The 113968-nt window shown below is 62.7% G+C and carries 105 protein-coding genes and 1 riboswitch; of the genes, 33 read left to right on the forward strand and 72 right to left on the reverse strand.

Going from position 1 to position 113968, the window contains the following annotated elements:
* Positions 1-37: 37 nt before the first annotated feature.
* Positions 38-619, reverse strand: a complete 582-nt coding sequence (locus AB5Y98_RS14525) for a penicillin-binding protein activator LpoB (RefSeq protein WP_206866288.1) — start codon at positions 617-619, stop codon at positions 38-40.
* A 221-nt stretch (positions 620-840) separates the two neighbouring features.
* Between AB5Y98_RS14525 and AB5Y98_RS14530 the strand changes: the two genes are divergently transcribed.
* From AB5Y98_RS14530 to AB5Y98_RS14545, 4 genes are all read left to right on the forward strand, one after another.
* Positions 841-1473 carry a Vat family streptogramin A O-acetyltransferase gene (locus AB5Y98_RS14530; RefSeq protein ID WP_368232154.1) on the forward strand — a complete coding sequence of 211 codons (633 nt, stop codon included), beginning with the start codon at positions 841-843 and terminating at the stop codon, positions 1471-1473.
* 125 nt (positions 1474-1598) lie between these two features.
* Positions 1599-2036: a GNAT family N-acetyltransferase gene (locus AB5Y98_RS14535; protein ID WP_017787373.1), complete on the forward strand. Its 438-nt coding sequence runs from the start codon at positions 1599-1601 to the stop codon at positions 2034-2036.
* Between the two features lie 32 nt (positions 2037-2068).
* Positions 2069-2611 (forward strand): GNAT family N-acetyltransferase, encoded by a 543-nt coding sequence (locus AB5Y98_RS14540; RefSeq protein WP_368232155.1) that lies wholly within the window; start codon positions 2069-2071, stop codon positions 2609-2611.
* 232 nt (positions 2612-2843) lie between these two features.
* Complete coding sequence (locus AB5Y98_RS14545) at positions 2844-5003, forward strand: AAA family ATPase (protein WP_368232156.1); 2160 nt, start codon at positions 2844-2846, stop codon at positions 5001-5003.
* Between the two features lie 793 nt (positions 5004-5796).
* Here the strand turns inward: AB5Y98_RS14545 and thiH are convergent.
* The 9 genes from thiH to AB5Y98_RS14590 form a co-directional block, all read right to left on the reverse strand.
* Positions 5797-6933 carry a 2-iminoacetate synthase ThiH gene (gene thiH / locus AB5Y98_RS14550; RefSeq protein WP_368232157.1) on the reverse strand — a complete coding sequence of 379 codons (1137 nt, stop codon included), beginning with the start codon at positions 6931-6933 and terminating at the stop codon, positions 5797-5799.
* Between the two features lie 122 nt (positions 6934-7055).
* Entirely contained in the window at positions 7056-7823 is a 768-nt protein-coding gene (locus AB5Y98_RS14555; RefSeq protein ID WP_368232158.1) for a thiazole synthase, read from the reverse strand.
* A gap of 1 nt (position 7824) precedes the next feature.
* Positions 7825-8031, reverse strand: a complete 207-nt coding sequence (gene thiS, locus AB5Y98_RS14560) for a sulfur carrier protein ThiS (RefSeq protein WP_042009043.1) — start codon at positions 8029-8031, stop codon at positions 7825-7827.
* Positions 8028-8804: a ThiF family adenylyltransferase gene (locus AB5Y98_RS14565; RefSeq protein ID WP_368232159.1), complete on the reverse strand. Its 777-nt coding sequence runs from the start codon at positions 8802-8804 to the stop codon at positions 8028-8030. Before AB5Y98_RS14565 ends, thiS begins: the two co-directional genes overlap by 4 nt.
* On the reverse strand, positions 8794-10404 hold the full coding sequence (thiE, locus tag AB5Y98_RS14570; RefSeq protein ID WP_368232160.1) for a thiamine phosphate synthase: 1611 nt from the start codon (positions 10402-10404) through the stop codon (positions 8794-8796). The genes AB5Y98_RS14565 and thiE overlap by 11 nt, the downstream gene beginning before the upstream one ends.
* The gene (gene thiC, locus AB5Y98_RS14575) at positions 10401-12392 is read right to left on the reverse strand and encodes a phosphomethylpyrimidine synthase ThiC (protein WP_368232161.1); all 1992 of its coding nucleotides are present in this window, start codon (positions 12390-12392) and stop codon (positions 10401-10403) included. The genes thiE and thiC overlap by 4 nt, the downstream gene beginning before the upstream one ends.
* Positions 12393-12668: 276 nt before the next feature.
* Positions 12669-12782: riboswitch (TPP riboswitch) on the reverse strand.
* 105 nt (positions 12783-12887) lie between these two features.
* Entirely contained in the window at positions 12888-14369 is a 1482-nt protein-coding gene (aerA, locus tag AB5Y98_RS14580; RefSeq protein WP_139433122.1) for a beta-barrel pore-forming toxin aerolysin, read from the reverse strand.
* Between the two features lie 297 nt (positions 14370-14666).
* Positions 14667-15146, reverse strand: a complete 480-nt coding sequence (locus tag AB5Y98_RS14585; protein ID WP_043170693.1) for a hypothetical protein — start codon at positions 15144-15146, stop codon at positions 14667-14669.
* 85 nt (positions 15147-15231) lie between these two features.
* A complete protein-coding gene (locus tag AB5Y98_RS14590; RefSeq protein WP_010635345.1) occupies positions 15232-15648 on the reverse strand; it encodes a hypothetical protein in 417 nt (138 codons plus the stop codon).
* Between the two features lie 90 nt (positions 15649-15738).
* Here AB5Y98_RS14590 and AB5Y98_RS14595 point away from each other — a divergent pair, with 90 nt between their 5' ends.
* From AB5Y98_RS14595 to AB5Y98_RS14605, 3 genes are read left to right on the forward strand one after another with little or no spacing between them, the layout of a single operon-like run.
* Positions 15739-16407, forward strand: coding sequence for a response regulator transcription factor (locus AB5Y98_RS14595; protein WP_010635346.1), 669 nt, complete (start codon positions 15739-15741; stop codon positions 16405-16407).
* Between the two features lie 43 nt (positions 16408-16450).
* Positions 16451-17674, forward strand: a complete 1224-nt coding sequence (locus AB5Y98_RS14600) for a sensor histidine kinase (protein WP_368232162.1) — start codon at positions 16451-16453, stop codon at positions 17672-17674.
* The gene (locus AB5Y98_RS14605; RefSeq protein WP_226009112.1) at positions 17667-18224 is read left to right on the forward strand and encodes a hypothetical protein; all 558 of its coding nucleotides are present in this window, start codon (positions 17667-17669) and stop codon (positions 18222-18224) included. The genes AB5Y98_RS14600 and AB5Y98_RS14605 overlap by 8 nt, the downstream gene beginning before the upstream one ends.
* Positions 18225-18296: 72 nt before the next feature.
* Here AB5Y98_RS14605 and rimK read toward each other — a convergent pair whose 3' ends face one another.
* Both rimK and metH read right to left on the reverse strand, forming a co-directional pair.
* On the reverse strand, positions 18297-19193 hold the full coding sequence (rimK, locus tag AB5Y98_RS14610) for a 30S ribosomal protein S6--L-glutamate ligase (protein ID WP_016349212.1): 897 nt from the start codon (positions 19191-19193) through the stop codon (positions 18297-18299).
* A 212-nt stretch (positions 19194-19405) separates the two neighbouring features.
* Entirely contained in the window at positions 19406-23089 is a 3684-nt protein-coding gene (gene metH / locus AB5Y98_RS14615; protein ID WP_368232163.1) for a methionine synthase, read from the reverse strand.
* Between the two features lie 203 nt (positions 23090-23292).
* On the opposite strand from metH, the gene AB5Y98_RS14620 reads away from it, so the two are divergent.
* Both AB5Y98_RS14620 and AB5Y98_RS14625 read left to right on the forward strand, forming a co-directional pair.
* A complete protein-coding gene (locus AB5Y98_RS14620) occupies positions 23293-24570 on the forward strand; it encodes a sodium:proton antiporter (RefSeq protein ID WP_017785993.1) in 1278 nt (425 codons plus the stop codon).
* A gap of 472 nt (positions 24571-25042) precedes the next feature.
* Positions 25043-25219, forward strand: a complete 177-nt coding sequence (locus AB5Y98_RS14625) for a hypothetical protein (protein ID WP_005308161.1) — start codon at positions 25043-25045, stop codon at positions 25217-25219.
* Positions 25220-25329: 110 nt separating this feature from the next.
* Here the strand turns inward: AB5Y98_RS14625 and AB5Y98_RS14630 are convergent, their stop codons facing one another.
* Positions 25330-25851 carry a GNAT family N-acetyltransferase gene (locus AB5Y98_RS14630; protein ID WP_336291494.1) on the reverse strand — a complete coding sequence of 174 codons (522 nt, stop codon included), beginning with the start codon at positions 25849-25851 and terminating at the stop codon, positions 25330-25332.
* Positions 25852-25968: 117 nt separating this feature from the next.
* The gene (locus AB5Y98_RS14635; RefSeq protein WP_368232164.1) at positions 25969-26790 is read right to left on the reverse strand and encodes an HDOD domain-containing protein; all 822 of its coding nucleotides are present in this window, start codon (positions 26788-26790) and stop codon (positions 25969-25971) included.
* 173 nt (positions 26791-26963) lie between these two features.
* Here AB5Y98_RS14635 and AB5Y98_RS14640 point away from each other — a divergent pair, with 173 nt between their 5' ends.
* Together AB5Y98_RS14640 and AB5Y98_RS14645 are read left to right on the forward strand one after the other, a co-directional pair.
* The gene (locus AB5Y98_RS14640) at positions 26964-27227 is read left to right on the forward strand and encodes a hypothetical protein (protein ID WP_005308154.1); all 264 of its coding nucleotides are present in this window, start codon (positions 26964-26966) and stop codon (positions 27225-27227) included.
* A 107-nt stretch (positions 27228-27334) separates the two neighbouring features.
* A complete protein-coding gene (locus tag AB5Y98_RS14645) occupies positions 27335-28180 on the forward strand; it encodes a neutral zinc metallopeptidase (protein WP_252602393.1) in 846 nt (281 codons plus the stop codon).
* A 63-nt stretch (positions 28181-28243) separates the two neighbouring features.
* Here AB5Y98_RS14645 and aphA read toward each other — a convergent pair whose 3' ends face one another.
* Positions 28244-28954, reverse strand: coding sequence for an acid phosphatase AphA (aphA, locus tag AB5Y98_RS14650; protein ID WP_268037906.1), 711 nt, complete (start codon positions 28952-28954; stop codon positions 28244-28246).
* A gap of 215 nt (positions 28955-29169) precedes the next feature.
* Between aphA and AB5Y98_RS14655 the strand changes: the two genes are divergently transcribed.
* Positions 29170-29589, forward strand: a complete 420-nt coding sequence (locus AB5Y98_RS14655; RefSeq protein WP_139726134.1) for a nuclear transport factor 2 family protein — start codon at positions 29170-29172, stop codon at positions 29587-29589.
* On the opposite strand, the gene AB5Y98_RS14660 is transcribed toward AB5Y98_RS14655, so the two are convergent.
* On the reverse strand, positions 29555-30247 hold the full coding sequence (locus AB5Y98_RS14660; protein WP_368232165.1) for a helix-turn-helix domain-containing protein: 693 nt from the start codon (positions 30245-30247) through the stop codon (positions 29555-29557). The genes AB5Y98_RS14655 and AB5Y98_RS14660 overlap by 35 nt on opposite strands.
* Positions 30248-30388: 141 nt before the next feature.
* Between AB5Y98_RS14660 and AB5Y98_RS14665 the strand changes: the two genes are divergently transcribed.
* Genes AB5Y98_RS14665 through AB5Y98_RS14685 form a run of 5 tightly spaced genes read left to right on the forward strand, consistent with a single transcriptional unit; the run spans position 30389 to position 36870 of the window.
* Complete coding sequence (locus tag AB5Y98_RS14665; RefSeq protein ID WP_279699314.1) at positions 30389-31609, forward strand: PAS domain-containing protein; 1221 nt, start codon at positions 30389-30391, stop codon at positions 31607-31609.
* An 11-nt stretch (positions 31610-31620) separates the two neighbouring features.
* The gene (locus AB5Y98_RS14670) at positions 31621-31992 is read left to right on the forward strand and encodes an anti-anti-sigma factor (RefSeq protein WP_252602404.1); all 372 of its coding nucleotides are present in this window, start codon (positions 31621-31623) and stop codon (positions 31990-31992) included.
* Between the two features lie 5 nt (positions 31993-31997).
* On the forward strand, positions 31998-33068 hold the full coding sequence (locus AB5Y98_RS14675) for a SpoIIE family protein phosphatase (protein ID WP_368232166.1): 1071 nt from the start codon (positions 31998-32000) through the stop codon (positions 33066-33068).
* Positions 33069-35729 (forward strand): response regulator, encoded by a 2661-nt coding sequence (locus AB5Y98_RS14680; protein ID WP_368232167.1) that lies wholly within the window; start codon positions 33069-33071, stop codon positions 35727-35729.
* Complete coding sequence (locus tag AB5Y98_RS14685; RefSeq protein WP_017778514.1) at positions 35668-36870, forward strand: HD-GYP domain-containing protein; 1203 nt, start codon at positions 35668-35670, stop codon at positions 36868-36870. The genes AB5Y98_RS14680 and AB5Y98_RS14685 overlap by 62 nt, the downstream gene beginning before the upstream one ends.
* Here AB5Y98_RS14685 and AB5Y98_RS14690 read toward each other — a convergent pair.
* Positions 36867-37541 (reverse strand): ATP-binding protein, encoded by a 675-nt coding sequence (locus AB5Y98_RS14690; RefSeq protein ID WP_368232168.1) that lies wholly within the window; start codon positions 37539-37541, stop codon positions 36867-36869. The two genes, AB5Y98_RS14685 and AB5Y98_RS14690, sit on opposite strands and share 4 nt — an antisense overlap.
* A gap of 232 nt (positions 37542-37773) precedes the next feature.
* Here AB5Y98_RS14690 and AB5Y98_RS14695 point away from each other — a divergent pair, with 232 nt between their 5' ends.
* The 3 genes from AB5Y98_RS14695 to AB5Y98_RS14705 all read left to right on the forward strand — a co-directional run bounded on the left by AB5Y98_RS14695 (position 37774) and on the right by AB5Y98_RS14705 (position 40306).
* A complete protein-coding gene (locus AB5Y98_RS14695; protein WP_010635359.1) occupies positions 37774-39090 on the forward strand; it encodes an MFS transporter in 1317 nt (438 codons plus the stop codon).
* Between the two features lie 135 nt (positions 39091-39225).
* On the forward strand, positions 39226-39942 hold the full coding sequence (locus tag AB5Y98_RS14700; RefSeq protein ID WP_043170668.1) for a MarC family NAAT transporter: 717 nt from the start codon (positions 39226-39228) through the stop codon (positions 39940-39942).
* 160 nt (positions 39943-40102) lie between these two features.
* Entirely contained in the window at positions 40103-40306 is a 204-nt protein-coding gene (locus AB5Y98_RS14705) for a hypothetical protein (RefSeq protein WP_005308127.1), read from the forward strand.
* A 121-nt stretch (positions 40307-40427) separates the two neighbouring features.
* Here the strand turns inward: AB5Y98_RS14705 and tldD are convergent, their stop codons facing one another.
* From tldD to mshI, 27 genes are all read right to left on the reverse strand, one after another.
* Complete coding sequence (tldD, locus tag AB5Y98_RS14710; RefSeq protein ID WP_024942708.1) at positions 40428-41876, reverse strand: metalloprotease TldD; 1449 nt, start codon at positions 41874-41876, stop codon at positions 40428-40430.
* A 149-nt stretch (positions 41877-42025) separates the two neighbouring features.
* Positions 42026-42847, reverse strand: a complete 822-nt coding sequence (locus tag AB5Y98_RS14715; RefSeq protein WP_368232169.1) for a carbon-nitrogen hydrolase family protein — start codon at positions 42845-42847, stop codon at positions 42026-42028.
* A 19-nt stretch (positions 42848-42866) separates the two neighbouring features.
* A complete protein-coding gene (locus tag AB5Y98_RS14720) occupies positions 42867-43454 on the reverse strand; it encodes a nucleotidyltransferase domain-containing protein (protein ID WP_054543927.1) in 588 nt (195 codons plus the stop codon).
* Positions 43451-43783, reverse strand: coding sequence for a Dabb family protein (locus AB5Y98_RS14725; RefSeq protein WP_195877842.1), 333 nt, complete (start codon positions 43781-43783; stop codon positions 43451-43453). Before AB5Y98_RS14725 ends, AB5Y98_RS14720 begins: the two co-directional genes overlap by 4 nt.
* Positions 43784-43817: 34 nt before the next feature.
* Complete coding sequence (locus tag AB5Y98_RS14730) at positions 43818-47717, reverse strand: YhdP family protein (protein ID WP_368232170.1); 3900 nt, start codon at positions 47715-47717, stop codon at positions 43818-43820.
* The gene (gene rng, locus AB5Y98_RS14735) at positions 47718-49187 is read right to left on the reverse strand and encodes a ribonuclease G (protein ID WP_005308119.1); all 1470 of its coding nucleotides are present in this window, start codon (positions 49185-49187) and stop codon (positions 47718-47720) included.
* Between the two features lie 193 nt (positions 49188-49380).
* Complete coding sequence (locus AB5Y98_RS14740; RefSeq protein WP_010635366.1) at positions 49381-49968, reverse strand: nucleoside triphosphate pyrophosphatase; 588 nt, start codon at positions 49966-49968, stop codon at positions 49381-49383.
* 51 nt (positions 49969-50019) lie between these two features.
* Positions 50020-50511, reverse strand: a complete 492-nt coding sequence (gene mreD, locus AB5Y98_RS14745; RefSeq protein ID WP_213344108.1) for a rod shape-determining protein MreD — start codon at positions 50509-50511, stop codon at positions 50020-50022.
* Positions 50511-51404 (reverse strand): rod shape-determining protein MreC, encoded by an 894-nt coding sequence (gene mreC, locus AB5Y98_RS14750; RefSeq protein WP_005308113.1) that lies wholly within the window; start codon positions 51402-51404, stop codon positions 50511-50513. Before mreC ends, mreD begins: the two co-directional genes overlap by 1 nt.
* Positions 51405-51446: 42 nt before the next feature.
* Entirely contained in the window at positions 51447-52487 is a 1041-nt protein-coding gene (locus AB5Y98_RS14755) for a rod shape-determining protein (protein ID WP_005308111.1), read from the reverse strand.
* 204 nt (positions 52488-52691) lie between these two features.
* Positions 52692-56333 (reverse strand): DUF6701 domain-containing protein, encoded by a 3642-nt coding sequence (locus tag AB5Y98_RS14760; RefSeq protein WP_368232171.1) that lies wholly within the window; start codon positions 56331-56333, stop codon positions 52692-52694.
* The gene (locus AB5Y98_RS14765) at positions 56333-56803 is read right to left on the reverse strand and encodes an MSHA biogenesis protein MshP (RefSeq protein WP_368232172.1); all 471 of its coding nucleotides are present in this window, start codon (positions 56801-56803) and stop codon (positions 56333-56335) included. The genes AB5Y98_RS14760 and AB5Y98_RS14765 overlap by 1 nt, the downstream gene beginning before the upstream one ends.
* A complete protein-coding gene (locus tag AB5Y98_RS14770) occupies positions 56793-57623 on the reverse strand; it encodes a PilW family protein (protein ID WP_368232173.1) in 831 nt (276 codons plus the stop codon). Before AB5Y98_RS14770 ends, AB5Y98_RS14765 begins: the two co-directional genes overlap by 11 nt.
* On the reverse strand, positions 57623-58183 hold the full coding sequence (locus tag AB5Y98_RS14775; protein WP_368232174.1) for a prepilin-type N-terminal cleavage/methylation domain-containing protein: 561 nt from the start codon (positions 58181-58183) through the stop codon (positions 57623-57625). The genes AB5Y98_RS14770 and AB5Y98_RS14775 overlap by 1 nt, the downstream gene beginning before the upstream one ends.
* Positions 58170-58664, reverse strand: a complete 495-nt coding sequence (locus tag AB5Y98_RS14780; RefSeq protein WP_025202354.1) for a type II secretion system protein — start codon at positions 58662-58664, stop codon at positions 58170-58172. Before AB5Y98_RS14780 ends, AB5Y98_RS14775 begins: the two co-directional genes overlap by 14 nt.
* Before the next feature lie 82 nt (positions 58665-58746).
* On the reverse strand, positions 58747-59214 hold the full coding sequence (locus AB5Y98_RS14785) for a prepilin-type N-terminal cleavage/methylation domain-containing protein (RefSeq protein WP_005308091.1): 468 nt from the start codon (positions 59212-59214) through the stop codon (positions 58747-58749).
* Positions 59215-59228: 14 nt separating this feature from the next.
* Positions 59229-59900, reverse strand: coding sequence for an MSHA fimbrial major subunit MshB (mshB, locus tag AB5Y98_RS14790; protein ID WP_005308090.1), 672 nt, complete (start codon positions 59898-59900; stop codon positions 59229-59231).
* Between the two features lie 77 nt (positions 59901-59977).
* Positions 59978-60439 (reverse strand): hypothetical protein, encoded by a 462-nt coding sequence (locus tag AB5Y98_RS14795; RefSeq protein ID WP_017785702.1) that lies wholly within the window; start codon positions 60437-60439, stop codon positions 59978-59980.
* Positions 60440-60558: 119 nt separating this feature from the next.
* Entirely contained in the window at positions 60559-61779 is a 1221-nt protein-coding gene (gene mshG, locus AB5Y98_RS14800; RefSeq protein WP_010635376.1) for an MSHA fimbrial biogenesis protein MshG, read from the reverse strand.
* A 53-nt stretch (positions 61780-61832) separates the two neighbouring features.
* Positions 61833-63542: a GspE/PulE family protein gene (gene mshE, locus AB5Y98_RS14805; protein WP_211049242.1), complete on the reverse strand. Its 1710-nt coding sequence runs from the start codon at positions 63540-63542 to the stop codon at positions 61833-61835.
* Positions 63543-63574: 32 nt separating this feature from the next.
* A complete protein-coding gene (locus AB5Y98_RS14810; RefSeq protein ID WP_260752340.1) occupies positions 63575-64660 on the reverse strand; it encodes a tetratricopeptide repeat protein in 1086 nt (361 codons plus the stop codon).
* Positions 64657-65547 (reverse strand): MSHA fimbrial biogenesis protein MshM, encoded by an 891-nt coding sequence (gene mshM, locus AB5Y98_RS14815; RefSeq protein ID WP_368232175.1) that lies wholly within the window; start codon positions 65545-65547, stop codon positions 64657-64659. Before mshM ends, AB5Y98_RS14810 begins: the two co-directional genes overlap by 4 nt.
* A gap of 92 nt (positions 65548-65639) precedes the next feature.
* Positions 65640-67370 (reverse strand): pilus (MSHA type) biogenesis protein MshL, encoded by a 1731-nt coding sequence (gene mshL, locus AB5Y98_RS14820; protein ID WP_368232176.1) that lies wholly within the window; start codon positions 67368-67370, stop codon positions 65640-65642.
* A 70-nt stretch (positions 67371-67440) separates the two neighbouring features.
* On the reverse strand, positions 67441-67767 hold the full coding sequence (locus tag AB5Y98_RS14825) for an MSHA biogenesis protein MshK (RefSeq protein WP_336291477.1): 327 nt from the start codon (positions 67765-67767) through the stop codon (positions 67441-67443).
* Complete coding sequence (locus tag AB5Y98_RS14830) at positions 67760-68407, reverse strand: MSHA biogenesis protein MshJ (RefSeq protein ID WP_017764687.1); 648 nt, start codon at positions 68405-68407, stop codon at positions 67760-67762. The genes AB5Y98_RS14825 and AB5Y98_RS14830 overlap by 8 nt, the downstream gene beginning before the upstream one ends.
* A complete protein-coding gene (locus AB5Y98_RS14835; RefSeq protein ID WP_017785708.1) occupies positions 68407-69000 on the reverse strand; it encodes a PilN domain-containing protein in 594 nt (197 codons plus the stop codon). Before AB5Y98_RS14835 ends, AB5Y98_RS14830 begins: the two co-directional genes overlap by 1 nt.
* The gene (gene mshI / locus AB5Y98_RS14840; protein WP_368232177.1) at positions 69000-69863 is read right to left on the reverse strand and encodes an MSHA fimbrial biogenesis protein MshI; all 864 of its coding nucleotides are present in this window, start codon (positions 69861-69863) and stop codon (positions 69000-69002) included. Before mshI ends, AB5Y98_RS14835 begins: the two co-directional genes overlap by 1 nt.
* A 69-nt stretch (positions 69864-69932) precedes the next feature.
* On the opposite strand from mshI, the gene AB5Y98_RS14845 reads away from it, so the two are divergent.
* Positions 69933-70880: a 1-aminocyclopropane-1-carboxylate deaminase/D-cysteine desulfhydrase gene (locus AB5Y98_RS14845; RefSeq protein ID WP_026141208.1), complete on the forward strand. Its 948-nt coding sequence runs from the start codon at positions 69933-69935 to the stop codon at positions 70878-70880.
* 89 nt (positions 70881-70969) lie between these two features.
* Here AB5Y98_RS14845 and AB5Y98_RS14850 read toward each other — a convergent pair whose 3' ends face one another.
* Complete coding sequence (locus AB5Y98_RS14850; protein WP_368232178.1) at positions 70970-72898, reverse strand: RNase E specificity factor CsrD; 1929 nt, start codon at positions 72896-72898, stop codon at positions 70970-70972.
* A 547-nt stretch (positions 72899-73445) separates the two neighbouring features.
* On the opposite strand from AB5Y98_RS14850, the gene AB5Y98_RS14855 reads away from it, so the two are divergent.
* Entirely contained in the window at positions 73446-74981 is a 1536-nt protein-coding gene (locus AB5Y98_RS14855) for an EAL domain-containing protein (protein WP_010635386.1), read from the forward strand.
* 220 nt (positions 74982-75201) lie between these two features.
* Entirely contained in the window at positions 75202-76299 is a 1098-nt protein-coding gene (locus AB5Y98_RS14860; RefSeq protein ID WP_005308064.1) for a calcium:proton antiporter, read from the forward strand.
* 73 nt (positions 76300-76372) lie between these two features.
* Here the strand turns inward: AB5Y98_RS14860 and hutH are convergent, their stop codons facing one another.
* The 10 genes from hutH to ftsY form a co-directional block, all read right to left on the reverse strand.
* A complete protein-coding gene (gene hutH, locus AB5Y98_RS14865) occupies positions 76373-77905 on the reverse strand; it encodes a histidine ammonia-lyase (protein ID WP_211049220.1) in 1533 nt (510 codons plus the stop codon).
* A gap of 4 nt (positions 77906-77909) precedes the next feature.
* A complete protein-coding gene (gene hutU / locus AB5Y98_RS14870; protein WP_368232179.1) occupies positions 77910-79619 on the reverse strand; it encodes a urocanate hydratase in 1710 nt (569 codons plus the stop codon).
* A 45-nt stretch (positions 79620-79664) separates the two neighbouring features.
* A complete protein-coding gene (gene hutG, locus AB5Y98_RS14875) occupies positions 79665-80603 on the reverse strand; it encodes a formimidoylglutamase (protein WP_095591849.1) in 939 nt (312 codons plus the stop codon).
* Positions 80596-81831 (reverse strand): imidazolonepropionase, encoded by a 1236-nt coding sequence (gene hutI / locus AB5Y98_RS14880; RefSeq protein ID WP_005308059.1) that lies wholly within the window; start codon positions 81829-81831, stop codon positions 80596-80598. The genes hutG and hutI overlap by 8 nt, the downstream gene beginning before the upstream one ends.
* A gap of 155 nt (positions 81832-81986) precedes the next feature.
* The gene (gene hutC, locus AB5Y98_RS14885; protein ID WP_005308057.1) at positions 81987-82691 is read right to left on the reverse strand and encodes a histidine utilization repressor; all 705 of its coding nucleotides are present in this window, start codon (positions 82689-82691) and stop codon (positions 81987-81989) included.
* 11 nt (positions 82692-82702) lie between these two features.
* On the reverse strand, positions 82703-83362 hold the full coding sequence (gene can, locus AB5Y98_RS14890; protein ID WP_005308055.1) for a carbonate dehydratase: 660 nt from the start codon (positions 83360-83362) through the stop codon (positions 82703-82705).
* Positions 83363-83559: 197 nt separating this feature from the next.
* Entirely contained in the window at positions 83560-84414 is an 855-nt protein-coding gene (gene rpoH, locus AB5Y98_RS14895; RefSeq protein ID WP_005308053.1) for an RNA polymerase sigma factor RpoH, read from the reverse strand.
* A gap of 451 nt (positions 84415-84865) precedes the next feature.
* Complete coding sequence (gene ftsX / locus AB5Y98_RS14900) at positions 84866-85822, reverse strand: permease-like cell division protein FtsX (RefSeq protein WP_005308051.1); 957 nt, start codon at positions 85820-85822, stop codon at positions 84866-84868.
* Positions 85822-86490 carry a cell division ATP-binding protein FtsE gene (gene ftsE / locus AB5Y98_RS14905; protein WP_005308049.1) on the reverse strand — a complete coding sequence of 223 codons (669 nt, stop codon included), beginning with the start codon at positions 86488-86490 and terminating at the stop codon, positions 85822-85824. The genes ftsX and ftsE overlap by 1 nt, the downstream gene beginning before the upstream one ends.
* A gap of 90 nt (positions 86491-86580) precedes the next feature.
* Positions 86581-88425 carry a signal recognition particle-docking protein FtsY gene (ftsY, locus tag AB5Y98_RS14910; protein WP_368232180.1) on the reverse strand — a complete coding sequence of 615 codons (1845 nt, stop codon included), beginning with the start codon at positions 88423-88425 and terminating at the stop codon, positions 86581-86583.
* A gap of 110 nt (positions 88426-88535) precedes the next feature.
* Between ftsY and rsmD the strand changes: the two genes are divergently transcribed.
* Positions 88536-89165 carry a 16S rRNA (guanine(966)-N(2))-methyltransferase RsmD gene (gene rsmD, locus AB5Y98_RS14915; RefSeq protein ID WP_368232181.1) on the forward strand — a complete coding sequence of 210 codons (630 nt, stop codon included), beginning with the start codon at positions 88536-88538 and terminating at the stop codon, positions 89163-89165.
* Positions 89166-89275: 110 nt separating this feature from the next.
* Positions 89276-89587 (forward strand): DUF1145 domain-containing protein, encoded by a 312-nt coding sequence (locus tag AB5Y98_RS14920; protein ID WP_005308045.1) that lies wholly within the window; start codon positions 89276-89278, stop codon positions 89585-89587.
* A gap of 38 nt (positions 89588-89625) precedes the next feature.
* Here the strand turns inward: AB5Y98_RS14920 and AB5Y98_RS14925 are convergent, their stop codons facing one another.
* Together AB5Y98_RS14925 and fabR are read right to left on the reverse strand one after the other, a co-directional pair.
* Entirely contained in the window at positions 89626-89991 is a 366-nt protein-coding gene (locus tag AB5Y98_RS14925; protein ID WP_005308044.1) for a YijD family membrane protein, read from the reverse strand.
* A 20-nt stretch (positions 89992-90011) separates the two neighbouring features.
* A complete protein-coding gene (gene fabR / locus AB5Y98_RS14930; RefSeq protein ID WP_005308043.1) occupies positions 90012-90632 on the reverse strand; it encodes an HTH-type transcriptional repressor FabR in 621 nt (206 codons plus the stop codon).
* Between the two features lie 149 nt (positions 90633-90781).
* Here fabR and AB5Y98_RS14935 point away from each other — a divergent pair, with 149 nt between their 5' ends.
* Positions 90782-91900, forward strand: a complete 1119-nt coding sequence (locus AB5Y98_RS14935; protein ID WP_095591846.1) for a fatty acid desaturase — start codon at positions 90782-90784, stop codon at positions 91898-91900.
* A gap of 477 nt (positions 91901-92377) precedes the next feature.
* Here the strand turns inward: AB5Y98_RS14935 and AB5Y98_RS14940 are convergent, their stop codons facing one another.
* Positions 92378-93631, reverse strand: coding sequence for a phospholipase D family protein (locus AB5Y98_RS14940; RefSeq protein WP_368232182.1), 1254 nt, complete (start codon positions 93629-93631; stop codon positions 92378-92380).
* A gap of 77 nt (positions 93632-93708) precedes the next feature.
* Between AB5Y98_RS14940 and AB5Y98_RS14945 the strand changes: the two genes are divergently transcribed.
* A complete protein-coding gene (locus AB5Y98_RS14945; RefSeq protein WP_017787316.1) occupies positions 93709-93855 on the forward strand; it encodes a hypothetical protein in 147 nt (48 codons plus the stop codon).
* 7 nt (positions 93856-93862) lie between these two features.
* On the opposite strand, the gene AB5Y98_RS14950 is transcribed toward AB5Y98_RS14945, so the two are convergent.
* The 3 genes from AB5Y98_RS14950 to tatA all read right to left on the reverse strand — a co-directional run bounded on the left by AB5Y98_RS14950 (position 93863) and on the right by tatA (position 95985).
* Positions 93863-95287: a transporter substrate-binding domain-containing protein gene (locus AB5Y98_RS14950; RefSeq protein ID WP_368232183.1), complete on the reverse strand. Its 1425-nt coding sequence runs from the start codon at positions 95285-95287 to the stop codon at positions 93863-93865.
* A 219-nt stretch (positions 95288-95506) separates the two neighbouring features.
* Entirely contained in the window at positions 95507-95809 is a 303-nt protein-coding gene (locus AB5Y98_RS14955; protein WP_010635398.1) for a YfcZ/YiiS family protein, read from the reverse strand.
* Positions 95810-95823: 14 nt separating this feature from the next.
* Entirely contained in the window at positions 95824-95985 is a 162-nt protein-coding gene (gene tatA, locus AB5Y98_RS14960; RefSeq protein WP_368232184.1) for a twin-arginine translocase TatA/TatE family subunit, read from the reverse strand.
* A gap of 273 nt (positions 95986-96258) precedes the next feature.
* Between tatA and AB5Y98_RS14965 the strand changes: the two genes are divergently transcribed.
* Positions 96259-97227 carry a LysR substrate-binding domain-containing protein gene (locus AB5Y98_RS14965; protein ID WP_124250224.1) on the forward strand — a complete coding sequence of 323 codons (969 nt, stop codon included), beginning with the start codon at positions 96259-96261 and terminating at the stop codon, positions 97225-97227.
* 105 nt (positions 97228-97332) lie between these two features.
* Here the strand turns inward: AB5Y98_RS14965 and AB5Y98_RS14970 are convergent, their stop codons facing one another.
* Positions 97333-97932: a YhgN family NAAT transporter gene (locus AB5Y98_RS14970; RefSeq protein WP_010635400.1), complete on the reverse strand. Its 600-nt coding sequence runs from the start codon at positions 97930-97932 to the stop codon at positions 97333-97335.
* Between the two features lie 102 nt (positions 97933-98034).
* A complete protein-coding gene (locus AB5Y98_RS14975) occupies positions 98035-98280 on the reverse strand; it encodes a YecH family metal-binding protein (RefSeq protein WP_017764705.1) in 246 nt (81 codons plus the stop codon).
* A 208-nt stretch (positions 98281-98488) separates the two neighbouring features.
* Between AB5Y98_RS14975 and AB5Y98_RS14980 the strand changes: the two genes are divergently transcribed.
* The gene (locus tag AB5Y98_RS14980) at positions 98489-99772 is read left to right on the forward strand and encodes a dicarboxylate/amino acid:cation symporter (protein WP_026141205.1); all 1284 of its coding nucleotides are present in this window, start codon (positions 98489-98491) and stop codon (positions 99770-99772) included.
* A gap of 14 nt (positions 99773-99786) precedes the next feature.
* Here the strand turns inward: AB5Y98_RS14980 and AB5Y98_RS14985 are convergent, their stop codons facing one another.
* Both AB5Y98_RS14985 and AB5Y98_RS14990 read right to left on the reverse strand, forming a co-directional pair.
* The gene (locus AB5Y98_RS14985) at positions 99787-100101 is read right to left on the reverse strand and encodes a DUF2007 domain-containing protein (RefSeq protein ID WP_005308027.1); all 315 of its coding nucleotides are present in this window, start codon (positions 100099-100101) and stop codon (positions 99787-99789) included.
* A 55-nt stretch (positions 100102-100156) separates the two neighbouring features.
* A complete protein-coding gene (locus AB5Y98_RS14990) occupies positions 100157-101059 on the reverse strand; it encodes a LysR family transcriptional regulator (protein WP_005308024.1) in 903 nt (300 codons plus the stop codon).
* Positions 101060-101155: 96 nt separating this feature from the next.
* Here AB5Y98_RS14990 and AB5Y98_RS14995 point away from each other — a divergent pair, with 96 nt between their 5' ends.
* A complete protein-coding gene (locus tag AB5Y98_RS14995) occupies positions 101156-102208 on the forward strand; it encodes an HlyD family secretion protein (RefSeq protein ID WP_005308022.1) in 1053 nt (350 codons plus the stop codon).
* The gene (locus AB5Y98_RS15000; protein ID WP_017764707.1) at positions 102208-103761 is read left to right on the forward strand and encodes a DHA2 family efflux MFS transporter permease subunit; all 1554 of its coding nucleotides are present in this window, start codon (positions 102208-102210) and stop codon (positions 103759-103761) included. The genes AB5Y98_RS14995 and AB5Y98_RS15000 overlap by 1 nt, the downstream gene beginning before the upstream one ends.
* 61 nt (positions 103762-103822) lie before the next feature.
* Here AB5Y98_RS15000 and AB5Y98_RS15005 read toward each other — a convergent pair whose 3' ends face one another.
* Positions 103823-104449 carry a lysoplasmalogenase gene (locus AB5Y98_RS15005; RefSeq protein ID WP_005308018.1) on the reverse strand — a complete coding sequence of 209 codons (627 nt, stop codon included), beginning with the start codon at positions 104447-104449 and terminating at the stop codon, positions 103823-103825.
* A gap of 188 nt (positions 104450-104637) precedes the next feature.
* On the opposite strand from AB5Y98_RS15005, the gene AB5Y98_RS15010 reads away from it, so the two are divergent.
* The gene (locus tag AB5Y98_RS15010) at positions 104638-104778 is read left to right on the forward strand and encodes a hypothetical protein (protein ID WP_010635406.1); all 141 of its coding nucleotides are present in this window, start codon (positions 104638-104640) and stop codon (positions 104776-104778) included.
* A 142-nt stretch (positions 104779-104920) separates the two neighbouring features.
* Here AB5Y98_RS15010 and AB5Y98_RS15015 read toward each other — a convergent pair whose 3' ends face one another.
* The 6 genes from AB5Y98_RS15015 to AB5Y98_RS15040 all read right to left on the reverse strand — a co-directional run bounded on the left by AB5Y98_RS15015 (position 104921) and on the right by AB5Y98_RS15040 (position 112947).
* On the reverse strand, positions 104921-107482 hold the full coding sequence (locus tag AB5Y98_RS15015) for a TRAP transporter permease (RefSeq protein WP_043170639.1): 2562 nt from the start codon (positions 107480-107482) through the stop codon (positions 104921-104923).
* An 87-nt stretch (positions 107483-107569) separates the two neighbouring features.
* Positions 107570-108541, reverse strand: coding sequence for a TAXI family TRAP transporter solute-binding subunit (locus tag AB5Y98_RS15020; RefSeq protein ID WP_010635409.1), 972 nt, complete (start codon positions 108539-108541; stop codon positions 107570-107572).
* A 415-nt stretch (positions 108542-108956) separates the two neighbouring features.
* Positions 108957-111110 carry a S9 family peptidase gene (locus tag AB5Y98_RS15025; protein ID WP_368232185.1) on the reverse strand — a complete coding sequence of 718 codons (2154 nt, stop codon included), beginning with the start codon at positions 111108-111110 and terminating at the stop codon, positions 108957-108959.
* Positions 111111-111334: 224 nt separating this feature from the next.
* The gene (locus tag AB5Y98_RS15030) at positions 111335-111766 is read right to left on the reverse strand and encodes a DUF411 domain-containing protein (RefSeq protein WP_005308011.1); all 432 of its coding nucleotides are present in this window, start codon (positions 111764-111766) and stop codon (positions 111335-111337) included.
* A gap of 47 nt (positions 111767-111813) precedes the next feature.
* Positions 111814-112137, reverse strand: a complete 324-nt coding sequence (locus tag AB5Y98_RS15035; protein ID WP_042005464.1) for a hypothetical protein — start codon at positions 112135-112137, stop codon at positions 111814-111816.
* 87 nt (positions 112138-112224) lie between these two features.
* Positions 112225-112947 (reverse strand): SDR family oxidoreductase, encoded by a 723-nt coding sequence (locus tag AB5Y98_RS15040; RefSeq protein WP_026141107.1) that lies wholly within the window; start codon positions 112945-112947, stop codon positions 112225-112227.
* A 143-nt stretch (positions 112948-113090) separates the two neighbouring features.
* On the opposite strand from AB5Y98_RS15040, the gene AB5Y98_RS15045 reads away from it, so the two are divergent.
* Complete coding sequence (locus AB5Y98_RS15045) at positions 113091-113936, forward strand: LysR family transcriptional regulator (RefSeq protein WP_162513032.1); 846 nt, start codon at positions 113091-113093, stop codon at positions 113934-113936.
* The last annotated feature ends 32 nt before the right edge of the window (positions 113937-113968 follow it).

A 113968-nucleotide genomic window follows, 5' to 3' on the forward strand; every position in this document is an offset into this window, starting at 1 on the left:
GGCACTCAACCCTCTTCTTGATCGGCCGCTGGCTTGATCAGTGGCTGGCGGAGCGACTGCCGCTCCAGAGCAGCTCGCCGCTGCGCAGCTCCATCAGGGTCATCGACAGCCGATAGCGGCTGCCCTCGGCCACCAGATCCCCGTACAGCATGTAGCTGGCGCCGGTCTGGCGACCGAGCCGCACCAGGGAGGCCGGGTTCATCCTGCCCTGCTGATACTCAAGCTGGCCGGTGATGGCCGCCACCTGACCTGGGTCGACAAAGCGAAAACCGCTCTTGCTCTGGATGCGCTTGCTCATGGCCGCCGCCATGGCGCGAGTATCCACCGGCTCGCCGGTGCCGTTCTGGGGCGGGGTGAGCAGCAGCACCGGCTGACCGGTTTGCGCCAGCTCCCGCACCTCGGGGGCCTGCACAAAGGCATCGGCCATGGCCAGCGCCAACCCGGTCGGCGCCACCGGCTTGGGCAACGGCGCCCCGGCATCCGGCTTGGTCACCGGCTTGTCCGGCTGCACCACGGGGGCATCCGGCTCACTCACCGGAGCCTGAGTGCCGCCGTAGGGATTGACCGCACAACCGCCCAGCAGCAGGGCCCCCACCATCAACAAGGAACGCAGTTTCATCTTTTCTCTCCGCCAGAAGTCCGTAAACGGGCATCAACCACCACCCGCATGGCGGAGCCCCTGCCCCGCATCCTCCTTATGCTAGAGACAAACCCCGGCGGGGTCGATGCACCCACCACCACAGGGCGACAGAGACTGGCGAAGCGGAGGGCACAAAAGGGTGGCCAGGCTTCACCCGATTCCGTTAGGGTAGCCTGAGCCCAGACGCCAGAGGTGCCCCCATGCACGGACCCGACCCCGCCAACCCGCACCCCATGGCGGGCTTCCCCCAGGTGTGCTTTATCAAGAACACCATCAAGGGGCCCAATATCGAGGTGGGTGACTACACCTATTACGACGACCCGGAGGATTCGGCGGGCTTTGAACGCAACGTCCTCTACCACTTCCCCTTCATCGGCGACAAGCTGATCATCGGCAAGTTCTGCGCCATCGCCCGCGGGGTGAAGTTCATCATGAACGGCGCCAACCACCAGACCTCCGGCTTCTCCACCTACCCCTTCTTTATCTTCGGCAACGGCTGGGAGCATGCCGCACCCGCCCCGGGCAGCCTCCCCTACAAGGGGGATACCATCATCGGCAATGATGTCTGGATTGGCTATGACGCCCTGATAATGCAGGGGGTCAAGGTCGGTAACGGCGCCATCATCGCCGCCCGCTCCGTAGTCACCACTGATGTGCCCGACTACGCCGTGGTCGGTGGCAACCCGGCTAAAGTGATCCGCTACCGTTTCGACGACGACACCATAGCGCGCCTCAACGCCCTCGCCTGGTGGGACTGGCCGGTGGAGCAAATTAGCCGCCACCTGCCGCTGATAAGCAGCGGGGAAATTGGCGAGTTGGAGAGGGTGGGGTGATAGCTGCCCACCTGGAGACATTGATAAGAACCTCCCCCTACAGCCCTGGAGAGCACGGATCCATCACCAGATCAGTGCGTTACATGGGCATTTAAAACAATCAGGCCCTACATGGAGTTACCCGAATGACCGCACCAACACCCGTTTTCACTGTCGTCCACTCAACGCCGCCCGTCGAAACCTATCGCTATCTTCGAACCGCTGCCGGACTTAGCCCAAAGACGCTTGAAGCCGCAGAGCTTGGTCTGCCCAATACGCTGTTTGCCGTCCAGATATTTTGCGGTCAGACCGCCATCGGCATGGGTCGCATCATCGGAGATGGCGGGACATTTTATCAAGTGGTTGATATTGCAGTACTGCCTGAATATCAGGGTCAGGGGGTAGGCAAAAAGATCATGGCGGAGATCGCGGACTATATCGCCCGCGAAGTACCGGAGTCAGGCTATGTCAGCTTGCTGGCAGATGGGGAGGCTTACCGACTCTATCAACAATTCGGTTTCTCGCTCACGGCTCCTGCCAGTGTTGGTATGGGGCTTAAGCGGGTTGCCGTCGTAAAGTCCTGACCAATCATCCAGATGAAAAAGCAGGACAGCCAATGACATTCCAGCCCCTTGCCAACGACATACTCGTTATTCGCCCCTTCGAAGCGGGCGATGCCGACGAGTTTGTCCGCGCGGCCCACGAATCGGTCGAGACGGTCGGCAGCTGGATGAGCTGGTGCACTCCCTCGTTCAACAGGGAGCAGGCGCTGGCCTGGTTTGCCATCTGCGATCAGGAGCGCGCGGCGGGACGCGCCTTTGATATGGGCATTTTTTGCGCCACCACCGGCCAGCTCTTGGGTGGCGCCGGTATCAACCAGCTGGCCCCCCATCATCGCTACGGCAATATCGGCTACTGGGTGCGACAGTCCCGCCAAGGACAAGGCATCGCCCGACAGGCGGTCGCCCTGCTCCGTGACTTTGGCTTTCAGCAGTTGGGGCTATTTCGGCTGGAGATCGTGATGGGAGTCGGCAACAGCGCCAGCGAAGCCGTCGCCCTCGCCGCAGGGGCAACCTTTGAGTGCAGAGCAAGGAATCGAATTTTCCTCCATGGTCAGCCTATTGATGCACTTATTTATTCTCTTGTTCCAACAGGCTGATTTCTATTGCAGGGTGGATTTTCTAGGCTTATCTGTCATAGGTGGATGATGGTCATGGCAACCTCCCCCTTCCACTCCATGCTTTAGTCAAACATATTAAGTGCTCTCATATCTTCGAAGTCATAGATACATCACATTTCAACATATCTGCACTTCATATGAGACTTGCACAACAGTAAACTGATAAGTGTATTTATATCTTTAGTTTGAACAACTTAATTTTGGTATAAAAATGATCAGATCAATTACACTCCAAAATATTACCTCATATCATCCTACAACACCCACAACAATAACACTGAGTAAACAAAGAACAATCTTCTTTGGACAGAATGGTAGTGGAAAAAGTACCATAGGTCGCCTAATAAGCGCCCATGCAAAAGGAGAGCAGCTTAGCCAACAATCCAATGTCCAAAGCGATGAAAAGACAAGATATTATGTCTATAACAGCGACTTCATTAGAGAATCATTTTATGAATCAGCCTCCCAACCAGGTGTATTTACAGTTGGAAAGGATGATTCAAATGCTCAAGCTACTATAGTGGAGCTAGAAAAACAGAGGGAACTAAAATCCACTCAAATCAGTGAAGCTGAGATCCAAAGCAATGGAATTAGGCAGTCAAGAGATGAAATTCTAAAAAAATATCAAGATTCCGTTTATTCACATAAAAAACATTACCAACATGATGCCTTATCATACTGCCTAAAAGGAAGAGCTCAAAAAACCTCGTTCTTTAGTGCAGCCGAATCAGGCCGTAAAATTAATGAATTCACACTAGATGAGTTAATAAAAGAAAAAGAAAAAATCGATGCTTTCTCGGTTGAAGTGCCAATTAAACCTGAGTTTATAACTATTCATAAAACAGATGTCAATATCAATACTCTACTTGGTTCTCCTCTCGTAAATACATCAACATCTTATTTATCATCACTTATAGAAAAGTTGAATAGCCAACATTGGGTTCGAGATGGGCGTAAGTATATTGAACATACGAATGTCTGCCCATTCTGTCAAAAGACACCTACAAGTGAATTTAAAGAGCAAATTGAACAAGTTTTCGACACCCACTATGAAGATGCAATATCTAGCCTTGAAGAATATAAAGAAGAATATGAAGTATATATTCACTCTGTCAAGGAGTACTTAAATAGTAACAAATTAGCTTACATTGAAAGCGACCAAGAATACCAGAGTGCTCGGAAAGCATTCATTGACGCCATAGAGAAAAACAATGAAATGGTTGCGCATAAAATAAAACACCCCATAGAAGTCATAACTCTAATTGATCAAGAGCAATTGGCTGGAAAAATAAATGCCATTATTGATATGACCAGGCAAGAGATTGATGCATTTAGTTCACAGTTAGCACAGAAAAAAGTCACTGAGTCCAATATAGAAAAACAATTTTGGGGATTGATAAATGAAGCTCTGAGCAGAGTCTTTTCTGATTATAAAAAAGAATTAAAAATAAATGACTCTGAAATAGAAAAGAATCATAACATTGTTGTAAAACTAAAAAGTGAACTTGCAACTATAGATAAATATATTAGAGATCTTGCTGGAAGTATTGTTGGTATCGATTCTGCCTTAGACGCGATCAATAATAGACTTAAATCTATAGGTTTAGATAGCTTTGAATTAGTTAAACATCATGATGGAACATATTGCATTCATAGGGGTGGTGAAACAGACGCGGTATATCATACTCTTAGTGAGGGTGAAAAAACATTAATCACACTTGTCTATTTCATTGAGTTAGTTAAAGGTGACATAAACAGAAACGATTGCACTACTCCAAAAAATGAAAAAACTATTGTTATTGATGACCCCATATCCAGCCTATCATCAAATTATATATATGATGTTGCCACAATGATTCACAAGGATATCTTTGAAGAAAACTACGGTCAATCTATTGTCTTGACTCATAATTTATTTTTTTACCATGAGCTACTAAAGCAATCGGAATCTAATAAATTAGAAAAATTGTATGACCTCTATCGGGTTAAGAAAGATGAATACAGTAACATACATTCTCTAGGAAAGGATGAAATAAAAAATGACTATGAACTCTATTGGCTTGCCATTAGAGACTTCAAAGAAACCGGGAATTGGTCTCCACTTATTCCAAATGCAATGAGAAACATACTGGAACATTATTTTGCATTTGTACACAAGAATGACAAATTACATAAGGTAATTACAGCATTAGAGCAAACAGATCATCAATTCAAAGTTCTTTATAGATACTTAAATCGTTCTTCTCACTCTGATGCGATCAATATAACAGATATCAGTGTCGGTGATTATCAACGCTTCCTAGACATTTTCAAAAACATATTTGAAAAAACAGGAGATGAAGAACACTACCAGAAAATGATCAGTGCATAACAGCACGGGGAGAAATAATGAAGATGTTGCCGCCTTGGTATACCTCACTTACCGATTGGGCAGGGAGCGATAGTGTTTGCACACATCTTCCCAGCGACCAAAACGAAAGCGTTGGTAGCGCCGTACAGGAACACATTTGTGTTTCATGGCAGCCTCCTCGTCCGAAAACGACAGTGTTGGACACTGACATCCCTCACAGGGCCTCTGCGAGCTTGCATGTGGCTAAGCAAGAGAAGTGAAAGGCGGCAACGGCTGATAGGAGACAACAAACAGTGTTATTTGTCAATTAATACAGAAACATACATCTCATTTCCACAGTAAGGATTGAATCGCTAGCAGCTCCCATAATGGCAAGAGTGGCATCTGACGGTAGGCATGACCTTGGTTCCCCCTCTTATTCGCTGAGGCGAGCCCGCTTGTCCAGGCCGCGAGACAGGATGTCGAGCGAGCGGCGCCGGGCCATGGACGGCCCGTCGGCGTGTGCCGTCGGACAAGCGGGTGAGCCGAAGGAACCCGACGTAAGTCGGGCGAATAAGCGGGGGAGAAGACCTTTGGTGACTTTGGGTCTTTCCAAAGTCACTCGCCCCGGCCCGAAGGGCGGGCGAAACCCCTTCGAGGCCAGAGGCCTCGCGTCCTGCACGGCAAAGCCGTGCCATCGACTATCCCCCCGGACGATTACGCCTGACGGCTAATCGACCCTACGATTGCACGGCGCAGCCGTGCCTGCTTGCCACAGGCACGGTGTTTGACTGAACTCCCCGTATACCACTGGCAAAGAGGGGCGTGGCCGCCCCTATCGGCCCAGGAAGGGTTCCCAATCCTTGAACACCGGCTGCAACCCGGCCTGCCGCACGGCGGCAGCCACTTCACCCACCGGGCGGTCGTCATGGATGGCGAACTGCTCCAGCTCCTCCTCACCGCCGTCCGCATAGCCCCCCGGCTGGGTACGCGACTCTGCCGACATCTGGGTGATGCCAAGACGCACCGCACCGTTGCGAAACGCCGGCGATTCCCGGGTCGAGAGGGACAAGTCCAGGGTCGGCGAGAAGAGGCGCCAAGCGCAGATAAGCTGGGCCAGCTGACGATCCGACATGATGACGGCAGGCTCCAGCCCACCGGTGCAGGGGCGCAGGCGCGGGAACGAGAGCGAATAGCGGCTCTGCCAGTGGTGGCGCTCAAGCCAGGCGAGGTGCTCGGCGACGAAGTAACTGTCGGCACGCCAGTCCGCGGAGAGACCGATCAGCGCCCCCAACCCTATCTTGTCGATACCGGCGCGGCCGAGCCGATCCGGCGTGGCGAGACGCCATGCGATGTCCCGCTTGTTGCCGCGCAGATGGTGGCGGGCGTAGGTGGGGGCGTGGTAGGTCTCCTGATAGACCATGACCGAATCGAGGCCGAGGGTCTTGAGCTCAGCGTATTCGTCTTGGGAGAGGGGCTGCACCTCCATCGCCACCGTGCTGAAGTGGCGGCGGATGATGGGCATCACCTGCCGAAAATAGCCGAGCCCCACCTTGTGTTCGTGCTCGCCGGTCACCAGCAGCACGCTGTCAAAGCCGCGCGCCTTGATGGCGAGACACTCGCGCTCAATCTCCTCGTTATTCAAGGTCTTGCGCTTCAAGCGGTTGCTCATGGAGAAGCCGCAGTAGGTGCAGTCGTTGGCGCAGAGGTTCGACAGATAGAGCGGCACATAGAAGCCGATGGTGTTGCCAAAACGCTGGCGGGTCAGCCGCTCGGCCTCGGCCGCCATCTGTGGCAGATACGCCTCGGCGGCCGGGGAAATCAGCGCCATAAAGTCCGCCAGGGTGCGGCGGGGTGCGCTTAGCGCTCGCGCCACGTCGGCGGCAGTTTTGGCGCGGATCTGCATGCCGATATCGTCCCACTCCAGCGCCTGCCAACGGTCGAGAAAGGAAGGGGCGGTCTCTGATTCCATTGCCCCCGGCGCCCTCACCCCCAGCCCCTCTCCCTTATTTTGTGAAGAGCCGAGAGGGGGGCAATCCTCTGGCTGTGCTTGGTGCAAAGGGGAAGTGTTCATGGCCGCCCCTGTTTCATGACTCATAACGCCCCCAGAAAATCGGTCAGCGGGCTGGAGGCCTGGGCCTGCACGCCGCGCGCCCCCAGGCCCGCCTCATAGGCGCTACGGCCTGCCTCACAGGCCAACGCGAAGGCGCGGCCCATGGCGACCGGGTCCCCGCTCACCGCGATGGCGGTGTTGACCAGCACGGCGTCGGCGCCCAGTTCAAAGGCGGCGGCGGCGTGGCTCGGCGCACCGATCCCCGCATCCACCACCACAGGCACATTGGCCTGCTCGACGATGATGGAGAGAAACTCCCGGGTCACCAGCCCCTGGTTCGAGCCGATGGGGGCGCCCAACGGCATCACGGCGGCGCAGCCCACCTCTTCCAGCCGTTTGCACAGCACGGGATCGGCACCACAGTAGGGCAGCACCACAAAGCCCTCTTTGGCCAGCTGCTCGGCGGCTTTGAGCGTCTCGATGGGATCAGGCAGCAGATAGCGGGGATCGGGGTGGATCTCGAGCTTGAGCCAGTTCGTGCCCAGCGCCTCGCGGGCGAGGTGGGCGGCAAACACCGCCTCGGCGGCGGTCTTGGCGCCCGAGGTGTTGGGCAGCAGCTTGACCCCGAGTTTCAAAAGCGGGCTCAGGATATCGTCGTGGGCCTTGCCGGGTTCGAGGCGCTTGATGGCCATGGTGACGAGCTGGGAGCCGCTTGCCTCGATGGCGGCGGCCATCAGATCCGGGCGGGCAAACTTGCCGGTGCCGGTGAAGAGGCGCGAGGAGAAGGTGTGATCGGCAATGGTGAGCATGTCAGCCTCCCGCAATGGCGGTAAAGAGGTGGAGTTCATCCCCGTCATTGAGACGGGTTTCGGCCCAGCGGCCACGGGGTAGCACGGCGCCGTTAAGGGCCACCGCCACCCCCTGGGGATGGACGTCCTGGGCAGCCAGCAGGTCGGCCACGCTCTGCCCTGCCGCCAGCGGCTGGGCTTTATCGTTGAGTCGAATGGTCAAGGTCATGGGGTGATTTCCTTATCGTGTGTCGGGCATCGGCGCTGCCCGCAAACCGGGCAATCGGGATCGGGGGCCAGGGTGAGGGTCTGCCACTGATGGGCCAGCGCATCGAAACGGCGCAATGTGCCGGCAACCGGACTCGGCATCCCGAGCAGCAGTTTCAGTGCCTCCAGCGCCTGCAGGGAGCCCATCACTCCGACCAGCGGGCCGGTGACGCCGCTGGTCTCGCAGCTCTGGCTCACCTTGGTATCCTGCGGATAGAGGCAGGCGTAGCAGGCGTGATCGCTGTTTACTCGTGCCATAAGCTGTCCCTGCCAGCCCACTGCGGCGGCACAGACCCAGGGCTTGCCCTGGGCCACGCAGGCGGCGTTGATGGCCTGGCGGGTGGCGAGGTTGTCGCAGCAGTCGACAACCAGATCCACCTCTGCCACAAACTCCGGCAGGCTGGCGGCATCGAGGCGCTGATTGATGGCGATCAGCTCCACCAGCGGGTTGTGTTGGCTAAGGCGCTCGCGGGCCAGCTCCGCCTTGGAGTGGTTGACCGCCTCGGAGTCGAACAGGATCTGGCGCGGCAAATTGCTGGAATCCACCGTATCGCCATCGGCCAGCCACAAGGTGCCCACACCGGCCCCGGCCAGATAGAGGGCGAGCGGCGAGCCAAGCCCGCCCAAGCCGACGATCAGCACGGACTTATCTTTGAGCCGCGCCTGACCCGCCTCCCCCACTTCCGCCAGCATCAGCTGGCGGCCATATCGCAAATACTCAACATCAGAGAGCATGTTCCACCTCCCTTATGGCAGAGGCCGAGCATGGCTCATCCCCCGCCCCCACGGCCTCGAGCAGCCGCTCGGTCGCCCCCTGCCAGTCGTCGCTCGCCGTGATGGCCGAGACCAGGGCGATGCTGCCGACCCCACTCTCTTTTACCGCCGCGACCCGCTCCTCGCTGATGCCGCCGATGGCCACCGTAGGCCAGTCGCACATCAGGGCGCGGTAGCGGTGCAGCCGCGCCAGCCCCTGAGGGCGCGAAGGCATCGCCTTGGTGTTGGTCGGGAAGATATGGCCGAGCGCTATATAGGAGGGGGCCAGCTCGCGGGCCCGCATCAGCTCGAAGTAGCCGTGGGTGGAGATGCCAAGGCGCAGCCCGGCCGCCTGAATGGCGGCGAGATCGGCGGTCTCCATATCCTCCTGCCCCAGGTGCACGCCCCAGGCGCCCGCCTCGATGGCCTGTTGCCAGTAGTCGTTGATAAAGAGCCGCGCCCCATGGCGGCGACCGAGCGCTACCGCATCGCGAATGGCCGGTGCCACCTGAGCGGCGGGCAGATTCTTGATGCGCAGCTGTATGGTCTTGACCCCGGCCCCCAGCAGGCGCTTGAGCCACTTGACCGAATCCACTACCGGATAGAGGCCAAGGCTCTGCTCGGTCGGCGCAAAGGGGCCCTGCGGCAGGCGGGCACTGCTTGTCTCATACAGGCCGAAATGGCGATCCAGGGTTGAGCCTGCCAGCACGGCACGGGGGAAGTGGGCGAGATTGTTTGGCCAACCCAGGTGGGCGATGGGGCCGGGGCCCGCGCCCACCCCCTGCGCAGCTGCCAAGCCCTGTTGCAGGTAGGCGCGCGCCAGGGTGATGGCGTCCTCCACCGGGTAGTCCTGTGCTACCACGGCCGCGATGGCGCTGGCGTAGCAGCAGCCGGTGCCGTGGCCGTGGCGGGTATCGAGGCGCGGCGCGGCGAGCCAGAATTCGCGGGACTCGTCCTGGTAGTAGTCGAGGCAGAGATCCCCGCCCCACTCCAGATGGCCCCCCTTGACCAGCACGGCGCGGGCACCGAGTTCACGGAGCAGCCGTGCGGCGAGGCGCACCAGCTCGGGGCTGCTGACCGGCAGGCCGGTCAGGGCTTCCAGCTCGAGGCCGTTGGGGGTGATCAAGGAGAGGCGCGGCAGCAGGTGCTCGCGCACCGCCACCAGCATGCCGGGCTCCGCCATGGGGGTGCCGGTGCTGGCGATGGCCACCGGATCGTAGACCACGAAGGGAGCCTCGACGGTCGACAACCTGCGGGCCAGCACCTCCACGTGCAGCCGGGTCGGCAGCAGGCCAATCTTGATGGCGGCGGGTGGCAGATCCAGCCCCAGGGCGTCGATCTGGGCGGTGAAGGTCTGCATCAGCACGGGGTCGACCATCTTCACCGCCACCGAGTTCTGGGCCGTGATGGCGGAGATGACGGAGCAGCCGTGCACGCCAAGATCGTGCATGGTGTGCAGGTCGGCCTGAATGCCGGCGCCGCCGCCGGAGTCTGATCCCGCTATGGTCCAGACCACGGGACGCGGGGCCGCCGTCATGGCGGACAGGTCGGCGGGGCTGACAGCCCCGCGCTCGCTGCTCACGCCTCCTCCCCTGCGGCCTGCTTCAGGGTCGCCGCCTGGTGGTAGATCTCCCCACCGGTCTCCTTGAAGGTTTCCGCCATCCGCGCCATGCCGCTCTCCACCTCGGCCACCACCCGCTCCTGCTGGCCGTCCATGCCCACCATCTTGATCTCCACCGCCTCCAGCTTGGCCGCATAGTCGCGCACGTCCTGGGTGATCTTCATGGAGCAGAACTTGGGGCCGCACATGGAGCAGAAGTGCGCCACCTTGCCGGACTCCTGGGGCAGGGTCTCGTCGTGGTAGGCGCGGGCGGTGTCGGGATCCAGCGCCAGGTTGAACTGATCCTCCCAGCGGAATTCGAAGCGCGCCTTGGACATGGCGTTGTCGCGGATCTGGGCGCCCGGGTGGCCCTTGGCCAGATCAGCGGCGTGGGCGGCGATCTTGTAGGTGATCAGCCCCTGCTTCACGTCCTCCTTGTTGGGCAGGCCCAGGTGCTCCTTGGGGGTCACGTAGCAGAGCATGGCGCAACCGTACCAGCCGATGAGCGCGGCGCCGATGCCGGAGGTGAAGTGATCGTAACCCGGCGCGATGTCGGTGGTGAGCGGGCCCAGGGTATAGAAGGGCGCCTCGTGGCAGTGCTCCAGCTGCTCGGTCATGTTGCGCTCGATCATGTGCATGGGCACGTGGCCGGGGCCCTCGATCATCACCTGCACGTCGTATTCCCAGGCGATCTTGGTGAGCTCGCCCAGGGTGCGCAGTTCGGCGAACTGGGCCTCGTCGTTGGCGTCATAGACGGAGCCCGGACGCAGGCCGTCACCCAGCGACAGGCTGACGTCGTAGGCGGCGCAGATCTCGCAGATCTCGCGGAAATGTTCGTAGAGGAAGTTCTCCTTGTGGTGGGAGAGGCACCACTTGGCCATGATGCTGCCGCCGCGCGAGACGATGCCGGTGAGGCGCTTGGCGGTCATGGGCACGAAGCGCAGCAAGACACCGGCGTGGATGGTGAAGTAGTCCACCCCCTGCTCGGCTTGTTCGAGCAGGGTGTCGCGGAACAGCTCCCAGGTGAGGTCTTCGGCGATGCCGTTGGTCTTCTCCAGCGCCTGGTAGATGGGCACGGTACCGATGGGCACCGGGCTGTTGCGCAGGATCCACTCGCGGGTCTCGTGGATGTAGCGGCCGGTGGAGAGATCCATCACGGTGTCGGCGCCCCAGCGGGTGGACCAGACCAGCTTCTCCACTTCCTCTTCGATGCTGGAGGTGACCGCCGAGTTGCCGATGTTGGCGTTGATCTTCACCAGGAAGTTGCGGCCGATGATCATGGGCTCCGCTTCCGGGTGGTTGATGTTGCTGGGGATGATGGCGCGGCCGGCGGCCACTTCATCGCGCACGAACTCCGGCGTGATGTTCTCCGGCAGTCTGGCGCCAAAGCCCTGACCCGGATGCTGGGTGCGCAAGAGTTCTGAGCGAACCCGCTCGCGGCCCATGTTCTCGCGCAGGGCGATAAATTCCATCTCGGGGGTGACGATGCCGGCGCGGGCATAGTGCAGCTGGGTCACCCGGCGGCCCGGCTTGGCGCGGCGGGCGCTCGGCAGGTGTTCGAAGCGCAGGTGATCCAGCCCCTCGTCGGCTAGGCGCTCCTGGGTGAAGGTGGAGCTCAGCCCTTCCAGCGCCTCGGTGTCAGCGCGCTCCAGCACCCACTCCTCGCGCAGGCGCGGCAGACCGCGGCGCACGTCGATGGGGGCGGCGTCTTCCCCATAGGGACCCGAGGTGTCGTACACCGGCACCGGCTCGTTGGGCTCGAACTGGGGGGCTTCCTTGGTGCCGCCGACGAAGGTGTCCGCCAGTTGGATCTCCCGCAGGGGCACCCGGATATCGGGGCGGGAGCCCTGGATAAAGATGCGGCGGGAGTTGGGGTGGGCCATCCCCTTGAGGTTGTCGATAAAGGTCTGGGCGCTGGAGCGCTGCTCGCGGCGGCTGGATTTGGTGGTATCAGAAATATTGGTAGACATAGCAAAACTCACATTAACTGGTTGAAGTTATGGGTGTTTGCTTGTCTGGAGTTCGAGGAGAAGATGAACTTGCGGCGGGATGTGTTCGGGGGGAGTGAGTCGGGCATGGATCTTCCCAGCTCTGCCATCCCGGTGTTTCCCTAGTCTGGAAACCCGGCGCCCTATGGACGACCGGATGGGACAGCCTCCCCCTCTGCGCCTGAGCCATCGCGGGCGGTGCCCTTGATGGGTGGAGCCCTGCTCCTGATGAGCGAGGATTTGCCCCGGCGCGGTAACCCGCAAGTTACCCTTGTTTCCCTTCGCAGGTCTTAACCTGATCAGGTTCCACGGATCCCGAATTAACGGTCTCAGCTTAGCGTCGTTCGACGGTCAGCACTCCGACAAGATGGCGCCAGTATAAGTGGGGAAATGGAAAGCACAAGCCTTTAACAAGCCCGACCAGTGCAAACGAAAACCGGGCCAGAGGCCCGGTTCCATCACTACAACGCACTGCCGTTATTGATTGGCTGCTGGCGTCACGCTCAGGCTGACGTTGCTGAAGCCAAGCCCGGAGAGCTCTTGCGCATCGAGCGGGATCTCCAGTCTCAGGCCCTGTTCTCCCCCTCTCGCACTGAGAGCTCGAGGAGCCTTGCCATCCGCCGCGAGGGGCACGGGCGCACCGATTTCGATATTGCCAGCAAACTGGCTCTCGGCGCTGAAATCGCCGGTGATCCCCGCCCGCACCGGGCGCAGCACTCTGGCCAGGTTGTTCTGCATGGTAGACAGGCCGTTCTGCTGGATGGTCCAGTTCCAGTCCCACCACTTCACTTCACCCGGGATGTAACGCTTGTCCCACTGGTAGCGAATGCTGCTCGCCTTGTCCTTGTACGGCCCGATGACGAAGGTGTGGTTCCAGTTCGGGCGATTGTCCGGATGGGTATACCAGGCATTGCCACCCCAACGCAGGAAGCCACTCAGGGTCAGGTCATAACTGACATCGGCCTTGAACTCATAGGGATAAGAGATATCAGCCTTGTAGAGCTCGATCTTCACCGGGATCTTGGAGCGGGCCGGCACCGTCGGCCGCACGGATTGCGACAGGGAGGTGGTGGTAGAACCCCCGTTCTGGGATGCCCATGACTGGTTGGCCGCAATCTCGATGGAGAGTTCGGTTTCCCCTACCAGTGGCCACTTGAACTTGTTCTTGGTAGTCACCTTCTCGCTCAGGCCATAGGTATTGGTCTTGGACCAGTTGGTGGCGGTATCGTAACGCAGGGTGACGTCATACCCGGATTGCGGGGTGTCACTGTCGTTGATCGCCCAGCCCACCACCGTCTTGACCAGTTGGCGATCAGACTGGGTCACGTCACCATGTTTGAAGCTGTCGGGGTCCAAATTGTACGCAAAATTGCTGACCTTGATGGACGTCTTCTCGCCACAACGATAACCCTCGCAACCGCCGTCATTGTTGCCACGGATCACCCAGCCATCGCCATCGCGGGTCACATCCATGTCTTCACCGACATATTGGCTGTGATTGCCGCCCACCCAGGCATAACCGAGATAATGCGCCAGATAGCTGGTTGGCTTGATGAAATTCGCGCTGTCGTGTACCAGTCGCCACTGCACATCCACCTCATCACCATCTGGAATATCCAGGGCTGACAAGGTGGGTATTTCTCCGGTAACAGGATTGACAGGGTAACACCAGGTATTGGACGCCGAGCCAGGTTTTATTTCACCATTATAACCCGGTCCCATTATTACCCAGCCGTTGGCCAGACCGCTTATTTGCCACTGGCCCATCATATTGACAATATTACTTTTAACGCTCTGCGCTTCTTCTCGAGTAATAGGGCGATACTTGTCGCCACAGACCTCCTGACCCAGCGAGAACAGGCGCAACTGGTCTGGATAGACGGGCTCTGCCGCGTGAGCCTGGGCCATCAGCAGGCCGGATATGATCAATGACAAGCCAGTTATTTTTAGTTTTTGCATAGCAACCCCAATATATTGAAACATTGACATACATTCACCAACGCTTATATATCCGCAGGTGACATGTGAGTACGACAATATCAGTCATATTGGCTTCAATATGCGATCCAGACCACGTTTTGATGCATGTATAACATTAATAAAGTAATTAATTGAAGGCTTTTTGATATTAACAAAAATAATATCAGAGCATTCACTTTATTATTTTATTCATCACTTAATCATACTTCAGAATATAGACAAATAGATATTTCTAATTTAGCAATATATATATTAAGTAGCGGGATGACATGGCTCTTATTCTGGTTCATCTTCCGGATTGGCTATCAGGATCTCGGTCAGGCGGCCCTGCAGGTTACGACTGAGCACCAGTTTGCGGCCCGGTTGCAGGTCGGCCGGGCTGCCATTCAGCCAGCGAGTATCGTCATCGAAGGACAGCACGCCAAGCCCCTGCAACCGCAGGGCGCGGCCCGTGACGGCCAGCAGGGAGGCTTCGGCCCGGCGCCACTGGCTGGTCGGCAAGAATCCGGCGATGGCGTCGGCCATGCCAATGCGCTCGGCGACTCCATCACGGCTGAGGATGGCCAGACGCATGCCGGGTCTGAGTTCATCGTTGCCTGCCACCCCGCTCAGCGCGGCATTGCCGAGCTCGAGTTCGGCCCCCTGAAACTGCAGGCGCAGGCCATCGTTGTGTTCCAGCTCCACCAGCCAGAGTTCGCCATCGGCGGCCAGAGCGCAGAGCGGCAGCGCCAGCAGCAGGAGGGAGGTGCGTGTCATAGCAAAAGGCCCATAGTGAAACCGTGCGAGGTTTAACTATGGGCCCGCTGAGTGGTTTTTTCCGCCCGGTTCGTCTTGCCGTGCGTCAATCATCCTCGCGGCAGCGGCTCAGGCGCATGCCGTCAAACTTGCACTCCAGCTCCAGCCAGCGTCCTTCGAACGGGGCCAGGCTGTCGTCCGAGGTAACATAACCCCAGATCCGCCCCTGTTCCACCGGCCCTTCCAGATCCATCTCGTCATCCTCCTCCAGCTTCTCGACCTCCCGAATAAGCCGCAGCTCGCCCTCAACCACCCCTTCCAGGTCGACCCAGGTACCGCCGAGATCGTCCTCTCTCAGCCCGTCCTTGAAACGGGTCTGTTCGTCGAGCACAAAGGGAATGCCGTTGACCATCAGCTGGCCCAGCTGCCAGGTGGTGCGGCCGGTCAATTTGAACTCCGCCGACTGCGCAGCGCCGAATGGCAGCAAGATCAGCAGCAGGAGAGTGCAGAGAGACTTCTTCATCGGGGATCCTCGGGGTTACACTGCCACACAGGATGCCTCATCCGGTGTGAGATGACCGTGAAATGGCGGTCGGAACCAGGAGATCAAAGCATGAAAATACTGGTGGTGGAAGACAATCCCCAGGTCGCGGAAACCATCATGGATTATCTGGAGCTGGCTGGCCACCGGCTGGACTGCGCCTACCACGGCCAGGCGGCCCTGCAGTTGCTGGCCGAGCAGCGCTTCGACGTCATCATCATGGACGTCATGATGCCGCGCCTCGACGGTCTCAGCACGGTGGCCCGCCTGCGGGAGCAGGGGATCCCAACCCCAGTGCTGTTTCTCACCGCCCGCGACAGCCTGGATGACAAGCTGGCGGGCTTCAAGGCCGGCGGCGACGACTACCTGGTCAAGCCGTTCGCCATGGAGGAGCTGGAAGTGCGGCTGCAGGCGCTGGCCCTGCGCGGCCCCCGCAGCGACATGGGAGCGCTGTGCGTGGGCGAGCTGACCCTGGATCCCGCCAGCGGCCGCGCCACCCGGGCCGGGGTCGAGCTCAAGCTCGGCAAGATCCCGTTCCAGATCCTCACCCTGCTGGCCCGCCGGGCCCCCGCGCTGGTCACCCGCCAGGAGGTGCTCGACACCGTCTGGGGCGACGAGGAGCCGGACTCCGACGCCTTGCGCAGCCACATCTATGCCCTGCGCAACGCCCTCGACAAGCCCTTCCCTGCTCCCATGCTGGAAACCCTGCACGGCCAGGGCTATCGACTGGTGACCCCATGACGGGCCGCCAGCGCTGCCTGAACCTGCCCACAGGGAGGCCGTCATGAGCCTGCCCAGCCTGCGCCGTCGCCTGATCCTCACCCTGAGCGGTGCCGGCCTGCTGCTGCTGATCATCATCAGCCTGCTGATGGTGGTGGCCGAGGACAAGATGGAGGAGCTCAGCCTGCGTCACTGGCTGGAGGCCGAGGTGACCCGCTACAGCGACGACTGGTTGCGGCTCGGCATGGCGGCCCCCGCCCCCAGCCCGCGCCAGTTCTCCAGCTACTGGACCGAGGCCGGCCGCCTGCCGGTCTGGCTCAAACCCTACCAGAGCCCGGGCTTCTACGAACACGTGCTGGGGGACGAGGACAAACACTTCCTGGTGCGGCCCCATCCGTCCGGTAAGGGGCTGCTCTATCTGGTGTTCAACGACGACGCCGACGACTACCTGGATCCCTACGAGGATCAGCTGCACCTGGCCACCCGGCTGATCGGGCTGACCCTGCTGCTCGGCTGCATCGGCTTCGGCATCTGGCTGGTGCGCCACATCACCCGGCCGCTGCAGCGGCTGCAACAGCGGGTCGCTCACCTCACCCCGGATCAGGCGGACTTCGTGCCCGACGCCCCCTGGCAGGAGCTCAGGGACATAGAGCTGGCGCTGCTGGCCGGCAAACAGGAGGTGGCGGCCGTGTTTGCCCGCGAGCAGGAGTTCAGCCGCTTCGCCAGTCACGAGCTGCGCACCCCCAACATGGTGATCCAGGGCTCGGCCGCCCTGCTCGGCAAGGTGAGCGATCTGCCGGCGCCCGCAGCCCGCGCCACCACCCGCATTCGCGCCGCCGCCGATGAGATGGCATTGCTCACCGAGACTTTTCTGCTGCTGGGCCGCAAGGAAGAGGTGGAGCGCCCGCCCCAGCAGGTGGCGCCGCTCATACGCCGGGAGCTGGCCCGTCTCGCCCCGCTGCTGCAGCGGGAAGAGCTGGATATCCGGCTGCAACTGGACGATGAGAGCGAGGCGCTGGCCCCCCTCTCTCTGCTCGCCATTGCGCTCGGCAACCTGCTGAAGAATGCCCTCAGCTACGCCGAGGGGCACATCGACATCGAGCTGGTCGGCCCCCTGCTCACCATCAGCAACCCCACCGCCGCCGCGCCGGATCAGATCCTCGGTTACGGCTGCGGCCTCACCATCATCCAGCGCATCTGCGAGAAGCTGGGCTGGCAGATAGAGACCCGGCTGGAGGGCGGCATCTTCAGCGCCAGGCTGGTTATGAGGTCAAATTCACATGCATGAAAAAGACATCTTTATCCGACAAATACTTAATCGTTCCCATGACCATAGAAAAGCAATGCAGCTTCTTAGCTCAGCGAATATTCCAAGCCAAATGATTGCAGTCCTTCGGCAAGAATTGGATTCCATGGTACGAGTCATTTACTTACTGAGTCAGGAGCCCTCCCGACAAACTCTCCTAATAGAGGCTTCCGTTAATGGCCAACAATGGCAGCAATCTAATGGTAGGGGTCGCGTAACAGATCGAGAAATGGTTGAATTAGCTCAGCAGCTCCAAGGTTGGACGAAATCAGTGTACAAATTTGGTTGCGCATTCATTCACTTATCCAATTTCCATGATTACAACAATCGTGACCCGATGAAGCAACTTTCAGCCGAAGAACAAGAAGCCATCCTTGAGCACTGCAGACATTATCATGGAGGTCCAGAACATTCTGGATTCACAAATCTAATACCATACCTACCAAAGGTGCTGGAGAAAGTCGCAAGTAATCTTGAACACTATCTTGCACTGTTGCAGGAAGGTAGCCAGCGTCAACCTACTCAGATATAAAATAATTCATTCCAAAAACAACAGGGCGCCCGAAGGCGCCCTGTTTGCAATGCGTTGGCGGCAAGCCCGGCGTCACTCCGCCGGCTTGTGCTTGCGACTCGCCTTGAGCTCGAGAAACTCGATGATCTTGCCGGCCACGTCCTTGCCGGAGGCAGCCTCCACCCCTTGCAGGCCAGGGGAGGAGTTGACCTCCAGCACCAGCGGGCCGCGGGCACTGCGCAGGATATCCACCCCGGCCACGTCCAGCCCCATGATCTTGGCGGCCTGCACCGCGGTGGCCCGCTCTTCCGGGCTTATCTTAATCGCCTCGGCGGTGCCGCCCCGATGCAAGTTGGAGCGAAACTCCCCCGGCTGGGCCTGACGGCGCATGGCGGCCACCACCTTGCCGTTGACCACCAGACAGCGGATGTCGGCGCCGTTGGCCTCGCGGATGTACTCCTGCACCAGGATGTTGTTGTTGGTCTGGATGAAGGCCTCGATCACGCTCTCGGCGGCCTTCTGGGTTTCGCACAGCACCACGCCGATCCCCTGGGTTCCCTCCAGCAGCTTCACCACCAGGGGCGCACCGCCCACCATGGTGATGAGGTCGGGCACGTCGTGGGTGCTGTGGGCATAGCCGGTCACCGGCAGGCCGATGCCGTGGCGGGAAAGCAATTGCATGGCCCGCAGCTTGTCGCGGGAGCGGGAGATGGCCACCGAGCTGTTGAGTGCCATGGTGTTCATCATCTCGAATTGGCGCAGCACGGCGGTGCCGTAGAAGGTGATGCTGGCCCCGATGCGCGGGATCACCGCATCATAGCTCTCCAGTTCCCGTCCTTCGTAGTGGATGGAGGGGTTGTGGGAGGCGATGTTCATGTAACAGCGCAGGGTGTCGAGCACCTCGACCTGATGACCGCGCGCCTGCGCCACCTCGACCAGACGGCGGGTGGAGTAGTTGTTGGGCTCACGGGATAAAATGGCGATCTTCATGACAATTCCGCTAGAAGGCAGTGCCTGGGCAGGATGGGGCGGGAGAGTATAAGGTGCCACAGCGCCAAGACAACGCCAATTGTTTCTCCTGACAACAAGACAAACCACACAGAAACGTGCGCTGCCATCCCGCTGTCACCCGCTTGTCAAACGACGGCACCAGACTGGTCTGGATGCCGCCTCCTTCAGCGAGGATCAATCGGGCCGACCCCTCAGTGCAGGTTCGGCCCCAGCCAGCGTTCGGCCTCTGCCAGGGTCATCCCTTTGCGCACGGCGTAGTCCTCCACCTGGTCCCGCTGGATCTGGGCCACCGCGAAGTACTTGCTGTCGGGGTGGGAGAAGTACCAGCCGGACACCGCTGCCCCCGGCCACATGGCGTAGGACTCGGTGAGCTGCATGCCGATGGCCTGTTCCACGTCCAGCAGCTCCCAGATGCTCCCCTTCTCGGTGTGCTCCGGGCAGGCCGGGTAACCCGGCGCCGGGCGGATGCCACGATAGTTCTCGCGGATCAGCTCCTCGTTGGAGAGCGCCTCGTCCGGGGCATAGCCCCAGTGCACTTTGCGCACCTGCTCGTGCAGGTACTCGGCGAACGCCTCCGCCAGGCGGTCGCACACCGCCTGGATGAGGATGGCGTTGTAGTCGTCGTGATCCGCCTTGTAGGCCTTGGCGATGGCCTCCTCGCCGATGCCGCCGGTCACCGCGAAGGCGCCGATCCAGTCGGGCTTGCCGCTCTCCTTCGGCGCCACATAGTCCGCCAGACAGTAGTTGGGGAAACCCTGCTTCTCGCTCTGCTGGCGCAGGTGGTGCAGCACTTTTTTCACTTCAGTGCGCGACTCGTCGGTGTAGACCTCGATGCTGTCTCCCACGGCGTTGGCGGGGAACAGGCCTATGATGCCGGCGCAGCGCACGCTCTGATCTTTCTCCAGCTGGTCCAGCATGGCGTTGGCGTCGGCAAAGAGGCGCGTCGCCTCCTCCCCCACCACTTCATCTTCCAGAATGCGGGGGAACTTGCCCGCCAGCTCCCAGCTGAGGAAGAACGGCGTCCAGTCGATGTAGGGGCGCAGCACCGAGATGGGCACGTTCTCGAACTTCTGTACGCCGAGCTCCCGGGGCGCCGGCGGCTCATACCCCACCCAGTCCAGCTGATGGCGGTTGGCGCGGGCCTCCGCCAGCGTGATGGGGCGCGAGCGCGGCTGCTTGCGAGCGTGCTGCTCGCGGGCAATCTCGTACTCCTTGTCGATGCGGGCGACAAAAGCGGGCTTGAGATCCTCGCTCAGCAGGCTCTGGGCCACCCCCACGGCGCGGGAGGCGTTGGAGACATAGACCACGGGCTCGGAGTAGTTCTGCTCTATCTTCACCGCGGTGTGAGCCTTGGAGGTGGTGGCGCCGCCGATGAGCAGCGGCAGCTTGAAGCCCTGGCGCTCCATCTCTTTGGCCACGTGCACCATCTCGTCCAGCGACGGGGTGATGAGGCCCGACAGGCCTATAATGTCAGCCCCCACCTCCCGCGCCGTCTTGAGGATGGTCTCGCAAGGCACCATGACCCCGAGGTCGATGATCTCGAAGTTGTTGCACTGCAGCACCACGCCGACGATGTTCTTGCCGATGTCGTGCACGTCCCCCTTCACGGTGGCCAGCACGATCTTGCCGTTGCTGGAGCCGCCGGACTTCTCCGCCTCGATGTAGGGTTGCAGGTAGGCCACCGCCCGCTTCATCACCCGGGCCGACTTCACCACCTGGGGCAGGAACATCTTGCCGGCGCCGAACAGATCGCCCACCACGTTCATGCCGTCCATCAGCGGCCCCTCGATGACGTGCAGCGGCCGCTCGGCCCCGGCACGCGCCTCTTCGGTGTCCTCCTCGATAAAGTCGGTGATGCCTTTCACCAAGGCGTGTTCGAGCCGCTTGCCCACCGGCCAGCTGCGCCACTCCTGCTCCCGCGGATCCTCGGCCTGGGCGCCGGCACCGCGGTACTTCTCGGCGATGGCCAGCAGCTCTTCGGTGGCGTTGTCATTGAGGTTGAGCACCACCGCCTCAACCTTCTCTTTGAGCTCGGCCGGGATGTCTTCATAGATGGCGAGCTGGCCGGCGTTGACGATCCCCATGTCCATGCCGTTCTTGATGGCGTGGTAGAGGAAGACGGCGTGGATCGCCTCGCGCACCGGCTCGTTGCCCCTAAACGAGAAGGAGACGTTGGAGACGCCGCCGGAGATCATGGCGTGGGGCAGGTTATCCTTGATGTCCTTCACCGCGTCGATGAAGTCCACCGCGTAGTTGTTGTGCTCGTCGATGCCGGTCGCCACCGCGAAGATGTTGGGGTCGAAGATGATGTCTTCCGGCGGGAAGTCCACCTGATCCACCAGGATGCGGTAGGCGCGCTGACAGATCTCGAACTTGCGGGCGCGGGTATCCGCCTGCCCCACCTCGTCGAACGCCATCACGATGACGGCGGCGCCGTAGCGGCGCAGCAGTTTCGCCTGCTCGATGAACTTGTCCACCCCCTCCTTCATGGAGATGGAGTTGACCACCGGCTTGCCCTGCACGCACTTGAGACCGGCCTCCAGCACTTCCCACTTGGAGGAGTCGATCATCACCGGCACCCGGGCGATGTCCGGCTCGCCGGCGATGAGGTTCAAGAAGCGCACCATGGCCGCCTCGGCGTCCAGCATCCCCTCGTCCATGTTGATGTCGATGATCTGGGCGCCGTTCTCCACCTGCTGCTTGGCGACATCCAGGGCCTCGTCATAGAGACCCTCCTTGATGAGCCGCTTGAACTTGGCCGAGCCGGTGACGTTGGTGCGCTCCCCCACGTTCACGAACATGGATTCAGGGGTGATGATGAGGGGCTCCAGGCCCGACAACCGGCAGGCCACCGGCAGATCCGGCAGGGCGCGAGGCTTGATGCCCGCCACGGCGTCCGCCATAGCGCGGATGTGGGCCGGGGTGGTGCCACAGCAGCCGCCCACCAGGTTGAGAAAGCCGCTTTGGGCCCACTCGCGGATATGCTCCGCCATCTCGGCGGCGTCGAGGTCGTACTCGCCAAAGGCGTTCGGCAGACCGGCGTTGGGGTGGGCACTCACGAAGGTTTCGCTGATGCGGGAGAGCTCCTCCACGTACTGACGCAGCTCGTCTGGCCCCAGCGCGCAGTTGAGACCGAAGGAGACGGGTTTGACGTGGCGCAGCGAATGGTAGAAGGCCTCGGTAGTCTGGCCCGAGAGAGTGCGACCGGAGGCGTCCGTGATGGTGCCGGAGATCATCACCGGCAAGCTGTAGCCCAGCTCCTCGAACACCAGATCCACCGCGAAGGCGGCCGCCTTGGCGTTGAGGGTATCGAAGATGGTCTCGATCAGGATGATATCGGCGCCGCCCTCAATGAGGGCGTGGGTCGATTCGGTGTAGGCGGCCACCAGCTGGTCATAGGTGACGTTGCGCTTGCCGGGGTCGTTCACGTCCGGCGAGATGGAGGCGGTACGGTTGGTGGGCCCCAGGACGCCTGCCACGAAGCGCGGCTTGTGGGGCTCTTTCGCCGTCCACTCGTCCGCCACGGCGCGGGCCAGCCGGGCCGCCTCACGGTTGATCTCGGCCGAGAGATCTTCCATCTCGTAGTCGGCCATGGCGATGCGGGTGGCGTTGAAGGTGTTGGTCTCGAGGATGTCGGCGCCGGCGGCACAGTACTGATCGTGGATCTCGCGAATGACAGAGGGGCGACTCAGCACCAGCAGATCGTTGTTGCCCTTGATGTCGGTATGCCAGTCGGCAAACCGCTCCCCCCGGTAGTCCGCCTCGCCGAGCTTGTAGCCCTGGATCATGGTGCCCATGGCCCCGTCGATGATCAGGATCCGCTCCCTGAGACAGGCTTCCAGCTTGTTTGTCACATCCGACTTTTTGTTCGACACCGCTCGTTCCTCTTACATCCATGCAACTGCGTAAACAGCATCCTAACAGCAAACAAATCAAATGGAAATCTAGCCGTCTATCTGTCTATATCGGCGCTCTATATACTCACAAATGGGTAATGAGTAACATGTGACCCAAGAGTACCCTATGCCCGTCCTCAATAGGGATACGTGCTTGCTGTTTACTAAAGAGAAAAATAACTATGAGCGTCTACTACACACTCTGCTTCCTGGCAGCGTTGGCGATCTTTATCGCCTTTGCCAATCAGTATGTTGTGAAGATCCAGACCACCATCGCCATCACTGCGGGCTCCATGCTGATCTCCGCGCTGATGGTGCTGTTCGGTAAGCTGGGCTGGTTCAATCTGGAACCCCTGGCCGTCAAGACCATGGAGAGCATCGACTTCCAGAATTTCCTGCTGAAGGGGATCCTGGGCTTCCTGCTGTTCGCCGGTGGTCTCGGGATCAACCTGAAAGCCCTGCGTAGCCAGAAGTGGGAAATCACCATTCTGGCCATATTGGCGACCCTGCTCTCCACCTTCCTCATCGGCTATGGCTTCTGGTTCATCGCCAAGCTGCTGGGTTGGGACGTACCGCTGGTCTACTGCATGTTGTTCGGTGCCCTGATCTCCCCCACCGACCCCATCGCCGTGCTGGCCATCGTCAAGAAGATGAAGGCACCACCCCAGATCGCCATCCAGATTGAGGGGGAGTCGCTGTTCAACGACGGTGTCGGTCTGGTGATCTTCGCCACCGTGTTTGCCGTGGCCTTTGGCGGCGTCGAGCCCACCTTCGGCAGCGTGGCCGGCCTGTTCCTGCATGAGGCCCTCGGCGGCATCCTGTTCGGTGCCGTGCTGGGTCTCATCGCTCACGTGATGATCAGCGCCACCGATGACGGCTCGCTGGAGCTGCTGCTGACCCTCTGCATCCCGACCGCCGGCTTCGCCTTCGCCAACATGATCGGCGTCTCCGGCGCTCTGGCCATGGTGGTGACCGGCATCATGATCGGCAACTGGACTCGTCACAGCGGCTTCTCCGAACAGAGCAGCCATCACCTGGATCACTTCTGGGAGTTGATGGACCAGTTCCTCAACGCCCTGCTGTTCCTGCTGATCGGTCTGGCGCTGGTGCTGCTGGATCTGGCCTGGCAAGACTGGATCCTGCTGGTCATCGCGGTGCCGCTCTGCCTGGCCGCCCGCTTCATCAGCGTGTCGCTGCCCTATGTGGCCTTCCGCAAGTTCCGCAGCTACAACACCTTCTCGGTGCGGATCCTCACCTGGGGCGGCCTGCGCGGCGGTCTGGCCATGGCCATGGCGCTGGCACTGCCGTCCGGCGTCATGATGCTGCCGGAGCACGGCGTCGACCTGCGCCAGGTCATCCTGGTGATGACCTACTCGGTGGTGATGTTCTCCATCGTGGTACAGGGTATGACCATCACCCCGATGATCACCGCAGCCAAGAAGGCCTGCGGCGACTACTGAGCCATCGGCTGAGGTCAACGGATGATGAAAAAAGGGCTCCTTCGGGAGCCCTTTTTGTGGCCGCCAGACGGCCGTGAAGGAAAAACTGCAAATAATTGTTTGCTTTTTACCCATGTCGAGGAGAGAATGCGCGCCGGCTAGTTAATCAGCCCTGTTTATGTTTGCCCTGCAATGCTTCACCTCACGATGAATCCTGTCAGTACCCGCATAACCTTCTTCTGATTTACTCGCCCTGAGAACCGTTCAGGCTGTCCGCCTGCGTTGCCCGGCTCTCACGGTGCAGACCCGATCTGCCCACTCCCAAGTAGCATCATGCATCCGCGTGGTCCTTGGCGCATTCCTTGAAAGTGCAGACGCCCCTGAACCGGGCTGGGTATTCCTGCGCGCTCGTCCGCTATCTTGCTGACCGCGCCCATCGACCTGACATTTGCCAATACAAGGAGCAAAAACTTAATTTATATAGAGAAATACCATGATGAAAAGCGTACAAACTCGCAAACCCCTGCGTCGCAGCAAGCCCATCAACCTGCCCGTGCAAGAGCACGACTATGATGCGTTTCTGATCCAGTTCAGCACCCGTTTCAGCGGCGGCTTCGCCGTCTCCTGTGACGGCATTGCCGGCGAGTTCTCCATCGAAGAGCTCAACTGATCCTGCCTGCCCACCGGCAGCGCCCGATGCAGACAGGCCGCAACTCACGGCGGCCTCTTTGCCTCATTCCCCCGGCACTGCTGATATCCTGCCAGCCATGCCACAGCCCCTCAGATCGGGCAAGCCTCTACCCCTTCAGCCTCCAGCAACAGACACTCATCCGCATCCTCGGCCAGTTTGACCAACCGGCTTTGCACCAGCCCTAGCTTGGCCAGCAGCGCCACCGAACGCGCGTTGCCCGGAGTGACGATGGCTACCACTCGCTCGATGCCGAGCCGCTCCCGACCATCCTGCAGCGCCGCCAGCGCCGCTTCGATGCCATAACCCTGACCGCGCCAGGCGGGCAGGAAGGCGTAGCCGATGTCTTCACAAGGTAGGGTATCGCGCTTGATCAGGCCGCAGATGCCGAGCTTGGCTCCGTCGCTGCGCCTTGCCACCAGATAGAGACCGTGACCATGACGGGCATAGCTGACCGCCGGCCCTTGCTGGATGTAGTTTTCGGCATCCTGCAGGGTGCGGATGCCCCGATCGCCGATGTAGCGGTGAAAGTCGGGATCGTTGAGCAGTTCGAGAATGAAGGAGGCATCGGCAACCGCCAGTTCGCGCAGTTCCAGGCGCTCGGAGAGGATCATGGCAAGGGCTCGCTTAGAAGAGACAGGCCCCAAGACTGCCCCCGCAACCGCTCATTGGCAAGGCCGTCACCATGAAAAAGGGCCGCGGTGCGGCCCTGGTCGATGAAATGGGTGGCGTCAGGCCGCCAGCAAGCCGGCATAACCGTTGCCCTGCTCGCGCAGCGCCACGAACACGGCGGCGCAATCGGGCCAGGCGAGGCCGAGTCGCTCGGCCACCTGGGTTGGCCACTCGGGCGGTGCCGCTTCCCCCACATCCGACTGCGCCGCCAGGGCGATGGCCAGATGGATGATCGCAGCCTCGGCAGAGAACTCCTTGGCCAGCAAGGGGTTGTAGTGGCACTCCACCGCATGGCAGATGCTCAGGGGGAATTGCCAGCGCCTGGCCATCTCGGCCCCTGTCTGGGCATAGTTGAAGCCGACCACCAGCTCCTCGGCCTTGGCGCGTCCCTTGCTGGGCTCCAGATCCTTGATGTGGTTCACCATGTTCTCCGGCAGCCCCACGTGCATGATGAGCCGCCCCATATCGTAGAGCAGGGCGCAGGTGAACACCTCCTCCCCCTTCATGCCCTTCAGCTTGGCCAGCCGCCTGGCCAGTTCGGCCACGTCGAACACCTTGCCCCAGAAGTGCTTGAGCTCGATGCCGGGCACGGCACCGATGGAGCCGGTCAGGCCGCAGGCGAACACCATGTTGCGCACCACGTCGACCCCGAGCCGCACCACGGCCTCGTTGACGGTGGCGACCTGGCGACTGCCACCAAACTTAGCGGAGTTGGCCAGCCGAAGCAGCTTGGCGGAGATCACCGGATCCTTGTTGATCTTCTTGGCAATCAACAGGATATCCGGCTCTTTCTCATTGAAGGTCTGCACCAGTTCGCGCATGACTTCGGGCACGTTGGGCAGGTTCTGGGGCTTGGATAACAGCGAGTCTATGGTGGGCATATTGGTATCCGTCCATGCGATTTCATGATGGTTGTCGTTTGCAGACCGCAAACCCACATTAATTATGAGTAACAAAAACAGCCCATACCGAAATGTTTTTATCGAAATATTTCAATGTGTTAATAGCTATATCGCTATACTGGCATCCCTTATGACATGACGAGGCACAGCACATGAGCGAACCCACCGAGTTCTTCGACGAGCAAACCCTGCTGGAGATGGTCGACAACCAGCTCAGCGACGGCCACCCGCTGCAGGTCAAGGCGACCCTGATGCGGCTGGTGATGAAGGGCACCCCGCGCGAGGAGGCGCTGCAATATATCGCCTGCGCCCTGGGGGCCGAGCTGATGGCGATGGAAGCGGATCAGGGCCCCTTCAACCTCGAGCGCTACGGCCAGTTTCTGGACTCCCTGCCCGAGATGCCCTGGGCCGAATAAACCTTCTTGCCCGCCGGCAGCAACCCGGCCGCCGACTTGTTCCCGTTAGGCAAGCCCCCCCGCCAGCCATTATCATTACTGCCACCGGACAGCAGGGGAGCAAGCATATGCGCTGGCAAGATCGCCGCGAGAGCAACAATGTGGAAGACAGGCGCCAGCAGGGGGGCGGTGGCGGGATCCCCATCGGCGGCAAGGGGCGTCTGATCCTGCTGGTGGTGGTCATGGTGGCCGGCTATTACGGGGTGGATCTCTCCCCCCTGCTCAACGAGCCGGCATCCCAGACCCCGCCCCAGCGTCAGGAGATGTCTCAGCCGGCCAAGGATCCCCTCGCCAGGTTCACTTCGGTGATGCTCGCCTCCACCGAGGATGCCTGGGGCGAGATCTTCCAGCAGAGCGGTAGCCGCTATCAGGCCCCCAAACTGGTGCTCTATCGCGGTGCAACCCGTACCGGCTGCGGCCAGGGTCAGTCGGTGATGGGGCCTTTCTACTGCCCGGCGGATCGCACCGTCTACATCGATCTCTCCTTCTATCAGGAGATGCGCGACAAGCTGGGAGCCGACGGCGACTTCGCCCAGGGCTACGTGGTGGCGCACGAGGTGGGCCACCACGTGCAGAACCTGCTCGGCATCGAGCGCAAGATGCGTGAACAGCAGCAGGGGCTGAGCCGGGCCGAGCAGAACAAGCTATCGGTCAAACTCGAGTTGCAGGCCGACTGTTTTGCCGGTGTCTGGGGCCACTACATGGAGCGGGAACAGGTGCTGGAAACCGGTGATCTGGAGGAGGCGCTCAACGCCGCCCAGGCCATCGGCGACGATCGTCTGCAGCAGCAGAGCCAGGGCCGGGTGATCCCGGACAGCTTCACCCACGGCAGCTCGGCCCAGCGCTACGCCTGGTTCAAGCGCGGCTTTGACAGCGGCAAGCCCGCCAGCTGCAACACCTTCGCCGCCCGCTAGACGCCCAAAAAAGGGGCCGGATCCTGACAGGATCCGGCCCCTTTTCTCATGCAGGGATGAACATCAGTACTGGGAGTTGACGATCACCTCCTCCCCCAACGCGCCAGCCAGCGGCAGCGGCCGGTAGGTGGAGTTGGCCGCGCGCAGCAGCCGGATGCCGCGAATACCGATCTCCTGCGCGGCCTTGATGTCGCCATCGGCATCGCCGTAGAAGACCTTCATCTGCTTCTCCTTGAGCCACTGCACCTTGGTGTTCTGGCCCGGCTGGTCACCGGCGAAGATCACCGGGTTGAGCTGGTCGGCCGGAATGTTCATGGTCTGCTGCAGGGTCTGGCTGACGGTCTCGGTCCTGGTGGCCGAACGGCCGGTAACGAAATAGATGTGATCGCCGCGCTGGAGGTGCATGGCGATGAGCGCCTTGCCCACCTCTTTCGGCACGCTGAAGGCGTCCCAACCGTTGTTCATCTTCTCCCAGAAGGCGGGGTTCTTCAGGTAGCTCTCGTCGTTGGGGGAGAACTCTTGCTTGCCGCGATAAAACCCCGGGCTGGAGAAGAGCAGGGTGTCGTCGATGTCAAAACCGACCGCCATCGGCGGCAACCCATCCAGGCTCCTGGCAATCTGCGCCACCGACACCCAGTGAATGGGCGCCTGCTGGGACAGGGTCACCGCAGTGACACCGGCAGGGCTGGCCGGAGCTTCGACGGCCACGGCAGGCAGGGTCAGGCTGGCGGCAACCAGGGAGGCAAGCAGGGCAAAACGGGGCAATGCGGACATGATACGACTCGTCACATGAAGGAAACAGGGGGCCGATCCTGCCCCATGCCGGCACAGGAAACCGTGAAACCCGCCACAAAACAGGGCCAGGTGGCACGCATCACCACCGCAAGCCCCCATCTTGGCGCAATCGCCAAACAGGATGGCGTAGACGCCAAGGTCGGAGCAGACCACAGGCCCCATACTGGCCGCTCCCATCCACTCAGGAGCCCATCATGGATTACAAGCAACGACTGCAAGCCTGCCTCAACCGGGTCATCTGCGACCCCGATTTCACCCCGGCCGAACTCGATCACTGGTTCTGCCCGGACTATGTCCAGCTGGTGGATGAGCAGCGGCTGGATCGCGCCGCCTTCGAACAACACCTGCTGGCCCTGCGCCAGAGCCTGGCCCGCTGCGAGATCCGTTTTGTTTCGCTGCTGGCAGAGGGAAACCGGGTGCACTCCCTGCATCGGGTGCGGGCCTGGCGTCACGACGGCGCACGGGTCGAGTGCAAGGTGAGCGCCCTGTTTACCTTTCAGGGCGAGCGCCTGAGTCACACCGATGAGCTGACCTGCCTGCTGGCGGGGGAGCCGACCGACCGGGATCTCGGCTCCCGTCTCACGGCCCCGTCGGTTCCCGCAAGCAACGATTGAAGGCGTGAGAAAAGGCGCTGAAATCCCCGTACCCCAGTTCAAGGGCTATCCGCGACAGCGGCTGGCCCTGTTGCTGCAACTGGCGGGCTCGCCCCATCACCACCTGTTGCCGCCATTGTCGAAAGCTGCAGCCCAATTGCTGACTGAACAGCCGGTTGAGGGTGCGCACCGAGGCACCTGAATCGGCAGCCAGCTCCGCCAACCCGTATTCGATGGAAGGGCGCCTGCAGACCCGCTCCAGCACCCTCAGCAGCCGCACGTCCAACGTCGCGCTCAGCATGAATCCGGTCGCCGCCGGCGTTTGTCTCAGTTCGGCTGCCAGTACCGTCAGATAGGCATCCCTGAGGCCCGGCTCCGCCATGTCTGCCAGCCGCTCGAACAGGCCGGCCAGCAGCGGGCTCACCTGGTGGGTCGTCAACTCGCCCCCTCCATCCAGGTCATCCAGATAGACCAGACTGAGTTGGGAGTGGCGCAGCACCCTGAACTCATGGGCAAGTCCGGCCGGGATCAGACAGAGCTGACCCGCCACCAGCAGCACGCCTGTCGCCTGACTGCTGATCACGCCGCCGCCCCGATGCAGGTAGCAAAACTGCGGGCCGTCGTGACAGTGAAGGGACGTGAGTGCCCCCTGGGGGTAGTCGCGATACAGGAGGTTCATGACGAAGCCCCCAGGCCCAGGGCCCACCCGCAGACAGGTTCTTTCGGCACTTCTTGTCCCACGCTCTCGTCCCGGTGGGCTATAACTGCTGTACGCTTTCTAGTGACATTCAAGTCAATTGCGCCTTTTATTGGAGATACCATGGACGTGCACACCGCCGTTGCCCACCCGAACACAGCGACTCCCTCTTCACCCCAGGCCAGGCTCGATGCCATCGACCAGCTGATGGCCAGACTCGAACTCTCTCCTGACGGGCAGATCCTGGACGCCAACCCGCGTTTTCTCGCCATCATGGGCTATCAGCTAAGCGAGCTCAAGGGCCAGCATTACGCCATGCTGTTGCCGCACGACGTGCTCGACTCGCCTGCTCATGCCGCCCACTGGGAGGCGTTGAAGGCGGGCAGGGAGCAGGAGGGAGAGTTTCACCGGCTGGATCGGCACGGCCAGGACATCTGGCTGCGGGGCAGTTGCAGCCCCCTGCTGGACGAGCAGGGCGCGCTGAGCCGGATCATCGAATACAGCATGGATCTGACCGAGCAGAAACAGCTCAACGCCAACTTCGAGGGGCAGCTCAACGCCCTGAGCCGGGTCATGGGCAAGGTGGAGTTCTCGCTGGATGGCACCATTCTCGATGCCAACCCGCGCTTTCTCGAGATCGTGGGTTATCAGCTGGAGGAGCTGAAAGGCAAGCACCACAGGCTGCTGGTCGATCCTGATTATGCCCAGTCGGCCGATTATGGCGCCTTTTGGGAGACCCTGCGCCGCGGCGAATACCTGGTGGGAGAGTTCTGCCGGATCGGCAAGCAGGGGCAGGAGGTCTGGATCCAGGGATCCTACAACCCGGTGCTGGATCTGACCGGCAAACCCAGCAAGATCGTCAAGTTTGCCACCGACATCACGGCTCAGGTGGAGCAGCATCACCAGCTCAAGCGCGCCATGGAGGAGGCCGAAGAGGCCGCCAGGGTACGCGAGGAGCTGCACAAGTCGCTGCAGGAGATGTCGACCCCGGTGACCCCCATCTGGGACGGGATCCTGCTGCTGCCGCTGGTGGGGATCATCGACTCCATGCGCACCGCCGACGTGATGAACAAGTCGCTGACCAAGATAGCCGAGACCCGGGCCCGGGTCTTCGTGCTGGACATCGCCGGGGTCGCCACCGTGGACACCGGGGTCGCCAATCAGCTGATCAAGATCACCAAGGCCACCCAGTTCATGGGGTGCGAGGCCATCATCTCCGGCGTCTCGCCAGCCATCGCCCGCACCATGGTGGAGCTGGGGGTCTCGGTCGGTGACATCCGTACCACGGCGACCCTGCGGGATGCGTTCGAGATCGCCCTCAAGCGGGTCGGATCCACCCTCTAGGAGCGCCGCCCATGTTGCTCAACAACGATCTGGGCATCGCCGACGTGGCCGACTGCATCGTCGTCAGCATGCGGCCAGACCTCGGTGACGAAGGCATGCAACAACTGACGCAGGCACTCTCCCTGCGGCTGGTGCAGGGGCGCCAGCACGCGGTGCTGTTCGACTTCTCCGGGGTCATGCTGCTCGATCACCACGAGTTTCGGCAGGTTCGCAAACTGGCCCAGGTGTGCCGCCTGCTGGGAGCCGTCTGCCTGCTGGTGGGGCTGAATGCGGGGATCGCCGCCTTCCTGGCGCTGGCCGACGCCGAGCCGGGGCCGCTGCGCTGCTTTCTCGACATGGACGACGCCTTCGCCCATGCCCGCACCCTCAAGGGTGAGGAGTAGGCACCATGGAGCAGGAGCTGAGCACCCAGCAGGCCCGCTACCCATTGCGTCACGACATCGATCTGCACCTGACGGTGATGGCGGTGCGTCGCCTCCCCTTCATCGTCGACCTCTCCGAGGTGGATCGCACCATGCTCTCCACCGTGGTATCCGAGCTTGGCAGCAACATCCTGAAGTATGCCGAACGGGGGGAGATCACCCTTACCCTCCACCATCCCAGAGGACGCCCCTGCATCGACATCATCGCCCGCGATCAGGGCCCCGGCATACCCGACATACATCAAGCCATGCAGGAGCACTACAGCACCTCGGGTACCCTGGGGCTGGGGCTGCCCGGCGTGCGGCGCATGATGTCTGAACTCACCATCAGCACCCCGCCGGAGGGGGGTACCCTGGTACAGGCCCGCAAGTGGCTGGGTGCGGCCCCCGTGGAGCCAAGGCCGGTTTCTCCCCTCTCGTGCACGGGGCAGCAGCATGCCGGCCTTGACCTGGCATGGGCCAGCGAGAACCGCCCCTGCTATCCGGAGCGGGTCTCCGGCGATCTGGCGTTCATCCGGCCGGGGCCCGAGGGGGTGTCGCTGGTCCTGATCGACGTAAGCGGTCACGGCGCCTCTGCCAACCAGCTGGTACAGATATTGGAAGCGACGTTGCAGCAGACCCGTGAACAGGAACCCGCCCGTCTGCTGCAACTGCTGCACCAGCGCTGCATCGGTACCCGGGGCGCCGCCGCCGGCGTGGCGCTGGTCAACGGCAAGCGGGGTGAGCTGAGCTATGCCGGCATCGGCAATACCCGCATCCGTCTGCGCGGTCACGCCCCCTGGCGCGGCATCTCCCGCGACGGGGTGCTGGGGGAGCGTTTCCCCACCCCCCTGCTGCAGCGCCAGCCCCTCGTCGCCGGGGACGTGGTGATGCTCTACTCGGACGGCATCAGCGAATCCCTCAATCTGCGCGACGGCGCACTGGATCTCGCCGCCGAACCCGCCACGCTGGCCCACCAGGTCATCGCCCACAGCGGCCGCAGCACCGACGATGCCAGCTGCATCGTGTTGCGCGTGCTGCCGGCAGAGGAGAAGTAGATGCGGCAACTGATCGGTGAAACCCTGTTGTCCGGCCCTGCGGCGGCCCTCACCGCCCGGCGCAAGGTGATCCAGGTGCTCACCTGCCTCGATAAATCGCCGACCTTCGTGGCCCCGCTGGCAGGGGCAACCTCAGAGCTGGTGCGCCAGCTGATGGCGACCTCGGATCCACTGCAACTGCAGCTGTGGCTGGAACCAGAGGCGCAGGAGCTGTGGCTCACCCTCACGGCCGATGTCCCGCTCTCCCCCGCCCCTGCCGACATGCATCCGGGCAGCATCCGGCTGGAGGTGCACGCCGACAATCTCCTCGCCCTGGTCTGCCGGTTGCCGCACTGGCCAGATGCCGGGCGACAGCAACAGATGCAGCAGCAATTCGCCGAACCGACCCGGGAAGAGCTGTTTGCAGTGATGCAGGCCAAGAACCAGGAGCTGGAGCAGGCCTATGAACTGGCGGAGAGCGCGACCCGGGCCAAAAGCGAATTTCTCGCCAACATGAGCCACGAGATCCGCACCCCTATGAACGCCATCCTCGGCATGTCCCACCTCGCCCTGCAGACCCGGCTCGATCCGCAGCAGCTCGACTATGTCAGCAAGATCCAGCGTGCCGCGCAGCACCTGCTCGGCATCATCAACGACATCCTGGATTTCTCGAAGATCGAGGCGGGCAAGCTGGATCTGGAACGGATCGAGTTCGATCTCGACCACGTGCTGGAAAACCTCGCCACCCTGGTGGGTGAAAAGGCGGAAGCCAAGGGCATAGAGCTGTTGTTCGAGGTCGACCACCAGCTCGACACCCTGCTCTATGGCGATCCCCTGCGTCTCGGCCAGATCCTCATCAACTACGCCAACAACGCGGTCAAGTTCACCGAGCAGGGAGAGATCCTGGTCAAGGTCCGCTGTCTGGAGAAGCTGCCGCAGGAGGTACTGCTGCACTGCTCGGTGCAGGATACCGGGATCGGCATGAGCCAGGAGCAGCAGCAGCGGCTGTTCCAGTCCTTCCAGCAGGCGGATAGCTCCACCACCCGCAAGTACGGCGGCACCGGGCTTGGCCTTGCCATTTGCCGCAAGCTGGCGGGCCTGATGGGGGGTGAGGTGGGCGTGCAGAGCGAGCCGGGCCAGGGCAGCACCTTCTGGTTTACCGCCAGGCTCGGCCGCGGCAGGCGCAGATCCCGCTATCTGCCGAGCCTGGATCTGCGCGGCCGCCGCATGCTGGTGGCCGACGACAGCGCCAGTGCCCGTACCATACTGGCCGCCCTGCTGCGCGGCATGAGCTTTGTGGTGGACACCGCAGAGTCCGGCCAACAGGCCCTGCAGATGATCGCGGATGCCGAGCAGCAGGGAACCCCCTATGAGGTGGTGCTGCTGGACTGGCGCATGCCGGGACTGGACGGCATCGAGACGGGGCGTCGTCTCATCGCCCGAGGTGCGGGCCGGCGCCCCTATCGGGTCATGGTGACCGGCTACGGGCGCGAGGAGATCTTTCGCGAGGCCGATGCTGCCGGTTTTGATCGGGTACTGGTCAAGCCGGTCTGCGCCTCCGTGCTGTTCGATACCGTCATCGGCCTGTTCGGGCAACAGGCCGCGACCCTCTCCTTCAAGCATCAGGCGACCCATCACTATCGCTTCGACGGTCTGCGGATCCTGCTGGCGGAAGACAACGAGCTCAATCAACAGGTGGCGCTGGAGCTGCTGCAGGCGGTCGGCGCCAAAGTGAGCGTGGCCAGCAATGGTGCCATCGCACTGGATATGGCGACCAAGGCTCCCTACGACCTGATCCTGATGGACATGCAGATGCCAGTGATGGATGGGCTGGCCGCTACCCGGCAACTGCGCCAGCAAGAGGGAACCGGGCAACACATTCCAATCCTGGCGATGACCGCCAACGTCATGGCCGGCGATCGCGAGCGCTGCCTCGCCGCCGGCATGGACGATCACATCGCCAAGCCTATCGATCCCGACAAGCTCTATGACGCCCTGCAACGCTGGGCAACCTCCTTCAGTCGCGAGGTCGGGGCCAGATTCAAGACGTCGCAACCGCCCCCGGCATCGTCGTTGCTGCCACAGCTGTGCGAGCTCGGGCTCAATGCCGAACGGGCCTTGCAGCGGCTGATGAACAACTGGGGCTGGTATCAGGATCTGCTGCTGCGCTTCGCCCAGCAGGGTACGCAACCCATGGCAAGCCTGCTGACCGCTTTGCAGGCAGACGAACGGGAAGAGGCACACCGGCATGCCCATACCCTCAAGGGAATAGCGGCCACCCTGGGCGCCGAATCATTGCAGGAGATCGCGGCCACACTGGAAAACGCCATCACCCGGGGTGACGAGGCTGCCGCTCTGCTGCCACTGGCCGAACAGGGGCTGCAACTGCAAGCACAACTGGCGCAGGGGCTGCTGCAGTTGCTGCCAGACGAAGTACCCGAGCAGCCCGAGCAGGAGAAGATCGATACCGCTCCCCTACTGAACCGGCTCACCGGGCTGCTGCTGGAGGATGATGCCGAAGCCTTCACCCTGTTTCAGCGCCATCAGGCCCGGCTCGCCCCCCTGCTGGGGGAGAGGGCGTCAGCCATCGGTGAGGCCATGAGCCGTTTTCGTTTCGACGATGCACTGGCTCATCTGCAACAAGTCCGGGCCCTCAGACCCGATCTGTTCAACCAAGAGTGAGGGCACCATCATGCTCAACTTGCTGGATCCAGATACCAAACCCACCCTGCTGGTGGTCGACGACACGCCGGAGAACCTCTCCCTGCTCAGCGCCCTGCTCAGCCCCCACTATCGGGTCAAGATAGCCATCAGCGGCCAGCGGGCGCTGGAGATCCTCTCGACCGGCCCCCGGGTGGACTTGATCCTGCTCGACGTGGTGATGCCCCAGATGGATGGCTACCAGGTGATGCAGGCGCTACAGGAGATGCCGCAGGCGCGGGAGATCCCGGTGATATTCCTGACCGCCCAGGTGGAGGAGAGCGCGGAGGCGCACGGCCTGGCACTCGGGGCCGTCGACTACATCCACAAGCCGATCTCCCCCGCCATCGTGCTGGCCAGGGTCAGAAACCACCTGGAGCTGAAGGCGGCGCGGGATCTGCTGCACGATCAGAACGCCTATCTGGAGCAGGAGGTGGAGCGGCGCACCCGGGAGAACGAGCTGATCCAGAACATCACCATCCACTCCCTCGCCTCGCTGGCCGAAACCCGCGACAACGAGACCGGCAACCACATATTGCGCACCCAGCACTATGTGCGGCTGCTGGCGGAGACCCTCTGCGATCACCCCCGCTTCCATGCCGAGCTGACCCCCAAGACCATAGATCTGCTGTTCAAGTCGGCCCCCCTGCACGACATCGGCAAGGTCGGCGTACCGGACCGCATCCTGCTCAAACCCGGCAAGCTGGATGAAGAGGAGTTTGCCCAGATGAAACACCACTCCATCCTCGGCAAGGAGGCCATCGTCCATGCCGAGGAGGCGCTCGGGGTGGAGGTGGAGTTCCTGCGGCTGGCCAAGGAGATCGCCTGCTACCACCACGAGAAGTGGGACGGCACCGGTTATCCCTACGGCCTGATCGGCGACGAGATCCCCCTCTCGGCCCGACTGATGGCGCTGGCCGACGTGTACGACGCCCTCATCAGCAAGCGCTGCTACAAGGCCGCCATGTCCCACCAGGAGGTGGTGCCCATCATACTGGCCGGACGGGGCAACCACTTCGACCCCGACATCACGGACGCCTTTGCCTCCATCCACCAGCAGTTCCACGAGATCGCCCTGCGCTACAACGACGACAAGGGCGAACGGGAGCCCAACCGCGACTAGGCGGTGGCGGGCAGCAGATCGGTGAAGACGAAGCCGTCCCGCTCCACCGTCTCGCCGGTCCGGATGGCCAGCGGTTGGCGGAACATGGGGCCATCCCAGGCCAGGGTATGAAACTCGCCGTTCTCGCCGCACGGGTCCACCCCGTCGGGCAGCGTCGCCAGCAAGGCCGCATCAAACTCATGCCCGCCGAGGGTGGCAGGCAGCTTGCGCGGATCCAGGGTGCTGATCCTGGCCCTGAGCCCTGCCGCCATCATCTGTTGCGCCAGCTCGCCTGTCTTGCTGCCCCACAGCGGAAACAACGGTGTGATCCCCGTCCCCGCCAGCTGCCGCTCCCGATAGGCGCGCACGTCTTCGAGAAAGAGATCGCCAAACGCCATGTGGCGGATCCCCTGCGCCACCACGTCGGCGATGAAGTCGGTCATGATGCGGGCGTAATCTTCGTTGCTGCAGGGCCAGGGCAGGTCGATGGTGGTCAGCGGCAATCCCACGCATTCGGCCTGAGCCAGCAGCAACTGCTTGCGCACCCCGTGCATGGCCACCCGCTCGAATGCCTGGTTGAGGGTAGTGAACAGCCCCACCACCTCGATGGCAGGATCCTGCCGCAATGTGTGCAGCGCCCAGGCGCTGTCCTTGCCGCTGCTCCAGGAGAGCAGCACCTTGGTCTTCGTCATGATATCTCCAGCAATCCGGTGGCCGGGCACTGGCGGCCAGCCGGCGCACCTTGGTTGTCATTCGCCCCGGGCGCGGTACCCGCCCTCGCCTTGCTGCACCAAAAAGCTGCAAGACAGTGTTGCGAATTGTGCGATTTACAGGTCGGGATGCAAAAGCATACCCTCGGTAGTGAGCGTGTCCCCTGCAAGGATGGGGAACAATAACTAAAAAGACGATGGGAAACATAAGGATATGACGACAGTCACGCAAGCTTACGACCACAGCCGTCCCCTCAACCGACAGGACTACAAGACCCTGAGCCTGGCGGCGCTGGGCGGTGCCCTCGAATTTTACGACTTCATCATCTTCGTCTTCTTCGCCGTGGTGATCGGCGAGCTCTTCTTCCCCGCCGACATTCCCGAGTGGTTGCGCCAGTTCCAGACCTTCGGCATCTTCGCCGCCGGCTATCTGGCCCGTCCGCTGGGCGGCATCATCATGGCTCACTTTGGCGATCTCATCGGCCGCAAGCGGATGTTCACCCTGAGCATCATCATGATGGCGCTGCCCACCCTGCTGATCGGCCTGCTGCCCACCTACGCCGTGCTCGGCATCGCCGCCCCCCTGCTGTTGCTGCTGCTGCGGATCCTGCAAGGGGCCGCCATCGGGGGTGAAGTGCCCGGCGCCTGGGTGTTCGTCGCGGAGCACGTACCCGCCCGCCGGATCGGGGTCGCCTGCGGCACCCTCACCGCGGGATTGACGGCCGGCATCCTGCTCGGCTCCTTGGTGGCCACCGCCATCAACCGCGGCATGAGCCCGAGCGAGGTGAGCGACTGGGGCTGGCGTCTGGCCTTCGTGCTTGGCGGGGTGTTCGGCATCGTCGCCATGTACCTGCGCCGCTGGCTGCACGAGACCCCGGTCTTTGCCGAGATGCAGGCCAACAAGGCGCTGGCGGAAGAGCTGCCGCTCAAGACGGTGCTGCGCAGCCACAAGGGCAGCGTCGTGATTTCCATGCTGCTCACCTGGCTGCTCTCCGCCGGCATAGTGGTGGTGATCCTGATGACCCCCACCTATCTGCAGAAGGTGCACGGCATCAGCCCGGCCGATGCACTGACCGCCAACTCGCTGGCCATTCTGGCCCTGACGCTGGGTTGCATCGTCTATGGCCGGCTCATCGATGCCCTCGGCAGCGGCCCCACCTTCATGCTGGGTTCATTGCTGCTGGCCGGCGCCAGCTACGCCTTCTATCACGGGCTGGCGAGTGACACCAGCCAGCTGGTGCCGCTCTATGTCCTGGCCGGTTTTGCGGTAGGGATCGTCGGCGCCGTGCCCTACGTCATGGTCAACGCCTTCCCGGCGGTGGTGCGCTTCTCCGGGCTGTCGTTCTCCTACAACGTGGCCTACGCCATCTTCGGCGGCCTCACCCCCATGCTGGTCACGCTCTGGATGAAGAGCGACATGCTGGCCCCCTCCCACTACGTGGTAAGCCTGTCGGTGCTGGGCTTTGCCATCGGCCTGTGGCTCTGGCTGCAGCAGCGCAGTCAGCGCCAGAGCGCGCCGCAGGCCGCCTGAATCCTCCCGAGCCCCGCCCAGTGCGGGGCTTTTTTCATACCGCCTGTGTTCAGGTTGGCCGACTTAAGATAGCCTCCCTCTCGGGCCCCTCGACGGCCCGGGACTACTCCGCCCCCCAGTCATTCGAGGTTCATGATGTTCTTTCAGGTCGTATTTCTCGCCTTGCTGGCGCTGCTGCCCATGGTCAACCCGCCCACCACGGCCACCCTGCTGCTGGGGCTGAGCAAGGGGATGTCGCGCGAACACGTGCGCCGCCAGATCAACCTGGCCGCCATCTATCTGTTCTGCACCCTCTGCGTCAGCTTCTTCATCGGCTCCTCCATCCTGGATCTGTTCGGGATCTCCATTCCTGGCCTGCGCCTGGCCGGCGGTCTCATCATCGCCTTCATCGGCTTTCGCATGCTGTTCCCGGCCCCCAGCCAGGCGGACGGGGTCGACATCAACCAGAGCATCGCCTTCGTGCCGCTCACCATGCCCAGCATGTGCGGGCCCGGCACCATGGCGCTGGTGATCAGCGGCGCCGCCCAGATCGCCGAGCTGCCGGACGAATACAACCGCTTCACCATCTATGCCGCCATGGTCACCGCCTTCGCCCTGATGAGCCTGCTCAGCTGGGGCGTGCTCAAGCTGGCGGACCCTGTCTGCAAGATCCTGGGCGCCACCGGCATCGACGCCATGACCCGGATCATGGGCTTCTTGCTGGTCTGCATGGGTATGCAGTTCTGCATCAACGGCATCAAGGAGGTGGCCCAGGATCCGGTGTTCCACAGTGCGCCGACGGTACAAATGGCACCCGCGTTGCCACACGTATCCGGCACCCTTGATCAACTGCAGGATCCGCGCCAGCCCTGACTGAAAACGGTGTCATAAATGCGCAAAAATCGGCGCTGATCTTGCGCCTGATCATGTTGCTGACACACAAATGAGTTAGTTTGTTTTTTATACAGATTCGATTCAGAGTGTGCTTGGTAGGTTTGTGGATGGACACCCACTCACTTCAGGAGATGTGCAAATGGAAAAGATGCTGACCGAGATTGGAAGCTACAGCCTGTTTCATGAATATCTGAACGTGGTCGGTGCCGCCAGCCCCGCTCTGACCCGGATCAAGAGCCGGTGGGAGTACAAACAGAGCGATCGTCTGGTTGCCCAGATCAGGGTCGACCAACAAGGCAACGCGCGCTTCTTCATCGACGCCCGCGCCATTTCAGTCAACTGACCGAGCCCCGTATCTGCAGCCCCGGCCCTTGCCGGGGCTTTTTGTTTCCCATGATCCCGGATAGCAAAACCCCGGCACCTGGCCGGGGGTTTGGCGATCACGGGAGTACCGCTCACTGCCCTTACTGGGTGCCGCCCACGGTGAGCTGATCCAGCTTGAGGGTGGGCTGGCCGACACCGACCGGCACGCTCTGTCCCTCCTTGCCGCAGACCCCGACCCCGCGATCCAGCGCGAGATCCTTGCCCACCATGGAAACCTGGCTCATCGCCTCGGGGCCGTTGCCGATCAGGGTCGCCCCCTTGATGGGCGCGGTGATCTTGCCATCCTCGATGAGGTAGGCCTCGGAGGCGGAGAAGACGAACTTGCCGGAGGTGATATCCACCTGACCGCCGCCGAAGTTGGGGGCGTAGATCCCCTTCTTCACCGAGGCGATGATCTCGGCCGGATCGTACTGACCCGCCAGCATGTAGGTGTTGGTCATGCGCGGCATCGGCAGGGCGGCGTAGGATTCGCGGCGGCCGTTGCCGGTGAGCGGCACGCCCATCAGGCGGGCGTTCTGCTTGTCCTGCAGGTAACCCTTGAGGATGCCGTTCTCGATCAGCACGTTGTAGCCGCCCGGCGTCCCCTCATCGTCGATGGAGACGGAGCCGCGCCGACCCGGCAGGGTGCCATCATCGACTATGGTGCAGTGCTTGGAAGCCACCTGCTCGCCGATGCGGCCGGCAAAGGCAGACGAGCCCTTGCGGTTGAAATCCCCCTCCAGACCGTGGCCCACCGCCTCGTGCAGCAGCACGCCGGGCCAGCCGGCACCGAGTACCACCGGCATGGTGCCGGCCGGTGCATCGATGGCGTCGAGGTTCACCAGCGCCTGGCGCACCGCCTCGCGCACATAGCCAAACGCCCGGCTCTCCAACCCGTCCAGCTCGAGGAAGTAGTCGTAGCCGAAACGGCCACCACCACCGGCACTGCCGCGTTCGCGACGATCGCCCTTTTCGGCGATGACGGTCACCGAGAGACGCACCAGCGGACGCACATCGGCGGCCAGGGTGCCGTCGGTGGCGGCCACCAGCACCTCTTCATAGACGCCACTGATGGAGGCCATCACCTGATTGATGGCGGGATCCAGGCTTCTGGCGAACTTGTCCATCTGCTCCAGCAGGGCGATCTTCTGCTGCTTGTCGAGGGTCTGCAGCGGATCCAGCGCCGGGTAGAGCAGGTTTGCCGAGGTTCTGGCCCACGCCTTCACCTTGCCCTGCGCACCGGCAGCCGCGATGCCACGGGCGGCAGTCACCGACTGTTGCAATGCCAGCAGGCTCAGCTCGTCCGAGTAGGCGAAACCGGTCTTCTCGCCGCTGACGGCGCGTACCCCCACCCCCTGATCGATGTTGTAGCTGCCATCCTTGACGATGCCGTCCTCCAGCATCCAGGACTCGTGCCAGCTACGCTGGAAATAGAGGTCGCCGAACTCTACCTGATGGCTCATCAGGCTGCCGAGCAACTGCTGCAGCCGCCCTTCGTCGAGATCGTTCGGGGCCAACAGGGAGGCACTAACCTGGCTCAATAGACTCAATCTTTCTCTCCACTCTCGATGCGAGATGTCGTAACGGTTAAATCCCCGACCCTGGGTTCGATTGGCGAAACGTCATCGAACGTCCAACCCACCATCGGGTTTGCAAGCGTCCGATCCCCCGCCACAGGGCGAATCGAACCTGCACATGTTCATAGCAGACGGGCATGGCCCAGCACCGGCATGGTGCGTTGCAGTTCGTCCATAAGACTTTGGTCCAGCGGTGCCAGCACGGTGCCGCGCCCGCTGTCCAGGCTGGCCAGCACCCGGCCCCAGGGGTCGATCACCATGCTGTGCCCCCAGGTCTGGCGCCCCGTCTCGTGGGTGCCGCCCTGATTGGCGGCCACCACGTAGCACTGGTTCTCGATGGCGCGGGCCCTCAGCAGCGGCTCCCAGTGCGCCTCGCCGGTCACGGCGGTGAAGGCGGCAGGCACCAGCAGCACGCGGGCGCCAGCGCGGGCCAGCCGGCGGTACAGCTCGGGAAAGCGCAGATCATAACAGATAGAGAGGCCGAGGGGACCAAACGGGGAGTCCACCAGCACAGGCTCCTCGCCGGGGCTGAAAGTCTCCGACTCCCGATAGCGGCCGTGAGTGTCCGCCACGTCCACGTCGAACAGGTGGATCTTGTGGTAGTGGCCCTTGAGATCGCCGCTGGGGTCAAACACCAGGGTACTGGTGTGGATATGGTCGGAACCGGCGATGCTGGTCGGCATGGCCCCCGCCACCAGCCAGATACCGTAATCACGGGCCCACTCGGCCAGTTGCTGCTGGATCGGCGCTGCTCCGTCCAGATCGGAACCTATGGTCTCGGCCCCGTCCAGATAGCCCTGCCGCTCGCCAAACAGGGCGAAGTTCTCCGGCAGCAGCACCAGCAGCGGCCGCACCTTGGGCAACAGGGCCAGCTCGGCGGCGATCTGCTCCCGGTTATCCTGCCAGTTGCGGCCCGATACCAGCTGTATTGCGGCTAACCACATGGTTCTCTCCTTGTCCACGTTACTCGCGATCCACAATATTCGGGTCTTTATCCATCTCTGCCAACAGTTTACGCAGATGATGCCTGACTAATCCCCGTTGGCCCCGTTCCGCCCATTTGAGGCAATCGAACAGCTCCCACACCAGACCATCACCGTCTCCCATGTAGGCAGGGAAATCCCAATGGCTGGGAGCAGGCCCCGCGACCTCCAGTGCCGATAGCGAATGGGCTTTATCAAAAAGAGGCAAGTAAGGCTTGGCAAGTGGAAAACCGGCATCGCGATCAAGGATATGGATCTCGATGCTGGACATATCCAGGAAGATATAGCGCCAGTAGGAACAGACATCTTCATGTCTTCCTTGCCAACAGTGGAACACCGCACGTTCACCGACAATGGAACGAACCAGCGCTTCCCCATGCTGATGAAAACCCGGTTCGGCCAGCAGCAATACATCGACATCGGATACCCGGTCAGCCGTGCCCTTGGCAAGCGAGCCAACTACCACCCCGGCAGCAATGGCGGGATGGGCTTTGCCATGTTCCACCACTGCCTGCAGTAGTGCGAACTGAAGCGGTGGAATCTTGGCCCAACGAGCCTCGTCCATCATGACTGCGACCCTAGCGTGACCGCATCGCCGGCCTGCAGGGTGTAATCCAGCACTATGATGCGCTCCAGCACCGGGCGGAAGATGGCCTTGAGGGCATCGTGATCCGGGTGGGGCAGATAGCGCTGGCGGGCCGCCTCGTCGGCAAAGGTCATCAGCACGCTGTGGGTGAAGCCCTCGGCCCGCCCCTCCGGGCTGTCGTCCCGCCCCCACTCCACCGCCAGCACGCCGCTGACCTGATGGGGAATGGCGAGAAAGGCGGCGCGCACCGCGTCTATCTGTTCAGGCTGGGTGCCCGGCTTGAAGGCGATCAGCAGGATATGTCGGATCATGGCTCACTCCTTGTGATGGTGCCGGGCCGCCCGCTCAGCGCTGGGCGGGGCCGGCGTGCTTGGGGCTGAGCAGGAAGGGGGTTACTTCCTGCGCCGGCAGGTTGGGGGCCACGGCGTCGACCGCCTCCTTCTGCTGCTGGTTGAGCTTGATGCGGGCCCGGTTGCGCCCCGCCTCGATCAGTTTGGGATCGTCGAGCGGGCCTGAGACCCGAAAATCGATGCGAGTGACCACGTCCACCACCGGCTCCAGCAGCTTGGAGAGCGCCAGCACGTAGAGCCCGGTGATCGGGGTCAGCGAGAAGGCCGCCACCACCGGCAGGGTGCCGCCCAGGTTCGGCGAGAAGCTCAGCTCGTAGTCGAGCCGCCAGCGCACCAGGTCGGCGATGCCCTCGCCGCGCAGGTTGCCGGCCGCCCCCTTCATGTAGAAGTCGTCGTTCTCCACCACCCCCTGCTTGATCCTGGCGGAGGCCGACATGGACTCGAAGTAGAAGCCCTTGTCGAACACGTCGCGAAAATCGAGGCGCAGCTTGCGCAGCAATGAGTCGAGGCTGAGCAGGGAGAGCAGTCGCGCCCCCTTGTCGTTGACCTCGCGCAGGGTGCCCCCTTCCAGCTGGTAGTCGACCTTGCCGGCCAAGGTCGGCAGGTTCGGCCGGTACGGTACGTCGCGCCAGCTCAAGTCCAGCGCCATCTTGCCGGGTGCATCGCCGATGGGCGAGGTGTAGCCGAGCCGCTTGAGCAGCAGCTCGCTGTTGTTGCTGCTGATGTGGGCGCGGGCACGGGTCTGCATGCCGTCCGCCCCGGCCAGCCACTCGGCGCTGCCGCTCAGCTGGCTGCCCGCCAGCCGCATCTCCAGCCCCTTGAGGCTCAGCTTGTCGGCCCCCGGGATCAGCTCCCCCTTCACCTCCCCCAGCGGCAATTCACCGAAGCGGCAATCCACACAGCTGAAGGTGAGCCAGGGGATGGCATCCATGATGGCCTTGTCCTGTCTGGCATCGGGATCCGGGCTCAGATCCGAACTCTTGCCGGACCAGTAGATACGGGCGAACTTGGCATCGATGGGCTGGCGATCGGACACCGGCAGGCGCACCACCCCCATCACGTCCGGGCTGTCGATCATCACCTCGGTGGCCTGATTGACCGGCCCCACTGTGAAGTGCACCGCCTTGAGGTTGGCGCTGCCGATGTCGGCGCGGGCCAGCTGGCCGTCTACCCACCACTCCTGCGGCAAGAAAGAGGGACCCACAACCGCATTGCCGCTCGGGGCCGTGCCGGCTGGCAGCCACTGCTTGAGGCGGGCCAGCCAGCCGGCCACGTCGGCCTGCTGCTGGTTGATGGCGAGCAGCATGGGCCGATCGCGCAGCACCCGGGCACCGGGCTGACCCACGTCCACCCGCACCCGGCTGAGGTAGGGCACGCCGTCGCCGTACACCAGCCGGCTCTGCATGTCGACGTCGGCCCCCAGCACGGCGCGAATGTCGGCACTGCCGTCGCGGCCGCGGGCGGTCACCTTGAGCGGCAGCCGGTTGTCGGCCGCCTTGGCGAGCGGTGCGGGCAGATCCAGTCCCATGCCCTGCAGGTTGGAGTCCAGCGCCAGCTGGAAGCTGAACGGCTGATCGTTTGGCAGGGTCAGCCCCAGGCTGCCGGCCCAGTTGCTGCGCCCCTTGAGGATGGCCAGCGCCGGGATGTCCTGGCGCTGGCGGCGGCTGTCCCACTGTCCCTTGAACTTGAGATCGACCTGATAGCGATTGGGCTGCTGGCGGCCCTGATAATCGAGGGTGAGCGGCTGGTTCCACAGGCTCGCCTTGAGGTTGCTGAAGCGGGTCTGCTCGTTGTCATACTCGAGCCGCCCCTGCACCTGATCCAGTGGCAGATCCAGGCTGGTGATCCGCACCTTGTTGTTGCTGAACAGGGCGTCGCCGCTGGCCTTGACCTCGCTCTCGCCATCCAGCGGAATATCCAGCTTCACCGAGCCCTTCATGGGGCCGCGGATCTCCACCTCCTGCAGCGCCTGACCGACCGAGCCACCGAGCGGCGAGTCCTGCAGGTAGTCACTGATGGCCTTGCCCTCGCCCTCCACCTTGGCATCCACGTAGAGGTGGGCCCCCGGGTAGAGATCCGGGATCCAGGCGTGCACCGAGTCGGAGCTGGCCTTGCCGAGCCGGGTGGCGCGGCTGTTCATGTCGAGGCTGGCGTTCTGGAACAGCAGATCGATCTGCAGGTCGGTAAGCGGTTGCCAACCGGGGAAGAATTCGTAGGAGGCCTGCTTGAGCGGCACCGCCACCTGGAAGATGCCCTCGCCCTTGCTATAGGGGAAGTCGCGGAACTCGCCATACCAGAGCAGGTCAGCCCCCTTGGCCTTGCCCCCCTTGATGGCCCCGCTCAGGTAGTCCACCAGACTCTTGTCCATCACCTGCAGTGGATAGTAACGATCGGCGTTGGCCGCATTCTTGACGTCGATGCGACCAGTCAGGGCGAGGAAGGGGTGCTCGAACAACTCGAGCCGAAAGCGGCTGGCGAGGCTCAAGTCCGGGTTGTCCAGCACCAGATCCTGGCCATAGAGCACCCAGCCCTGCGGCGCCTGCCACCAGTCGAGCCGCGCCGAGAAGCGATCAACGGGGATCGGCTCCTTGAAGTGACGGGCCGGGTCAATGGCATCGTTTGCCAGTTGCAATCGGGCGCTGCCGCCGGTCGGGGTGAGCCAGAACTCGCCGTTGAGATCGCGCACGCCGGGCACGTCGCGCCAGGCGTTGACCCTGATGTGGGAGAGCTGGCCGCTGACGGAGAGCCCCTGCCAGCCGGCATCCGCCTGCAGGATCAGATCCTCAATCTTGCCGGTCGGGCGGGTGCGTTTGAGGGTCTCGGTCAGTTCGGGATAGATCCCCGACACCAGCTGGCTCAAGTTGGCGATCTGGTCCAGATCGATGGCCGGCACATAGCCCTGGATGCGATCGCCGACCCGCTCGAGCTGCAGCCGGCTGTGCAGCCAGGGCTTGCCGTCGAGCTTGAAGGTGACGTCGTGGCTGGCAAACTGCCACTCCTTGCCGTCCCGGCGCAGCTGGATCTTGCCCCCCTGCAGCCCGAGCCGGTGCAGGTCACCCTGTTTTTCATCCTGCCAGATGAGGTAGTTGTCGCCAAACGCCAGCAGCGAGTCCCCCAGCTGGCCGGCCTTGAACTCGCTCCAGAGCTGGAAGTCGAGCTGGCCGCTCACCTTGGGCTCCCCTGCATGGGTGCGCGCCAGCATGGGGCTGATATCTAGCTGACGGGCCCCCAGATAGAGCTGGCCCTTGAGCCGGTCGAGCCGCACCTGGGGGGCATCCACGTCGACGATGAGGTCGAGGGTACTCTCGCCCACCCCGTTGATGAGATAGGCCTTGCCGACCCCCTGGTGGCGCTTGCCGCGGTTCTGCCAGCGCAGCTGGGCGATGTCGAGGGCCCGCACCTCCCCCAGCGCCGTGGTGAGGCTGAGGCGGGTGTCATGAATATCGAAGGTGGAGAGCTGGGTCAGCAGAAAACGCAGCAGGGCCTGCTGCTGGTCGCTGCCGTCGCCGCTTTCCGGCTCCGCGGGCTGGCCCAGATCCAGCGCTATGTCGCCATCACTCAGGATCAGCTGACCGAATACCGGCTTGAGTTCGTTGAGGGAGCGCCAGAAGTCGAGGTGGGCCCACACCTTGCCAAGGCGCAGGGCGAAGCGACCCGAGTTCGGCGCGATCACCAGCTGCTGCAGCTCGAGGGCCGGGCCGCGCTGGGTCCAGTCCAGCCCGATGCGATCGACGCTGGCCTCCAGCTTGCTGTCGGCCAGCAGGGTATCGAGCAGCGCCTGTCTGTGCTGATTGAGCAGGGGGCCGCCAACGCGTACCAGACTGACCAGGATGGCCAGCAGTACGAAGAAGACCCCGAGGGCCAACCAGCCCCGACTCAGCCAGCGATAGACCAATTACATCATCACCACGTCGAACTGCTCCTGCCCGCAGAGCGGCTCGCTCACCACCCTGACCTGCTTGCCGATGAACACTTCCAGCTCCGCCAGGCTGTGAGACTCCTCGCCCCGCAGATAGTCGGCCACCGCTGGGGCGGCGTAGACGGTGAACTGATCCGCGTCGTAGGCGCGGTTGACCCGGATGATCTCCCGCAGGATCTCGAAGCAGACCGACTCCACCGTCTTGACCCGGCCGCGCCCCTTGCACTCGGGGCACTCGGAGCAGAGCACGTGCTCCAGGCTCTCGCGGGTACGTTTGCGGGTCATCTCCACCAGACCGAGCTGGGAGAAGCCGTTGACGTTGGTCTTGGCTCTGTCCTTCGACAGCGCCTGCTCCAGGCTGTGCAGCACCCGGCGGCGATGATCCTCGGACTGCATGTCGATGAAGTCGATGATGATGATGCCGCCGAGGTTACGCAGCCGCAGGTGGCGGGCGATGGCCGCCGTCGCCTCGACGTTGGTGTTGAAGATGGTCTCTTCCAGGTTGCGATGGCCGACGAAGGCCCCGGTGTTGATGTCCACCGTGGTCATGGCTTCGGTCTGGTCGATGATGAGGTAGCCGCCGGATTTGAGCTCCACCTTGCGCTCCAGCGCGCGCTGGATCTCGTTCTCCACGTCGTAGAGATCGAAGATGGGGGATTCGCCGGAGTAGTACTCCAGCTTGCCGGCCAGCTCAGGCACGTACTCCTCGGTGAAGCGCTTGAGCTGATCGAAGCTCTGGCGCGAGTCGACCCGGATCTTGTCGAGCTCGGCGCCGACGAAGTCGCGTACTACACGGAATGCGAGGCTGGGATCCTCGTAGAGGATCTTGCAGGGGGGGTACTTCTGCTTGCGCTCCAGGATCTTGCGCCACAGGCGCTTCAAGAAGGCGGCATCCTGCTCCAGCTCCTGCTCACCCACCCCTTCGGCGGCGGTGCGGATGATGTAACCGCCCAGCTCGTCCACATAGCCGGCCACGGTACGCTTGAGGCGCTCGCGCTCCGCCTCGGACTCGATGCGCTGGGAGACACCCACGTGAGCGCTGCCCGGCATGAACACCAGATAGCGGGACGGCAGGGTGATGTCGGTGGTGAGGCGGGCCCCCTTGGTGCCTAGCGGATCTTTCACCACCTGCACCATGATGTCCTGCCCCTGGCGCACCAGCTCGGCGATGTTGCCGGCCTGGAACTGCTCCTTCTCCTTCACCGCCACGCACTCGGTGTGGGGCACGATGTCGGAGGCGTGCAGGAAGGCCGCCTTGTCCATGCCGATGTCGACGAAGGCCGCCTGCATGCCGGGCAACACCCGGCTGATCTTGCCCTTGTAGATGTTGCCGACGATGCCGCGCTTGGCCTGACGCTCCACGTGCACTTCCTGCAGCAGACCGTTCTCGACCAGGGCGACCCGGGTTTCGGAGGGGGTGACGTTTACCAGCAGTTCTACCGACATAAGTTACCTTGCCTTTCTAGTTTTAAATTCTGGCAGCCAAACCGGCGCGCAACCGGTGAGTAACGCAGTAAGAAACAGCCGGCGGTTGTCACCGACCTATGCCTTGCCTGTGATGGCTTCAAATTCTGGCCGCCCTGTTCGAATGCCATGCCGGCCAGTGAGGCGGGCGGCGCTGACCACGGCGGCGACGGGATTAGCGGACCTGTTCCAGATGATGCTTGATCAGCAGATCCGTTTCCAGCAGGGGCAGGCCGACCACGGCGCTGTAGCTCCCCTCGATGCGGCTGACGAACTTGCCGGCGATGCCCTGGATAGCATAGGCGCCGGCCTTGTCGCAGGGCTCGCCGGTACGCCAGTAAGCCTCGATCTCGGCCTCGTCCAGCTTGCGAAAGGCCACGTTGGTGGTGACCAGTCGCACGTCGCAGCGCTCCGGGGTGGCCAGCGCCACCGCCGTCATTACCTGATGCACCTTGCCGGAGAGCGCCTCCAGCATGTCCTTGGCATCGAGCAGATCGGAGGGCTTCTCCAGCACCCGGTCACCCAGCACCACTATGGTGTCGGCCCCCAGTACCGGCAGCGCCGTGGGCGCGGCGGCCACGCCGGCCATCGCCTTGTCGCGGGCCAGCCGGCACACGTAATCCTGGGGCTTTTCACCCTCTTCCCGCTGTTCCGGCACATCCAGCTTGAGGACTTCGAAACGGTAACCCAGCTGGGTCAGCAGTTCGTGGCGGCGGGGTGAGCCCGAGGCGAGATAGAGTTGCAGTTCGTTGTGCTTGTTCATAATCGCTTGATGAGATGAGGTACGGTTACAATTAGTTGTTTTTACTCACATTCACTTGATATTGAAGCGCCGGCGCACCTTGCGCAAGACCAGGAAAACCCAGGGCCATATTAGCATGGTGCTCAGGGTCGACCAGAAGTAGGCGAAATTGAGGCTGGCCCGGCTGAACAGGTGCTCGGCCCAGAAGATAGTCACCTTGCCCACCAGCGAGAGGCAGCCGATGATCAGCGCCTGTTGCCAGAGGGAGAAGTTGCGGATCTTCTGGAACTGGAACGCCGCCAGGTAGGTGGTGATGGCCATCGCCATGGCCCGCACGCCGAGGGTGCTGCCGAGCAGCACGTCCAGCAGCAGGCCCGCCACCCAGGCGGTGCCGACGTTGGTCCGGTGCGGCAACGCCAGCGCCCAGTAGATGAGCACCATGGCGAGCCAGTCAGGCCGGAAGGGTTCGAGTTGGAAAGGAAGCGGCAGGATCGACAGGCTCAAGGCCAGCAGGATCGAGATCCAGATCCAGATCCAGATCCTGCCGCTGGCGGGTTGTAACATCAGCGCGTCGCTCCCGCAGCAGAAGGCGCCGGCGCGGTAGCCGGGGCCTCTTCATCGTCATGCACTTCCGGTTTCTTGTCGGTCCACAGCAGCAGCAGATAGCGCAGGCGGTCCAACGCCACCAGCGGTTTGGCCTCGACCTGGGCGAAGGGCTTGCCCTCCACGTAGTCGGAACGGGTCACGGTCGCCACCGGATACCCTTCCGGGAAGCGGCCGCCGAGGCCCGAGGTGACCAGCAGATCGCCGACCTGCACGTCGGTGTTGCGCGGCAGGTTGCGCAGCTCCAGCTTGTCGAGCTCGCCGCTGCCAGAGGCAATGGCGCGCAAGTCGTTGCGCAGCACCCGCACCGGGATGCCGTGGCTGGAGTCGGTGATGAGCAGGACGCGGCTGGTGGTGGAGCCCACGTGCAGCACCTGACCTATCACCCCCTGATCGTTGATCACCGGCTGGCCGTTGTAGACACCGTCCAGCGCCCCCTTGTTGATCAGCACCTGATGGCTGAAGGGGTCGGAATCCACCGACAGCAGCTCGGCCACCATCTTGCGGGACTCCTTGTGCACCGGCGAACCGAGCAGCTCGCGCAGGCGCTGGTTCTCGTGCTCCAGATGATCCATCTTGAGCAGGCGCGAGCGCAGGGTGAACAGCTGTTGTTCCTGCTGCTTGGTCTGCTCGATGAGGCCGGCCCGGGTCTGCACCTGGGTCGACATGGTGTCGAGCAGGGTGCCTGGCGCATTGGCCATGTATTGCAGCGGGCTGACGAGTGAGCTGAGGTAGACGCGGACGTGGCTGAACACACCGAAGCGAGAGTCCGCTACGATGGCAGCAATGGAGATGATGACGGCGAGAAACAACCGTAACTGAAGCGAAGGGCCTCTACCAAAAATGGGTTTCATGGGTCGTCAAAAAAGAGCCGGCACGCTGGCCGGCTTTGGGTCTTATTCGTAGTGGAACAGATCGCCACCGTGCATATCGATCAGCTCCAGCGCCTTGCCGCCACCACGGGCCACGCAAGTCAGCGGATCTTCGGCCACCACCACAGGGATGCCGGTCTCTTCCATCAGCAGACGGTCGATATCTTTGAGCAGGGCACCACCACCGGTCAGCACCATGCCGCGCTCGGAGATGTCGGAAGCCAGCTCGGGCGGAGACTGCTCCAGCGCCACCATCACGGCGGAGACGATACCGGACAGCGGCTCTTGCAGCGCTTCCAGGATCTCGTTGGAATTCAGGGTGAAGCTGCGCGGCACACCTTCGGCCAGGTTGCGACCACGCACTTCGATCTCGCGCACCTCTTCGCCCGGATAGGCGGAGCCGATCTCGTGCTTGATGCGCTCGGCGGTGGCTTCCCCGATCAGGCTGCCGTAGTTGCGGCGCACATAGCTGATGATGGCTTCGTCGAACTTGTCGCCGCCGATGCGGACGGACTGGGAGTAAACCACACCGTTCAGGGAGATGATGGCCACTTCTGTGGTACCACCACCGATGTCCACCACCATGGAGCCGGTCGCTTCGGAGACCGGCAGGCCGGCACCGATGGCGGCAGCCATGGGTTCATCGATCAGGTAAACCTCGCGGGCGCCGGCGCCCAGAGCGGATTCCTTGATGGCGCGACGTTCCACCTGGGTGGAGCCGCACGGTACGCACACCAGCACACGCGGGCTGGGGCGGAAATAGTTGTTGTCGTGAACCTGCTTGATGAAGTGCTGCAGCATCTTCTCGGTCACGTAGAAGTCGGCGATCACGCCGTCTTTCATCGGGCGAATGGCGGAGATGTTACCCGGGGTACGACCCAGCATCTGCTTGGCGGCATGACCGACAGCAGCGACCGATTTGGCGTTCCCGCGCTCTTGGCGAATGGCGACAACTGAGGGTTCGTTAAGGACGATCCCTTGATCTTTTACATAGATCAGGGTGTTGGCAGTTCCCAAGTCGATCGACAGATCGTTGGAAAAGACGCCTCTGAGCTTTTTGAACATGGCTACGGGAAATCCTAAGAATTTGGAGGTGCAGAAAACCGGCTAACTTTACCAATGCCCACCCCAATCGGCAAGCGCTCAAACTGTCGCCAGCCCATCGGGCGCGACAAAAATGCGAGTCATCACTCACCCGCACAAGCCGGCAAACGCTAATAAACAAGGGGATAGGGGGTCGGCGGCCGGCCAGCGCCCCCGCAGCCCCGCTCAATGCATCACTTCGCGCCGATAAATAATTCTGTCATTACCGCGACTTGAGCCGAAAATGGCCTCCCCTTGCAGGGTCTGGGGATCCGACAGCCAGAGTGGTTGTGTCGGCTGTTTCGCTAGCTCCACCCGGTACGGAATGCGCACCGCCATCTCGGGTTTGCCAAACTGCAGCAGGATCTCGCCATCTTTGGCCACCGCCGCCATGCCGCCCGGTGGCGAGCTGCCCAGCCCCAGCTTTATCTTGCGATTGCCCCCTATGTTGAGCTCGCTGCTGGCAGTATCGAGGCTCTGGCCTGCGCCCGAGAAGCTGAAGCCCTGATTGGCCAGCGACAGCAGGGTGCATTGATCCAGCCTGTTTTGCTGCCAGCCACCGGCCTCGTAATACTGCATCTGCTGCGCCACGGCCAAGGCGGCCGATGCCACCCCGGTCTCGGTCTTCGCCAGCAGCCGGCCGAAATAGACCTGCATCGGCACTATGTCGATCAGGCGGGCGTTGCAACTGCCACCACTGCAGTCACCCACCACCCCATCGTTGAAATTGGGCATGGCGATCAGGCTTCTGTCGCCATCGTTATCTCGCATGTAGAGGCCAAACAGCAGCGACTCGTAGGGGCCATCCGGCTGGACGTCAGACACGCGAACAAACTCGCTGCTGCCGGTAAAGGTGGCTCGTCCATCGAGCCATGGCAGCGGCTGCAGGCTGCGCAGGCGGCTCGACAGGGTCTTGCCATCCTTGTCGTTGGCCACGGTGATAAACGCACTGCCCTTGGCGAAATCCCCCGTGTAATTTGCCGTCTGGGCACCGGCCAGGTTGCGGGCGCGCACATCCAGCGCAACCCCGAAGGGCTGCCCCATATATGTGAAGGGATCGCAGGCCGGTACTATGTCGCCGCTCACCAGCTCGAAGTCGGCCGGGATGAAGCGGCCCACCGGCTGGCTCTGGCTCGGCGGGACTGTGGTATTGAAGTAGCCGTTGGTCGGCGGGGTCGCCGTCAACCTGAACACCCCCACCTCGCTGACGCTCTGTTCCATGCTGGTCGTCCCGTTGGCCGCGGCGCCATGGTCATAACTGGTTTTACCCAGGCTGGCGGTACTGCCCGGCGTCGGCGCCACCAGGGTATTGCTCAGGGCGATGCCGCTGAGCGAGAAATTGGGGGTCGCGAGATTGCCGGTGCAGATGTCGCCGTCGTTGGCTGACTCCCAGGCCACCGCCTTGATGTCGACCTGAAATGATTCCCCCGCCTTCTTGAAGATCGGGCAGCTGGCATAGTTGCCCGTACATGCTGCCGCTGCGGTCGTGATGCAGAGCCCCACCGGCCGCGCCACAAATGCATCCGAGCCCAGCATCACCAGGCCAGCTTCACTGCCGGTGCCGTCGTAGCGGGCATCCAGCTGAACCTTGCCGGCATCCGGATAGGTGACCGTCATGCTCGACTGCCCCTGGGCATCGAAACTGAGGGAGAGCGCAGTGGCATTGCCCTGGCTGGTGCCGATCACGCTGTTGTTGACGCTCATTCTGTTGTTGTAGATGTTGCTGGCGGGCGAGACATAGCTGCTCCAGAACTTGATGCTCTTGCTCTGGTTGGCAAACCCGGGCACACACTGCTTGGTCACGTCGCTCTTCTTGACCGCCTTGATGGCCACCGTCTGCGGCTGGTTCGAGTAGGTGTCGGGCACATCGAAGATGAAGCCGCTGTCGGCAAAGGTGAGGGTGCAGGCGGCGCTGCTCAGCGCCCCGCCACCAGAGCGGCAGAGGGTGGTGCTGAGCGGTTTGGTCGAGGGTGTCGAACCGCTGACCCCCACGGTGACCGCGCCTGCCGTCGTGTTTCTGAGCTGCAACGTTGTGCTGCCGCCGCTGAAGTTGACTACGTTGCCCCCGACCCAGCCGCCGCTGGTCGTCGTGGTGGGGAGCAGGGTCGCGCTGACCGGATCGGTGATCAGCACGCTGCAATCCGGGTTGGCACAGGCCCGGATGGTGAGGGTCTCCGGGTTGCAGGTCAGCGCATTGCCGCTGTGATCGAACTCGAAGTGATCGATCTGGGTACCCACCGGGCTGGATCGCAGGGCGCAGATCCGCACGTTGTCTATCTCGTGGTAGTTGGTGACCGAGCCGGTTGAGCCGGTCAGCGACAGCAGGAAATTGGCCGGCACCGCCGCCTGACCGGCCTGGCTCGCCATGTTGAGGGGGCCGATCAGGGAGCTGTAGCCAGCCCCGGTATCCCGCTCCACCGTGGCCAGCGAGCTGCCAGCCACCCGGGAGTCGACCGTGATGCGATAGCGGTGGGGCCGGTTGCCGTTGGTGCCGCTGTCGACGGTCGGGCTCAGGTAGCTGCCGGTACCGGCGAGATAGTTGTAGCCTGAGGTGCCAGACCCGGAGCCGCGGATGGAGACCGCCTGCGGCCGCGACCCCAGGTTGGTACTTCCCCCCTCGTTGGCATAGTTGCCGTACTCATCGAGCCCGACCCCGAGCCAGCCGCCGGCAAAGCCGCTGATCCCGGTCTTGTAGCCATAGCCCAGCGGGCCGCCGAAGGCCCCCGGTTGCGGCGTCATGGTCGAATCGGAGAGCACCACCGCCATGCCGTCGGCCCCGCTCGTGCCAGAGGTCTTGTAAGCGTATTGATCGAATTCGATCGTCACCAGGTTGCCGGCCCCCGGAAAGAGGCGCTGGAAGGTCGCCGAGGTGGCCTGATCGGTGACGTTCTGGGTGAGTCGCAGGCGGCCATTCTGTACCGATGGCAGGGTACTGTTGTTGCGCTGGGCCACCACCCAGCTGTCCGGGTTGATCTGGCCGCTGTCGAAACCATCGGTAAAGCAGGTCAACGGCGGCGGCACCGAGTAGTCGTTGATGCTGGACTGGGCATCCATGCTCAGGTAACCGGCCGTCACCCTGCCATAGACGGTGGCATTGTTGTTCATGGTCAAGCGGCCGTCGGTGTAGAGATAGCCATAAAATGTGGTGGCGTTATCGAGCACCATGTTGCCGTAATTGACCCAGACAAGGCTGCCCTGATTGGTCGCATTAATGTTGACCGTGTTGACCAGCTTGACATCCTTGTTGACAAAGATGCGGGTGGTACCGCTGCCGGAGAGGCGGATGGTGGCATTGTCGAGTACCAGTGCATCGATGAAATAATCGCCGTCCCCCAGCACCAGCACGCCATTGTTGCGCACCGCCAACGTCTTGAACTGGTAGGTGCTGCGACTGGGGAAAGTCATGGTGCAGCTTTCTACCGTCATGGAGCCATAAGCAGCACTGCCAGCAGTTTGCGAGCCGGACGAACAGTTCTGGATCGTGTTGGTATTGTTGGAAGGGAATGCGTTGTTGCCGTTCAGCGCCAGCCCTCGAATATCACTGCCGGTAACGGTGCAGACCTTGTAGCCACCCACACCGTTATCGCAACGGAGCGTATTGTTCTGATCCGGCTGAATGGAACAAAAATTGAGCGGCAGCCCGCCGGTACCGTTGATCTTGGCGTTGTTGAGCTGGCTCAGCTGATAGCCGCTGATCTGGTGGCAAACATCGCTGTTGTTGCCATGATGACCCTGCACCACGGCCGGGAAGAGGGAACCCGTATCGATGGGATCGAAGGCCCAGACCTGGCCAGTGAAGAGGGCCAGCGCCCACAACCATTTCATCATCAGCCTCCGTCGTACGCTTCGACCATCAGGGTGCGGCTCACCCTGAAGTCTGGACTGGCACTGGTCAGGTCATTGCGCAAGCCGCAGGTGCCGACACTCTCGAGCCGATAACCGGTGCTCGTCACGTTGTTGTAGCTGGTCGCCAGGGTGCGGCACTGCACCACCGCCTGACAGTCGACCAGCCCGAGGTTGCCGGCGAAACTGATCGTCCTGCTGGGCTCGCACTGTGCCGTTGGCTGGGGCTGGGCCGCTGTCCGGTTGGGGAACAGTCGATAGAGCGCCAGCTCCAGCCCGCTCTGGGCCGCCAGCAGGGCACGCACGCTGTGCACCTCCACCGTGTTCTTCTCGCTGCTGTCGAGCAGAAAACGCCCCATGACCGCCGCCAGCATGGCCATCACCACGATTACGAACAGGGCGATCAGCAGGGCACTGCCCCCCATCTTCTTGCTCTGGCGCCGCTCAGGGAACATTGAACACCCCCAGCTTGTGGTTGAAGGTGACCGCTTCCCCCTTGCGCTCGAACACCAGCCGCACGCCGAACTCCCCTTCGCTGTTGAAGGCCGTGGCCTCCCGATAGAAAGAGCCGGCCCGCAGGGAGTCGGCCATCAGGATCCCCAGCGGCATGGCCGCGCTTGCACCATTCAGCGCCATGCTGGCGCGGTACATGGACCCCGCCTGCACACAATAGCGTACCTGTTCGCGGGCAAAGTAGACCCGGCTGCCAGGGGAGAGGCCGGCCAGACTCTCGGTCGCTGCGTAGCGCAGGGTCTGTGCCCCCGAAACCGGAGCCAGCACTTCGGTGACCCTGGCGACACAGCGCCCGTACTCGCAACCATTGCTGAGCGAAGGCTGGTTGGCATCGGGCAGCGGGAAGACGGCCAGCAGATCCCCCACCGCGACTGCACTGGCATCCGGGCTTAAGGGATCGACGGCCGAGGCAGGGGTGGCCATCACCAATTCGAGGGTGGTTGTGCTGCCGGACACATTCCGGTTGAGGGCAATGTAACGGCTGGAGGTGCTGATGGGCCAGAAGCGCAGGCAGGGACCGCTGTCGCTCCAGCTGCCGTCCAGCGTCTCGATGCGCTCGGAACCCGGCAGCGCATTGCGTACCTCGCGGTTGAGCCGCTCCATGGCGAAGCGGGCATCGCTCATCAGCTGCTCGCGGCTGCTGGCATCCCCGTAGACCTGGCTGCCGATGCCGATGAACTGGCTGGCGAAGGTAGCCATGATCCCCAGCAGCAGGATCACCATCACCAGTTCGATCAGGGTAAAACCGCTCGCCGTCCGCATCAGTAGTTGCCCCGGTAGAAGGAGAAGTCGAGCACGCTCTCATCCGGCAGTTTGATCTGCAGATCGATGCGCTTGCCCACCGAACAGGGGGACGCACAGCTCTTGAAGGTGCCATCGCTGAAGTCGACCGGGCTCACCGCAATCCTGACCTGATAGTTGCGATACTCGTCGCTGGCGATAATGCCGCCGCTCTGGGTGTAGAAGCTGGCATCCTGCCAGCTGCCGGCGGTATCGAAATCGTCCACGTCGTTGAACGCATAGGGGGTGGGTTCGCCGTCCGAACCGTAGCGGGTCGAGCAGGCCGGGATGGTGACACTGGCCACCACTTCACCACAGCGATAACGGCCGCCGTTGTGATCCGACTGCTCGTCGAACGACTTTTGCTGGATCTCGCCGGCCAGCCGCTGGGCCAGCTGAGCCGCCCGCACCTGCTGCACCGGATCCACCGCGCTGGGGGCCTGGTTTACGAGCAGACCCAGGATGCCGGTCAAGGCCACCGCCAGCAGCACTATGCCGACGATGAGCTCAATCAGGGTAAAACCGCGATCAGGGGCTCTCATGAATGAAGCCCTCCGACTCTATCTTGATGCCACCCGTCTCCTGGCCATCGCTGACCCGCAGGGTGCAGCCCGTGGCACAACCCCCGAGCGGCCTGCCCATCTGATCGAAGCGCAGCACGAAACTGCTGGCGTTATTGAGGGAGACCGCCATACCGGCGGAAGGAGTGACAAGACGGCCACGGGTGCGTTGATTGTCGCTCCAGCCGGCCATGAGGCCGGGGGCCGGACAGCCAGCCCCGGTCGCCGCCAGCGTGATATGGGCAAAACGGGAAGCCTCCACCACCAGCTGGGTACAGCGGTCGGCGGGTTCATGCATGTTGATTGTCTGCACCAACCGCAGCCGGGTCAGCAGCTCATCACGCAGGGTTTGGGTTTCAACGCCGCCTTTGCCCAGCCATTTGGGCACGGCAAAGGCGGCCAGAATCCCGAGCAACAGGATCACGATAACCAGTTCAATCAGGGTAAAGCCAAGTCTGCTCATTGAAATAGATCGCATACCATTTTTACCCATCAAAAATGAGCAGAGAGAACCTCTCTCTCTCTCTGCTCATCCGAACATTGTATTAATTGCAGTCAGTGGTCACCGCTGTCGGTACTGAAGTCGACGTTGCCTCGGTGTAAGTCACGAAGCAAGTGGTAGAAGTGGTAGATACGCCATTCGGGAAAATTTTGATGGCGGCAGGACTAGAACCAGTCGGTGCGGAAAACGCCCATTCAGTACTATTCAACTCAACAACAGTTGACAGCGCAGCAGAGGTCGCAACCGGGTAGCCAAACAGCGTAGAAACTGTTTTTCCATTGCCCAGATCCAGGTCGTAAGCAGTGCTTTCTTTGTCTTTCCCTTTGAGAACTGACTTGCTGTAAACCATGGCACCAGCAGAGTTCAAGGAACCAGCAACACCTTTCAAGGTGGACGTTCTGGCATCATCCTGCAGATTCAGGAACTTGGGTGCAGCGGTCACTGCCAGGATACCCAGAATGATGATCACGATGACCAGTTCGATCAGGGTAAAACCCGCCTGTTTTTTCATCTTGTTTTCCTCTGTCAATTAATGTTGGTGGTCACCTGACCGGAAGCCGGACGGTAACTGAAACTCATGAATGCATCAGTACTGCCTTGCGGATCCTGATACTTGCCATCACTACCCTTACTCAAACTATTGACCAGATAGTAGCGGCAGACCGAGTCCAGGCCGTTATTGGTCACACTGACATAGTATTTCAGGTCATTGCCACTACCACGCACCTCGCTGAAGCTGGTGGTAGCCTTGGGCGGGTTCTGCAGCAGACCCTCCCAAATCTTGAGACAGCGCGGGGCCGTCAGGTTGGCCGGATCCACGTCGATGCCACCGCCCGCCGAGGTATCCATGGGGTAGCCGGGCGACAGCTCGCCATTGCTGACCTGGGTATCGGTCGGCGTGGTCAGGTAGAAGCGGGAGCCGTCATAGAGCACGGTATTGAGGCTGTCCTGCTTGGCGCGCCCTTCGGCCTCCCACTGGGCCCGCACCAGCGACACGCCAGTAGCAAAACCGCCGGAGACCCCCTCCACGCTGGCTTTCTTGGCTTCGTCCGTGACATCGAGAAAACGGGGCAAGGCCGTCACCGCCAGGATCCCCAGGATGACGATGACGATCACCAATTCGATCAACGAGAAACCCGCTGCCCGATGGGGGCTCGCCACACCGGCATATTTTGGAACCAGTCGCGTTGTTGTCATGAACCCTCCGTAATAACCCACATTATTTCATGTAGATACAAAAAAATCATTTAGCTGGCTCGCAAAAAAAGCCTCATTCAGGGCTTCTCCAGCACTCTGCCGTCAGAAAAGTGATAAATCAGCCAATTAGGTTCCAAGCCGAACTCACATCCGGTGCCATCCTGGCTCGCCAGGGCCTGCACCGGCGGCTGGGTCGAGGCCGTTGCGCCGATGAGCCGATCCCACAGCCAGCGGCAATGCTCGGAGGGCGTCAGCGGGTCACCGCTACCCAGCGGCCAACCCCGCGCATCAAACTGCCAGGCCACCCCGTCGACGTGCAACAGGGCCGGTCGTCGCTGCTCGAGCCAGAGTCCGTGCAGGCGCTGGGCTCGCTCGGCAAACTGCTCCCCCAGCAGGGTCAGGCTGACGGCCAGCGCCTCCTCCCGGTGGACAAGATAGCTCCGGGCCAGGGTCGCCACTATGATCAGCAACAGGATCACCGCGGCCAGCCGCCGATAGCCTCCCAGCCAGTGCTCATCCTGTTGTGACTGTCGACTCACCCGTCTCGCTCCACACTCTGCCGCTTATCCACACCGCCCGCATCATATCCCGCCTCGTTGACCGGTTATTTGCCACGTACGGCGCACACCATGCCCCGCAGTGACGGTAAAGATACCGGCTATTTGCCGCGTACGGCCCGCATCATGTCCCACATCGGCGTAAAGATACCCAGTGCCAGGATCAATACCATGACCGCCACGATCCCGATCAGGATCGGCTCGATCCGGGCGGTGAGGCTCTTGAGGTCATAATCCACCTCCCGCTCGTAATACTCGGCCGCCTCGTGCAGCAGATCATCGACCTGGCCGGTCTCTTCCCCCACCGCGATCATCTGCATCACCAGCGGGGTAAACAGGCCGCTGGCCCCGGCGGTGCGCAGCAGGCTCTCGCCCCGCTCGATGCCGGCCCGCATGTCGCGGATCCGCCCCGCCATGTGCGCGTTGTCCACCGCGTCGGCCACCAGGCTCAGCGCCGTGTTGAGCGGCACCCCGGCCTTGAGCATCATGGAGAAGCTGCGGGCGAAGCGGGCCAGCAGGGAGCGCTCTATGATGGTGCCAACAATGGGCAACTTGAGCTGCCATCTGTGCCAGGTCAGCTTGCCCTTGACCGTGCTGACCCAGTGCCGCCAGCCGAACACCATGGCCAGCAGCACGCCGAGCATCACCCACCAGTAGTGCACGAAGAAGTGGGAGGTGGCGAGCAGGATCCGGGTCGCCAGCGGCAGCTCGACGCCAAATTTGGCGAACATGCCGGCAAAGACCGGAATCACCATGATGTTGAGGATTACCATGGCGATGCCGATGGCAATCAGCACGAAGCTGGGGTAGCGCATGGCGGTCTTGATCCGCTTGCGGGTTTCCAGCTCCAGCTCAAAATAGTTGGCCAGTTGCAAGAACGCCTCTTCCAGCTGACCCGTGTTCTCCCCCACGTGGATGATGGCCACGAACAGGCTGCTGAACACCCTGGGATGGGCCTGCATCGAACTCGACAGCGGCCGGCCGTTGCCCAGATCCTCTCCCAGCGCGTGCAGCGCCCGCTTGAGCGGCTTGCTGTGGGCACTCTCCTCCAGCCCGGCGATGGCGCGCAGGATGGGGATGCCGGCCCGGGTCAGGGCATACATCTGGCGGCTGAACACCACCAGCTCGTCCAGCCGCACGCCCCGCTCCAGCAACAGGGACCAGTCGAGGGCGGCCGCCTTCGCCTTGCCGGGTTTCAACTCGGTGGGCATCACGCCGCGACGCATCAGCTGCTCGGCCGCGGCCATCTCGTTGGCCGCGTCCACCACGCCGCTGACGGCATTGCCCTGGCTGTCGCGCCCCTTGTAGGCGAAGCTGCTCATGGGGTGCCTCGCGCCAGCCAGCCCCGTTCACTGCCGATGAAGTTGGTCATCACTTACCCCAGATCCTCGGCCAGTCTCAGCACCTCGTCCACCGAGGTGATCCCCTGACGGGCATAATCGAGCGCCGTCAGGGCCAGCGGCCGGTAGTGCTCGTGCTCCCGCGCTGCCCTGGCGAAGCCCTCGGCATCGTTGCGGCGCAGGGCATCCATCATGGGCTGATCCAGCTCCAGCAGCTCGTACACCCCGATCCGGCCAGCGTAGCCGGTGAAGTTGCAGCTCTGGCAGCCGCGTCCCTTGTGGTAGACGTGCTGGCCCGGCGTTTCGCCGGAGAGTACGGTCAGCCAGGTGGCCTGGCCCTCGTCCGGCGCCTTCTCCTCCACGCAGTGCTCGCACACCCGCCGCACCAGCCGCTGGGCCACCACCGCCCGCAGCGCGCTCGCCACCAGATAACCGGGCGCCCCCATGTCGATGAGGCGCAGGGCGCTGGTGACGGCGTCGTTGGTGTGCAACGTGGTCAGCACCAGGTGGCCGGTGATGGCACCGCGCAGGCCGATCTCCACCGTTTCGTTGTCCCGCATCTCCCCCACCAGCAATATGTCCGGGTCCTGGCGCAGGGTGGAGCGCAGCACGTGGGAGAAGGTAAGCCCGATCTTGGGATTGACCTGCACCTGATTGACCCTGGGCAGCCGGTATTCCACCGGGTCTTCCACCGTGATGATCTTCTGGCTGGCCTGGTTGAGCTCGGAGAGGGCGCCATAGAGGGTGGTAGTCTTGCCACTGCCGGTGGGCCCCGTCACCAGGATCATGCCGTGGGGTCGCTTGAGCTGACGCCGGAAGCGGGTCAGGATCTCCGGCGGCATGCCGGTCTCGGTCAGCGACAGGATGCCGGAGGATTGATCCAGCAGCCGCATCACCACGGATTCGCCGTACTGCACCGGCATGGTCGACATCCGCACATCCACGTCGCGGCCGCGCACCTTCATGTTAAAGCGGCCATCCTGCGGCAGCCGCTTCTCGGAGATGTCGAGGCCGGCCACCAGCTTGAGGCGCAGCACCAGCGCCTGGGCGATGCGCACCTCGCTCAATATGTTCTCGTGCAGGATGCCGTCGATGCGCTGGCGAATGCGCAGCACCTTCTCGTCAGGCTCGATGTGAATATCAGAAGCCCCCACCTGCACCGCGTCCTCGAACAGGGAGCGCAGCAGCTTGGCCACCGTCGCCTCCCCCTCGTCACCGGCCCCCAGATTGCTGGAGCCGAGCTCAAAGCCGGCGTCCTGATACTCTTCGTGCAGCTGCTCGGCGAAGCTCTCTATTTCGCGGGTGCGGCGATAGAGGCGGTCGAAATACTCCAGCAGCTGCCCTTCCCGGGCCACCGCCAGCACCATCTCGCGGGGACTGAGCAAGGCGGCGATGGCGTCAAGGGCGCTCAGGTCCGCCGGATCCGACATGGCCACCGTTACCCTGTTGTCGGTGAGGTTGACCGCCAGCGCCCGGTAGCGGCGCGCCTGCACTTCCGGCAGCAGCGGCACCGCCGATGCATCTATGGTGAGGTTGTTGAGATCGAAGAAGGGCACGTCCAGCTGGCGGGCGAGGAACTGCAGCAGCTGCACCTCGCTGATGAAGCCGAGATCGATCAGGGTGGTGCCCAGCTTGCGGCCGGTCTGACGCTGCTGCTGCAGGGCGAGCTGCAGCTGATCATCCGAGATGATCTGTTCCTGTACCAGCAGGTCGCCGAGGCGCATTTTCAGTCTGGGTTGTGCCATGCAAACTCCAAAAAAGTGATCCCGGCCGCCCGTCAGGGGGCGAGCTGGGCAATACGCTGTTCAAGCCAGCTGGTCGAGGCCTCGCCCAGGTTGCCGTGCAACTGGGCATTGCGATAAGCGTCCAGCGCCCGCTGGCTGTGGCCCTGCCCATCCTCGGCCACGCCGAGCCCGAGCCACCAGCGGCCTTGATCCGGCTGCTGGCGCAACAATTTCACATAGAGATCCGCCGCCTCGGTGTGCTGGCCCAGCTCCTGGCTGAGCCCGGCCCAGGTGGCGTAATAGTCCAGATTGCTGGCGAGATCCGGTCGGTAGCCGGTCAGCCAATCCAGCGCCTTGCGCTGATCACCGCCACTGATGGCGAGCCGCGCCAACAACAGCCGAAAATCCGCCTGCCCCGGATCGAGCCTGAGCCCCTCCTCCAGCAGCTGGCTCGCCTCGCTCAGCCGCCCCTCGCCGTAGAGCAGACCCGCCAGCTGTTCGCGCGCCCCCTGATTGTGCGGGTCGTGGGCCAGCACCTGATAGTAGTTGTCCTGGGCATCGCGCAGCTGCCCCTTGGCCATGGCGGTGGTGGCCTTGCGCTCGGCCAGGGTGGCCAGTTCGGCCTCGGAGAGGTTGACCGTCTCTATCTTGAGCACGCCGGGCTTGCGCGGCGCGGTCACGGGGGCCTCCTGCTCCGCCGTCAGTTCGGCATAGAGGTCGGGTTGCAGCTCCTCATCGCTCGGCCCCTCCTCGTCGATGGCAGCTACGGCTGCCTCTTCCGGCGCCTGTTGCGGCTCGGCGGCCGGTGATGGAGCAAGCTGACGCGGGGTCGGCAGCGCCACCACCTGATCCACCGGCTCCTGTTCTGCACTGGCCGGCACAAGAGCGGGCACGGCGTGGGCAACAGCGTCCGGTTTGGGCTCGCCGGTCGTCTGCAGCTGGCGAACTTCAGCGACCCGCTGGCTCTGCTGCCAGTAGATCCAGGTGCGCCAGCCCAGAATGCCGAGGGCCAGCCCGCAGATCAGGGTCAGCAGCAACATCCACCAGCCCTGCTGGCGCACGGGAGGCACATAGACGGCCCCCTCGCCCACCTGCTGGCGCTGTTCCAGATCCTTGAGCATCTGATTGATCACGCTCATTGCCAGACTCCATAGGCGAGGGCGCAGCCCAGCAGCAGCACGAATGGCCACCAGCGCCGCGGCACGAAGCGGCGGGCGTCATCGGTGTCGCGCACGGCCAGCCGCACCAGCCGGCAGTCGATCTGGCGCGCCCCCTGGCCATAGGCCAGCATCAGACACTTCTGGGCCAGTATGTTGATGAGTCGCGGAATGCCGCGCGAGGCGCGCCACAGCTGGCGCAGCGCCCGGCCGCCAAACAGCGGGGCCCCGCGATAACCGGAAATCTGCAATCTGTGCTCCAGGTAGGCCCGGGTTTCATCGAAACGCAGCGGCCGCAGGCAGTAGGAGAAGCCGATCCGCTGGCGCAGCTGGCGCAGATGAGGCTTGGCCAGCCTGGCGTCCAGCTCGGGCTGGCCGAACAGCACTATCTGCAGCAGCTTGCTCGATTCGGTCTCCAGGTTGCCGAACAGCCGGATCGCCTCCAGCGTCTCGTCCGGCAGCGCCTGCGCCTCGTCGATCAGCACCACCACCCGGCTCCCCTGCCGATGCAGACTGATGAGGTGGCGATGGATGCGATCGGTCAGATCCAGCTCGCTCTGATCCCGCACCGACAACCCCAGCTCCAGCGCCAGGGCGATGCGCAGCTCGGCCGGCGTGAGATGGGGATTGGGCAGCCAGGCCAGACGCACCGGCCGCTCCTCGGAGCCCAGTTCGCTCAGCAGCTTGCGACAGAGCAGGGTCTTGCCGGTGCCGACTTCGCCGGTCACCTTGATGAAGCCCTCCCCCTGTGCCAGCGCCCAGTTGAGCACCTGCAGCGCCTCCTCATGCGGAGGCAGCCCGTAATAGAAACCGGTGTTGGGGGTGAGGCCGAAGGGGGCCTCCTGCAACCCGAAGTGGTTCAGGTACATGTCGTCAGCTCCCATGCCAAGGCCGGATGGTCTGCAACAGACCACCCGCCAGCACCAGATCAGGGGACAGAGCCTGATACGCGTTCATGCCATCAACCCTTGGGGGGATACCATTTGTCGAGCAGTTCGGAGGAGCGCTGCAGTTCGTTCTGCCAGGTGTCCTTCTCCACCACGGTCGGTTTGAGCAGGATCACCAGCTCCACCTTCTTGGTGCTTTCGCGCCGGTTGGTGAAGGCCTCGCCGACCCAGGGAATGTCCCCCAGCAGCGGTACCTTGCTGACGATCTCCTGCTTGTCGGTCTTCATCAGGCCGCCGATGACAATGATGTCGCCGTTGTTGGCCTGCACCACGGTATCGGACTCGCGGATCGAGCTCCTGGCCAGCGGCAGGACCAAGGGATCCGCCGTGCCGACATCGATGGTTTTCTTCTGCTCTTCGGTGTCGATGACGGAGGGGTGGATATGCAGCAGCACCTTGCCCTCTTCGTCGATCTGCGGCGTCACATCCAGCGCGATGCCGGAGAAGAAGGGGGTCAGCTCTACATTGGGCGTGACTATCGGTGCCGATGTCCCTGAGGTGGTGGTCGTGGTGGAGGCGTTGGTGACGAAATACTCGTCGGACCCCACCTTGATCACCGCCTTCTGGTTGTTGGTCGCCGTCACCCGCGGGCTGGAGAGGGTATTCACATCCCCCTGGGTCTTGAGCAGGTTGACCGCCACGTTGAAGTTGCCATCCGTGATGGTAAAACCGGCACCGCCACCAATTGCCTTGAAAATCGGGTTTGTTGCGCCCACCAGGCTGGTTCCCAGCGAACCGGCACCGTTCAACAGCTTGTACGCAGGGTCGCTGCCCGGAGCAGTCAGGATGGGCTGAGCCACCGTCGGAATACCCTTGTTGCCATCCCAGCTGGCCGTCAATCCGCTCCAGTCCACCCCCTGCTCGTAGCCTTCGCTGAGGGCCACCTCCAGGATCCGCGCCTCCAGCACCACCTGGCGCTTGAGATGACTCTCAGACTGGTTGAGGAACTCGCGCACCGCCTTGAGCTCCTTCGGATAGGCCCGGACGGTGACCAGACCCGCCTGCGGGCTGGTGATGACGGCGCGACCGTCACCGCTGCCGACCAGGGTCTGCAGGGTGTCGCGCAGATCGGTCCAGTAGTCGCTGTTGGTGTCGGTCTCGATGCGGGTGCCGTTGCCGTCACTGCCCGAGCCGCCATTGGAGGAGCGGTTGCTGGTGTTGTTGTTGGTACTGCCGTTGGCGTTATCTAAGTTGTTGTTATTGCTGCTGTTGCTGTCGTTAGAGGCCACCCCGCCGGTGCTGACCGAGGTACGGGAGAGGCCGCGTCGGGACATCATCAGGTAGTTGACCGGAATGGTCTCGGTACGCAACCCGGCCGGGTAGACGTGAAACACGTTGCCCTTGCGCTGCACGTCGAAGCCGTACATGTCCCCCACCACCGCCAGCACTTCGGTCAGGGTCACGTCCTTGAGCTCGACCGAGATCTGGCCGACCACCCCGGGATGCACCGCCACGCTGTAGCGGGAGCCCTTGAACAGAGAGCCGAAAAATTCCACCGCATCCACGTCGTGCGCGGCGATGCGCAGCCTGGGCTCCGGCATGCTGATGGCCTGGGGCGGGCGGTTCAGTTGCAGCAGTTCGCTCTGTACCGACTTGGGTACGCTGGTCAATGCACCGGCCTTGCTCTGCTCGGTCATGGCGTGCCGAAGCGCGTCCTTGGCCTGCACGGGTTCTGGGTGGCGGTAGCTGGTACAGCCTGCCGTCAGCACGGCCACGGAAATCAGGCAGAGATGATGTTTTTTCATGTAATTAGTGCGCCCTGACTTGCAATTAAACTCGACAAACCTGGCCCCGCCCATCCCGGACGGAGCGCGTTCAGATGCGGATCTTGCTGGCAAACAGGGTCAGCGACAGGCGCTTGCCCCCCTTCTCCAGCACCACGGCATCTGCACTGATGGCCACCACGCGATAGCCCTCGACCTGCTGGCCGACCCGATAGCTGCTGCCGTTGAGCACCGCCAGCGCCGGGCCGTTGCCCAGCATGATGCTCTGCAGCCTGGGCAGACCGGCCTCGCGGGAACCGGTCGCACTGGCGCCACCGGTGACGCCGCTCAAGGGAGCGGTGGGATCCTGCAACACCTCGGTCTGTGCCTGGGCCAGCAGGGTGAACAGACACGCCCACAGGGGAAACCATCTAGCCACGAATGAACTCCTTGCTGGTGCTGAGGGTGTAGATCTCCATCTCCACCACGGCCCTGGGGTGCTCCTGCACCTGATAGTCAAACTGCTTCCAGTAGAAGTGGCGCGGCAGCGCCTCCAGCGCCTTGAGGTACTGGTAGACGTCGAAATAGCCGCCCTCCAGCTTGAGGCGGATGCCGTGCTTGAACAGGTTTATGCGCTGCTCGCCCGCCATCAGCGGCTCGGGCGCCAGCGAAGTGAGCGCCACCATGTGCAGATTGGCGGAGCGCGACAGCAGCGCCTCCAGCACCTCCGGCATCTCGTGGGCCTGGATCAGATCCACCGTCTGGGCCTTGAGCGCCGCATCCAGCTTGCCGATCTCCTCATCCACGCCAGCCAGCTGGGTGCGCACGTTTTGATCCGGATCCCGCGCCAGCCTGGCCTGCTTGCCCTGGTTCTCGAGATCCATGATCTCCAGATCCCGCTGGGCAGAGCTCAGCGCCAGCCGATCCTGCTCCAGCCGCACGACGGCGGCATCCAGCCAGCCATAGGTAGCGATGGCACCGACCAGCACCACACCGGTCAGCATGATCAGCACCCGCTCACGCTGGCTGAGGGCGGCCAGCTTGTCCGCCCAGGCCTGCCACTGCGCTTTCAGGCTCATCAGGGCTTCTCCCGTTCGATGCCGCTGAGCTGGAAGGCCAGACGGCCCTCCTTGTCGCGGCTCAAGGTCAATTCACCAAACTGCTTGCCCGCCAGACTGGGGGTCTGCTTGAAACGGTTGACCCAGGCCGGCACGTCCTGACTGCGCCCGGCAAAGCCGGACAGGTTGACACGCCCGTCGGCGATCTCGATCCGCTGCAAGGAGAGCTGCGGATCCCGGATACGGGAGAGATCGGCCATCAGCCCGGCATAGCCCCTGGATTTTTGCAGCGCCAGGCTGCCCAGCTGCCTGATCAGGCCCTGCTTGGCGGTCAGCTCCTCCTGCCTGGTAACAAGCTGTTGCTGCAGCAGGCCATCGGCCTGGTGGCGGGCCAGCTCGGCATCCAGCCGCTGCGCCTCGCCGCGTTTGACCTCCAGTTCAGCCCGCAGTTGGGCCAGCTCGCGCTCGACCCCGTGCTGCTGCCAGCCGATGACGGCGGCTGCGCACAGCAGCACCAGCACGCAAGCGCCCCACACCAGCGCCATCTGGTTGAGGCTGGCCCACTGCCGTCTGGGCCGAAACTCGGCACCGTAGAGATTGATCTGACGCTTCATCAGGCATCCTCCCCCAGAGCCGCTGCATAGGCCGAGAGATATTCGACTCCAGACAGGATCGCCTTGTTGGCCATGGCGGAGACGGCAAAACCGAAGGTCTGCTCCATGTGACGCACCAGGGTACCGATGAAAGGTGAGGCGATGGCGAGCTGCATCTGCCCGAGTTCCGGCAGCTTGAGCTGGCCCGCCAGGTAATCGAGGGAGCGCTGGATCTCCAGCGCCAGCGAGTCGAGCAGCATGGCGTCCGGCTCGTGCTCGCCGGCGAGGGCCGTGAAACCACGCAACTGACGGGAGAAGCAGAGCCCCCCCTGATGGAACACCAACAACTGCAGGTCCTGCCCCTTCGGCTGCCACAGCAGCATGCGTACCGTCTGATCCGGCTCGTAGAGGGCGGTCATCGCCAGCTCATCGCTGACGATGGACTCCAGGGTAGCCACCTGATTGACCGCATCCGCCAGCTGCTGCACCCGGGCCTTGGGCACGCAGATCACGTTGATGCGCGGCCGGCCGGCCGGCGGGGTGGGCAGGTCCACATAATCCATGGCGAGCTGCAGCACGGGCTCGTTGACGTAATCCTTGACCGCCCAGGGCAGGGCGCCGGCCATTTCGGCATCGGGCACCGCCGGCTTGTCGATCTGGACCTGTTGATAAAGGCTGGCCGCGAGGGCGACTCGCACCTTAGACTTGGCGAGGCCGTGGCGGCTGAACAGCTCGCCCATGGCCTGAGACCACTCTTGCGGGCCGTTGATGGCGCGGGTGGCGAAGATGGGTGGGTTGCCGAGCGAAGCCAGCATGATCCGATCGCCGGCCAACAGGAGTCCCACCTGCCCGCCCGGGGTCGAACGTCTGAAAAGTTGTTTCATTGAAACCCGCACCTGGCCGCCAAAAATGGATTAAACCTTAGCATAAACAGAGCATTAGCCTCCAGATAAATGACGGATTACTCATTGCCACCCCAGCCCCAATCCGGCTTGTCGTTGCCGTTGCAACCGGCCCTGCTGCCCTCGCCGCTGCACGCTGTCTCGCACCCGCTGTTGAACGCCCATGATGTCCAGCTCTGGTGCAAACGGGACGATCTGATCCACCCCGCCATCTCGGGCAACAAGTGGCGCAAGCTCAAGTACCACCTGCGGTATGCCGAGGAGCAAGGCAAGCGCCATCTGCTCTCGTTTGGCGGCGCCTACTCCAATCATATCCATGCCCTGGCGGCGGCCGGGTGCCAATCTGGCCTGCGTACTACCGGCATCATACGCGGGGAACCGGAGGCCGTCAGCAACGCCACCCTGAGCGCGGCGAAAGGCTGGGGCATGGATCTCATTTTTGTCGACCGCCAGAGCTACCGGCGGCGGCAGGATCCCGCCTGGCTGGACCAATTCCAGGATGAAGAGACCCTGATAGTGCCGGAGGGGGGCAGCAGCCCGCTGGCCATCCCCGGGGTGGCCGAGCTGGTCGACGAGGTGCCCTTCTCGCCGGATCTCTGGGTGCTGCCCTGTGCCAGCGGCGGCACCCTGGCCGGGCTCATCGCCGGCAAGCGGGATCCGGAACAGATCCTCGCCATCGCCGTGCTCAAGGGGGGCAGCTTCATCGCCAACGAAGTGCGCCGCCTCCACCCGGCCGCCGCCGACACGCCCGGCTGGCGGATCGCGCTGGATCACCACGACGGCGGCTATGCCAAATTCACTCCGGCGCTCTGGCAGTGGGTGCAGTCCTTCAGCGCCGAGACTGGTCTGCCACTTGAGCCCATCTACAGCGGCAAGGCGATGTGGGGGCTGTTTCGCGAACTGGCGGCCGGTCGCATCCCGCGCGGCAGCAAGATCGTCTTCATCCACACCGGCGGCATGCAGGGGCTGGCGGGGCTGAGAGAGCAGGGGCGCCTGTGATGGACGGTCGGGCGCGGCGCAGGCGCTGAACCACCGCTCTTGACCACAAAAAAAGAGAGGGTCGCCCGGGCGACCCTCTCTTGCCTCCGTCAGGCGCCGGCCGGTTCCAGCACCAGCCGCTGTGGCTCGGCAAACCAGGGGCCCTGCCCGGCGTGCACTCCGAGGTGGCGCAGCATCTTCCACTCGTCGCCACTCTCCACCCCCACGGCGATGACCCGGGTGCGGGTATTGGCACAGCCCCCCACCAGGCTGCGCACCGCCATCTGGTTGACCTGGCGGGTGTGGATCTCGCGCACCAGGCTGGGGTGCAGCTTGAGGAAGTTGATCTCGAACTCCTTGATGTACTGAGTGCTCACCACATCCTGGCCGGCATGATCGATGGCCAGCTGGCAGCCCAGCATGCGCAGCGCCCGCAGCGGCCGCTTGAGCGCCTCGTAGTGGCGGGTCACCTGGGCCTCGGAGAGTTGCAGGATCAGCCGCTCGTTGGTGCTGCGCGGCAGCTGGAACAGATCGAAGAACAGCCAGCGCTGGAACTCCCGGTGCAGCAGGCTCTGGGCGCAGAGGGTCAGGCTGATGGGGCAGCTCTGCTCGGAGCGCTGACGCAACAGGGCGAGGGTCTGCTGTGCCACCAGCCGATCCAGCGGCAGCAGCAGCCCCGCCTTCTCCGCCATCGGCATGAAGACGCCGGCCTGCAGTTCCCGTCCCTGCTCGTCGTGGATCCGGATCAGCAGATCCTGCTGCAGCACCACCTGATCCCGCTCCTGCTGCACCGGCTGCACGTAGAAGTCGATGCCGTGCTCTTCGATGCGCCGGCCGATCAGGGTGCGCCAGCGCACCGTGCCCTTACTGCTCTGCTCCTCGTCCAGCTGCTTCTCGTAGAGGAACCAGCCGGTGTGACCCTGCAGTTGCGCACTCTTGAGTGCCAGCTCCGCTTCCTCCTGCACCTTGAGCAGGGAATCCTGCGCCTGATAGCAGACCGCTCCCAGATAGACGGCGGTGTCGGCATTGACCGCCTCGGGCCAGTGCAGTCGCTGCAGGCTCTTGTGCAGCTGGCCGGCGGCATCCACCATCTCGCTCTCCGACATGTTGGGCAGCAGCACCGCAAACACCTGGCCGGCATAGCGGGCTTGCAGGGCACCGTTGTGCTTGCGCACGAAGGCGGCGATGGAGGCGCTCGCCTCCATCAGCAGATCCTGGCTCTGGCGGCCGTTCAGCTCGGGATCCAGCTCCTCCAGCCCGGCCAGCTCGATCAGCAGCACGCCGCCACTCATCACGCTCGCCTCCATGATGGCGCTCTCCAGCCGGTTGTCGAAGAACAGCCGGTTGCCGATGCCGGTCAGCTTGTCGACGAAGGCGTTGCTGCGGATGAAGTTGTCGAAGCGGCTGCGCTCCTTGCGGGCATCCGCCAGCTCGGCCAGCAGATAATCGAGGGCCTGGCTGGCGGACTGCGGCCACTCGTCGGCCGGATCGTGGGCCAGCTTGGTCAGCTTGCCGTCCAGGATCAGCTGGGCCCGCTCTGCCAGCAGCTCGGCCCCGCGCAGTTGCAAACGCAGCCAGCGGATGGAGTACCAGAGACCGAACACCACGATGAAGATGCCCAGAGAGATGCCGGACATGGCCTTGATGGAGTACTCGAACTCCTTGAACGGTCGCTCCAGCTTGAAGTCGGCCTGCATGTCGGGTTGATGGGGAATGGCCTGGTGATAGGGGATCAGCAGGCTCTCGTCGGTCGGCTGCTGCACGTCGCGAAACCAGTAGATCCGCTGCTTGTTCTGGCGGATCTCCAGCTCAACCACGTGGGCCGAGCGCAGCAGGGTCGGCAGCCAGCGGGTGAGATCCTGATGATCGTCGGCGATCTCCAGCTGCTTGTCGATGATCTCCACCAGGGAGTTGACCTTCTTCTGCTGCAGCTCCATGCCCAGCTCGCGAAAGCTGAACACCCCGCCAAGCAGCACCATGGCCATGGCCGCGATGACGCACAGGGTAATAAACGAGACAAGCTGGGTGGTCAGTTTCATGTACCTTTCCGTATGCCCGACAACTTCCATGTGGCTTCATCGTATCAGCCAACCTTGAAGCGCGCCTATGGACGAAGATCCCGCTTCTGGAATTAAGCGGGCGAGCATACCCAAACAGGTGCGAGAACACCAAGCCCCGGACAGGGTGGCGGCCAAAAAAGGAGGATCAAGGAAGAGAAAGAGAGGCTGGGCTCAGGGCCATGGCCGAATGACAGGCAGAAAAATGGTCCCGCAGAGGGGACCAAAAGAAACACTCATATCAAAACTAACACTCTGTGCTACTGACAAAAAAACAGATACAGGAGTATTGAACACACGGTGAGTCAAACCGCACGGCTACTCTAGCCACTTCAGATAAGCTGGACAATTGTCATTTATGACAGGTCAGCGATTGAATCTTCAGCAGCCGATTTTATAAAACCATTATTTATCAGCAGATTATAAATCTACGACACAAGTGTGATCGCCTCCGCTCAAATCGATGCAGCTAATGCACTATGATGATGCCACTCATATGCATCCTATTCGCCCATCAGGCAGGTGCCCCTTGCGAACCATCTCCCCACTCTGGCTCACTCTGTTGCTGTTCTGCCTGCCGCTGCTGGCCAGTCTGCCCCTCAGCCAGCTGCTCGGCGGCACCCTGGCCCACCAGCTGCTGCAGAAGAAGAAAGAGGAGATCAATGCCGCCCTGGTGGAGCGCCATCAGGTACTGGACGAGAGCATCCGCAACCAGCTGGTGCAGTTCCATTTTGACTGCGGCGAGCAGGACATGGCGTTGCTGCGGGCCCCCCGTTTTTACAACGAACACATCCGCATCCAGGGGCTGCTGCTCGCCTCCGGTGGCGGCTGTTCCAGCCTGGGGATGGATCTGCCCTTCACCCTGGCCGAGCTGCCCCCCTACCCCAATCAGGATGCTTTCGGGATCGCGGCCACCCAGGCCCGCTTCAACACCGAACAGGAGATAGTCGCCTACTACCGCAGCGGCGGCAACATAGTCTACTGGGTGCTGAGCAACAGCTGGAGCCACGCCCTGCTGCAATATCCCTGCGCCAACTGCTTCTACCTCGAATTCAGCCAGCTGCAACCGGGGGGCTCCAGCCCGACCTTCCCCCGCGGCGACAGCGCCATCAAGGAGGAGGCAGGCAGTCAAAGCCTCAGCCTCAGTTTTCTCGATCCCCACGAGCAGATCCGGCAGACCCTGTGGGCGGGCCGGGCGCTCGAGCAGTACGCCCTGCAGCAGGCCCGCTACTACGGGCTCTGGTGCGGCGCCGCCGTCGGGGCCCTGCTGGTCGCGGCCTACTGGGGGCTGCGCAACTACCGGCGCTCGCTCAAGGGATTGTTGCAGGCCGGGCTGGCGCGGCGGGAGTTCGTGCCCTTCTACCAACCCGTGGTGGACAGCCGCAGCCAGCAGGTGGTGGGATTCGAGGCGCTGCTGCGCTGGCAGCGGGGCGGCGGCCTGATCCCGCCAGGGGCCTTCATCGACTATGCAGAAGAGCAGGAGCTGATCCTGCCCATGACCAGCCAGCTGCTGGAAAAAGTCATCGCCGACCTGCCCAAGCTCATCCCCGGCCAGTGGGTCAGCGTCAACATAGTGGCCTCTCACCTGGAACAACCGCACCTGCGCAATCTGCTGCTGCGCCACGGCTGGCCCTCTCCCGCCCAGCTCACCTTCGAGCTGACCGAGCGCAAGCCCATCACCGACATCGAGACGGCGAGCGCCGAGATCGGCGCCCTGCAGCAGCGGGGCTACCACTTCAAGCTGGATGACTTCGGCACCGGTTACGGCGGCTTCGCCTACCTGCAGCGACTCGGCATCCGCCAGATCAAGATCGACAAGATGTTCGTCGACACCATAGGCACAGACGATCTCAAGCGCAGCGTGCTGGATGCCACCATCGCCTTTGGCCGCGAGTCGGGCATGGAGATGATTGCCGAGGGGGTCGAACGCCAGGATCAGGTGGAATATCTGGACCAGCACGGCGTGCACCTGATCCAGGGTTACGTCTATGCCCCGCCCATGGCCCTGACCAAGCTGAAGATCTGGCTGCTGGCCTGGTACCAGAACCACGGGGGCGAGCGCTGAGCCAGCCTCTGCCCTCTCGACCGCCCCCTCGACCGCACAGGCGAGCACGACTCTGTACTGGCAGCGGGTGAGGATGCGGCTCCCCTCATATCTTGCAACAAAATGTTTTTTCCTTGCGCGGACAACAGCCTTTATCATTGGCAGGGCCGTCACTGCGGTGACATGCCATCCTGCTCCATACCCGTCGGCTCACGCCGCCCCGAGATGAGAACCACTGCCTATGAAGTCATTTATCCGGCAAGAGATTGCCCTGCCCGTCGGCCTGCTCACCCTGCTCTTCTTCAAGACGCTCGGTAGCGACCTGCTGACAGAGACAACTCCGCTCGGGATCTATCTTCCGGTGTCGGCTGTGCTGCTTGCCATCGTCACCTGGGCCATCTTCTCGGTGGTGCGCCACTCCGATGCCCTCGCCATCAAGCTGGGCGAACCCTTCGGCACCCTGATCCTGACCCTGTCGGTCATCTCGCTGGAGGTGGTGATGATCTCCTCGGTCATGCTGACCGGCGAACCCAATCCGGTGATGGCCCGCGACACCATGTTTGCGGTGGTGATGCTGGTGACCAACGGCCTGGTGGGCTTCACCCTGCTGTTTGGCGGCTGGCGCTACCACACCCAGAGCTTCAATCTGGACGGGGTCAAATCTTATCTGGTGGCCATCATTCCGCTGGCGCTGCTCTGCCTGGTGCTGCCCAACTTCACCGAAGGGGGCAACATCGGCAGCATGTCGAGCGCCATGTCCTGGATGCTGATCATCATCTCGGTGCTGCTCTACGGCGTCTTCCTGCTGATCCAGACCCGCAGCCACAGCCACTTCTTCATCGACAGCGATCACGAGGATTACGAAGAACACCACGGCCCGCTGCAGAGCAACGTCTACCACACCCTGTTGCTGCTCGCCTATCTGGTGGTGGTGATCCTGCTGGCCAAGACCCTCGCCATTCCCATCAACCACGGGGTCAAGGTGCTGGCGGCGCCGCCGGCGCTGGGGGGCTTCATCGTCGCCTGTATCGTGCTGGCCCCCGAGGCGGTCGGCGCCATCAAGGCGGCCTTCAACAATCAGCTGCAGCGGGCCATGAACCTCTACTTCGGCTCTGTGCTGGCCACCATCGCCCTCACAGTGCCCGCGGTGCTGTTCATCGGCGCCATGCTGGGGCAGGAGGTGCGTCTGGGCCTCTCCGCCGCCGACATGGTGCTGCTCATCACCACCCTCATGGTGTGCAAGGTGACCTTCAGCAGCGGCCGCACCAATGCGCTGCACGGGGCTACCCACCTGGTGTTGTTCGTGGTCTACCTGTTCCTGATGTTCGAGCACGAATAACCGCTGAATCATCAACCCCAGCAACGAAAAGACCGCCCGATGGGCGGTCTTTTGTCATGGGCTGAATGGCCGCTTAGAGGCTCGGCAGCACGCCGGCCGGGATCAGGTCGTTGTAGCTGGCACGGCCCAGCAGGGCGGCAGCCGCCTCGATGTCCGGCGCGAAGTACCTGTCCTTGTCGTAGAAGCTGACTTCTTCGCGCAGGCGGCCCTTGGCCAGCTCCACCAGCTCGGTGGAACGCAGCGGTGCGCGGAAATCCAACCCTTGCGCTGCCGCCAGCAGTTCCACCGCCAGGATGCCGCGGGTGTTCTCGGCCATGTCCGCCAGCCGGCGACCGGCGAAGGTGGCCATGGAGACATGATCCTCCTGGTTGGCGGAGGTGGGCAGACTGTCCACCGAGGCCGGGTGGGCCAGGGTCTTGTTTTCGGAGGCGAGCGCCGCCGAGGTGACCTGGGCGATCATGAAGCCGGAGTTCACCCCGCCGTTGTTGACCAGGAAGGCCGGCAGACCGGACATGCGCGAGTCAATCAGCAGTGCCATGCGACGCTCTGAGAGCGAGCCGATCTCGGCGATGGCCAGCGCCAGGTTGTCGGCGGCGAAGGCCACGGGTTCTGCGTGGAAGTTGCCGCCGGAGAGAATGTCCTCATCCTCGGCAAACACCAGCGGGTTGTCGGAGACCGCGTTGGCCTCGCACACCAGCACCTCGGCGGCCTGACGGATCTGGGTCAGGCAGGCGCCCATCACCTGGGGCTGACAGCGCAGGGAGTAAGGATCCTGCACCTTCTCGCAGTTGTGGTGGGACATGCCGATCTCGCTGCCATCCACCAACAGGTGGCGGTAGCAGGCGGCCGCGTCGATCTGGCCGCGCTGACCGCGCACCGCGTGGATGCGGGCATCGAAAGGCCGGCGGCTGCCAAGGGCCGCCTCCACGCTCATGGCGCCTATGGTGATGGCGCCGGCGTAGAGATCCTCGGCGTGGAACAGCCCTTCCAGCGCGAAGGCAGTGCTCGCCTGGGTGCCGTTGAGCAGGGCCAGCCCCTCTTTCGGTGCCAGCGCGATGGACTCCAGGCCTGCAATCTTGAGGGCCGTGGTGGCGTCGATCAGCTCGCCCTTGTGGCGCGCCTTGCCTTCACCGATGAGCAGGCAGCTCATATGGGCCAGCGGCGCCAGGTCGCCGGAAGCGCCGACGGAGCCCTTCTTCGGCACCACCGGGTAGACCTCGGCGTTGATGAGCCGCATCAGGGCCTCCAGCACCACCAGCCGGATGCCGGAGAAGCCGCGGGCCAGGGAGTTGAGCTTGAGCACCATCATCAGCCGCACGGTGGCGTCATCCATGTACTCGCCGATACCGGCGGCATGGGAGAGCACGATGGAGCGCTGCAGCTCGTCCAGCTGCTCCACCGGAATGCGGGTGTTGGCCAGGAGGCCGAAGCCGGTGTTGATGCCATACACCACCCGGTTTTGCTCGATCACCTTGGTAACCACGGCGGCGGAGGCGTGGATCCCCGCCAGGGCGGAGGGATCCAGCGAAACGTGTACCGGCTCGCGGCTGACGCGGCGCAGGGTGGCGAGATCCAGCTCGCCCGGGGTAATAGTCAGTTCAAACATGGTGTTACACCTTTCCTTTGACACCGTTGGCGCCGTCAATCATCGGCAGATCCAGTTTCTCATCAACGGCACAGTTGATGGCAATCTCGTAGCCGGCATCGGCGTGACGCATCACCCCGGTGGCCGGGTCGTTGCGCAGCACGCGGCCGACCCGCTTGGCGGCGTCGTCGGTGCCGTCACAGACGATCACCACGCCGGAGTGCTGGGAGAAGCCCATGCCGACCCCGCCACCGTGGTGCAGGGAGACCCAGGTCGCCCCGCCGGCAGTGTTGAGCAGGGCGTTGAGCAGCGGCCAGTCGGAGACGGCATCGGAGCCGTCCATCATGGACTCGGTCTCGCGGTTCGGGCTCGCCACCGAGCCGGAGTCCAGGTGGTCGCGGCCGATGACGACGGGGGCTTTCAGCTCGCCGTTCTTCACCATCTCGTTGAAGGCCAGGCCCAGGCGCACCCGATCCTTGACCCCGACCCAGCAGATCCGCGCCGGCAGGCCCTGGAAGGCGATGCGCTCGCGGGCCATGTCGAGCCAGTTGTGCAGGTGGGGATCGTCCGGGATCAGCTCCTTCACCTTCTGATCGGTCTTGTAGATGTCTTCCGGATCGCCGGAGAGGGCCACCCAGCGGAACGGGCCAATGCCCTCGCAGAACAGCGGGCGGATGTAGGCCGGCACGAAGCCAGGGAAATCGAAGGCATTCTTGACCCCCTCTTCCAGCGCCATCTGGCGAATGTTGTTACCGTAATCGAGCGTGGCGGCGCCGCGGGCCTGCAGGGTCAGCATGGCTTCCACCTGGCGAGCCATGGAGCGGCGGGCGGCCACATTGACCTCTTGCGGCGCGCTCTTCTGCAGGTCGCGCCACTGGGCCACGCTCCAGCCCTGGGGCAAGTAGCCGTGCACCGGGTCGTGGGCAGAGGTCTGGTCGGTCACCACGTCCGGCGTGATGCCACGGGCCACCAGTTCGGCGAAGACGTCAGCGGCGTTGCCGAGCAGACCGACGGAGACGGCGCTGCCGCTCTGCTTGGCCTCTTCGATCATGGCCAGCGCCTCATCCAGGCTGTGGGCCTTCTTGTCGACGTAACGGGTACGCAGACGAAAATCGATGCGGGTCTCGTCGCACTCCACCGCGATCATCGAGAAGCCGGCCATGGTGGCGGCCAGCGGCTGGGCGCCGCCCATGCCACCGAGCCCGCCGGTCAGGATCCAGCGCCCCTTGGGTTCGCCGTTGAAGTGCTGGTTCGCCACCGCGAAGAAGGTTTCGTAGGTGCCCTGCACGATCCCCTGAGTACCTATGTAGATCCAGGAGCCGGCGGTCATCTGGCCGTACATCATCAGGCCCTTCTTGTCGAGCTCGTTGAAGTGCTCCCAGTTGGCCCAGTGCGGCACCAGGTTGGAGTTGGCGATCAGCACCCGCGGGGCGTCCTTGTGGGTCTGGAACACGCCGACCGGCTTGCCGGATTGCACCAGCAGGGTCTCGTTCTCCTCCAAGCGGGTCAGCACCTCGACGATCTTGTCGTAGCAGGCCCAGTTGCGGGCGGCGCGACCGATGCCGCCGTACACCACCAGGGATTGGGGATGCTCGGCCACTTCCGGATCCAGGTTGTTCATCAGCATCCGCAGGGGCGCCTCGGTGAGCCAGCTCTTGGCAGTCAGCTGGGTGCCGTGGGGAGCACGGATGATCCGGCTCGGATCGTGGCGGGGATCCTGGTGTTGTACAGACATAGACACTCCTTGTTTAGCGATACGGTCAGGCGGCGCGGTGCGCCGCTACTTGGTCAACTGGTGAACCAGGCGCGCGGCCACGCGGGCGCTGCGGTTGTCCTGATCCAGGTTCGGGTTGTACTCGGCCAGATCGGCGAGCCTGAGCTTGCCGCTGGCCCGGATATGGGCGATCAGCGGTTCGATGACCGCCAGCTCCACGCCGCGGGCGGCAGGGGCACTTACCCCCGGCATCACGGCGGCGGGCAGCACGTCCAGATCGATGGTCAGATAGAGGTGGTCACAGCGGGCGATAAAGGCATCCAGCCCGTTGAGCAAGACTGGCAGCTCGGTCGGCGTCATCGCCTCGTCCAGCACGTGCCACACCCCCAGCGCCTCGGCACGGGCAAACAGGGCCGCGGTGTTGGCGGTCTCGGCCACCCCGAGGCAGGCGTAGGTAAAAGGCGAGCCCTGGGCGACGCACTGCTCGGCAATCTGGAAGAAGGGGGTGCCGGAACTCGCCTGCTCCTGCTTCATGCGCAGGTCGAAGTGAGCGTCGAAGTTGATGATGCCCACCCTGCCACGGCCGCCCAGATGACGGTTGAGGCCGCTCCAGCTGCCGAAGGCCACCTCGTGGCCGCCCCCCAGCACCAGCGGGAACTGGCCCTGCTCGAGGGCAGCGGCCACCCGCTCGGCCAGCCGCTCGTGGGCGGCATCGAGATCGCCATCCTCACAGTGCACGTCGCCGCCATCATAGACCGGCTGGCCCAGATGCCAGGCCGTGTTGGCGAGCAGCTTGCGCACCGCCAGCGGCGCACCGGCCGCACCGACGCGCCCCTTGTTGCGGCGTACCCCTTCATCGCAGGCAAAGCCGAGCAGTACCACGCCGGGTTCACCGCGCCCCTGCCAGGGCCGCACCCTGTCATGCCAGCGCAGGGCCAGTTCACCGTCTTCCGGATCCTGACGCCCCTGCCAGACCGACATGTCGATCCCGTTGATCTTATCCATGCAGGGTCTCCTCCCCGTTGACCACTCGGCTCACCAGCTGATCGACGCCGATGAGGTAGCTGAGTTCGGCCGGATGGCCGCAGTTCCAGACCAGGAAATCCGCCAGCATGCCGACCCTGAGCTGTCCCAGCTGCTCCTGCTCGCCAAGTGCCCGGGCGGCGTGGCGGGTCACCCCGGCCATGGCCTCCACCGGGGTCAGGCCGAACAGGGTGCAGGCCATATTCATGGCCATCCGCAGGGAGACGATGGGGGCCGTGCCGGGGTTGATGTCGGAGGAGACCGCCATCGGCACCCCCGCCTTGCGCAGGGCGGCGACCGGCGGCAGCTTGGTCTCCTTGAGGAAATAGAAGGCGGTGGGCAGCAGGGTCGCGACCACACCGCGGTGAGCCAGCGCCTGGACCCCTTCCGGATCCAGATACTCCAGATGATCCACCGAGAGGGCACCGAAGTTGGCAGCCAACGTGCTGCCGCCCAGGTTGGAGAGCTGATCCATGTGCCCTTTCACCGCCAAGCCATATTGATCCGCCGCCAGATAGACCTGCTCGGTCTGGGCCAGCGAGAAGCCGATGTGTTCACAGAAGACGTCCACCGCATCGGCCAGGCCCGCCTCGGCGGCGGCCGGGATGATCTCCTGACAGATGGTCTCGACCCAGGAGTCGGGATCGTCGCGATACTCCGGCGGCACCGCATGGGCTGCCAGCAGGGTGGTCTTGACCCGGATCGGCAGCGCCTCTCCCAGTCGGCGGGCCACCCGCAGCATCTTGAGCTCGTCTGCCAGGGTGAGGCCGTAGCCGGACTTGATCTCCACCGTGGTGACCCCTTCCCGGATCAGCGATTTGATCCGTGGCAGTGCCAGCTCAAACAGTTGATCCTCGCTGGCGGCACGGGTGGCACGCACCGTGCTGATGATGCCGCCGCCTTTGCGGGCGATCTCGGCATAAGGCACACCCTTCTGGCGCAGCTCGAACTCTTCGGCACGGCTGCCGGCGAAGATGAGGTGGGTGTGGCAATCGATGAGGCCGGGGGTAACCAGCTTGCCCTTCATGTCCTGCCAATGGGCGGGATAGGGGCCCTTGAGATCCTGCATGGGCACCAGGGCGTGGATCCTCCCCTCATGAACGCCGAGGGCATGGGGCTCCAGCAGACCGTAGTCAGCCAGATCGGAGCGCAGGGTGGCGGGTGTCACGTTGAGCCAGACCCGCTCGCAGTTCAACAGTTCCTTGTTCATACCGACCTCTAAATGTATATACATTAACTTATATCCGATCTCTGACGGGAAAGAAAGGATCAAGTTCACATCTTGATAACAGCGTGTTCATTAGAGCTTAAACACAAAAAAGCCCGCCAGAGGCGGGCTTTGTCAAAAATGATATGTATATACAATTAGCTGAGACTGGTCTTGGAGCTCAACTTGTAGCGGGAGCCTGGCGAGAGCAGGCGGGCATAGGAGACCAGATAACCATCTGACCAGGTACGCCGATGCAGCAGCAGGCAGGGGGTATCGACCCGTACCTGCAGCAAGCCGGCTTCGCCGGCGCTCGGCAGCACCGCCTCCACCACGTGCTCCATCTCGGAGAGGGGGCAGACCTCCATCAGATAACGATTGGGGGTCTGGCTGGCAAAATCCTGCTCGCCATACTCCGGCAGCCGCTCCGCATCGACGAAGCGCTCCTCCAGCTGCAGCGGCTCACCGTCGGCCTGATGGACGATGAGGCTGTGAAAGATGGGCGCCCCGACCCGCAGCCCCAGTTGCACCGCCACCTTCTCGTCGGCGGCCTGGCGCTGCAGCCGGATCACCCGGCCGCTGTACTCGCTGCCCCGCTCGGCGATCTCGTCGGCGATGTTGCGAATGGCCAGCAGCGGCGACTCGGTGCGCCGGTCCGCCACGAAGCTGCCGGAGCCGGCGGTGCGCACCAGCCAGCCCTCGGCCACCAGTTCGCGCAACGCCTTGTTGACCGTCATCCGGCTCACGGTGAACTGCTCGCACAGGGCGGCCTCGGTCGGGATCCGGTCGCCCGCCTGATAGTGGCGTTCGCGGATCCCGTCCAGGATGTGCTGCTTGATCTGCAGATAGAGGGCCGGTGCCAACGGGATGCTCCTCAGCGACGGCGATGGGGCGGACGCATGTCCGGCCAGGCGCGATAGACGTCCGGGATCTGCTCAGGCCCGCTGATGCAGAGATCGAGATCGTGCAGCAGACCGTCCTTGATGCCGTAGATCCAGCCGTGCACCGCCAGCTCCTGCCCCTTGCGCCAGGCGTTCTGGATGATGGTGGTGTGGCAGACGTTGGCCACCTGCTCGGCCACGTTCAGCTCGCACAGGTAGTCGAAGCGCTCGTGCTCATCCTCGATGGCATCCAGCTGCTCGCGATACTTGAAGTAGACATCCTTGATGTTGCGCAGCCAGTTGTCGATGAGCCCCAGCTCCTGGTTCTGCATCGCCGCCTTGACGCCGCCGCAGCCGTAGTGGCCGCAGACGATGATGTGCTTCACCTTGAGCACCTCGACCGCGTATTGCAGCACCGAGAGGCAGTTGAAGTCGGTGTGTACCACCAGGTTGGCGACGTTGCGGTGGACGAATACGTCCCCCGGCAGCAGCCCCATCAGCTGGTTGGCGGGTACCCGGCTGTCGGAGCAGCCGATCCAGAGGTATTCGGGGGCCTGCTGGGCGGAGAGGGTAGCAAAGAATTCGGGATCCTCAGCCTTGATCCGTTCCGCCCACTCGCGGTTGTTGGTAAACAAGTCGTTCAAGAGTTTCACTATCTGCTCTCCCTACTGTGGCAGTGGCGGCAACATACCATACACAAGGGTAACCAAGGCAAGGCCGACCAGATCTCCGCCAAACAAAAACAGGGCCATCAGGCCCTGTTTTCATCAGGAGGCTCAGGCCTCCCTCGTATCTTTCAGCTGCCTGGGCGCGTGCTGCTCAAGCTGACGAACCCGCCCGGCGCATAGGATTACGCTTCCATCGCATCCTTCAGCTTCTTGAGGGCATTCTTCTCAAGCTGACGCACCCGCTCGGCGGAGACGCCGTAGGTATCGGCCAGCTCCTGCAGGGTGGTCTTGCTGTCATCGTCCAGCCAGCGGGCGCGGATGATGTGCTGGCTGCGCTCATCCAGGGTGGCCAGGGCCGAGCTCAGACGACGGGTCGCATGATCGTCCCAGTTGTCGTTCTCGATGGTGGCGGCCAGATCGGAGGATTTGTCCTCCAGATAGTGGACCGGCGCAAAACCGCCCTCTTCGTCCTCATCACCGACCAGATCGAACGCCTGATCGTAGTTGCTCATGCGCGCTTCCATCTCGGTGACGTCGGCGGCGGAGACGCCGAGGTCAGCAGCCACGGCCTGGACTTCTTCGTGGTTCAGCCAGCCGAGACGTTTCTTGGACTTGCGCAGGTTGAAGAAGAGCTTGCGCTGGGCCTTGGTGGTTGCCACCTTGACCATGCGCCAGTTGCGCAGCACGTATTCGTGGATTTCGGCCTTGATCCAGTGCACCGCGAAGGAGACCAGACGCACACCGACGCTCGGATCGAAGCGCTTGACCGCCTTCATCAGGCCGATGTTGCCTTCCTGCACCAGATCGGCCTGGGGCAGACCGTAACCGGCATAACTCTTGGCGACGTGAACGACAAAACGCAGGTGCGACATAACCAGCTGACGGGCAGCCTCGAGATCGCCTTCCTGCTGCAAACGCTCAGCCAGCTCACGCTCTTCCTCTGCGCTCAGCACCGGAATCGAGTTTACTGCCTGGATATAGCCTTCCAGACTACCTTGCGGAATCAGAGCCATAGTGCGCTGCAATGAAGTTCCCATGTTCTACCTCTTACTTTTCAATCGAATCAGTCTAACACCCTGAGAGGGTCTGTCTACTGACCGGACGCCATTCTGCGGCCTGCATCAAACATGACTGGCATGTCTGAACCGGAATTATCTTAGGCCGGCAGGATGAATCATGAATGAACAGTCAAAAAAAGGGGGTCACAATGAAGGACCCCCGAAAAGTAGCATGCTAAGTCCATTGTTGCGGAGCTCGCAACCTTCACATGCTTGCCAAGTCAGACGAGCAAGGCATAGGGGCCACACCCGTATAAATTCTTCGCAATTGTAGACTGCTTATAAATCAGAAGGTTCACAGGATCCAGAGAAGATCCTGAAGACTGGTGCTATCCAGATTACTCCCAGAACGGTGGCCGTGCCAGAAACGGCCACTCTTTTACTTGATCCAGGTCGCAAAATCCAGCGCTTTGAAACGCTGATAAATTAATCAGGACGGTTCGATGTCGCGAATGTGGCGATGGACCGAAAACCAGGAGGCGATCAGCCCCAGCAGGGCCCCCAGCAGGATCAGGTTGATCCCGTCCACCGCTCCCATGCCCACCAGCCTGAAGTTGCTGTTGTAGAGACCCGCCAGCTCCTTCACCACCCCTTCGCTCCAGATCACCATCACCTCGGTCAGCCACCAGGCCAGCATGCCACCGATGACCCCGAACCAGATGCCGGTATAAAGGAAGGGACGATGGATAAACGCATCGGTCGCCCCCACCAGCTTGAGCACTTCGATCTCGGAACGCTGGTTGAGGATATTCAGGCGCAGGGTGTTACCGACAATCAGCAATACCGCGGAGAGCAGCAGCACGGCGATGCCGGTGATGGTGTGGCGCAGCAGGTTCATGATCCCCTGCAGCCGGGTCAGCCACTGCAGATCCAGCTTGCCCTGCTCGACCCCGTCTTCGTTGCTCAGCTTGTTGAGCAATTCGGCCGCCCCTTCCGGGTTCTGCCAGCGCGGATCCGGGATCACGCTCAGCACCGGCGGCAGCGGGTTGCTGTCGAGGTAGTCGAGCGCATCGCCAAAGCCGGAGATCTCGCGAAACTCCTTGAGCGCCTCATCCCGGCTCATGTAGGTGACCGACTCCACTTCCGGGTAGAGCAGGATCCGCTGCTTCATGTCGAGGATGTTCTGCTCGGGCAGATCCTTGCGCAGGTAGAGGGAGATCTGGGAACTGGTCTGCCAGCTCCCCTCCACCACCTCGGCGTTTTTCAGCAGCACGTGGAAGCAGGAGGGCAGCGCCAGGCTCACTCCCAGCACCGCCAGCGTCATCAGGGAGGCGAGCGGATTGCGCCACAGCTCCCCCAGACTGGCAAAGGCCTGGCGGGCGTGGTCGACCCAGTACATCATGAAGCGCCGCAGCGGCGGCTGTTTGTGACGCGCACGAATGGCCATCAGAGCTCCTCCCCGGACGAATACATGCGACCCGCCTTGAGGGTCAGGGTGCGATAGCGCATGCGGGCAATCAGCCCCAGATCGTGGGTGGCAATCAGCACGGAGACGCCGAAGCGGTTGAACTCCTCGAACAGCCGCATGATGTCCATGGAGAGCTGGGGATCCAGGTTGCCGGTTGGCTCATCCGCCAGCAGCAGCGGCGGCTTGTTGACGATGGCGCGGGCGATGCCGACCCGCTGCTGTTCACCGCCGGAGAGCATGCGCGGCTGGTAGCGCTCCTTGCCGAGCAGCCCCACCTTGTCGAGCGCAGCGGCCACCCGCTTGTTGATGTCTCCATGGCTGTAGCCGTCGATCACCAGCGGCAACGCCACGTTGTCGAACACGGTGCGGTCCATCAGCAGGCGGTGATCCTGAAAGATCATGCCGATCTGGCGGCGCACATAGGGGATCTCCCCCCGCTTGATGTGGCTGACGTCATCGCCATGAAAGAAGACGCGGCCGTCGGTCGGCCGTTCCATTACGCTGATGAGTTTGAGGAGGGTACTCTTGCCTGCGCCCGAGTGCCCGGTCAGAAAGGCCATCTCCCCCTTGCGCAGATGAAAACTGACCTTCTGCAGCGCCTGATGGCCGCCGCTGTAAACCTTGCTGACCTTGTCAAAACGGATCATAACGGTTCCCTGACAGTGACAAGCCCCGACCTGGGTCGGGGCAGGGGGCGCTCAACTCACGGCGCCCGAGCTTGCTCATCGCGAAGACACTCACTCCTCGCGACTGAAAAGCGCCTCGATGAAGTCGTTGGCGACGAACGGACGCAGATCGTCGATCCCCTCGCCCACCCCGATGTAGCGGATCGGGATCTGGAACTTGTCGGCCACCGCGAAAATGACGCCGCCCTTGGCGGTGCCATCCAGCTTGGTGAGGGTGATGCCGGTCAGCCCCACCGCCTCGCTGAACAGCTTGGCCTGGCTCAGGGCGTTCTGGCCGGTGCCCGCGTCCAGGGTCAGCATGATTTCGTGGGGCGCCGCATCGTCCAGCTTCTTCATCACCCGCACCACCTTCTTGAGCTCTTCCATCAGATTGCTCTTGTTCTGCAGGCGGCCGGCGGTATCGGCGATCAGCACGTCGGCCCCGCGCGAGCGGGCCGCCTCGATGGCATCATAGATGACGGAGGCGGAGTCGGCGCCGGTGTGCTGGGCAATCACCGGAATGTTGTTGCGCTGGCCCCACACCTGCAGCTGCTCGACGGCGGCGGCACGGAAGGTATCGCCAGCGGCCAGCATCACGCTCTTGCCCTCGGCCTGGAACTGCTTGGCCAGCTTGCCGATGGTGGTGGTCTTGCCGACCCCGTTCACGCCCACCATCAGGATGACGTAAGGCTTCTTGTCGGTGTCGATCACCAGCGGCTGCTCGACCTTGGCCAGCATCTCGCCCATGTCCTGCTTGAGCAGGCCGTAGAGCGCCTCGGCATCCTTGAGCTGCTTGCGATCCGCGTGCTGCACCAGCCCCTCGATGATGCGGGTGGTGGTGTCGACGCCGAGATCCGCAGTCAGCAGCTGGGTCTCCAGCTCCTCGAACAGCTCGTCGTCGATCTTCTTGCCACGGAACAGGCCGAAGAAGCCGGAACCGATGTTCTCCTTGGTGCGCACCAGGCTGCGCTTGAGGCGGGCGAAGAAGCCCTCCCGCTGCGGCTTGTCCTGGGTGTCGTCGTCCACCTTGGCTGCCAGTGGCAGTGCGGCCAGTGCGGCAGCCTCAGCCTCCATCTCGGCCACCAGGCGCAGATCTTCCGCCCGCTGGGCCTCTTTGGCGATCCGGGCTTCCTCGGCAGCCTGAGCTTCGGCAGCGATACGAGCCTCTTCCGCAGCGCGAGCTTCAGCGGCAATACGGGCCTCTTCTACGGCACGGGCTTCAGCGGCAAGACGAGCCTCTTCTACGGCACGGGCTTCGGAAGCAAGGCGAGCCTCTTCTGCGGCGCGGGCTTCGGCTGCGATACGGGCCTCTTCTGCGGCGCGGGCTTCGGCGGCAATGCGAGCCTCTTCCACGGCGCGGGCTTCGGCGGCAACGCGAGCCTCTTCCGCAGCGCGGGCCTCGGCAGCAACGCGAGCCTCTTCCGCAGCGCGGGCTTCGGCAGCAATGCGAGCCTCTTCTGCGGCGCGGACTTCGGCGGCAATACGAGCCTCTTCGGCAGCCTGAGCGGCGGCGGCAAGGCGGGCTTCTTCCGCTGCCTTGAGATCGGCCGCCACCTGGGCAGCCTCAGCGGCTTGCGCCGCGGCAGCCGCGCGCTCCTCTTCGGCGATCAGGGCTTCATTGACGATCACCGGCTCCAGATCGGAGGCGCACTCCTCCACCACCAGCGGACCATGGTCGTCCAGCTCGGCAGGCGGACAGCAATCATCGTGCAAAACAGAATTCTGTGCGCTGGCGGGCACTTCAGCAGCGACGGCCGGCGTACTATCGGAAACAGTCGTCTCGGAAACGGGAGCGGGATGAGCCGCAACGTCGGGCTCAGCGGTAGTCGGGGTGGCTTGCGGTGTCTGTGGTTGGACAGCCTCAGCCTCTTCTTTCTTGCGGCCGAAACCCAGCCAGGAAAACAAACCTTTTGCCATCTAAAAATACTCACATCAAAGGCTGACTGCTAAGATAGCCGTCCCTCGGCGGGTCGGCATAAAAATGAACCGCCTTATACTATCACTTTATTTTCTGACGACGAAACGCGATGCCCAGAGTGAAATCCAGCCGTAACGGCCCGAGCAAGAGCCCAACCCCGCAGGGGAAATCGGGCTTTGTAAGAATCATCAGCGGCCAGTGGCGAGGCCGCAAACTGCCGGTCAGGGATGTGGAAGGACTCAGACCCACCACGGATCGCGTCAAGGAGACCATCTTCAACTGGCTGGCTCCCCATGTGCGCGGCACCCGCTGCCTGGATCTGTTCGCCGGCAGCGGCGGGCTGGGGCTGGAGGCGCTGTCGCGTTACGCCGAGCAGGTCACCCTGATCGAGATGGACAGGGGCGCCGCCGAGCAGATCAAGAAGAACCTGACCACCCTCGGCAGCAGCCAGGGCCTGGTGATCCAGGCCGATGCCGTCAGCTGGCTGCTGGGGCCGGCCACGCCGTTCGACCTGGTGTTTCTCGACCCCCCCTTTCGCCGCGAGCTGCTGCCCCAGGTGTGCGAGCTGCTGGAACAGCGCGGCTGGCTGGCACCGGACGCCCTCATCTATCTGGAGCGGGAGAAGGAGATGGCCGATCTGCCGCTGCCGACCAGCTGGCAACTGCTCAAGGACAAGCAAGCGGGTCAGGTCTGCTACCAGCTCTATCTGCGAGACATCAACAATGACGCCGCGGTTTAAAGGGGGAAGATGGGCACGGTGCCCCTCCTCATCAATCTGGACAACGACTCAAGGACAAACAGGCCGGTCAAATCAGGCCTGCTATCAACACTATGTGCGGGAGGTAAACGATGAAGCGGGTGTTTAATCTGTTGGCGATGGGTCTGATCCTGTTCTTCTGGTTCGGCGTGCTAGTTAGCCTGATCGCCCCGCTGCCGGGCAAGCTCAATGGCTTCCTGCCGGTGTGCGGCGTGATCGTGATCCTGATGCACTGGGTGCAGGCCAGCATGGTCAAGGCTGCCTGCAAGCCCTACTTCGCGGTGAGCCGGCTCGAGTTTACCCAGGTGCTGGTGTTCGGGGTATTCGGCATGGTTGAGATCCGCGCCAGGCTGCAGGCCATCGTCGATGCCAAGCGGCGCGGCGAAGACAACAAAGCCGGGTAATCCCGGCTCTGTCATGGTGGTGATGGAAGGAGTGCTGGTCACTCCTTCTCTTTTTTCCCCACGCTGATACCGAGCTTGATGGAGAGCACGGCCAGCAACAGCAACATCATGATCAGCGAGAAGAAGTTGCTGCCAAGCTCTGGGTACTGCACCTTGACCAGCGCCGAATGACCGAACACGCCGATGAAGAAGCTGAGCAGCATGCAGACCGGGGTGTTGCCCTCCAGCGAGACATGACGGTAGTGCTGGTAGAGCTGATAGGCGGCCAGCACGAAGGCGATCATCGGGAAGAAGGAGAAGGGCACCGCAGACTCTGACAAGACCGTCAGGGAGGCATCGCCACAGATGCCGATGAGCAGGGCCAGCAGCAGTGGTTTCTTCGGAATCGTGTTCTGGTCATGCATGGAGCTGTCCATCCTTTGACTTAAGAGAGAGGTTCACGGCGCTTCTGGTTCTGGACCTCGGCGCCCATGGCGATCATGCGCAGCTGACGGATGGTGCGATCGGACAGGGCCCGGCACTCCTCGCTGGTCATGTCGAGGGCATCGGCACCGGCACTGAAGACGATGGTCACCATGGCCTCGGCCTGGATGTAGGCCTCTTCCCGCGGCGCCCCCGTGGTGGCTTCGAGGTAGTCGGTCAGCTCGGCGATAAAGTGCTGGATCTCCCGCGCCACCGCCTGGCGAAATGCAGCAGAGGTGCCGGAGCGCTCGCGCAGCAGCAGCCGGAAGATGTTCGGGTTGTTCTCGACGAACTCCATGAACGTCTGTACCGAGGTGCTGATGACGCTGCCGCCACCCGCGATGCGCTGACGCGCCTGGCGCATCAACTGGCGCAGGGTCAGGCCGCCTTCATCCACCAGGGTCAGCCCCAGCTCCTCCATGTCGCGAAAATGACGATAGAAGGAGGTAGGCGCAATGCCGGCCTCCCGCGCCACTTCCCGCAGACTGAGGTTGGAAAAGCTGCGATTGGCGCACAGTTGGCTGAACGCCGCCTCGATCAGAGTACGCCGGGTTTTTTCTTTTTGTTGCGCGCGAATACCCACGAAAACAGTCACCTTCAGGTTATCGAGGCCAAATGATAACCCGAAGGCTGCGCCAGGATCAGGTTTGTCTCCGACTTTTTTACCATTGACCCCAATTCCGGCTGCATGGAAAATAGCGCACAGCTGTTCGCTGAAAGGAACCGAGTGAGATGGAACGCCCCCCGATCATCATGACCAACACCCTGCTGTTCGCCCTCTCCGGGCTGACCGCCCTGATCGCCGTGCCCTGGTACGGCATGACCCATGGCTATGACCTCTGGCAGTGGGGCAGCTTCCTGCTGCTGTTCTGCTATTGCGGCATCTCCATCACCGCCGGCTACCACCGGCTCTGGTCGCACAAGGCCTACAAGGCGCACCCGCTCCTGCAGTGGATCTTCGCCATCGGCGGGGCCCTCGCCCTGCAAAACTCGGCGCTGCACTGGTCTTCCGATCATCGTCGCCACCACCGCCACGTGGATGACAACCAGAAGGATCCTTACAGTGCGGGCCGCGGTTTCTGGTTCTCCCACATCGGCTGGATGCTGCGGGAATATCAGCGCGACATCTACCACGACTACAGCAACGTGCGAGATCTGCAGAACAACCCCGTGGTCGCCTTCCAGCACAAGCACTATCTGGCGCTGACCCTGGCCACCAACATCGGCATCCCGCTGCTGCTGGGGCTCGTCCACGGCGATCTGCTCGGCATGCTGCTGCTGGCCGGGGTGCTGCGCATGGTGATGACCCATCACACCACCTTCTTCATCAACTCGCTGGCCCACATCTGGGGCAGTCAGCCCTTCACCGACCGCAACAGCGCGCGGGACAACGGCATCCTGGCCTTCTTCACCTTCGGCGAGGGCTACCACAACTTCCACCACCTGTTCGAGAACGACTATCGCAACGGCATCCGCTGGTGGCAGTTCGATCCTACCAAGTGGCTGATCCGCAGTGCCGCCTGGTGCGGGCTGGCACGGGATCTGCGCGCCTGCCCGGAAGAGCGGATCGAGCAGGCCAGGCTGGAGATGCAGCTGAAACGGGCCCAGGCCAGGCTGCACAGACAGGACGACAGGGAGCTGTGGCAGGCATTGCTGCAAGAGGAGTACGACAAGCTGAGCCAGCAGCTGCAGCACTACTACGCCAGCCGCAAACGCCTGCTGGAGCAGCGCAAGCGCAAGGCGCTGGCCCGTTACGATCAGCTGAAACTGCAGCTGGAGTATCGCAGCCTGCACGATGCCTTCACCGTGGCCAAACGCAACTGGAGCCGCCTGTTGGCAGGCATCGCCTGACCATAGACCGTCAGACGACACAAACAAAAAGACCGCCAATCGGCGGTCTTTTTGTTCAGCCCAGCCAGCAGGCCATAAAAAAATGGGGTGACACTCGCATGTCACCCCCTCGCAAATAGCATGTTCCATATTGGAATCCGGTCCCGTCGGGTTCCTCTCCTGTTTCCTGAGTTTCCGCTACCCATCTGAAGCAGGCTCCGGCTGGAGCGATCCAGTCGGCCGATTCCCTTCACGACCCTCTTCCGCACGACGGCAAGCCGCCGTGTTGTCCTTGCAGTTGAAATATTACGCAGATAAATAAAATAAAAAACCGATATATTTGGCCATCTATGCAAGCATCTGCCGCTCATCCAACTTCAACCAGAAAACAATCTGATTAAAAACAATACGATAAATCACCCCATCGCCATTGGATGGCAAACGTTATCCTCGAAGGCGCACAAGGCTTTGCGAGATCTCGCACAAGCCGTGATCCACTCACAACCAGCGCTGCAACGGCAACCAGTCACTGACCCTGGCCAGCAGGCGGCGCAGGGTCGAGGGCGGGGCAGCCACCGAGTGGGATGAACGCTGCTGCCAGGTCGTCAGCCACTGCTGCAACTCCGCGCACAGCGCGGGGCAGGCCAGATGCAGTACCAGCTCGGTGTTGAGCAGCAGGGAGCGCGGATCCAGATTGAAGCTGCCGAGCAGCGCCTCCTCCTCCCCCACCAGGATCAGCTTGGCGTGCAGGCTGAGGGACGCCCCCTCCAGCTCCGACAGCGCTATGCCCTGGCGTATCAGCCAGGGACGGTGACGGCGGTAGGCGCCGTACACCAGCGGCACATCCGTGCTGGCCAGGGAGTTGGTCAGGATGTCGATGGTCACCCCCGCCTGGCGCTGCTGCCTGAGTCGGCGGCGCAGCCCCCGGGTCAGGATGAGATAGGGGGTGACCAGGCGCAATGCGCCCTGATTGTCGGCCAGTTTGCGCCAGAGCAGGCGCGCCGTGGTGGGCCGGGATACCAGCCCCTTGCCGGGGCGGTCAAACCACACCTCGGCCCGCCCGGCATGCCAGCGCAGAGGGATGGGCTCGGGATCGAACAGGCTGGCGGGCAGGTCATAGACGGCCGCGATCTGCGGCTCGTTCAGGGTCAGCAGGAAGTCGTTCACCACCTGCACCTCGGCCCGTTGCAGCGGGCGGCGCAACAGACGGCGGATCGGGTGGCTCCAGCGGCTGTGCCAGAATTGATCGAACCCCTGCTCGACCCGCTGGCAGAGCGGGCCGCGACAGGCGAGATCCAGATCGACGAACTGGGGAGCACCGCCGAGTCCGAAGTAACGATCCCCGATGTTACGACCACCGATCACCGCCTGGCTGCCATCCACCAGCAGCAGCTTGTTGTGCATGCGGTGATTGATGCGGCGAAAGCTGAGCAGCCCTTCCAGCAGCAGGGTCAGTGGCCGCCAGCCGCGCAACCAGAAGGGATTGAACAGGCGCACCTCGATGCCCGGCTGGTGGGCCACCATCTCCAGGAAGCGGTTGTCGCCGGCATAGAGGTCATCGATGAGCAGTTGCACCCGCACCCCGCGTTTGGCGGCATGCAGCAGTTCCGACAGCAGTAGCTTGCCGCTGCTGTCCTCCTCCCAGCTGTAGTACTGGGCCTGGATCCGGCTTCTGGCGCCGCGGATCAGCTGACAGCGCAGCTTGAGCGCCAGCTCGGGCTGGTCTATCAGGGCGAATTCAGCGGGGATCATGGCGTCATCCGCCTGTCATGAGGAAATGGCATAACGCTGGCTAAGGGCCTCGTAGCAACAGGATGAAGGAATTTACCATGGAACTCACGGATCGCCCCGCCATCAGTCACAGACCGCAGGCCAGTGAGCCGGATCCCTCGCCGAGCGGCCAGCTGGCACCCTGGTATCTGCAACACAGGGATCAGGCCTGGCAGCCCTTCACCTCGCCCACCCCATCGCACTAGCCGGACGTCAGGGCTGGGCCACCGCCTCGATGGCGGCCGCCTTGCCCTCCAGCTGGGGCAGACTGAAGCGGTAGGCCACATAGTACTTGTAGATGGTGCTGACATAGTTGATGGGACCCTGCCCCACCTCGTTGGCCACCAGCTGCTCCACGTTGCCGAACCAGACGTCGGGATCCAGCCCGGCGGCCTCGGCCTTGGCCCTGAGCGCCTGCACCCGATTCGGGCCGGCATTGTAGGCCGCCAGCGCAAACAGGTGGCGGTTGAGCACGTCCAGCTTGGGATCGTTGAAATAGGTGTCGAGGATCAACCGCATGTAGCGGCAGGCCGCCTCCACGTTCCCCTCCAGGCTGGCGAGGCGAGCGCCGCGAATGCCCACTTCGCTGCCAGTACTCGGCAACAGCTGCATGATCCCCACCGCCCCCCGTTCGGAACGGATATTGGCATTGAGGCCAGACTCCTTGTAGGCCAGCGCCGCCAGCATCAGCCAGTCCAGCCGGTACTTGTCGGCCTGCTGCTCCAGCACCTTGCGGATGATCGACAACCGGCCCAGCGGATCCGGCGCCAGTATGTTGCTCATCTGGTCGTTGCGAGCCAGCAGGCGGCGCAGGGCCATGTCGCTGTAAAGAGTGCGCTTGCCGGCATCGGCCAGATAGTCGTTGACCGCCTTGAGCAGCTCGGGGCTGTTGTTGCGCAGGGCCCAGGCGCTGCGGCCGTTGTCCCGCAGCGGGATCAACTTGTGGGCTCGCAGCCCGCTGATCATGCCGAGCCAGATCCGCCCCTTGAAGCTGTCGGTCACGGTGAGCGGTATGATGCCGGCCGCCACCATCTCCAGCAGATCCCCGTCCTGCAGGTATTCAGGCACGGTTTCGATATAGACGGGGGGCAGCCCCAGCTCGCGAAACAGCCAGTTGAGCTGGCGCAGGCTCTCGTAATAGCTGGAGCTGGCCCGCACCCAGACCCGCCGGCCTGAGAGCTGGGTAATGCGGTTGAAGGTCGGCAGGCTGTGCTGGCTCACTACCCACTCTTCGATGGGGGCGATCACCGGGTTGGAGAAGGTCACCTGTTCGCGCCGGGTCGGCGTCACCGTCATGTTGGCGGCCACCAGGTCCCCACGCCCTTCGGCGAGGTAGTCCAGCAGCTTGTCCTGGCGCACCGGGATGTAGATGATCTTGAGCTTGATCTTCTCCTTGGCCAGATAGGTCTGGTTCAGCCAGCGCTCGAATCCCTGCAGCTGGTTGACCAGGATGCCGTGCTGGGTCCCCTTGTCGAGGAAGAAAAAGCCCCGCTCATAGACCACCAGGGCCCTCAGCTCTTTCTTTTGCAATATGCTGGCGAGATCCCCTGGCTGGGGCAGCCGCTGCGGCTTGAGATCCGCCGCCAGCAGCGGCAGCGCCCACAGAATGAGCAGGCTCCAGAGCCAGCGCCGCCTCATGGCGTCACCGCCAGTGGCTGTCCGGCAGCAGGCAGGTCAAACGGATGATGAGCGACGTGGAGGGGGATGGCGAAGAGCCTGCGCTGAACCATGATGAGATCGCCTTCTGTTGGCCGACTCGCGTCGGGCAAAACCGTCTGTGGGATAACTAACTATAGAACGCAGACCCACAGCAGAAGGGTCAGCACGGCAGGCGAACCTGCCGTGTTTTCAGGGGGCTCAGATAGAGCGGGCACGCATCTCGAAAATGAGTTTTTCGGCGGTGCAGGTGAATTGCAGGCGGGCTTTCAGGATCACGCCGTTGGCGCCCTGGCTCAGTTCGCTGCTGCTCTTGGCTTCGGCGGTGACCTGCTTGGCCAGCGCCTCGTAGGCGGCCAGCTTGGCGCGGGCGTCGGCCTCTTCGGCGGCCTCGATCACCAGCTCCATCACATCGTCACCCTCGCCGATGATGGTGCCAATTTCGGCGAAGCAGCCGCAGCTGTCACAGGTCTCGTTCAATTCCACTTTATCTTCTACGGACATCATTCAACTCCCACTTATTTCGGCTGTGATTCATCGTCACGCAAGGCTTTACGAAAATCCCTGATGGCGGTGCCCAGATCTTCCCCGGCGCCGGCCAGGCGTTTGCTGCCAAACACCACGACCACGACGGCGAGCAGGATCAACAAATGCCAGATATGAATTCCACCGAGTCCCATAGGGATACTCCTGACTGATAGATACCGATCGTTTGTATCAAAAGAAGGCGCAAAGATTGTTGGGCAAAATCAAGACAGGCGCAAGTTTGCAAATAAATCACCAAAAAATACGGCGACCCAAAGGCCGCCGTATTGCTTGATGCTACTTGTCCCCTCAACCACTACATCCTGTACCAGCCGCCATTGAAGGCGAGAGACGTTTCGAGCATAAGTTCGCCTAGATATGAAAACAAATGGTATAAATTCATCTAAGAATTGAAGAGGATTCATATCATGTTGCTGGAACAGCTGGGGCGTATCGACCTCAATCTATTGATAATCCTGCAAGTTTTGCTGGAGGAACGAAACGGCAGCCGGGCGGCCCGTCGCCTGCATCTGAGCCAGTCTGCCGTCAGCAAGGCCCTCGGCCGGCTGCGGGAAACCTTCGACGATCCCCTGTTCGTACGCTCGGCCTACGGGCTGGAACCCACCGCACGCGCCCTCAGCCTGCAGCAGCAACTGCAGCCGATCCTGCTGTCGCTGGACAACCTGATCCAGCCGCCGGATTTTGACCCGACCACCACCGAGCGGGAGTTCGTCATCGCCAGCATGGACAGCGCCTTCACCCTGTTCGCGCCGCTCTACCTGAGCGAGCTGAAACGGCAGGCCCCCGGCATCCGGCTGCGCTACGAGGAGTGGACCGAGAACAGCCTGACCGAGATGAGCCAGGGCCAGGTGGACATCGCCTTCACGGTGCGGGAGAACTGCATCAACTCGGACTTTCGGCTCGATACCCTGCCCAACGCCATCTGCCAGCGGCTGCTCGCCATCGACGATCTGACCTGCCTGGTGCAGCACGACCACCCGGCCCTGCACGAACCCGAATGGGATCTCACCCGCTACTTGGCCTATCCCCACGTGCAGACCTATTGCGAGGGGCGCGACCGCTGGATGCTGGATCACAAGCTGGCGGAGCAGGATCTCTACCGCCGCATCGAGGCGACCGTCCCCTCCTTCGAGGCGGCGCTGCGGATGGGCATGCACTCGGACATGATAGTGACCCTCTCCCGGCTCTACGCCCGCCATGCCACCCAGGTCTACCCGCTGGTACCGCTGCCGCTGCCCATCGCGCTGGACAGCATCTCCCACCTGCTGATCTGGCATCAGCGCCACGAGGAAGATCCTGGCCACCGCTGGCTGCGGGAGACCCTGCTGGCCCTCATCATGGGCAAGCTGGAGCCCACTGCTGCCGAACCGTCCTGATTGTCGGCACAGGGCCGCAAGACCCTGACGGTCACCACGCCGGATCACAGGCAAAAAAACGGGGCTCATCGAGCCCCGTGTCTTTTCTGCTGTTATACCGGCCGGTCAGTTCTGACCGGTCACCGCCAGGTAGTGATGCACCCCGTCGAGCAGCATCTGCACCGAGATCATCACCAGCAGCATGCCCATCAGACGCTCCACCGCGGTGAGTCCTCGCTCACCCAGCAGCTTGTTGAATACCTCGTAGAACATCAGGATCACCGCGCTGGCGCCCCAGGCCATCAACAGGGCCAGCGACCAGTCCGCCATCCGGGTCGGCTCCTGGTTGGCCAGCAGCAGCAAGGAGGCCAGGATCGAGGGGCCGGCAATCATGGGGATGGCCATGGGCACCAGGAAGGGCTCCTCACCCGCGGCCAGCCCGGTCACTCCGCCTTCACTCGGGAAGATCATCTTGATGGCGATAAGGAACAGGATGATGCCGCCGGCGATGCTGACCGCCTCCTGCCGCAGGTTGAGGAAATTGAGGATCTGCTGGCCGACGAACAGGAAGGCCATCATGATCACCAGTGAAAACAGCAGCTCCCGCATCATCACCTTGCGGCGCCGCTTGGGATCGATATGACGCAGGATCGACAGGAAGACCGGCAGGTTGCCCAGCGGATCCATGATCAGAAACAACATGACGGCAGCGGAGAAAGTGTCCATACAACGCCCAGGCTAAGCCTTCAACAAAAGGAGGGGAAAGAGGGCGAAATATAACAAAGGCGGCTGGATTCGGCGAGCGCGGCAGGCGCTCGCCGGCGGGGATCAACCGTGGTTGCAGATCTTGTCGGCGCGGGTCTGGAAACCCTGCTCCGATTCGATGAACTTGCCGCGCTTGGCCAGGAAGTCGATCAGAGCCTCGGCATCCATCTCGCTGGCGCTGCAGGTGTGGAAACGGGCATCCGCCCCGAAGCGTGCGTCGATGGCCTGCTTGAGGCTGGCCCGGGTGAACTGGCCGCCCTGCGCCAGCATCATCTCCATCACTTCGTGGCCGTGTACCGATTGAGTCATTGCAAACCTCTTGAATAGACATATTTGATGCCTATTAAATCCTGCTCCACTGCCGACGACCTTGATATAGGCCAACAAATTGCCGATTTCCCTACCCCCGCACTGGTGATGGTCACGGCTTTGTCGATAATGTGGCAACCTGAGCAGGGGATGGCTACACTAACGCCCCTTTTTGCCAACGCAGACCGAATATAAGGACATTGGCGTCATGCTGTTCCATGGACTGGCTTTCAAACCCTGGCGGATCTGGACCCGCCGTCCGCTCTGGTTGAAGACCCTGCTCGGCATGCTGACGGGGATCGGGCTCGGCGCCGCTTTCAGCGAACAGGCATTGCTGCTCAAACCCATTGGCGTGCTGTTCGTCAACACCATCCAGATGCTGATGGTGCCTCTCATCTTCTGTTCGGTCATCGCCGGCCTCACTTCGCTGCTCAAGGGCAAGGCCCTCGACCGCATCGCCGGCAAGGCCATCGGCCTCTACCTCTGTTCCACCGCCGTCGCCATCTGCATCGGCCTGATGATGGGCTGGCTGCTGGAACCCGGCATGGGCGCCAATATGGGACCCTATGAACGGGTCGGCATGGCGGAGTCCCCCACCCTGGCCAGCGTGCTGAGCCACCTGGTACCGCGCAACCCGGTGCAGGCCATGGTGGACGGCAAGATCCTGCAGGTGATCGTGTTCGCGGTAGCCCTCGCCCTCGCCCTCAACGCCACCGGTCGACGCGGCCGCCCCGCCATCCTCTTCTTCACCTCGCTGGCGGAGGGGATGTTCAAGCTGACCCAGATGGTGATGGCACTGGCCCCTTACGGCGTCTGTGCCCTGATGGCCTGGATGACCGGCAAGTACGGCATGAGCCTGTTGCTGCCGCTGCTCAAGGTGATCGGCGCCGTCTACCTCGGCTGCCTGCTGCACGTGCTCGGCGTCTACAGCAGCCTGCTGATCCTGCTGGCCCGCCTCAATCCACTGCACTACTTCAAGAGCATCGTCGATGCCCAGGCGGTGGCCTTCACCAGCAGCTCCAGCAACAGCACCCTGCCCATCAGCCTGGCCTGCGCCGAGCGCCGGCTCGGGGTCTCCCCCGCCATCACCGCCAAGGTGCTGCCCATCGGCGCCACCATCAACATGGACGGTACCGCCCTCTATCAGGGGGTGACCGCCCTGTTCGTGGCTCAGGCCTTCGGGGTGGATCTGCACCTGGTGGATTACCTGACCATCATCAGCATCGCCACCCTGGCCAGTATCGGCACGGCGGGCACGCCGGGCACCGGCCTGATGCTGCTGACGCTGACCCTGACCGCGGTGGGACTGCCGCTGGAGGGGGTGGCACTGATCGCCGGGATCGACCGGATCCTCGACATGGCGCGCACCACGGTCAACGTCTCCGGCGATATTCTGGTTTCCGTATTGATTGCCCGCAGCGAGCGGGAGCTGGATCTGGCGACCTATCACGACGCCAGCGCGGGGGAGGACATCGACTTCACCCTGCGCTGAGGCAGGGCGAGCGATTAATTTTCGTGGGGATCGTGGTGGCAGCGCCAGCAGACATCGAAGTTGGCGCCGTTCTCCTCCCCGCATTGACCACACAGCCAGCCGTTGCCCTGACGCTGCTGATAGCGCTCGATGACCCGCCCCGCCTTGCTGCGATCCTGCTCGCGCACCATCAAGGTCACCTGCAGCATGTCCACCGGCAGTTCGCCCAGGGCGCCCGACAGCGCCTCGCCATTGAGCCGCACCGGCACCCCTTCCACTTCCAGCGCCCCTTTCAGGGCGTGGGCCTCCAGCGAATGGGAAGCCCGATACAGATTGATCCAGTGATCCATGTCTTCCCCCTCAGATCCCCCGCGATGCCGTTACCACGGCACCGGCTCTGGCCGGCTACAGCAGGGTGTCTATGCCGTAGTCGGCCCCCTTGGCCACGATGAAATCGATGAACACCCGCAATTTTCGCGGCATCAGCCGCCGCTCCGGAAACAGCAGGTAAATCGGCACCCGAGGCTGCTGCCATTCGGGCAGCACGGACACCAAGGTTCCGCTCGCCAGCTCCTCGTGGCAGAGCATGGCGGGCAGAGAGGCGAGCCCCAACCCGGCCTTCGCCGCCTCTCTGGCACAGGTTATATTATTAACCCGAAAGCGGGAGGGAGGGTCAACCAGCACCTCCTTGTCATCCCGCTCGAAGCACCAGTGCGAGGCCAGAAAGCCGCTGGTCACCGCCACCCGCTCATGTTGTACCAGATCCTCGGGATGAGTGATGGCGGGGCTGCGCGCCAGGTACGCCGGGCTGGCACAGATCAGGCGGGCGTTGCTCCACAACCGCCGCGCCGCCAGGTTCGAGTCGCTCATGTCGCCGATCCGCACGATCGCATCCAACCCCTCGTTGATGGGATCCACGATGCGATTGGTCAGCTCCAGCTCCACCTGCAGGCCGGGATAGGCCTGCAGAAACTCCGCCACCAGTCGGCCCACCACCAGCTGCCCTGCCTCGATAGGCACCGCCAGCTTGAGGGTGCCGGTCACCTCCTGCTGGCTGGCGCTCACCATCAGCTCGGCCTGGGCCAGCTCGTCTACCGCCTTGCTGCAGCGCAGATAGTACTGCTCGCCGGCCTCGGTCAGGGTGAGCTGGCGGGTCGAGCGGTAGAGCAGCCGCACGCCGAGGCGCTGCTCCAGCTCGGCGATGCGCCGGCTCACCGTCGCCTTGGTCATGCCCAGCTCCTGGGCGGCCGCCGTGAAGGAACCCTTGTCGACGATCCGCACTAGAATCAATGCAGCGTTCAGATCCATTGTTGCACCAGTGAAACTGTATATCTCATAAATGGATACTAATCGAAACAGTTGGCCAGTGTTAGCCTACCTCTCTTAAGTTCAGGAATCCCCCACATGAGTCAACACAAGAAGATCCCCCTGCTGGCCGCCATGATACTGGCCCTGCTCGGCCTGCTGTTTGCCGGTTACTGGTATCTGCACGGCCGCTACTTCGAGAGCACCGACAACGCCTACCTGCAGAGCGAGGTGACCGGCATCGGCTCCAAGCTCTCCGGCTACATCAGCGAAGTGCTGGTGACCGACAACCAGCCGGTGAAGGCCGGCCAGCTCATCGCCCGCCTCGACGACCGGGAGTACAAGACCAAGGTGGCCGAGGCCGAAGCCGACCTGCGCCTCAACCAGGCGACGGCGGAAAATCTCGCCGCCACCCGCACCCAGCAGCTGAGCCTCATTCGTCAGGCCGAGGCCAAGGTCAGCTCGGCCAATGCCGAACAGGTCCGGGCCCAGCAGCAGGTGCGTCGCGTCAGCCAGCTCAACCAGCGCCACTACAGCTCCCAGGATAGCCTGGACGAGGTGCGTGCCGGCCTGCAGGTCAATCAGGCCCAGGAGCAGGAGGCCAAAGCGGCCCTGCAGGCCGCCCGCGAGCGGCTGCTGGTGCTGGATGCCGAGGCCAAGCAGAACCAGGCCAAGCTGGCATTGAGCGCCGCCCAGCTGGAGCAGGCCAAGCTGGAGCTGGCCTATACCGAGCTGCGGGCACCGGCCGACGGCATCATCGGCAAGCGCAGCCTGCGGGCTGGGCTCTACGTTCAGTCCGGCATGCAGGTGGCCAGCCTGGTGCCGCTGCAGCAGGTGTGGGTCGAGGCCAACTTCAAGGAGACCCAGCTGCTCCACATGCAGCCCGGCCAGAAGGTGGAGGTGATCCTGGATGCCTATCCGGATCAGCCGGTCGAGGGGATCATCGACAGCCTGGCGCCGGCCACCGGCGCCAAGTTCGCCCTGCTGCCGCCGGAGAACGCCACCGGCAACTTCACCAAGATCGTGCAGCGAGTACCGGTCAAGATCCGCATTCCGGATCCGGGCGCCCTGGCGGGCAAGCTGCTGCCTGGCCTCTCCACCGAGGTGATCGTCGACACCCGCAGCCCTGATCCCGTGGTCGCCGCCAACTGATGGACGCCATACCACGCCGCAACTGGATCGCGGTCATGGGGGGCCTCATCGGCGCCTTCATGGCCATCCTCGACATCCAGATCACCAACGCCTCCCTGAAGGACATTCAGGGGGCTCTGTCGGCCACCCTGAGCGAGAGCTCCTGGATCTCCACCTCCTATCTGGTGGCGGAGATGATCGCCATCCCGCTGAGCGGCTGGCTGAGCCGGGGGTTGAGCGTGCGGCGCTACCTGCTGTGGACCACGGGGGCCTTCATCGTCGCCTCCGTGCTCTGCTCGTTCAGCTGGAACCTCACCAGCATGATCGTCTTTCGGGCGCTGCAGGGCTTCACCGGCGGGGCGCTGATCCCCATGGCCTTCTCCCTCATCGTCAGCCTGCTGCCGCTGCACAAGCGAGCCACCGGCATGGCGCTGTTCGGCCTGTGCGCCACCTTCGCCCCCGCCATCGGCCCGACCCTGGGCGGCTGGCTAACCGAGCAGATGTCCTGGCACTACATCTTCTACCTGAACGTGCCGCCGGGACTGCTGGTGATGGCCATGCTGGCCCACGGGCTGGACAAGAAGCCGGTGGACTGGGAGGTGATCAAGCGGGTGGATCTCATCGGCATCCTTACCATGGCGGTGGGGCTTGGCCTGTTGGAAGTGGTGCTGGAAGAGGGCAACCGGGAGGACTGGTTCGGTTCCAGCTTCATCGTGCGGCTCACCGTCATCTCGGTGGTGGCGCTGGTGTTCTTCGTCATCAGCCAGCTGCTGCGCCGCCACCCGCTGGTCAACCTGCGGCTGCTGCACAACCCGCGCTTCGCGCTGGCCTGCTTCGCCTACCTGGTGCTCGGCATGGCGTTGATGGGCTCCATCTATGTGCTGCCGCTCTACATGACCCAGATCCACAACTACAACGCGCTGGAAATCGGCGAGGTACTGATGTGGATGGGGTTGCCCCAGCTGCTGGTGCTGCCCTTGGTACCCAAGCTGACCCACAAGATAGATCCGCGCTATCTGGTCAGCTTCGGTTTTCTGGTGTTCGCCGTCAGCTGCTTCATGAACATGAACATGAGCGCGGACTACGCCGGCCCCCAGCTGATCCAGTCGCTCATCGTGCGGGCGCTGGGGCAGCCCTTCATCATGGTGCCGCTCTCTCTGGTGGCGACCGCCAGCCTGACGCCGGACGAGATTCCCTCCTCCTCCACCCTGCTCAACGTGCTGCGCAACTTGGGCGGCGCCTTCGGCATCGCCATCATAGCCACCCTGATCGACAACGACACCCGCACCCATGTCAGCCAGATCGGCAGTACCCTGGCCGCCACCAGCATAGAGGGACAGGCCTACCTGTTGCAGCTGGCCCAGAGCATGATGGCCCAGGGCTCCGGCCCCGAGCTGGCACGTCTGCAGGCTCAGGCCATGCTGTCGAACACCATCAGCCGCGAGGCGGCCATCATGGCCTACAACCAGGTGTTCTTCGTGATGGGTATCTTCCTGCTGATCGCCAGCGCCCTGATGCTGCTGCTCAAGCAGCCGGCCCCGAGGGCGCCGGATGCCGAACCGGTCGAGGCGTGAAAGAGTGGGAAGGGAGTAGCAAAACGGGCCGGCAGGCCCGTTTTTTATTGCGGCCCGCCGGTCAACCCGCCAACGAGGCGGCGATCAGGAACTGGGCGGCGAAGTAGCTGCTCATCACCCAGGCGGTGGCATGGGGGAAGGGGCGACGGAAGCGATCCAGCGCCAGCATGCTGTCGGAGAACAGGAACATCAGCGCCCCCACTAGGGCGGCGGCGCTGCCGGCGGTGAGGGAGGCGTGCCAGGCACCGGCGGCCACCCAGGCCATGCCGATGATCACCAGCATGTAGCAGAAGACTGGGATCTTCATCTCCCCGAGCTTGCCCCACAGCAGGCCGAACACCATGCCGGCCACCAGCAGCAACAGCAGGCCATCCACCAGGTTCAGCACCAGCGGCCCCTGGGCGAAGCCGACGATGTAGCAGAGGTGCGCGACAAGAAATGCCGCCAGCCCCTGGATGAAGCGGTCGCTCGGCAGCATCAGCAGCACGTCGCCGGCCAGCGACAGGCAGAGACCGAGCAGGATCCAGGCGTGGGAGCCGTCGTGGTCATAGCCCTGATAGCCGAACGCCAGCGCTATGATGAGCAGCATGGTCAGCGGCTTGCTGATGTAGAACTGACGGGAGTCTGAGCCGTAGGCCGCACGAATGTGCCACCAGCCCGATGCGATGATCAAGAAACTCAATAACATGCCCTGCTCCTCACGTGTCGCTCGCAGTCATACGGCAACATCTTCTTGCTGACAGGGAGAGTAACAAATTCCCCCGGCCAGTGGCAGAGGCGCTCAGCAAACGAGCACTCTACGCCTAAAGTCTAATTGTCCCGCACACCCGGTTCGGGCATAAGGAACGGGTTCGGAGGATCACCATGGAAGAAGCAATGAGAAACTATCTGCCCGCCATCGACATCATGATGTGTCACTTGGGAATCAGCTTTGAGCAAGCCTGCGAGCAGCTGGGATTGAGCCAGGTGGAGCAACAGACCCTGAGCCTGCTGCAGGAGCAGGATCCGCAAGAATAAGCCCTCCCGGTATTAGTATCATAATGCTCCCTATTCTGGGGATCAGCCTGAGCCTGCTGCAGAAGCAAGCTCCGCAGGAATAACCCCACACGGGGTAAATAAAAACGGCGCCATCGTGGCGCCGTTTTTATTGGGTGCGGGATCAGCGTGCCTGACGGCGCCGCTGCAGCCAGATCACGGCACCGAACAGCAGGAAGCCCGGCAGCCACATCAGCTCCTTGGGCCAGCGCTCGGTGGGCGCCTTGACGCTCAGGATCTGCTGATCCATCTCCAGCCCCAGCTCGGCGGCCTGGCTGCCGAAGGTGACGCTGTCGATCAGGATCTTGCCGTCCTGCTCATAGGTCTGGATCCCCAGCTTGGCCAGACGATCCTCACCGCTCGCGCCATCCGGCACCGGCAGCAGCACGGTGAAGCGGCGCAGCTTGCCCACCGCATCTTCCCCTTCCATCCGCAGGCGCAGGGTGCTCTCGGCCTCCACCTGGCCCATGGTCTGGGCCAGCTCGGCTGGCGCGGCGTCGCGATACGGGTCGTGCAGCATGTCCATCCAGAAGCCGGGACGGAACAGGGTGAAGGCCACCAGCAGCAGCAGCACGCTCTCGTACCAGCGGCTCTTCACCAGGAAGTAGCCCTGGGTGGCGGCGGCGAAGATCAGCATGGCGATGGTGGCCACGATGAAGATCAGCACGCCGTGGGCGAAGTCCACGTTGATGAGCAGCAGGTCGGTGTTGAAGATGAACAGGAACGGCAGTGCCGCGGTGCGCAGGCTGTAGTAGAACGCCGTGATCCCGGTCTTGATGGGGTCGCCCTTGGAGACGGCAGCCGCGGCGAACGAGGCCAGCCCCACCGGCGGGGTCACGTCGGCCATGATGCCGAAGTAGAAGACGAACAGGTGCACGGCGATGAGCGGCACGATGAGGCCGTTCTGCTGCCCCAGGGTGACGATCACCGGCGCCAGCAGGCTCGACACCACTATGTAGTTGGCGGTGGTGGGCAAGCCCATGCCGAGGATCAGGCTCAGCAGGGCGGTCAGCAGCAGCATCAGCAGCAGGTTGCCCATGGAGAGGAACTCCACCAGATCCGCCAGCACCAGGCCGACGCCGGTCTGGGAGACGGCCCCGACTATGATGCCGGCAGTGGCGGTGGCGATGCCGATGCCGATCATGTTGCGGGCACCGGCGATCAGCCCCTCGCGCAGATCCACCACGCCGTCGGTGAAGCTGCCGTAGTCATGCTTGCCATCGGTGCGCAGCCAGTTCAGCAGCGGGCGCTGGGTCAGCAGTATGATGATCAGCATCACCGAGCCCCAGAAGGCCGACAGGCCCGGGGAGAGTCGCTCCACCATCAGACACCACACCAGTACCACCACCGGCAGCAGGAAGTGCAGGCCGGAGAGCAGCACGGCGCGGGTTTCCGGCAGCTCGTCCAGCGGCTTGTCCGGATCTTCCGACGGCAACGGCTCGTTGCTGGCGGCGATCTTCAGCAGTCCCAGGTAGGCGGCGGCCAGCAGCACGCTGATCCCCGGCAGGGCGTAGTCGCCCAGCGCCGGCTTGAGCCAACCCAGGCCGTAGTAGACCGCCATGGAGAGGCCGCTGATGAGAGCGGCACCGAAGGCGAAGCCGGTCAGGCGGCGCAGCCAGGGGCGCGGCTGACGGTTGCCGATGGGCTGCATGCCGAGCTTGAGCGCCTCGAGGTGCACTATGTAGAGCAGGGCGATGTAGGAGATGGCCGCCGGCAGGAAGGCGTGCTTGATGATGTCGACGTAGGGGATGCCAACGTACTCCACCATCAGGAAGGCGGCGGCTCCCATGACCGGGGGCATGATCTGGCCGTTGACCGAGGAGGCCACTTCCACCGCGCCGGCCTTCTCCTTGGAGAAGCCGACCCGTTTCATCATGGGGATGGTGAAGGTGCCCGTGGTCACCACGTTGGCGATGGAGGAGCCGGAGATGACGCCGGTTAGGGCCGAGGCCACCACGGCTGCCTTGGCCGGGCCGCCGCGCAGGTGGCCGAGCAGGCTGAAGGCGAGCTGGATGAAGTAGTGGCCCGCACCGGCACGCTCGAGCAGGGCGCCAAACAACACGAACAGGAAGACGAAGCTGGTGGAGACCCCGAGGGCAATGCCGAACACCCCTTCGGTGGTGATCCACTGGTGGTTGGCCAGCGCATGCAGGCTCACCCCACGGTGGGCCAGCAGGGAGGGCATCCAGGGGCCGGCCAGGCTATAGGCCAGGAAGACGATGGCGATCACCGCCAGGGCCGGGCCGAGGGCACGGCGGGCGGCTTCCAGCAGCAGCGGAATGCCGATACAGGCGACCACGAAGTCCATGGTGGTCAGGTTGCCGGGGCGCTGGGCCAGCTGCTCATACATGATGAACAGGTAGCTGGCGACGGCGGCGCCGATGAGGCCAAGGGCGATGTCACCGAGCGGCACCCGGTCGCGCGGCGAGCTGCGCATGGCCGGGAACACCAGATAGGCGAGCAGGATGGCGAAAGCCAGGTGAATCGAGCGTGTTTCAGTGTCATTGAGAACACCGATGCCGAGAGAGAACGGCAGCGGCGAAGCGATCCAGAGCTGGAACAGGGACCAGATCAGCGCAAGACCCGCGATGATCCAGCTCATGGTGCCCACCGGCAGGCGGGCTCCCACATCCTGGGCGATCAGCTCCTCGGCCGAGAGCGCCTCTTGTTGTTGTGTTTGCTGCATAGTGTGGCTCTGTTGGTACTGCAATAAATGAGACTCGCCCCCCCGAGGGAGGAGCGAGTCTGGGGCACATACGAAACCGCAACCGGATTACATCCAGCCACGTTCCTTGTAGTAGCGCACCGCGCCTTCATGCAGCGGGGCGGAGAGACCCACCTTGATCATGTCGGCTTCCTTCAGGTCGGCGAAGGCCGGGTGCAGGCGCTTGAAGCGATCCAGGTTGTCGAACACGGACTTGACCAGCTGGTAGACCACTTCCGGATCGGCCTTGGCGCTGGTGGAGAGTACGGCCTTGCCACCGATGGACGGGGTCGGGTTCGGGCTGCCCTTGTACAGACCACCCGGGATCTCGGCCTTGCTGTAGTAGCTCTTCTCGGCCAGCAGCTTGTCGATCTCGGGGCCGGTCACCGGCACCAGCACGGTGTCGGTGGTGGTGGAGGCTTCCTGGATGGCACCGTTGGGGTGGCCAACGAAGTAGCTCATGGCATCGATGTTGTTGTCACCCAGGGCAGAGGCCTGCTCGGCGGGTTTGAGCTCGGAGACCAGACTGAACACGGACTTGTCCCAGCCCTTGACGGCCATGATCTCTTCGAAGGTGTCGCGCTGGCCGGAGCCCGGGTTGCCGATGTTGACGCGCTTGCCCTTCAGATCGTCGAAGCCGGCAATCTTGGCGTCCTTGCGGGCCAGGATGGTGAACACTTCGCTCTGCAGGGAGAAGACGGCGCGGATGTCATCCATCGGACCCTCGGCCTTGAACGGCTCGACGCCCTTCATCGCCTTGTACTGGTGGTCGGACTGCATGATGCCGAAGTTGAACTCGCCGGAGCGGATGCCGTTGACGTTGGCAACACCGCCGCCACTGGCCGGGGCGTTGCACTTGATCTGGTGATCGGCGGCGCCGCGGTTGAGGAAGCGGCAGATGGACTGGCCCGCCACGTAGTAGACACCGGTCTGACCGCCGGTGCCTATGGTCACGAAGCGCTCCTGCGCCTGTACCGGACCACCAAACGAGACACCGACCAGAGCTGCCGACAAGGCACACGCCAGGGATAATCCTTTCATGTTGTTCATCCTTTTTGATTGATTCAGCTCGCCCGTTCCACGGGCGAATGCAAGACAAACCGCCGTGCTGCGTCGGCGGTCGTCCGTGACCTCGCGATGAGGAAATGGGTGAACGACCAGCGTTCCCCAAAAAGCCACCAGCATCCTGTGGTGAGACAGTCGGCTTCATGCCAACCAGAGATAATTGGCACCGAGGGGGCCAATTAAAGAGTTATAACGGCATCGATTAAGCACACGGCGCCAACATAAATCAAACAAAAACACAAAATGAAGGATATCGGTCGCCAGAAATTTGAAGCCGATCATTAATTTGCCGATCGAAGATTAATTGGTTGTGCTACCGGACGGCAGGCGGGAAGAGGGAAAAGAGATTCTTTTGCAGCCCTTGTCTGGCAAGGGCTGCAACCTTGGTGACTTATGCTTTTGGCTTGGCCAGATCCAGGATAAACGCAAACTCCAGCGCGATATCCTCGTAGGCCTTGAAGCGGCCCGACTTGCCGCCGTGGCCGGCGTCCATGTCGGTACTCAGCAACAACTTGTTATCATCCGTCTTCAGCTCCCGCAGCTTGGCCACCCACTTGGCCGGCTCCCAATACTGCACCTGGGAATCGTGCAGGCCTGTGGTGACCAGCAGATTCGGGTAGGCCTGCGCCTTGACCTGATCGTAGGGGCTGTAGGCCTTCATGTAGTCGTAGTAGCGCTTCTGGTTCGGATTGCCCCACTCGTCGTACTCACCGGTAGTGAGGGGGATGGACTCGTCCAGCATGGTGGTGACCACGTCGACGAAGGGGACCTGGGCCACCACGCCGCGATAGAGCTGGGGCGCCTGGTTGATGACGGCTCCCATCAGCAGGCCGCCGGCGCTGCCGCCCATGGCGTAGACCTGATCCCTGGCACCATAGCCCTGCGCCACCAGCGCCTCGGTCACGTCGATGAAGTCGTTGAAGGTGTTCTGCTTTTTCAACAGCTTGCCATCTTCATACCAGTGGCGACCCAGCTCCTCGCCACCCCGGATGTGGGCGATGGCGTAGACGAAGCCGCGATCCAGCAGGCTCAGCCTGGCGCTGCTGAAGTCCGGATCCATGCTGGCGCCATAGGAGCCGTAGCCGTAGACCAGCAGCGGATTGGTGCCTGCGCCGGTCCCCTCCTTCTTGAACTGGTCCTTGCGATAGACCAGCGACACCGGCACGGCCACGCCGTCACGGGCAGTGATCCAGAGCCGCTCGCTGGCATATTGATCGGCCTTGAAGCCCGCCACCGGCTGCTGCTTGAGCAGGGTGCGCTTGCCGCTGTTCAGGTCGAGCTCGTAGGTGGAAGACGGCGTGGTCATGGATGAGTAGCCATAGCGCAGGGCGCTGGTGTCCGGCTCCGGGTTGTAGGCAAGCCAGGTGACATAGGCGGGATCGTCGAAGGCGATCTCCTTCTGCTCGCCGCTCTGCCAGTTGACCTGGCGCAGCCGGGTCAGCCCCTGACTGCGCTCCTCCAGCACCAGCCACTCCTTGAACAGGGCATAGCTCTCCAGCAGCACATCCGGATTGGGGACGATCACCGCCTTCCAGCGCTCCACCGGGCTCTCTTTGGTCTCGTACAGGCCGAAGTTCTTGCCGTCCTTGTTGGAGCGCACATAGAAGCGGCCGCGGTAGTGATCCAGGCTGTACTCGTGATCCACCTGGCGTGGCAGGAACAGCCGCGGCGCCTGGGTCGGCACGTTGGCATCGATGAGGCGCGCCTCGCCGGTAGTGGTGCTGGAGAGGGCGATGACGATGAAATCTTCCGAGGTGGTGGCATAGAGGCTCACATAGAAGGTGTCGTCCTTCTCCTCGTAGACCAGGGTGTCCTTGGCAGGATCCGTGCCCAGCTCGTGGCGATAAACCTGGTAGGGCAGCAGGGTCTTGGGGTGCTTGCGCACGTAGAACACTGTCTTGCTGTCGTTGGCCCACACCAGATTGCCGGAGGTGTTCGGAAGCGTATCGGTGGCCCACTTGCCGCTCTCCAGATCGAAGAACTGGATCTGGTACTGGCGGCGGGAGAGGAAATCTTCCGCCACCGCCAGCCAGCGGTTGTTGCGGCTCACCTCGAGCGCCCCCAGGGCGTAGAACTCGTGGCCCTCGGCACGCTGGTTGCCGTCCAGCAGCAGGCTTGTAGCCTCTTCACCAATTTTGCTGCGTGAATAGATGGCGTACTCCTTGCCCGGCTCGTAGCGGGTCTGGTAGCGATAACCGTTCTTCACATAGGGCACCGACTCGTCCTGCTGGGGAATACGGGCCACCATCTCCTGATAGAGCTGGTCGCGCAGCGGCTTGACCGGTTTGAGCATGGCGTCGGTGTAGGCGTTTTCGGCCTCCAGATAGGCCAGCACCTCGGGTTTCTGGCGCTCGTCATCGCGCAGCCAGTAGTAGTTGTCGACCCGGGTATCCCCGTGTTTTTTCAGGGTATGGGGATGTTTGGCGGCCACGGGAGGCTGGATCTGGGTGTCGCGTGTGGGCATGGCGGACTCATCATTGGCATATGAACAGGGAACGGCGGCCAGGCAAGCCAGCAGCAGAAGCCCTCGGGAAAAGGTGAACATGTCGCATCCTTTGCGCTTTAAAAGGGTTGGCGGACCTGAGCCTTGGCTCCTTGGACAGGGGACCAATCTGCCCCTTGTCGCCTTCAGTTGCAAGTTCTCCCGCGCCGGGATGTAAAAGGGCCGCCATCTCGCGATGGCAGCCCCCATACCTGACCGTGAGCGACACGGGCTCGCTCAGGTGTGCCTCACATGATGGAAGTGTGTCTGCTCACGGCCAGTCTTCATCAACCGGGGTAGCTCGACCAGACCCTGGTCGCGCCCTCATTGCTGATGCTCAGCACCTGATAGGGCTGACCCGGAATATCCATGCCCGGCGCACTCTGGGGCATGCCCGGAATGGTCAGGCCGCGGATCGCCGGTTTTTCCTTGAGCAGTTTCTGCACATCGGCGGCGGGCACGTGTCCCTCGATCACATAGCCGTTGACCACGCCGGTGTGGCAGGAGGCCAGCTGCGGAGTGATGCCGTACTGCTGTTTGACCGGTGCAAGCTGTTCGGTTTCGATGACCTCGAGCTCGAAGCCATTCTCTTCCATGTGCTTGTTCCAGGCCTGGCAGCAGCCGCAATACTTGGATTTGTAGACGGTCATCTTCTCGGCCGCGAGAGCAGAAAAGCTGACGGTACCGGCCAGCACGGCCAGTAGCAGGGATTTGTACATAACTCACCTCAGATTGAATGAAACATGCCCGGGAACGGGGGTCAGATTCAAGCCAGGGTGCGGGGAGGACGCTCCAGCCGGTCGGTCGGGACATCCGGCATGAACTGGGAAGGGGAGATGAAATCCGGGGAGTCTGGTTCCAGCATGGCAACCGTCAGGCTGTCACTGCTGAGCACCGTCATGGCGAGCGCCGAGGTGAAGCTGCCGCAGGGCATGGCCTTCTCCAGGGTGCGTTCGCTCTGGCTGCAATGAGGCGTCAGGGTACAGAGATCGGTCGCCGCCCTGCTGCCAAACGACATCAGCACCATCAGCAGACTCCACAGGGGGAGCCAGCGGCGGGCGCGAGCGAGTTGGCGACGGGTCAGAACCATGAGACGACTCATTGACGAAAGGTGGCCTATGGTAACCCCTGGCCCAGGGGGAGGGTCAAGCCCTCCCCCTCTTCCAGTCAGCCTCCATCAAGGTTGCTGACGGGTGGCCGCCAACACGATCTCGCGCACGCAGACATTGGCCGGCTGGTGCCATGCATAGAGCACGGCCTCGGCGATCACCTCGGGCGCGATGACGCCGCCCATCTGATCCTTCCAGTCGTGGTAGCCGGCCTTGATGCTCTCGTCCGTGGTGTGGCTGAGCAGCTCGGTCTCCACCGCGCCTGGGGCTATGGTCACCATCCGCACGCCGACATCGGCCACCTCTTCCCGGATGTTTTCGGTCAGGGCGTGTACCGCGAACTTGGTGGCGCAGTAGGCGGCATGGTTCGGGAAAGTCTTGCGACCGGCGATGGAGCTGATGTTGATGATGGTGCCGCTGCGGCGCGCCTTCATCCCGGCCAGCACGGCGTGAACACCGTTCAACACCCCCATCACGTTGATGTTGAGCATCTGCTGCCACTCGGCCGGGTCCTGCACGTCGGCCTGGCCCAGCAGCATGACGCCGGCATTGTTGACTAGGCAGCCGACCGGACCGAATTGCGCCTCGGCCTGCTGGATGGCGGCCTTCATGGCGGCGGTGTCGGTCACGTCGACCCCGATGCAGAGGGTATCGGGCAGGCCCAGCGCCTGCATGGGCTCGACCCGGCGGGCCAGCAGCAGCAGCGGATGGCCGGCAGCGGAGAAGGCGCGGGCGATGGCGGCACCGATCCCGGCGGAGGCACCGGTGATCACGACGAGAGGCTTGGACATGATGTTTTCCTTCTGATTCAAGAGTCGGTTTGAGCAAACAAGCGGCTGGCCAGCACGGAACGGGATCACTATAGTCACTGCATCCATCAGTGATAAATATTGTTTTCCGCTGGTTATCATCTGAAAAAACTATGGTTGGGCTTATGCTGGATCTGAGACTGCTGCGCTTCTTCATCGCCATCTATGAAGAGAAGAACATCACGGCGGCGGCCGAACGCTGCCACGTCAGCCAGCCCTCCCTCTCGGCGGGGCTGCGCCAGCTGGAAGAGACCCTGGGTGACAGCCTGTTCATTCGGGGCAAGAAGGGGGTGGAGGCGAAGGACCCGGCCCACTACCTCTATCCCCACGCAGTCAAGCTGGTGGAGGAGGCGCGCCGTCTGCCCGAGCTGTTTCGCCAGAAGGCGACGCGTGCGCGGCTCAATCTTGCCATCATGCCGGACCTGAGCCGGCGCCGGCTGGCGGGATTGCTGCAGCAGGTACAGGCGGTGCTGCCCGAGCTGGATCTCACCCTCTCCGATTACGGGACGCCTGCCGACTGTCGGCTGACCCTGGATGCCCTGCGCCGGGAGGACGAGATCTTTCTGCCGCTGTGGGAAGAGGACTATGTCTTGTGCGTGCGCCGCGACCATCCCCTCGCCGGCCGCCGGCAACTCGAACTGGCCGAGCTACAACATTATGATTTTATTGAGTGCCCACCCTGCGAGGCCCATCAGCAGACCATAGGCCTGCTGGCCTGTGATCGGCTCACCCTCAATCTGGTGGCCAAGGCCGAGAGCAAGGGGCTGGTGATGGCGCTGGTACTGGCCGGGATCGGCATCAGCTTCCTGCCGGACGGGCTGGTGGAGGACGAGGCGGGGCTGTGCACCGTGCCCGTGAGCGGGCCCCGGATGTTCCGGCGCATCGGTCTCTGCTATCCCGCCCACCAGACCCTCAATCCGGCGCTGCGCGAGCTGATCCCTGAGCTGGCGAGCCACGGCGCTTCTTGCTAACGTCGCTGTGCAATGCATCTTTTGCCGGCATC

It is taken from the genome of Aeromonas sp. s3 (genome assembly GCF_040907805.1).
GTDB classification, from domain to species: Bacteria; Pseudomonadota; Gammaproteobacteria; order Enterobacterales; family Aeromonadaceae; genus Aeromonas; species Aeromonas dhakensis.

Bases quoted from the DNA above. Each gene is read 5' to 3' on its own strand.
- AB5Y98_RS14975 (WP_017764705.1), bottom strand. From the start codon at position 98,280: ATGACTCAATCGGTACACGGCCACGAAGTGATGGAGATGATGCTGGCG.
- mshE (WP_211049242.1), bottom strand. From the start codon at position 63,542: ATGGCACAACCCAGACTGAAAATGCGCCTCGGCGACCTGCTGGTACAG.
- AB5Y98_RS14545 (WP_368232156.1), top strand. From the start codon at position 2,844: ATGATCAGATCAATTACACTCCAAAATATTACCTCATATCATCCTACA.
- AB5Y98_RS14590 (WP_010635345.1), bottom strand. From the start codon at position 15,648: ATGAAGAAGTCTCTCTGCACTCTCCTGCTGCTGATCTTGCTGCCATTC.
- AB5Y98_RS14595 (WP_010635346.1), top strand. From the start codon at position 15,739: ATGAAAATACTGGTGGTGGAAGACAATCCCCAGGTCGCGGAAACCATC.
- mshL (WP_368232176.1), bottom strand. From the start codon at position 67,370: ATGAAAAAACATCATCTCTGCCTGATTTCCGTGGCCGTGCTGACGGCA.
- AB5Y98_RS14620 (WP_017785993.1), top strand. From the start codon at position 23,293: ATGAGCGTCTACTACACACTCTGCTTCCTGGCAGCGTTGGCGATCTTT.
- AB5Y98_RS14605 (WP_226009112.1), top strand. From the start codon at position 17,667: ATGCATGAAAAAGACATCTTTATCCGACAAATACTTAATCGTTCCCAT.
- AB5Y98_RS14950 (WP_368232183.1), bottom strand. From the start codon at position 95,287: ATGAGGCGGCGCTGGCTCTGGAGCCTGCTCATTCTGTGGGCGCTGCCG.
- AB5Y98_RS14720 (WP_054543927.1), bottom strand. From the start codon at position 43,454: ATGATGGACGAGGCTCGTTGGGCCAAGATTCCACCGCTTCAGTTCGCA.
- AB5Y98_RS14645 (WP_252602393.1), top strand. From the start codon at position 27,335: ATGCGCTGGCAAGATCGCCGCGAGAGCAACAATGTGGAAGACAGGCGC.
- AB5Y98_RS14955 (WP_010635398.1), bottom strand. From the start codon at position 95,809: ATGTCCGTAGAAGATAAAGTGGAATTGAACGAGACCTGTGACAGCTGC.
- AB5Y98_RS15015 (WP_043170639.1), bottom strand. From the start codon at position 107,482: ATGCAGCAAACACAACAACAAGAGGCGCTCTCGGCCGAGGAGCTGATC.
- AB5Y98_RS14755 (WP_005308111.1), bottom strand. From the start codon at position 52,487: ATGTTCAAAAAGCTCAGAGGCGTCTTTTCCAACGATCTGTCGATCGAC.
- tatA (WP_368232184.1), bottom strand. From the start codon at position 95,985: ATGGGACTCGGTGGAATTCATATCTGGCATTTGTTGATCCTGCTCGCC.
- rsmD (WP_368232181.1), top strand. From the start codon at position 88,536: ATGCCCAGAGTGAAATCCAGCCGTAACGGCCCGAGCAAGAGCCCAACC.
- ftsE (WP_005308049.1), bottom strand. From the start codon at position 86,490: ATGATCCGTTTTGACAAGGTCAGCAAGGTTTACAGCGGCGGCCATCAG.
- AB5Y98_RS14700 (WP_043170668.1), top strand. From the start codon at position 39,226: ATGTTCTTTCAGGTCGTATTTCTCGCCTTGCTGGCGCTGCTGCCCATG.
- AB5Y98_RS14990 (WP_005308024.1), bottom strand. From the start codon at position 101,059: ATGGATCTGAACGCTGCATTGATTCTAGTGCGGATCGTCGACAAGGGT.
- AB5Y98_RS14850 (WP_368232178.1), bottom strand. From the start codon at position 72,898: ATGAAACTGACCACCCAGCTTGTCTCGTTTATTACCCTGTGCGTCATC.
- AB5Y98_RS14655 (WP_139726134.1), top strand. From the start codon at position 29,170: ATGGATTACAAGCAACGACTGCAAGCCTGCCTCAACCGGGTCATCTGC.
- rimK (WP_016349212.1), bottom strand. From the start codon at position 19,193: ATGAAGATCGCCATTTTATCCCGTGAGCCCAACAACTACTCCACCCGC.
- AB5Y98_RS14695 (WP_010635359.1), top strand. From the start codon at position 37,774: ATGACGACAGTCACGCAAGCTTACGACCACAGCCGTCCCCTCAACCGA.
- AB5Y98_RS14830 (WP_017764687.1), bottom strand. From the start codon at position 68,407: ATGAGCCTGAAAGCGCAGTGGCAGGCCTGGGCGGACAAGCTGGCCGCC.
- aphA (WP_268037906.1), bottom strand. From the start codon at position 28,954: ATGTCCGCATTGCCCCGTTTTGCCCTGCTTGCCTCCCTGGTTGCCGCC.
- AB5Y98_RS14770 (WP_368232173.1), bottom strand. From the start codon at position 57,623: ATGCGGACGGCGAGCGGTTTTACCCTGATCGAACTGGTGATGGTGATC.
- AB5Y98_RS14985 (WP_005308027.1), bottom strand. From the start codon at position 100,101: ATGGATCACTGGATCAATCTGTATCGGGCTTCCCATTCGCTGGAGGCC.
- AB5Y98_RS15035 (WP_042005464.1), bottom strand. From the start codon at position 112,137: ATGGTTCTGACCCGTCGCCAACTCGCTCGCGCCCGCCGCTGGCTCCCC.
- AB5Y98_RS15020 (WP_010635409.1), bottom strand. From the start codon at position 108,541: ATGAAAGGATTATCCCTGGCGTGTGCCTTGTCGGCAGCTCTGGTCGGT.
- AB5Y98_RS14670 (WP_252602404.1), top strand. From the start codon at position 31,621: ATGTTGCTCAACAACGATCTGGGCATCGCCGACGTGGCCGACTGCATC.
- AB5Y98_RS15010 (WP_010635406.1), top strand. From the start codon at position 104,638: ATGAGAAACTATCTGCCCGCCATCGACATCATGATGTGTCACTTGGGA.
- AB5Y98_RS15000 (WP_017764707.1), top strand. From the start codon at position 102,208: ATGGACGCCATACCACGCCGCAACTGGATCGCGGTCATGGGGGGCCTC.
- AB5Y98_RS14690 (WP_368232168.1), bottom strand. From the start codon at position 37,541: ATGACGAAGACCAAGGTGCTGCTCTCCTGGAGCAGCGGCAAGGACAGC.
- AB5Y98_RS14945 (WP_017787316.1), top strand. From the start codon at position 93,709: ATGGAACTCACGGATCGCCCCGCCATCAGTCACAGACCGCAGGCCAGT.
- mshM (WP_368232175.1), bottom strand. From the start codon at position 65,547: ATGTACCTGAACCACTTCGGGTTGCAGGAGGCCCCCTTCGGCCTCACC.
- hutG (WP_095591849.1), bottom strand. From the start codon at position 80,603: ATGGATAAGATCAACGGGATCGACATGTCGGTCTGGCAGGGGCGTCAG.
- AB5Y98_RS14980 (WP_026141205.1), top strand. From the start codon at position 98,489: ATGCTGTTCCATGGACTGGCTTTCAAACCCTGGCGGATCTGGACCCGC.
- rng (WP_005308119.1), bottom strand. From the start codon at position 49,187: ATGTCGGTAGAACTGCTGGTAAACGTCACCCCCTCCGAAACCCGGGTC.
- rpoH (WP_005308053.1), bottom strand. From the start codon at position 84,414: ATGGGAACTTCATTGCAGCGCACTATGGCTCTGATTCCGCAAGGTAGT.
- AB5Y98_RS14665 (WP_279699314.1), top strand. From the start codon at position 30,389: ATGGACGTGCACACCGCCGTTGCCCACCCGAACACAGCGACTCCCTCT.
- AB5Y98_RS14780 (WP_025202354.1), bottom strand. From the start codon at position 58,664: ATGAGCAGACTTGGCTTTACCCTGATTGAACTGGTTATCGTGATCCTG.
- mshB (WP_005308090.1), bottom strand. From the start codon at position 59,900: ATGACAACAACGCGACTGGTTCCAAAATATGCCGGTGTGGCGAGCCCC.
- AB5Y98_RS14970 (WP_010635400.1), bottom strand. From the start codon at position 97,932: ATGGACACTTTCTCCGCTGCCGTCATGTTGTTTCTGATCATGGATCCG.
- hutU (WP_368232179.1), bottom strand. From the start codon at position 79,619: ATGTCTGTACAACACCAGGATCCCCGCCACGATCCGAGCCGGATCATC.
- AB5Y98_RS15045 (WP_162513032.1), top strand. From the start codon at position 113,091: ATGCTGGATCTGAGACTGCTGCGCTTCTTCATCGCCATCTATGAAGAG.
- AB5Y98_RS14925 (WP_005308044.1), bottom strand. From the start codon at position 89,991: ATGCATGACCAGAACACGATTCCGAAGAAACCACTGCTGCTGGCCCTG.
- mshI (WP_368232177.1), bottom strand. From the start codon at position 69,863: ATGAAACAACTTTTCAGACGTTCGACCCCGGGCGGGCAGGTGGGACTC.
- AB5Y98_RS14660 (WP_368232165.1), bottom strand. From the start codon at position 30,247: ATGAACCTCCTGTATCGCGACTACCCCCAGGGGGCACTCACGTCCCTT.
- mshG (WP_010635376.1), bottom strand. From the start codon at position 61,779: ATGAGCAGCTTCGCCTACAAGGGGCGCGACAGCCAGGGCAATGCCGTC.
- AB5Y98_RS14530 (WP_368232154.1), top strand. From the start codon at position 841: ATGCACGGACCCGACCCCGCCAACCCGCACCCCATGGCGGGCTTCCCC.
- hutH (WP_211049220.1), bottom strand. From the start codon at position 77,905: ATGTTTGAACTGACTATTACCCCGGGCGAGCTGGATCTCGCCACCCTG.
- AB5Y98_RS14555 (WP_368232158.1), bottom strand. From the start codon at position 7,823: ATGCTCACCATTGCCGATCACACCTTCTCCTCGCGCCTCTTCACCGGC.
- AB5Y98_RS14835 (WP_017785708.1), bottom strand. From the start codon at position 69,000: ATGAAGCGTCAGATCAATCTCTACGGTGCCGAGTTTCGGCCCAGACGG.
- aerA (WP_139433122.1), bottom strand. From the start codon at position 14,369: ATGCAAAAACTAAAAATAACTGGCTTGTCATTGATCATATCCGGCCTG.
- ftsY (WP_368232180.1), bottom strand. From the start codon at position 88,425: ATGGCAAAAGGTTTGTTTTCCTGGCTGGGTTTCGGCCGCAAGAAAGAA.
- AB5Y98_RS14765 (WP_368232172.1), bottom strand. From the start codon at position 56,803: ATGTTCCCTGAGCGGCGCCAGAGCAAGAAGATGGGGGGCAGTGCCCTG.
- AB5Y98_RS14685 (WP_017778514.1), top strand. From the start codon at position 35,668: ATGCACTGGCTCATCTGCAACAAGTCCGGGCCCTCAGACCCGATCTGT.
- thiH (WP_368232157.1), bottom strand. From the start codon at position 6,933: ATGGAATCAGAGACCGCCCCTTCCTTTCTCGACCGTTGGCAGGCGCTG.
- AB5Y98_RS14675 (WP_368232166.1), top strand. From the start codon at position 31,998: ATGGAGCAGGAGCTGAGCACCCAGCAGGCCCGCTACCCATTGCGTCAC.
- AB5Y98_RS14525 (WP_206866288.1), bottom strand. From the start codon at position 619: ATGAAACTGCGTTCCTTGTTGATGGTGGGGGCCCTGCTGCTGGGCGGT.
- AB5Y98_RS14535 (WP_017787373.1), top strand. From the start codon at position 1,599: ATGACCGCACCAACACCCGTTTTCACTGTCGTCCACTCAACGCCGCCC.
- AB5Y98_RS14845 (WP_026141208.1), top strand. From the start codon at position 69,933: ATGACGGATTACTCATTGCCACCCCAGCCCCAATCCGGCTTGTCGTTG.
- thiS (WP_042009043.1), bottom strand. From the start codon at position 8,031: ATGACCTTGACCATTCGACTCAACGATAAAGCCCAGCCGCTGGCGGCA.
- AB5Y98_RS14775 (WP_368232174.1), bottom strand. From the start codon at position 58,183: ATGAGAGCCCCTGATCGCGGTTTTACCCTGATTGAGCTCATCGTCGGC.
- AB5Y98_RS14640 (WP_005308154.1), top strand. From the start codon at position 26,964: ATGAGCGAACCCACCGAGTTCTTCGACGAGCAAACCCTGCTGGAGATG.
- AB5Y98_RS14785 (WP_005308091.1), bottom strand. From the start codon at position 59,214: ATGAAAAAACAGGCGGGTTTTACCCTGATCGAACTGGTCATCGTGATC.
- AB5Y98_RS14635 (WP_368232164.1), bottom strand. From the start codon at position 26,790: ATGCCCACCATAGACTCGCTGTTATCCAAGCCCCAGAACCTGCCCAAC.
- AB5Y98_RS14705 (WP_005308127.1), top strand. From the start codon at position 40,103: ATGGAAAAGATGCTGACCGAGATTGGAAGCTACAGCCTGTTTCATGAA.
- AB5Y98_RS15005 (WP_005308018.1), bottom strand. From the start codon at position 104,449: ATGTTATTGAGTTTCTTGATCATCGCATCGGGCTGGTGGCACATTCGT.
- AB5Y98_RS15030 (WP_005308011.1), bottom strand. From the start codon at position 111,766: ATGTACAAATCCCTGCTACTGGCCGTGCTGGCCGGTACCGTCAGCTTT.
- AB5Y98_RS14630 (WP_336291494.1), bottom strand. From the start codon at position 25,851: ATGATCCTCTCCGAGCGCCTGGAACTGCGCGAACTGGCGGTTGCCGAT.
- AB5Y98_RS14995 (WP_005308022.1), top strand. From the start codon at position 101,156: ATGAGTCAACACAAGAAGATCCCCCTGCTGGCCGCCATGATACTGGCC.
- thiC (WP_368232161.1), bottom strand. From the start codon at position 12,392: ATGTCTACCAATATTTCTGATACCACCAAATCCAGCCGCCGCGAGCAG.
- AB5Y98_RS14540 (WP_368232155.1), top strand. From the start codon at position 2,069: ATGACATTCCAGCCCCTTGCCAACGACATACTCGTTATTCGCCCCTTC.
- AB5Y98_RS14740 (WP_010635366.1), bottom strand. From the start codon at position 49,968: ATGAACAAGCACAACGAACTGCAACTCTATCTCGCCTCGGGCTCACCC.
- AB5Y98_RS14585 (WP_043170693.1), bottom strand. From the start codon at position 15,146: ATGACACGCACCTCCCTCCTGCTGCTGGCGCTGCCGCTCTGCGCTCTG.
- AB5Y98_RS14565 (WP_368232159.1), bottom strand. From the start codon at position 8,804: ATGCTCTCTGATGTTGAGTATTTGCGATATGGCCGCCAGCTGATGCTG.
- AB5Y98_RS14810 (WP_260752340.1), bottom strand. From the start codon at position 64,660: ATGAGCGTGATCAATCAGATGCTCAAGGATCTGGAACAGCGCCAGCAG.
- hutI (WP_005308059.1), bottom strand. From the start codon at position 81,831: ATGAACAAGGAACTGTTGAACTGCGAGCGGGTCTGGCTCAACGTGACA.
- AB5Y98_RS15040 (WP_026141107.1), bottom strand. From the start codon at position 112,947: ATGTCCAAGCCTCTCGTCGTGATCACCGGTGCCTCCGCCGGGATCGGT.
- AB5Y98_RS14935 (WP_095591846.1), top strand. From the start codon at position 90,782: ATGGAACGCCCCCCGATCATCATGACCAACACCCTGCTGTTCGCCCTC.
- AB5Y98_RS14920 (WP_005308045.1), top strand. From the start codon at position 89,276: ATGAAGCGGGTGTTTAATCTGTTGGCGATGGGTCTGATCCTGTTCTTC.
- AB5Y98_RS14625 (WP_005308161.1), top strand. From the start codon at position 25,043: ATGATGAAAAGCGTACAAACTCGCAAACCCCTGCGTCGCAGCAAGCCC.
- mreC (WP_005308113.1), bottom strand. From the start codon at position 51,404: ATGAAACCCATTTTTGGTAGAGGCCCTTCGCTTCAGTTACGGTTGTTT.
- AB5Y98_RS14940 (WP_368232182.1), bottom strand. From the start codon at position 93,631: ATGATCCCCGCTGAATTCGCCCTGATAGACCAGCCCGAGCTGGCGCTC.
- AB5Y98_RS14965 (WP_124250224.1), top strand. From the start codon at position 96,259: ATGTTGCTGGAACAGCTGGGGCGTATCGACCTCAATCTATTGATAATC.
- AB5Y98_RS14860 (WP_005308064.1), top strand. From the start codon at position 75,202: ATGAAGTCATTTATCCGGCAAGAGATTGCCCTGCCCGTCGGCCTGCTC.
- mreD (WP_213344108.1), bottom strand. From the start codon at position 50,511: ATGTTACAACCCGCCAGCGGCAGGATCTGGATCTGGATCTGGATCTCG.
- AB5Y98_RS14600 (WP_368232162.1), top strand. From the start codon at position 16,451: ATGAGCCTGCCCAGCCTGCGCCGTCGCCTGATCCTCACCCTGAGCGGT.
- AB5Y98_RS14680 (WP_368232167.1), top strand. From the start codon at position 33,069: ATGCGGCAACTGATCGGTGAAACCCTGTTGTCCGGCCCTGCGGCGGCC.
- AB5Y98_RS14725 (WP_195877842.1), bottom strand. From the start codon at position 43,783: ATGATCCGACATATCCTGCTGATCGCCTTCAAGCCGGGCACCCAGCCT.
- AB5Y98_RS15025 (WP_368232185.1), bottom strand. From the start codon at position 111,110: ATGTTCACCTTTTCCCGAGGGCTTCTGCTGCTGGCTTGCCTGGCCGCC.
- AB5Y98_RS14760 (WP_368232171.1), bottom strand. From the start codon at position 56,333: ATGATGAAATGGTTGTGGGCGCTGGCCCTCTTCACTGGCCAGGTCTGG.
- ftsX (WP_005308051.1), bottom strand. From the start codon at position 85,822: ATGGCCATTCGTGCGCGTCACAAACAGCCGCCGCTGCGGCGCTTCATG.
- AB5Y98_RS14715 (WP_368232169.1), bottom strand. From the start codon at position 42,847: ATGTGGTTAGCCGCAATACAGCTGGTATCGGGCCGCAACTGGCAGGAT.